Annotated in this window: 107 protein-coding genes, 1 tRNA gene and 1 other annotated feature (2 of these 109 cut by a window edge); of the genes, 84 read left to right on the top strand and 24 right to left on the bottom strand. The window is 46.1% G+C overall.

Annotation, left to right across the window (positions count from 1 at the left end; translation table 11 throughout):
* Positions 1-18, top strand: the end of a protein-coding gene (locus tag K6T22_RS12535; protein WP_023469074.1) for a DUF2179 domain-containing protein. It extends 498 nt beyond the left edge of the window; only the last 18 of its 516 coding nucleotides appear in the window; the start codon falls outside the window, past its left edge; it ends in the stop codon at positions 16-18.
* A 92-nt stretch (positions 19-110) separates the two neighbouring features.
* Entirely contained in the window at positions 111-551 is a 441-nt protein-coding gene (locus tag K6T22_RS12530) for a Dps family protein (RefSeq protein ID WP_238237585.1), read from the top strand.
* Between the two features lie 54 nt (positions 552-605).
* On the opposite strand, the gene K6T22_RS12525 is transcribed toward K6T22_RS12530, so the two are convergent.
* Positions 606-1,718 carry an aminopeptidase gene (locus K6T22_RS12525; protein WP_238237584.1) on the bottom strand — a complete coding sequence of 371 codons (1,113 nt, stop codon included), beginning with the start codon at positions 1,716-1,718 and terminating at the stop codon, positions 606-608.
* A 139-nt stretch (positions 1,719-1,857) separates the two neighbouring features.
* Here K6T22_RS12525 and K6T22_RS12520 point away from each other — a divergent pair, with 139 nt between their 5' ends.
* From K6T22_RS12520 to ccpA, 4 genes are all read left to right on the top strand, one after another.
* The gene (locus K6T22_RS12520) at positions 1,858-2,427 is read left to right on the top strand and encodes a DUF948 domain-containing protein (RefSeq protein WP_238237582.1); all 570 of its coding nucleotides are present in this window, start codon (positions 1,858-1,860) and stop codon (positions 2,425-2,427) included.
* Positions 2,424-2,960: a YtxH domain-containing protein gene (locus K6T22_RS12515; RefSeq protein WP_238237581.1), complete on the top strand. Its 537-nt coding sequence runs from the start codon at positions 2,424-2,426 to the stop codon at positions 2,958-2,960. Before K6T22_RS12520 ends, K6T22_RS12515 begins: the two co-directional genes overlap by 4 nt.
* Before the next feature lie 195 nt (positions 2,961-3,155).
* Positions 3,156-4,241, top strand: a complete 1,086-nt coding sequence (locus tag K6T22_RS12510; RefSeq protein WP_053454059.1) for a bifunctional 3-deoxy-7-phosphoheptulonate synthase/chorismate mutase — start codon at positions 3,156-3,158, stop codon at positions 4,239-4,241.
* A gap of 158 nt (positions 4,242-4,399) precedes the next feature.
* A complete protein-coding gene (gene ccpA / locus K6T22_RS12505) occupies positions 4,400-5,410 on the top strand; it encodes a catabolite control protein A (RefSeq protein WP_082318570.1) in 1,011 nt (336 codons plus the stop codon).
* Positions 5,411-5,462: 52 nt separating this feature from the next.
* Here the strand turns inward: ccpA and K6T22_RS12500 are convergent, their stop codons facing one another.
* The 4 genes from K6T22_RS12500 to K6T22_RS12485 all read right to left on the bottom strand — a co-directional run bounded on the left by K6T22_RS12500 (position 5,463) and on the right by K6T22_RS12485 (position 8,797).
* Entirely contained in the window at positions 5,463-6,218 is a 756-nt protein-coding gene (locus K6T22_RS12500; protein WP_238237579.1) for a FixH family protein, read from the bottom strand.
* A gap of 105 nt (positions 6,219-6,323) precedes the next feature.
* Positions 6,324-7,517: an acetoin utilization protein AcuC gene (locus K6T22_RS12495; protein WP_238237578.1), complete on the bottom strand. Its 1,194-nt coding sequence runs from the start codon at positions 7,515-7,517 to the stop codon at positions 6,324-6,326.
* Positions 7,514-8,146: an acetoin utilization AcuB family protein gene (locus K6T22_RS12490; protein ID WP_238237577.1), complete on the bottom strand. Its 633-nt coding sequence runs from the start codon at positions 8,144-8,146 to the stop codon at positions 7,514-7,516. The genes K6T22_RS12495 and K6T22_RS12490 overlap by 4 nt, the downstream gene beginning before the upstream one ends.
* Before the next feature lie 18 nt (positions 8,147-8,164).
* Positions 8,165-8,797, bottom strand: coding sequence for a GNAT family N-acetyltransferase (locus K6T22_RS12485; RefSeq protein ID WP_238237575.1), 633 nt, complete (start codon positions 8,795-8,797; stop codon positions 8,165-8,167).
* 146 nt (positions 8,798-8,943) lie between these two features.
* On the opposite strand from K6T22_RS12485, the gene acsA reads away from it, so the two are divergent.
* Positions 8,944-10,647, top strand: a complete 1,704-nt coding sequence (gene acsA, locus K6T22_RS12480; protein WP_238237574.1) for an acetate--CoA ligase — start codon at positions 8,944-8,946, stop codon at positions 10,645-10,647.
* 45 nt (positions 10,648-10,692) lie between these two features.
* On the opposite strand, the gene K6T22_RS12475 is transcribed toward acsA, so the two are convergent.
* Complete coding sequence (locus K6T22_RS12475) at positions 10,693-13,236, bottom strand: transglycosylase domain-containing protein (RefSeq protein WP_238237572.1); 2,544 nt, start codon at positions 13,234-13,236, stop codon at positions 10,693-10,695.
* Between the two features lie 148 nt (positions 13,237-13,384).
* Positions 13,385-13,591, top strand: a binding site (T-box leader).
* A 56-nt stretch (positions 13,592-13,647) separates the two neighbouring features.
* Between K6T22_RS12475 and tyrS the strand changes: the two genes are divergently transcribed.
* Positions 13,648-14,895: a tyrosine--tRNA ligase gene (gene tyrS / locus K6T22_RS12470; RefSeq protein ID WP_238237570.1), complete on the top strand. Its 1,248-nt coding sequence runs from the start codon at positions 13,648-13,650 to the stop codon at positions 14,893-14,895.
* A gap of 44 nt (positions 14,896-14,939) precedes the next feature.
* On the opposite strand, the gene K6T22_RS12465 is transcribed toward tyrS, so the two are convergent.
* From K6T22_RS12465 to K6T22_RS12455, 3 genes are all read right to left on the bottom strand, one after another.
* On the bottom strand, positions 14,940-15,467 hold the full coding sequence (locus K6T22_RS12465) for a biotin transporter BioY (protein WP_238237569.1): 528 nt from the start codon (positions 15,465-15,467) through the stop codon (positions 14,940-14,942).
* A 151-nt stretch (positions 15,468-15,618) separates the two neighbouring features.
* The gene (gene rpsD, locus K6T22_RS12460; protein ID WP_023469059.1) at positions 15,619-16,218 is read right to left on the bottom strand and encodes a 30S ribosomal protein S4; all 600 of its coding nucleotides are present in this window, start codon (positions 16,216-16,218) and stop codon (positions 15,619-15,621) included.
* Between the two features lie 233 nt (positions 16,219-16,451).
* Complete coding sequence (locus tag K6T22_RS12455) at positions 16,452-16,937, bottom strand: GAF domain-containing protein (protein WP_053454051.1); 486 nt, start codon at positions 16,935-16,937, stop codon at positions 16,452-16,454.
* Positions 16,938-17,160: 223 nt separating this feature from the next.
* On the opposite strand from K6T22_RS12455, the gene ezrA reads away from it, so the two are divergent.
* Positions 17,161-18,867 carry a septation ring formation regulator EzrA gene (gene ezrA, locus K6T22_RS12450; protein WP_238237566.1) on the top strand — a complete coding sequence of 569 codons (1,707 nt, stop codon included), beginning with the start codon at positions 17,161-17,163 and terminating at the stop codon, positions 18,865-18,867.
* A 67-nt stretch (positions 18,868-18,934) separates the two neighbouring features.
* Positions 18,935-20,494 carry an amidohydrolase gene (locus tag K6T22_RS12445; protein ID WP_238237565.1) on the top strand — a complete coding sequence of 520 codons (1,560 nt, stop codon included), beginning with the start codon at positions 18,935-18,937 and terminating at the stop codon, positions 20,492-20,494.
* Here the strand turns inward: K6T22_RS12445 and K6T22_RS12440 are convergent.
* Both K6T22_RS12440 and K6T22_RS12435 read right to left on the bottom strand, forming a co-directional pair.
* Positions 20,486-21,256, bottom strand: coding sequence for a MerR family transcriptional regulator (locus K6T22_RS12440; protein WP_238237564.1), 771 nt, complete (start codon positions 21,254-21,256; stop codon positions 20,486-20,488). The genes K6T22_RS12445 and K6T22_RS12440 overlap by 9 nt on opposite strands.
* Positions 21,257-21,345: 89 nt before the next feature.
* Complete coding sequence (locus K6T22_RS12435; RefSeq protein WP_023469054.1) at positions 21,346-22,161, bottom strand: NAD kinase; 816 nt, start codon at positions 22,159-22,161, stop codon at positions 21,346-21,348.
* 165 nt (positions 22,162-22,326) lie between these two features.
* Between K6T22_RS12435 and tpx the strand changes: the two genes are divergently transcribed.
* The 4 genes from tpx to K6T22_RS12415 all read left to right on the top strand — a co-directional run bounded on the left by tpx (position 22,327) and on the right by K6T22_RS12415 (position 26,075).
* Positions 22,327-22,824 carry a thiol peroxidase gene (gene tpx, locus K6T22_RS12430; RefSeq protein WP_152910982.1) on the top strand — a complete coding sequence of 166 codons (498 nt, stop codon included), beginning with the start codon at positions 22,327-22,329 and terminating at the stop codon, positions 22,822-22,824.
* 100 nt (positions 22,825-22,924) lie between these two features.
* Positions 22,925-23,833, top strand: coding sequence for a class I SAM-dependent methyltransferase (locus K6T22_RS12425; protein ID WP_238237563.1), 909 nt, complete (start codon positions 22,925-22,927; stop codon positions 23,831-23,833).
* Positions 23,834-23,953: 120 nt separating this feature from the next.
* Positions 23,954-25,165, top strand: coding sequence for an acetate kinase (locus K6T22_RS12420; protein WP_238237562.1), 1,212 nt, complete (start codon positions 23,954-23,956; stop codon positions 25,163-25,165).
* 304 nt (positions 25,166-25,469) lie between these two features.
* Positions 25,470-26,075: a 3D domain-containing protein gene (locus K6T22_RS12415; protein WP_238237561.1), complete on the top strand. Its 606-nt coding sequence runs from the start codon at positions 25,470-25,472 to the stop codon at positions 26,073-26,075.
* A gap of 104 nt (positions 26,076-26,179) precedes the next feature.
* On the opposite strand, the gene K6T22_RS12410 is transcribed toward K6T22_RS12415, so the two are convergent.
* A complete protein-coding gene (locus K6T22_RS12410; protein WP_029342342.1) occupies positions 26,180-26,617 on the bottom strand; it encodes a universal stress protein in 438 nt (145 codons plus the stop codon).
* A gap of 154 nt (positions 26,618-26,771) precedes the next feature.
* Here K6T22_RS12410 and K6T22_RS12405 point away from each other — a divergent pair, with 154 nt between their 5' ends.
* Entirely contained in the window at positions 26,772-27,497 is a 726-nt protein-coding gene (locus tag K6T22_RS12405; protein ID WP_238237559.1) for an SDR family oxidoreductase, read from the top strand.
* 56 nt (positions 27,498-27,553) lie between these two features.
* On the opposite strand, the gene K6T22_RS12400 is transcribed toward K6T22_RS12405, so the two are convergent.
* Entirely contained in the window at positions 27,554-28,657 is a 1,104-nt protein-coding gene (locus K6T22_RS12400) for a M24 family metallopeptidase (protein ID WP_238237557.1), read from the bottom strand.
* A gap of 155 nt (positions 28,658-28,812) precedes the next feature.
* On the opposite strand from K6T22_RS12400, the gene K6T22_RS12395 reads away from it, so the two are divergent.
* Positions 28,813-30,123 (top strand): DRTGG domain-containing protein, encoded by a 1,311-nt coding sequence (locus K6T22_RS12395; RefSeq protein WP_023469046.1) that lies wholly within the window; start codon positions 28,813-28,815, stop codon positions 30,121-30,123.
* A 53-nt stretch (positions 30,124-30,176) separates the two neighbouring features.
* On the opposite strand, the gene K6T22_RS12390 is transcribed toward K6T22_RS12395, so the two are convergent.
* Positions 30,177-30,485 carry a YtpI family protein gene (locus K6T22_RS12390; protein WP_238237556.1) on the bottom strand — a complete coding sequence of 103 codons (309 nt, stop codon included), beginning with the start codon at positions 30,483-30,485 and terminating at the stop codon, positions 30,177-30,179.
* 63 nt (positions 30,486-30,548) lie between these two features.
* On the opposite strand from K6T22_RS12390, the gene K6T22_RS12385 reads away from it, so the two are divergent.
* Positions 30,549-31,484 (top strand): DHH family phosphoesterase, encoded by a 936-nt coding sequence (locus K6T22_RS12385; protein WP_238237555.1) that lies wholly within the window; start codon positions 30,549-30,551, stop codon positions 31,482-31,484.
* 65 nt (positions 31,485-31,549) lie between these two features.
* Here the strand turns inward: K6T22_RS12385 and K6T22_RS12380 are convergent, their stop codons facing one another.
* A complete protein-coding gene (locus K6T22_RS12380) occupies positions 31,550-31,744 on the bottom strand; it encodes a YtzJ family protein (RefSeq protein WP_050677656.1) in 195 nt (64 codons plus the stop codon).
* 146 nt (positions 31,745-31,890) lie between these two features.
* Between K6T22_RS12380 and dnaE the strand changes: the two genes are divergently transcribed.
* The 11 genes from dnaE to K6T22_RS12325 all read left to right on the top strand — a co-directional run bounded on the left by dnaE (position 31,891) and on the right by K6T22_RS12325 (position 46,054).
* Positions 31,891-35,052, top strand: a complete 3,162-nt coding sequence (gene dnaE / locus K6T22_RS12375; RefSeq protein ID WP_238237554.1) for a DNA polymerase III subunit alpha — start codon at positions 31,891-31,893, stop codon at positions 35,050-35,052.
* 102 nt (positions 35,053-35,154) lie between these two features.
* Positions 35,155-35,673, top strand: coding sequence for a FadR/GntR family transcriptional regulator (locus tag K6T22_RS12370; RefSeq protein WP_238237553.1), 519 nt, complete (start codon positions 35,155-35,157; stop codon positions 35,671-35,673).
* Positions 35,674-35,694: 21 nt separating this feature from the next.
* Positions 35,695-36,555, top strand: coding sequence for an acetyl-CoA carboxylase, carboxyltransferase subunit beta (accD, locus tag K6T22_RS12365; protein ID WP_023469040.1), 861 nt, complete (start codon positions 35,695-35,697; stop codon positions 36,553-36,555).
* Positions 36,542-37,477, top strand: a complete 936-nt coding sequence (gene accA, locus K6T22_RS12360; RefSeq protein ID WP_238237548.1) for an acetyl-CoA carboxylase carboxyl transferase subunit alpha — start codon at positions 36,542-36,544, stop codon at positions 37,475-37,477. Before accD ends, accA begins: the two co-directional genes overlap by 14 nt.
* A gap of 147 nt (positions 37,478-37,624) precedes the next feature.
* Positions 37,625-38,593 (top strand): 6-phosphofructokinase, encoded by a 969-nt coding sequence (gene pfkA, locus K6T22_RS12355; protein ID WP_268023601.1) that lies wholly within the window; start codon positions 37,625-37,627, stop codon positions 38,591-38,593.
* Between the two features lie 65 nt (positions 38,594-38,658).
* On the top strand, positions 38,659-40,407 hold the full coding sequence (gene pyk, locus K6T22_RS12350) for a pyruvate kinase (protein ID WP_238237547.1): 1,749 nt from the start codon (positions 38,659-38,661) through the stop codon (positions 40,405-40,407).
* A gap of 56 nt (positions 40,408-40,463) precedes the next feature.
* On the top strand, positions 40,464-40,934 hold the full coding sequence (locus tag K6T22_RS12345) for a DUF441 domain-containing protein (protein WP_238237546.1): 471 nt from the start codon (positions 40,464-40,466) through the stop codon (positions 40,932-40,934).
* Positions 40,935-41,151: 217 nt separating this feature from the next.
* Positions 41,152-42,264, top strand: coding sequence for a citrate synthase (gene citZ / locus K6T22_RS12340; protein WP_023469035.1), 1,113 nt, complete (start codon positions 41,152-41,154; stop codon positions 42,262-42,264).
* Positions 42,265-42,335: 71 nt separating this feature from the next.
* Positions 42,336-43,610, top strand: a complete 1,275-nt coding sequence (gene icd / locus K6T22_RS12335) for an NADP-dependent isocitrate dehydrogenase (protein ID WP_238237545.1) — start codon at positions 42,336-42,338, stop codon at positions 43,608-43,610.
* 22 nt (positions 43,611-43,632) lie between these two features.
* On the top strand, positions 43,633-44,571 hold the full coding sequence (gene mdh, locus K6T22_RS12330) for a malate dehydrogenase (protein WP_238237544.1): 939 nt from the start codon (positions 43,633-43,635) through the stop codon (positions 44,569-44,571).
* 343 nt (positions 44,572-44,914) lie between these two features.
* The gene (locus K6T22_RS12325) at positions 44,915-46,054 is read left to right on the top strand and encodes a zinc-dependent alcohol dehydrogenase (RefSeq protein ID WP_238237543.1); all 1,140 of its coding nucleotides are present in this window, start codon (positions 44,915-44,917) and stop codon (positions 46,052-46,054) included.
* A 45-nt stretch (positions 46,055-46,099) separates the two neighbouring features.
* On the opposite strand, the gene K6T22_RS12320 is transcribed toward K6T22_RS12325, so the two are convergent.
* Positions 46,100-46,525, bottom strand: coding sequence for a divergent PAP2 family protein (locus K6T22_RS12320; RefSeq protein WP_238237542.1), 426 nt, complete (start codon positions 46,523-46,525; stop codon positions 46,100-46,102).
* A 221-nt stretch (positions 46,526-46,746) separates the two neighbouring features.
* On the opposite strand from K6T22_RS12320, the gene K6T22_RS12315 reads away from it, so the two are divergent.
* From K6T22_RS12315 to K6T22_RS12255, 13 genes are all read left to right on the top strand, one after another.
* Positions 46,747-47,457: a response regulator transcription factor gene (locus K6T22_RS12315; protein ID WP_238237540.1), complete on the top strand. Its 711-nt coding sequence runs from the start codon at positions 46,747-46,749 to the stop codon at positions 47,455-47,457.
* A complete protein-coding gene (gene pnpS, locus K6T22_RS12310; protein ID WP_238237538.1) occupies positions 47,454-49,187 on the top strand; it encodes a two-component system histidine kinase PnpS in 1,734 nt (577 codons plus the stop codon). Before K6T22_RS12315 ends, pnpS begins: the two co-directional genes overlap by 4 nt.
* Before the next feature lie 212 nt (positions 49,188-49,399).
* On the top strand, positions 49,400-51,997 hold the full coding sequence (gene polA, locus K6T22_RS12305) for a DNA polymerase I (RefSeq protein ID WP_238237537.1): 2,598 nt from the start codon (positions 49,400-49,402) through the stop codon (positions 51,995-51,997).
* A gap of 17 nt (positions 51,998-52,014) precedes the next feature.
* Positions 52,015-52,845, top strand: a complete 831-nt coding sequence (gene mutM, locus K6T22_RS12300; protein WP_238237535.1) for a DNA-formamidopyrimidine glycosylase — start codon at positions 52,015-52,017, stop codon at positions 52,843-52,845.
* A gap of 8 nt (positions 52,846-52,853) precedes the next feature.
* Positions 52,854-53,435 (top strand): dephospho-CoA kinase, encoded by a 582-nt coding sequence (gene coaE, locus K6T22_RS12295; protein WP_238237533.1) that lies wholly within the window; start codon positions 52,854-52,856, stop codon positions 53,433-53,435.
* Positions 53,436-53,580: 145 nt separating this feature from the next.
* A complete protein-coding gene (locus K6T22_RS12290; protein WP_238237532.1) occupies positions 53,581-54,624 on the top strand; it encodes a glyceraldehyde-3-phosphate dehydrogenase in 1,044 nt (347 codons plus the stop codon).
* A 258-nt stretch (positions 54,625-54,882) separates the two neighbouring features.
* Positions 54,883-55,269, top strand: a complete 387-nt coding sequence (gene speD / locus K6T22_RS12285) for an adenosylmethionine decarboxylase (protein ID WP_023469024.1) — start codon at positions 54,883-54,885, stop codon at positions 55,267-55,269.
* 107 nt (positions 55,270-55,376) lie between these two features.
* A complete protein-coding gene (locus K6T22_RS12280; protein ID WP_238237531.1) occupies positions 55,377-55,745 on the top strand; it encodes a hypothetical protein in 369 nt (122 codons plus the stop codon).
* 13 nt (positions 55,746-55,758) lie between these two features.
* Entirely contained in the window at positions 55,759-56,241 is a 483-nt protein-coding gene (nrdR, locus tag K6T22_RS12275) for a transcriptional regulator NrdR (protein WP_053454023.1), read from the top strand.
* A 66-nt stretch (positions 56,242-56,307) separates the two neighbouring features.
* The gene (locus tag K6T22_RS12270; RefSeq protein ID WP_238237530.1) at positions 56,308-57,669 is read left to right on the top strand and encodes a replication initiation and membrane attachment family protein; all 1,362 of its coding nucleotides are present in this window, start codon (positions 56,308-56,310) and stop codon (positions 57,667-57,669) included.
* A 12-nt stretch (positions 57,670-57,681) separates the two neighbouring features.
* Positions 57,682-58,599: a primosomal protein DnaI gene (gene dnaI / locus K6T22_RS12265; RefSeq protein ID WP_238237527.1), complete on the top strand. Its 918-nt coding sequence runs from the start codon at positions 57,682-57,684 to the stop codon at positions 58,597-58,599.
* Positions 58,600-58,910: 311 nt separating this feature from the next.
* On the top strand, positions 58,911-60,851 hold the full coding sequence (gene thrS, locus K6T22_RS12260) for a threonine--tRNA ligase (RefSeq protein ID WP_238237525.1): 1,941 nt from the start codon (positions 58,911-58,913) through the stop codon (positions 60,849-60,851).
* A 217-nt stretch (positions 60,852-61,068) separates the two neighbouring features.
* Positions 61,069-62,274, top strand: a complete 1,206-nt coding sequence (locus K6T22_RS12255) for a glycoside hydrolase family protein (RefSeq protein ID WP_238237523.1) — start codon at positions 61,069-61,071, stop codon at positions 62,272-62,274.
* Between the two features lie 51 nt (positions 62,275-62,325).
* Here the strand turns inward: K6T22_RS12255 and K6T22_RS12250 are convergent, their stop codons facing one another.
* Positions 62,326-63,795 carry a catalase gene (locus K6T22_RS12250; protein WP_238237520.1) on the bottom strand — a complete coding sequence of 490 codons (1,470 nt, stop codon included), beginning with the start codon at positions 63,793-63,795 and terminating at the stop codon, positions 62,326-62,328.
* A gap of 433 nt (positions 63,796-64,228) precedes the next feature.
* Between K6T22_RS12250 and infC the strand changes: the two genes are divergently transcribed.
* The 8 genes from infC (at position 64,229) to pheT (ending at position 71,573) form a co-directional block, all read left to right on the top strand.
* Complete coding sequence (infC, locus tag K6T22_RS12245) at positions 64,229-64,759, top strand: translation initiation factor IF-3 (RefSeq protein ID WP_035406328.1); 531 nt, start codon at positions 64,229-64,231, stop codon at positions 64,757-64,759.
* Between the two features lie 27 nt (positions 64,760-64,786).
* Positions 64,787-64,981, top strand: coding sequence for a 50S ribosomal protein L35 (gene rpmI / locus K6T22_RS12240; RefSeq protein ID WP_023469015.1), 195 nt, complete (start codon positions 64,787-64,789; stop codon positions 64,979-64,981).
* Positions 64,982-65,018: 37 nt separating this feature from the next.
* Positions 65,019-65,378, top strand: coding sequence for a 50S ribosomal protein L20 (gene rplT / locus K6T22_RS12235; protein WP_012371057.1), 360 nt, complete (start codon positions 65,019-65,021; stop codon positions 65,376-65,378).
* 117 nt (positions 65,379-65,495) lie between these two features.
* The gene (locus K6T22_RS12230; RefSeq protein ID WP_238237519.1) at positions 65,496-65,978 is read left to right on the top strand and encodes a dUTP diphosphatase; all 483 of its coding nucleotides are present in this window, start codon (positions 65,496-65,498) and stop codon (positions 65,976-65,978) included.
* A 12-nt stretch (positions 65,979-65,990) separates the two neighbouring features.
* A complete protein-coding gene (locus K6T22_RS12225) occupies positions 65,991-67,073 on the top strand; it encodes a M42 family metallopeptidase (protein WP_238237517.1) in 1,083 nt (360 codons plus the stop codon).
* A gap of 8 nt (positions 67,074-67,081) precedes the next feature.
* A complete protein-coding gene (locus K6T22_RS12220; RefSeq protein WP_053454015.1) occupies positions 67,082-67,834 on the top strand; it encodes a TrmH family RNA methyltransferase in 753 nt (250 codons plus the stop codon).
* A gap of 307 nt (positions 67,835-68,141) precedes the next feature.
* The gene (pheS, locus tag K6T22_RS12215; RefSeq protein ID WP_238237516.1) at positions 68,142-69,164 is read left to right on the top strand and encodes a phenylalanine--tRNA ligase subunit alpha; all 1,023 of its coding nucleotides are present in this window, start codon (positions 68,142-68,144) and stop codon (positions 69,162-69,164) included.
* 12 nt (positions 69,165-69,176) lie between these two features.
* Positions 69,177-71,573, top strand: a complete 2,397-nt coding sequence (gene pheT, locus K6T22_RS12210; protein ID WP_238237513.1) for a phenylalanine--tRNA ligase subunit beta — start codon at positions 69,177-69,179, stop codon at positions 71,571-71,573.
* 63 nt (positions 71,574-71,636) lie between these two features.
* Here the strand turns inward: pheT and K6T22_RS12205 are convergent, their stop codons facing one another.
* Positions 71,637-72,824, bottom strand: coding sequence for an MFS transporter (locus K6T22_RS12205; RefSeq protein ID WP_238237511.1), 1,188 nt, complete (start codon positions 72,822-72,824; stop codon positions 71,637-71,639).
* Positions 72,821-73,249, bottom strand: a complete 429-nt coding sequence (locus K6T22_RS12200; RefSeq protein ID WP_238237508.1) for a MarR family winged helix-turn-helix transcriptional regulator — start codon at positions 73,247-73,249, stop codon at positions 72,821-72,823. Before K6T22_RS12200 ends, K6T22_RS12205 begins: the two co-directional genes overlap by 4 nt.
* A gap of 249 nt (positions 73,250-73,498) precedes the next feature.
* On the opposite strand from K6T22_RS12200, the gene K6T22_RS12195 reads away from it, so the two are divergent.
* On the top strand, positions 73,499-74,965 hold the full coding sequence (locus K6T22_RS12195; protein ID WP_238237500.1) for a UDP-N-acetylmuramoyl-L-alanyl-D-glutamate--2,6-diaminopimelate ligase: 1,467 nt from the start codon (positions 73,499-73,501) through the stop codon (positions 74,963-74,965).
* A gap of 23 nt (positions 74,966-74,988) precedes the next feature.
* Here the strand turns inward: K6T22_RS12195 and rnhC are convergent, their stop codons facing one another.
* Entirely contained in the window at positions 74,989-75,909 is a 921-nt protein-coding gene (rnhC, locus tag K6T22_RS12190; protein ID WP_238237499.1) for a ribonuclease HIII, read from the bottom strand.
* A 120-nt stretch (positions 75,910-76,029) separates the two neighbouring features.
* On the opposite strand from rnhC, the gene zapA reads away from it, so the two are divergent.
* From zapA to trxA, 11 genes are all read left to right on the top strand, one after another.
* The gene (zapA, locus tag K6T22_RS12185) at positions 76,030-76,266 is read left to right on the top strand and encodes a cell division protein ZapA (RefSeq protein ID WP_029342308.1); all 237 of its coding nucleotides are present in this window, start codon (positions 76,030-76,032) and stop codon (positions 76,264-76,266) included.
* Between the two features lie 3 nt (positions 76,267-76,269).
* Entirely contained in the window at positions 76,270-76,818 is a 549-nt protein-coding gene (locus tag K6T22_RS12180; RefSeq protein WP_238237497.1) for a CvpA family protein, read from the top strand.
* A 46-nt stretch (positions 76,819-76,864) separates the two neighbouring features.
* The gene (polX, locus tag K6T22_RS12175) at positions 76,865-78,580 is read left to right on the top strand and encodes a DNA polymerase/3'-5' exonuclease PolX (RefSeq protein ID WP_238237494.1); all 1,716 of its coding nucleotides are present in this window, start codon (positions 76,865-76,867) and stop codon (positions 78,578-78,580) included.
* Positions 78,581-80,947: an endonuclease MutS2 gene (locus tag K6T22_RS12170; protein WP_238237493.1), complete on the top strand. Its 2,367-nt coding sequence runs from the start codon at positions 78,581-78,583 to the stop codon at positions 80,945-80,947.
* A gap of 10 nt (positions 80,948-80,957) precedes the next feature.
* Positions 80,958-81,365 carry a DUF350 domain-containing protein gene (locus tag K6T22_RS12165; protein WP_238237492.1) on the top strand — a complete coding sequence of 136 codons (408 nt, stop codon included), beginning with the start codon at positions 80,958-80,960 and terminating at the stop codon, positions 81,363-81,365.
* A gap of 183 nt (positions 81,366-81,548) precedes the next feature.
* Complete coding sequence (locus tag K6T22_RS12160; RefSeq protein ID WP_238237491.1) at positions 81,549-82,442, top strand: YitT family protein; 894 nt, start codon at positions 81,549-81,551, stop codon at positions 82,440-82,442.
* A gap of 196 nt (positions 82,443-82,638) precedes the next feature.
* On the top strand, positions 82,639-84,312 hold the full coding sequence (locus K6T22_RS12155) for an AMP-binding protein (protein ID WP_238237490.1): 1,674 nt from the start codon (positions 82,639-82,641) through the stop codon (positions 84,310-84,312).
* Positions 84,313-84,383: 71 nt separating this feature from the next.
* Positions 84,384-84,962: a fatty acid metabolism transcriptional regulator FadR gene (locus K6T22_RS12150; RefSeq protein WP_238237489.1), complete on the top strand. Its 579-nt coding sequence runs from the start codon at positions 84,384-84,386 to the stop codon at positions 84,960-84,962.
* Between the two features lie 74 nt (positions 84,963-85,036).
* Positions 85,037-85,810 (top strand): electron transfer flavoprotein subunit beta/FixA family protein, encoded by a 774-nt coding sequence (locus K6T22_RS12145; RefSeq protein ID WP_238237488.1) that lies wholly within the window; start codon positions 85,037-85,039, stop codon positions 85,808-85,810.
* A gap of 13 nt (positions 85,811-85,823) precedes the next feature.
* Positions 85,824-86,789: an electron transfer flavoprotein subunit alpha/FixB family protein gene (locus tag K6T22_RS12140; protein WP_238237487.1), complete on the top strand. Its 966-nt coding sequence runs from the start codon at positions 85,824-85,826 to the stop codon at positions 86,787-86,789.
* A 162-nt stretch (positions 86,790-86,951) separates the two neighbouring features.
* Positions 86,952-87,263 (top strand): thioredoxin, encoded by a 312-nt coding sequence (gene trxA, locus K6T22_RS12135; RefSeq protein WP_023468994.1) that lies wholly within the window; start codon positions 86,952-86,954, stop codon positions 87,261-87,263.
* 58 nt (positions 87,264-87,321) lie between these two features.
* On the opposite strand, the gene K6T22_RS12130 is transcribed toward trxA, so the two are convergent.
* Together K6T22_RS12130 and K6T22_RS12125 are read right to left on the bottom strand one after the other, a co-directional pair.
* Positions 87,322-87,699: a VOC family protein gene (locus tag K6T22_RS12130; RefSeq protein ID WP_238237486.1), complete on the bottom strand. Its 378-nt coding sequence runs from the start codon at positions 87,697-87,699 to the stop codon at positions 87,322-87,324.
* Between the two features lie 14 nt (positions 87,700-87,713).
* The gene (locus K6T22_RS12125) at positions 87,714-89,036 is read right to left on the bottom strand and encodes a dihydrolipoyl dehydrogenase family protein (protein ID WP_238237485.1); all 1,323 of its coding nucleotides are present in this window, start codon (positions 89,034-89,036) and stop codon (positions 87,714-87,716) included.
* An 82-nt stretch (positions 89,037-89,118) separates the two neighbouring features.
* On the opposite strand from K6T22_RS12125, the gene uvrC reads away from it, so the two are divergent.
* A complete protein-coding gene (uvrC, locus tag K6T22_RS12120) occupies positions 89,119-90,903 on the top strand; it encodes an excinuclease ABC subunit UvrC (RefSeq protein WP_238237484.1) in 1,785 nt (594 codons plus the stop codon).
* Between the two features lie 41 nt (positions 90,904-90,944).
* Here uvrC and K6T22_RS12115 read toward each other — a convergent pair whose 3' ends face one another.
* Both K6T22_RS12115 and K6T22_RS12110 read right to left on the bottom strand, forming a co-directional pair.
* Complete coding sequence (locus tag K6T22_RS12115; RefSeq protein ID WP_023468990.1) at positions 90,945-91,559, bottom strand: PH domain-containing protein; 615 nt, start codon at positions 91,557-91,559, stop codon at positions 90,945-90,947.
* Between the two features lie 117 nt (positions 91,560-91,676).
* The gene (locus K6T22_RS12110) at positions 91,677-92,099 is read right to left on the bottom strand and encodes a DUF2507 domain-containing protein (RefSeq protein WP_238237480.1); all 423 of its coding nucleotides are present in this window, start codon (positions 92,097-92,099) and stop codon (positions 91,677-91,679) included.
* Between the two features lie 210 nt (positions 92,100-92,309).
* Here K6T22_RS12110 and K6T22_RS12105 point away from each other — a divergent pair, with 210 nt between their 5' ends.
* The 22 genes from K6T22_RS12105 to hemA form a co-directional block, all read left to right on the top strand.
* Entirely contained in the window at positions 92,310-92,927 is a 618-nt protein-coding gene (locus K6T22_RS12105; protein WP_029342294.1) for a succinate dehydrogenase cytochrome b558 subunit, read from the top strand.
* A 19-nt stretch (positions 92,928-92,946) separates the two neighbouring features.
* The gene (gene sdhA, locus K6T22_RS12100; RefSeq protein WP_238237477.1) at positions 92,947-94,710 is read left to right on the top strand and encodes a succinate dehydrogenase flavoprotein subunit; all 1,764 of its coding nucleotides are present in this window, start codon (positions 92,947-92,949) and stop codon (positions 94,708-94,710) included.
* Positions 94,710-95,516, top strand: coding sequence for a succinate dehydrogenase iron-sulfur subunit (sdhB, locus tag K6T22_RS12095; RefSeq protein ID WP_023468986.1), 807 nt, complete (start codon positions 94,710-94,712; stop codon positions 95,514-95,516). Before sdhA ends, sdhB begins: the two co-directional genes overlap by 1 nt.
* Before the next feature lie 56 nt (positions 95,517-95,572).
* A complete protein-coding gene (locus K6T22_RS12090) occupies positions 95,573-96,028 on the top strand; it encodes an acyl-CoA thioesterase (RefSeq protein ID WP_238237476.1) in 456 nt (151 codons plus the stop codon).
* A gap of 65 nt (positions 96,029-96,093) precedes the next feature.
* Positions 96,094-96,357 carry a phosphocarrier protein HPr gene (locus K6T22_RS12085; protein ID WP_012371023.1) on the top strand — a complete coding sequence of 88 codons (264 nt, stop codon included), beginning with the start codon at positions 96,094-96,096 and terminating at the stop codon, positions 96,355-96,357.
* An 86-nt stretch (positions 96,358-96,443) separates the two neighbouring features.
* Positions 96,444-97,250, top strand: coding sequence for a glutamate racemase (racE, locus tag K6T22_RS12080; protein WP_238237474.1), 807 nt, complete (start codon positions 96,444-96,446; stop codon positions 97,248-97,250).
* Positions 97,251-98,006 carry a ribonuclease PH gene (gene rph / locus K6T22_RS12075; RefSeq protein WP_238237472.1) on the top strand — a complete coding sequence of 252 codons (756 nt, stop codon included), beginning with the start codon at positions 97,251-97,253 and terminating at the stop codon, positions 98,004-98,006.
* Complete coding sequence (locus tag K6T22_RS12070; protein WP_238237471.1) at positions 98,003-98,596, top strand: XTP/dITP diphosphatase; 594 nt, start codon at positions 98,003-98,005, stop codon at positions 98,594-98,596. The genes rph and K6T22_RS12070 overlap by 4 nt, the downstream gene beginning before the upstream one ends.
* A gap of 5 nt (positions 98,597-98,601) precedes the next feature.
* Positions 98,602-99,111: a metallophosphoesterase family protein gene (locus K6T22_RS12065; RefSeq protein WP_238237469.1), complete on the top strand. Its 510-nt coding sequence runs from the start codon at positions 98,602-98,604 to the stop codon at positions 99,109-99,111.
* Positions 99,112-99,184: 73 nt separating this feature from the next.
* Positions 99,185-99,258: transfer RNA gene (locus K6T22_RS12060), tRNA-Arg, on the top strand.
* A gap of 102 nt (positions 99,259-99,360) precedes the next feature.
* Positions 99,361-99,885, top strand: coding sequence for a hypothetical protein (locus K6T22_RS12055; protein ID WP_238237467.1), 525 nt, complete (start codon positions 99,361-99,363; stop codon positions 99,883-99,885).
* Positions 99,886-99,912: 27 nt separating this feature from the next.
* Positions 99,913-100,899, top strand: coding sequence for a hypothetical protein (locus K6T22_RS12050; protein WP_238237465.1), 987 nt, complete (start codon positions 99,913-99,915; stop codon positions 100,897-100,899).
* Between the two features lie 110 nt (positions 100,900-101,009).
* On the top strand, positions 101,010-102,302 hold the full coding sequence (gene tig, locus K6T22_RS12045; RefSeq protein WP_023468978.1) for a trigger factor: 1,293 nt from the start codon (positions 101,010-101,012) through the stop codon (positions 102,300-102,302).
* A 234-nt stretch (positions 102,303-102,536) separates the two neighbouring features.
* Complete coding sequence (clpX, locus tag K6T22_RS12040; RefSeq protein ID WP_023468977.1) at positions 102,537-103,802, top strand: ATP-dependent protease ATP-binding subunit ClpX; 1,266 nt, start codon at positions 102,537-102,539, stop codon at positions 103,800-103,802.
* A gap of 69 nt (positions 103,803-103,871) precedes the next feature.
* Entirely contained in the window at positions 103,872-106,181 is a 2,310-nt protein-coding gene (lon, locus tag K6T22_RS12035; RefSeq protein WP_053453983.1) for an endopeptidase La, read from the top strand.
* A 1-nt stretch (position 106,182) separates the two neighbouring features.
* The gene (yihA, locus tag K6T22_RS12030; RefSeq protein ID WP_053453982.1) at positions 106,183-106,764 is read left to right on the top strand and encodes a ribosome biogenesis GTP-binding protein YihA/YsxC; all 582 of its coding nucleotides are present in this window, start codon (positions 106,183-106,185) and stop codon (positions 106,762-106,764) included.
* Between the two features lie 183 nt (positions 106,765-106,947).
* The gene (locus tag K6T22_RS12025; protein ID WP_238237463.1) at positions 106,948-109,995 is read left to right on the top strand and encodes a hypothetical protein; all 3,048 of its coding nucleotides are present in this window, start codon (positions 106,948-106,950) and stop codon (positions 109,993-109,995) included.
* Positions 109,996-110,742, top strand: a complete 747-nt coding sequence (locus K6T22_RS12020; protein WP_238237462.1) for a response regulator — start codon at positions 109,996-109,998, stop codon at positions 110,740-110,742.
* A complete protein-coding gene (locus tag K6T22_RS12015) occupies positions 110,712-111,761 on the top strand; it encodes a HEAT repeat domain-containing protein (protein ID WP_238237461.1) in 1,050 nt (349 codons plus the stop codon). The genes K6T22_RS12020 and K6T22_RS12015 overlap by 31 nt, the downstream gene beginning before the upstream one ends.
* Complete coding sequence (locus tag K6T22_RS12010) at positions 111,751-113,184, top strand: glycosyltransferase family 2 protein (protein WP_238237459.1); 1,434 nt, start codon at positions 111,751-111,753, stop codon at positions 113,182-113,184. Before K6T22_RS12015 ends, K6T22_RS12010 begins: the two co-directional genes overlap by 11 nt.
* A 27-nt stretch (positions 113,185-113,211) precedes the next feature.
* Positions 113,212-114,354 (top strand): AI-2E family transporter, encoded by a 1,143-nt coding sequence (locus K6T22_RS12005; protein ID WP_215083824.1) that lies wholly within the window; start codon positions 113,212-113,214, stop codon positions 114,352-114,354.
* 213 nt (positions 114,355-114,567) lie between these two features.
* Positions 114,568-115,343 carry the 5' portion of a glutamyl-tRNA reductase gene (gene hemA, locus K6T22_RS12000; RefSeq protein ID WP_238237458.1) on the top strand. It continues 565 nt past the right edge of the window, so 776 of the gene's 1,341 nt are visible here — the first part of the coding sequence; the start codon lies at positions 114,568-114,570; its stop codon lies off the right edge, out of view.

Raw genomic sequence — 115,343 nt, 5'->3', positions numbered from 1 at the left:
TTAAAACGTCCCCGCTAAATGGTTCTTCCTGAAAATGATGTTTATCCTTTGTTATTTAAGGATAAAGATGAAGTAGAACGTCATTTGAAATCAGGAAAGGGGAATGTCAGATGATCAGTAATCATGCAAAATCAGCTTTAAATCAACAGGTGGCAAACTATGGAGTGCTGTTCGTTAAACTCCACAATTATCACTGGTATATTAAAGGACCGGACTTCTTAACGCTTCATGAGAAGCTAGAAGAGCTCTATACATGGGTAGCGGAGCAATATGATGTCGTCGCAGAGCGTCTTTTGATGAACAATGGGACACCATCAGCGACATTAAAAGAATATCTTGAGCAAACGACGCTTGAAGAAGCGAAATCTGGTTTGACGGCAGATGAGATGATTGATTCCGTCATCCAAGATTTCCAACAAGTTCGTAAAGAGATGCTTGATGCAATTGAACATCTTGAGGCGCAGGATGTAACAGTTGAAGATGATCTACTTGGTCAAGCGAAGGAAATCGAAAAACAGATTTGGATGCTTCGCGCGACATTGAAAAAATAAGATAACGAAAACGGATGACCCGGTCCTTTCATTGGACCAGCCATCCGCTTTTTCTTATTTCAGATTTTCAGGATTGAGGACTTCGAGTTCTGGAAGGACGAAACGTCCGTCTTTACGGATCAAGACGTCATCGAACCAGATTTCTCCACCGCCATAATCAGGGCGTTGAATATTGACGAGATCCCAGTGAACCGATGAATCATTGCCGTTGTAAGCTTCTTCGTACGCTTGACCTGGTGTGAAGTGGAAACTGCCATCAATCTTCTCATCAAACAGAATATCCTTCATCGGATGTTGAATGAATGGATTGACACCAATCGCGAATTCACCTACGAATCGAGAACCAGCATCTGTATCAAAGACTTGATTAATCCGATCTGTGTCATTCGCCGTCGCTTCGACGATTTTACCGTCTTTGAACGTCAATGTGACATTTTCGAATGTGAATCCATGATATGGTGACGGCGTGTTATACGAGATGACACCATTGACGGAATCCTTGACCGGTGCCGTAAAGACTTCGCCGTCCGGAATGTTGGCATTTCCGGCACACTTGATTGCAGGGATGTCCTTGATCGAGAATGAGAGGTCCGTTCCAGGTCCAACGAGGCGAACACGATCCGTCCGGTTCATCAAGTCAACGAGTGGTTCCATCGCTTGTCCCATTTTTTCATAATCAAGCGTACAGACATCAAAGTAGAAGTCTTCGAATGCTTCTGTTGATTGGTTGGCAAGTTGCGCCATTGATGCAGTCGGGAAACGAAGGACGACCCATTTTGTTCCTTTAACACGATCTTGTGTATGCATCTTACCAATCGTTTGACCGTATAATTTCATTTGATCAGCGGGTACATCTGAGAGTTCATTGATATTATTACCAGCACGTAGTCCGATGTATGCATCCATCGCTTGCATCTGCTTGCGTTCGACGTCTGCCATCAATTGGAGTTGCTCTTCTAAAGCATTTCGGTATAATTTTCGTAGGATACGATTATCCTTAAGCAAGACGAACGGATGACCGCCAGCTGCGTAGGCAGCTTCAACGAGTGCCTCGACCAGTTCGCGTTCGATGCCGAAGTTTTCAATCAAGACTTTTTCACCAGGTTCAAGGGCAACAGAATAATTAATTAAATTCGTTGCCAGTTGAGTAAGACGTGGGTCACGCATGAAATTTCCCCCTTGAAATGGATTATGTAGGTTTCATTTATCATTGTAACGGAAATAAACCATTTGGAGTAGCAGGAACGACTTGCTACACGTCGAACTAACAACAAAAGACTATGCAAAAAAATTGGAGGCAAGAACCATGGAAATCACATTAGGCGGAATCGCTGGATTAGTCGCTGCGATTGCATTCGTAGTGCTCGTCATTTTCCTTGCCCGTGTATTAGGTGCTGCGAGTAAGACACTCAACAACGTAGCTAACACGACAGCAGGACTTGAACGTCAACTAGACGGGATCATGATGGAGACGACAGCGTTGTTACATAAGACGAATCGTCTTGTCGATACGATCGAAGAAAAAACAGAATTGCTTGCACCTGTCGCAAACTCGATTGAAGAACTCGGTACGTCATTAAACAAAGTGACAGATTCTGTCCGGACGGTATCCGATACGGTTGCTGGTGCGGCGGATACGAATAAAGAACAGATTGCACAAGCAGTCCGTTGGGGTTCTGTCGCTGTAGAATTATTTAAGAAAAACAAACCGGCAGAAACGACGGTTCAAAATCATTCGACGGCAACGACGACGGTTGAGAAAAAGCCACGTCGTCGATTCCGGAAAAAGACAGAGGCACCGGTCACACCGGAAGTCGTTTCTGTACCGGATGTCGAAAGTATTCCAGATGAGTTGAAGGGAGATCGTAAATCATGACGAAACAACACCCATATCAAGCACAAGATTCTTCTAAAGGAGGAGGCTTCCTTGCCGGAATCATCGTAGGTGGATTGATTGGTGCTGCGGCAGCTCTCCTTTCTAGCCCAAAATCAGGTCGTGAGATGCGCGACATGATCGACGAGCGTACGGCTCCTGCTCGTCAACGATTGACTGAACAGACACAAGTCGTTCGCGAAAAAGCAGAGCCACTCGTCGGTGAGTGGATTCAACTAGCGAAAGACAAAGCAGCACCTGTCATTGAAAAAGCAAAGAACAATCCAACGATTCAAGAAGCAACACAATACGCTGGCTTTGAAAAGGATCAGGAGAGCATCGATGCTGCGCTCGCAGAAGCAGAGCAGCTCGTACGTGACATCGAACGCGAAATCGGTGATGAAGTCGACGGTGCGTCTGTTGCGGAAGAAATCGATACAGAGACGGTCGTTGAACTTTCAGAGTTACGTGAACAGTTAGCAGACGAGCAAGATGAAGACAATGATCCACAGTCAGATGTGAATCACAAAAAATAAGATTCAATGAGGAGCTCTCGTGCGAGGGCTCTTTTTATATTTCCTAAAAATATGGATATAGAAAAGTTATATGAAAAAACGTAATTTATTTTCATATTTTAAGAAATCATGCAGCTTCTTTATGTACAACACGGAAAGAGTTCGCTATAATTAGTTGCTATTACGAGCTATATGCTGATTAGGGAGTGGTAGGACATGGATCAACATGCAGAATTAAAAAGATTACGTGATGAACTCGATTTAGTGAATGCAGAATTATTGGAATTGATGAACAGACGAGGTCAAATTGCCGTCGAAATCGGAAAAGTCAAACGAGCACAAGGGCTTGATCGATACGACCCTGTACGAGAACGCCAAATGCTTGAATCAATTGCCGCTAATAACCATGGACCTTTTGAAACAGGACGCCTTCAGCATGTATTTAAAGAAATTTTCAAAGCTTCTCTCGAATTACAAGGAGAAGACCGGACTCGGAAATTACTCGTATCACGGAAACAAAAACCGACGAATACGATTATCCGGATCGGAGATGCCGTCATCGGAGACGGTTCGCAACAATTGATCGCTGGACCGTGTGCGGTCGAGAGCGAAGAACAAGTATTCGAAGTCGCAGAACAACTCGCGAAACATGGCGTGAAATTCATGCGAGGCGGAGCGTACAAACCACGTACATCGCCTTACGACTTCCAAGGTCTAGGACTCGAGGGTCTAAAAATGTTGAAAAAAGCAGCGGACGCGCACGGTTTGCATGTCATCACTGAAATCATGACACCAAGCGCCGTTGAATCTGCTTTACCATATGTCGATATCATTCAAGTCGGTGCACGCAACATGCAAAACTTCGACTTACTCAAAGAGGTCGGGCGTACGAATAAGCCAGTTCTTTTGAAACGAGGACTTGCTGCAACACTTGAAGAGTTCATGTACGCTGCCGAGTACATCATGGCAAGCGGAAACGATCAAGTCATCTTGTGTGAGCGTGGTATTCGAACGTACGAACGCGCAACCCGGAATACGCTTGATATCTCAGCAGTTCCGATTCTAAAGCAAGAGACGCATCTTCCGGTCATGGTCGATGTGACGCACTCGACAGGACGTAAAGATTTACTCTTACCAACAGCTAAAGCGGCATACGCGATTGGTGCAGACGCTGTTATGGTTGAAGTCCACCCGTTCCCAGCACTTGCATTGTCTGATGCGAACCAACAACTCGATTTCCAAGAATTCGATACGTTCATCGAAAACTTGACGACTACCTTTCCGGCACTAAACGTTCAATGATTTTCGAAAAAGGGTAACCTAAAGCGAATGAAAACGTTTTACAATGAAGGAAGAATGGGAAAAGAAAACTATCTTTTCCTGTCTTCCTTTCGTGTTGCCTAAAAATGAAAACGAAATGAAAACACTTGAGATGGATCATACTAAAGGAGGAATTTGTTTTGAATAGTAATATTACGATTTACGACGTCGCACGAGAGGCCGCTGTTTCGATGGCGACTGTATCGCGTGTCGTCAACGGAAACCCGAATGTCAAACCATCTACACGAAAGAAGGTCCAAGATGCGATCGAACAGCTTGGTTACCGTCCGAACGCTGTTGCACGTGGACTTGCAAGTAAAAAGACGACGACTGTCGGTGTCATCGTGCCTGATATCTCGAACATTTTCTTTGCAGATTTAGCTCGCGGAATTGAAGATGTCGCGACGATGTATAAATATAACATCATTTTGTGTAACTCTGACCAAAACCGTGAAAAAGAGATTCATTTGCTCAATACGTTACTTGGAAAACAGGTCGATGGAATCATCTTCATGGGTGGACGTTTACACGAGGATCTCGTACGTGAGTTCAAAACTTCCCCTGTGCCGATCGTTCTTGCTGCAACGTTGAACCAAGATTACGATCTTCCTGCCGTCAATATCGATTATGAAAGTGCTGCACACGATGCTGTCAAATCATTGATTGATCGTGGACATGAACGAATCGGATTCATCACAGGACCACTTGAACAGCAAATCAATGGCGAAAAGAAATTTGCTGGTTATCGTCGGGCACTCGAAGAGGCAAATCTTCCGTTTAATGAGCAGAATGTCGTTCTTGGAAACTATACGTATGATTCAGGAATGAAAGCGATGAATCAATTACTTGAACTAGGAGCAGACTGTCCACGTGCGATTTTCGCTGGAACAGATGAGATGGCTCTTGGTGTCATTCATGCCTTACAAGATGCTGGACATCGTGTACCAGAAGATTTCGAAGTCATCGGACACGATAACACACGTCTTGCGACAATGATCCGTCCGAAACTGACGACAGTCGTTCAACCAATGTATGATATTGGAGCGGTTTCAATGCGTCTGTTGACGAAGATCTTAAACAAAGAAGAAATTGAAACGAACGATGTCACGTTACCACACCGAATCGAACAACGGGACTCAACACGCCCTTAATCGAAAAAACGTCTCTTCTCTCAAGCAGTTGCTTGAAAAAAGAGACGTTTTTTTATTTTGTGACCGTAATGATTTCATCTTGGTGATGGTGGAGTTGGTCATTCTCGACATGGAGACGAACTGTCGTCTGACCGGGTGCTGTCAATGTAACGTTTCCACTGTACGCGTCACCTTTTTTGGTTAAGGGGATATAGTTATGTTTTTCAATACCGGTTTCAATGACTTCGACTTGTACATTTGCTTCAATCGGTTTTCCGTCAAGGAATACATGAAAGGAGATGGGGAGTGTAGCATCCGCTTTCGCTTTTGTTGCACCCATATAGTGAACGGATAGACCGTCTACAGCTGCATGTTCGTGCTCGTGTTCATGCGAAGCTTCTTTTTCTTCATGTGAATGATCCGTGACGACGAATGAGATCTTATCCATATGATGAAGTCCTTTTTTATCATTGATATGATAAAGACCTTCATATTCACCTTCAGTAAGTTTAGCTTCTGCTTGATAGGAGCCTGTTTTTTTCAAGCTTGCCTTGAATTTTTGATGGGCACCGTCTTGTTTGCCAGCTTCCCAGACTTCAAAGGTTACGTCTTCGAGATTGACTGGTTTCTTCTGTTCGACAGCTGATGCTTTAAAAACAACTTCATCTTCTTCCATTGTCTTTGCTGGGACGTCGACATTGACCTCGACAGTCGGTTTTCCTGACCCTTGCATGTTCTCGTGATCCATTGCCTGCTTTTCATTGCCACACCCTGCGAGTACGATCCCCGTCGACAGAATGAGCCCGGAATAAAGCCATACCTTTTTCATGATGATTCCCCCAACTATTATTCATTTACTAAGTAAAAATTCCATATTTAGTATAGCAACAAGTTGTGAACTCCGAACGAAATAAATGTGAAGATACAAAGTCAATTAATCAACGGAGTAGGGGGAAGTTGCTGTCAGTTGTTTCTTACGCTCATCGCTAATGAATGGCCAAATCAATCGTTTGACGGTCTCCCAATTTTTCTCTTCAATTTCAGGACGTCGCGGGATGATAGGATAAAGTGGCGACTTATCATGCCAATGTGTTGGTGGAGTTGTTTCTTGTCCACTCCAGCGTTCCTGCCACGAAACAGGAATTTCACCATGAAACGGATCTTGTCCTGTCATGGCAGCAAACACTTGACTCCACGCGCGGGGGACAACACGATACCAGTCATAACCACCGCCTCCTAAGGCAACAATTTTTCCGTTCGTATATTTATTTGCGGCAGCGACGGCGATTTGAGGAATCTGCTCATAACTTTTCATCGTTAAGGAGAGATGCGTCAACGGATCAAGCGCGTGTGCATCGGCACCATTTTGCGTGATGATGAGATCGGGTTGGAACAATTCGCATGCTTCAAAGAGTACCGTCTCATAAGCAAGTAAAAACGAGTCGTCTTCCGTGAAAGCATCGAGTGGTACGTTCCAACTAAAGCCATACCCTTCTTCAGAACCCCGTTCCGTTACCATGCCCGTTCCTGGAAACAAGTAGCGACCCGTCTCATGAAGCGACAACGTCATGACGTCCTTTCGATTATAAAAGGCCCATTGCACACCATCCCCATGATGGGCGTCCGTATCGACATAAAGGATTTTACAGTGATATTTTTCGATCATCGCTGCCATGGCGACGGCTGTATCGTTATAGACACAAAATCCAGAGGCGCGTCCACGGAAGCCGTGGTGCAATCCGCCACCGATATGAAAGGTCCGTTTATATTGACCAGACAAAACAAGATCACACGCTTCAATCGTACCGCCGACAAGCAGTGAGGCACCTGCGTGCATTCCTTGAAACAAAGGGGTATCTTCTGTTCCAAGACCATACATCTGTGCTTTGAGTGGTGATAGTTCTCCGGTTCCGGCTGCTTTGACGGCAGCGATGTAGTCTTGATCATGAACGAGTGCCAGTTCTTCGTCAGTTGCATGGCGCGGTGCGATACAAGGGATGCCATCTAATTGATGCATCGCTTCGAGCAAGGAAACGGTTAATTCGAGACGGATTGGGTTAAACGGGTGGGTCTCGGAAAATCGATAAGCCGCTTCTTCTGGACTGTAGAGATAAGCAAAATCCTTCATCTGCTCACATCCGGTCCAAGTACATCAAATCCTTCTTTGCGTAACTTCTCAATGATCCGAATCGGATTCATCGTCTGGACACGAAACGCAACGATCCGGACATACGGATCGTCTGTTGGATAGACGAGTACATTTAAGATATTGATATTCGTTTTGGCAAGCAGTGCAGCAATCTTTGCTAACGTACCTGCCGTATTCTCGACACGAATTTCGATTTGAGAACTTGGTTCGAGTGCACCGGTTAACTGTACGAATGTCCGTAACAAATCCGTTTCCGTCACGACCCCAACGAGTCGTCGACCACGGACGATCGGCAGACAGGTCAATCGATATTCATAAAACAAAACAGCTGCATCTTCGAGAAAATCAAGTGGATGGGCCGTAATAGGACTCTCAATCATGATGCTTGAGACCGGGTACTGTAAGTCTTGTTTTGCTGTATCCGGATGAAAGATGCTACTTGCGCTTTGAATTTCTTTTAATCCGACAAGACCAACAAGTTCGTGCCGCGCATTGACGACAAGAACATGACGAATTTTATGACGTTGCATGAGTTCAACCGCATGAGCGATGGAATTCGTCGGTTGCATCGTGATGCACGTCGTATTCATGATTTGTTCAATTAACATGACGATTCCTCCTCGATCTCAGTCGTACATGAAACGTCTTCTTAAGCGTAGCGCATCAAAGTGAGCGACGACTTCAGGGGAGACGTGTTTTCCGATACGCGCCATCAAACAATTAGCGGGATGAGAGGCGATTTCCGGATCATCGGTCGGAAAGAAGACGAGACCACCGTGGTTCATCATCTTCTCCATGATTTTTCTGTAATCCCAGACGGATAGTCCACTCCCTTTTAAGTCCCAGTGCCAGTAATATTCAGTCGTTAAAATCAAATAATGTTCCATGGCAGGATCGAGCATGGAGATCTCAAGTAATTTTTTGCCGATCTGCTGTCCGCGGAATCGGGAGGAAACTTCGATTGCTCCGAGTTCTAGAATATACGGATTGTTCCCTTCACTCCATGTTTCGTAGGGATCGGGGTATAAGTAAGTCACATAACCGATGATTTCCGTTCCTTGACGAGCGACGATGATACGTCCCTCCTCGAGGTCTGCAATCTCAACGAGCGCTTGGTGTTGTTCAGTGGGTAGACGAAAAGCCGTCAACCCTGAATCGAGTGTATACGTTGCTAGTGTTTGACTCGGTACAGGACCTTCGATGTCGACAGGACCGAGTGATGTTTCGTGCGTCCGATGATTGAATTGTTTTTCAAACATGTAAGCGTCACCACCTTCCTATTCATTATAGACGAAAGCCCTTCAGCAAAGAGAGGGATTTTTTAACAAATTGACGGCAAATGGATTGAACTGACGGATAACTAGCTTATAATAAAGGGGAAAACATAGAAGGGGAGGAACGAGACATGAAAGTTTTGAAAGCGCTTCCGGGGAAGCATTGGTTAGCAGAGTATGATGAAACGAACACGTACGACTGGAAAGATGCTGAGCAGTATTTTTCATGGGCGACAACGGGGAAAGTCAACATGGCCTATGAAGCAATCGATCGTCACGCAGAAGGCGAGCGAGCGAATAAGGATGCGCTGATTTATTTCGATGGAACGACGGAACAACGCTTCACATATGCAGATATGAAACGATTGACGAATAAAGCGGCGAACGTATTAGTGGATGCAGGGGTCAAAACAGGTGACCGGATTTTCATCTTCATGCCACGTTCACCGGAATTGTATTTTGCCTTACTAGGCGCACTTAAAGTAGGCGCAATCGTTGGTCCACTGTTTGAAGCATTCATGGAACAAGCAGTTCGTGATCGATTGCTCGATTCTGAAGCGAAGTTACTTGTAACGACAAAAGCGTTACTCCCGCGTGTTCCAGTTGGGGAACTGGACTCACTTGAAAAGGTAGTGCTTGTCGACGAAGGTGTGGAAGAATCAGACACGTTACTCGATTTCCGTAAAGCGTTCGATCAAGCATCTGACGTGTTCGAACCAGTTTGGTTAGATCGTGAAGACGGATTAATTCTGCATTATACTTCAGGATCAACAGGGAAACCCAAAGGCGTTCTCCACGTTCAGAATGCGATGATTCAGCACTTGATGACGGGACGCTGGGTGCTTGATCTACAAGAAGATGATGTCTACTGGTGTACGGCTGATCCGGGTTGGGTCACAGGAACAAGTTATGGCATCTTTGCACCGTTCTTGAATGGGGCAACGAATATCGTCGTCGGTGGACGCTTCAATCCAGACTTCTGGTACAGTGTTATCGAGAAGTATAACGTAACGGTCTGGTATAGCGCACCGACTGCTTTCCGGATGTTAATGGGAGCTGGCGCGGATGTTGCGAATCATCATGATCTATCCAGTCTTCGTCATGTATTATCCGTTGGAGAACCATTGAACCCAGAAGTCATTCGTTGGGGCAAAGAAGCTTTCGATCAACGGATTCACGATACGTGGTGGATGACGGAGACAGGTGCGATGATGATTTGTAATTATAAGTCGATGGACATTAAACCGGGATCAATGGGGAAACCGATTCCAGGAACACAAGCAGCAATCGTGGATGATCAAGGAAATGAGTTACCACCATTCCGGATGGGGAACCTTGCCTTGAAAACACCATGGCCGTCGATGATGCGTCAAATTTGGAACAATCCGCAGAAATACGAATCCTATTTCTTCAAAGGATGGTACGTATCAGGTGACTCTGCCTATATGGACGATGAAGGGTACTTCTGGTTCCAAGGACGCGTTGATGATGTCATCATGACAGCTGGAGAACGAGTCGGTCCGTTCGAGGTTGAAAGTCGTCTCGTTGAACATCCAGCGGTCGCAGAAGCGGGAGTCATCGGGAAACCGGATCCGGTTCGCGGGGAAATCATCAAGGCATTCATTGCCTTACGTGATGGTTACGAGCCAACGGATGAACTAAAACAAGAAATTCAGGCATTCGTCAAAGAAGGTCTCGCTGCTCATGCGGCACCACGAGAAATTGATTTCCGGGATAAATTGCCGAAAACACGAAGTGGTAAAATTATGCGCCGTGTCCTAAAGGCATGGGAGTTGAATCTCGAAACAGGAGATCTATCGACGATGGAAGATTGAACGAAAAAAGGATGAATCACCGTGACAGGTGATTCATCCTTTTTGTTAGTTCTCAGAAGCTGCGTCGTTTTTCTTTTCATCTTGTTTTTGCTGCTGTTCTTGCTGTTTCTTTGCATCAGCTTCTTTTTTCTTAGCGTCCGCTTCCGCTTTCTTCTTAGCCTCTGCTTCGGCTTTTGCTTTTGCATCAGCAGCACGTTTCGCGTCATCTGCTGCTTTTTTCTTCGCATCCGCTTCCGCTTTTGCTTTTGCGTCATCCTCTGCTTTTTCTTTAGCTTGATCTTGTTCTTTTTGTTGCTCTTCTTTCTTCTGTGCTTCTGCCTCTTTTTTCTTGTCTTCGGCTTCTTTCTTTTTCTTCGCTTCCGCTTTTTTCTTAGCCTCTTCCGCTTTTTTCTTCTTATCTTCTTCTTTGAAGCGACCACTGTTCTTGAAGTCGTTTGCTGTTACAGAAGATGGTTGCGTGAAGCGGGCACCGGATTTGAAGTAACTACTGTTCGCCGCATACGTCGCATTCGCCATTTGTGACCACAGCGTTTGTGTTCGTTGGTAATACGTCGTTGGACCGATGAGCGAGTTGTTCTGATCATGTCCTGTCCAAACGGCAAGCGTCACACCAGGAGTGGAACCGACAAGGTAAGAGTCTTTGATGTCGTTGGTTGTACCTGTCTTACCAGCCCAATCTCCAGGAACGTTCAATCGATCTTTTGCAAACGTTGCTGTACCTTTAGAGAAGACGCCACGCATCATATCGAGCGTCAGGTAAGCTGTTCGTGGTTCATAAATTCGTTTTTTCTTCGGTTTTGCTTTATAGATATCTTTTCCGTCTTTCGTGATTTTCGAAATGACGTATGGTTGCACGAATTCACCATAGTTGGCGAGTGTCGCGTAAGCACCAGCAAGTTCGACCGGTGTGATCTCCATCGTTCCGAGTGCCGCTGAAGGAGCATAACGAATCGCATCCGGTACTTCAACACCCATATCGACGAGTTTTTGAATCGAGTTCGACATGTTCATTTTCTCGTAAATCTTAACGGCAGGTACGTTCAATGAAAGTTCAAGTGCTGTACGAACCGTTACATTACCACGGTAACGACCACCTTCGTTCTTGATCGGACGATCACCGGGTTGACGAGGGACTGTCTGATAGTAGTACTCTTCATCGTTAACGGTAGATGCCGGGGTGATCAAGCGATTTTCAATCCCGTTTGAGTAAACGAGGATTGGTTTTGCTGTCGACCCGATTTGACGTTTCGCTTGGAATGCCCGGTTGAAATCATCGGCTTTTCCATCAAGGTAACGTCCACCAACGAATCCAAGGATACGACCCGTCTCATTTTGAACCATGACTGCTGCTGTTTCTTCAGGATCTTGTTTCGAAACGGTTTTTTTCGTTTTTGGATCGACGACTTGCTTATACTGCATGCCGCCAGGGAAGTTGCCGTTATTCTTCGCAGGATCCTGCATCGATTCATGAATTTTTTTATCTAGCGTCATGTGAACTTTGTATCCACCTTGACGGAGTGCAACAAGTGCTTGATCTTGATAGTTTGCACGGACTTCTGCCAGTTCAGAAGGTTTGACTTCGTCTTCTTTTACACCATCTTGTTTCATCAAGTACTTCGTCATAATCTTCGTCGCTTCACGTTCTGCTAAATCATAGACATACGGATACGTGTCACGCGAACGTTTCGACTGTTTCGCGAAGTCTTTCGTGATATCGTGTTTGATTGCTTTTTCGTACTGTTCTTTCGTAATGTTTTTCGCGACATACATCCGCTTCAAAACTGTTTTCATCCGGTTGACACTTGGCGTCAAGTCCTTTTTAACGACACCGCCTTGCAGATAAGGTGTGTAGTAGTAAGGGTTTTTCGGAATACCAGCGAGGAAAGCTGCCTGTGGTAACGTCAGTTTTTTCGCTGATTTATTGAAGACCCCTTGGGAAGCAGCTTCGATACCGGCGATGTTACGCCCGAGTGAATTTCGTCCGAATGAGACGACATTCAAGTATGCCTGTAAAATTTCATCTTTTGACATCGCATTTTCAAGGCGTAGCGCTAAGATGATCTCTTTTGCTTTCCGTTCGAATGAGACTTCGTTCGTCAGGATTTGGTTTTTAATTAATTGTTGTGTCAACGTACTTCCGCCTGTGCGTGACGCTGAATTTGTTAACTCTTGTAAGACCGCTCGTAATGTCGCTTTTGGAACGACTCCATCATGTTGATAAAAATCGACGTCTTCCGTTGATAGAAGCGCATCAATTAAATAAGGCGAGATATTCTTGATATCGACCGGCTGACGTTCTTCATCTGTTGAGATGTTCGTCAGCTTTTCGCCACTTCCCCAATAAATTTGACTTGTCACCGCATAACTGTTTACTTCTTGTTTCATCTCAGTCAAAGGTGGTGCTTTCGTACCTTTGACAAGTGAGGCGAAATATCCACCAGCAGCCCCGACAGAGAAACTTCCGATGAGCAAGACTGCTATGATAAGGAATAAAATGATGTTCCATGAAACATCGTATGTGATATTCGACCAGTGCCGAACGGCTTTCGTCCGGGGGTGATTCCAAAACTTGAACCAGTTCTCGCGCATAAATGATCTCCTTTGCATCTTAAACTTAGGTGTAAATTAATATTAAATCACAGATAGACGTATTATACCATAAATCCACCAGTGAAATCGGACTTGACAGAGGATTCGCCTTCGACGTATCATGAAACCATCTTATTTTCATATATTACGTTAAACAGTGATCGGAATACAGTAGTAAGTCACTCCCTGTGACAGAGACCTAGTGGTGCTGCGAACTAGGACACAGTGAACTTACGAATTACGCTTCCAGGAGTTTCTTGAGAAATCAAGCGGTCCGTCCCGTTATCGACGAACCAAGTGGTCCTTTTATGTAAAGGGCAATCAGGGTGGTACCACGGAATCTTCCGTCCCTTCGTCTTAGACGAAGGGACGGTTTTTTATTGTTTAAAGTGAACTTTAGGAGGAGACACAATGACGTTATTAGAGGATTTAGAATTTCGCGGTTTAATTAACCAAATGACGGATGAAGAAGGATTGAAGACATTACTCGAGACACCAACGACGCTATACACAGGTTTCGATCCAACAGCTGATTCGTTGCATATCGGACACTTGTTGCCAATCTTAGTCTTAAAACGATTCCAACAAGCAGGTCACCATGTTGTAGGTCTCGTTGGTGGGGCGACGGGAATGATCGGAGATCCGAGCGGTCGCGCAACGGAACGTTCATTGAATACATCTGATATCGTTGAAGAATTCGCGAACCGGATTAAAGATCAACTGTCGCGTTTCTTACCGCTTGAAGGAGAGAACCCGGTCACAATCGCGAACAACTTGGACTGGACGAAAGACTTGACGATCATCGATTTCTTACGCGATATCGGAAAACACTTCCCAGTCAGCTACATGCTTGCGAAAGATTCTGTTGACTCACGACTTCAAAACGGAATCTCGTTCACTGAGTTCTCATACATGTTACTTCAATCGTTTGACTTCTTGAAACTTTACGAAGACAAAGGATGCCGCCTTCAAGTCGGAGGAAGTGACCAATGGGGGAACATCACAGCTGGGATGGAATTGATTCGTCGTGCGGGTCATGAAGAAAAAGCATTTGGTTTGACGGTACCGCTTGTCACAAAAGCAGATGGTCAAAAATTCGGTAAGACAGCTGGTGGTGCGGTTTGGTTAGACGCTGACAAAACGTCACCGTACGAGTTCTACCAGTTCTGGTTCAACGTCGACGATCTCGACGTTATTAAATTCTTGAAATACTTCACGTTCTTAACGCACAAAGAACTTGATGCGCTCGCAGAAGAAGTCAAGGCAGCACCAGAGAAGCGCGTTGCGCAACGTCGTCTCGCAGAAGAGATGACCGTTCTCGTCCATGGTGAAGAAGGTCTGACACAAGCACAGCGTATTACGACAGCACTCTTTAGTGGAGATATCAAATCCCTGCAAGTCGAAGATATTGAAGATGCGTTCAAAGGGATGCCACGCTTTACGCTCGGTGAAGCGAAGAACCTCGTCGAAGTTCTCGTTGAGGCAAAAATCAGTCCGTCAAAACGTCAAGCACGTGAAGATGTTACGAACGGTGCGATCTACCTAAACGGAGAGCGCGAGCAAGACTTAACGAAAGAAATCACGGAAGCCGATGCAATCGGTCGCTTTACGATCGTACGTCGCGGAAAGAAAAAATACTTCGTCGTCGAGCATGCTTGATGATATAGGAAACGCTCCCTGTCTTATGCACAGGGAGCGTTTTTTTAAGCTGTCCGGAATAAGCGGAGAGGTAACAAGCGAACGGCGATTGTCGTTGCAACGACTGCTTTGATCGTATCCCATAGGACGAAGGGATAGTTGATTGCAAAAGCATCTTTAAACGACAAATCAAGTACAGCCATTAGACCGAATGTTCCAAGCAGGTAGACTAAACCGAGTCCAAAGACAATCATCCCGATGAAGAGGGGAACGAAGCGACGTGTTTTTTCGGCGACGAGACCGATGAAGAATCCGGCGATCGGAAAGGCGATCAAATAACCGACAGTTGGTCCGACAAACGGAGCAAGTCCGCCTTTTCCTCCGAGAACGGGTAGACCAGCTGCTGCAAGCAATAGGAAGATCAAGACAGCGAGTCCGCCACGTTTTCCACCGAGGATCGCACTGACCGTCATGATCGCGAGCATCTGGAGTGTGATCGGAACAGCACCGACGAGTTGGATTTGTGGCATAGAACTGACGGCTGCAATGATGGCAGCACCAAGGGCGATGAACGTTAAATCTCTTGTTTTCATGAATGAAGTCCTCTTTTCTATTTGTGTTAACTATGTATATTTATAGGTTAACACAAACAAATAAATGACGTCACTCTTTTTTTAAGACCAGGTATACATTTTATTAACAGACAAAAAAAGCACCCACCGAAGTGAGTGCTGGAACAATCGATTAACGTGAGTAGTACTCAACGACGAGTTGTTCTTGGATTTGATCGTTCAATTCAGAACGCTCAGGAAGACGGACGAATGTTCCTTCGAGCTTCTCAGCATCGAAAGTAACGAAGTCTTTAGTTGCTGGAGCAACTTCGAGTGCTTCTTTGATAACGACAAAGTTCTTCGATTTTTCGCGAACTGAGATCGTTTGACCTGGTTTCACGCGGAATGATGGGATATCAACGCGTTGTCCATCAACTTGAATGTGACCGTGGTTGACGAGCTGACGAGCAGCACGACGTGTACGAGCCATACCCATACGGTAAACGACGTTATCAAGACGTGCTTCGAGTAAGAACATGAAGTTCTCACCGTGGATACCAGGCATTTTGCCAGCATCGTTGAAGATACGGTTGAATTGGCGTTCGTTTACTCCGTACATGTGACGAAGTGTTTGCTTCGCTTGAAGTTGAAGACCGTACTCAGATACTTTACGACGGCTGTTACCGTGTTGACCTGGTGCGTAAGGGCGTTTTGCGATTTCTTTTCCTGTTTCAGTAAGTGAGATACCGAGACGACGTGAGAGTTTCCAAGCTGGACCTGTATAGCGAGCCATAATAAGACTCCTCCTTATTGTTCGTTATTATTTGCATAAAAATAATAACGCCATCAAACCCACATTACGCCCATTTCATGATGTGGCACCCTCGCTTGATAGCAAAGTTACACGATGCCCCTCCGGTTATTCACCGAGTCATGAAATGTGATACGTAAGCGATTTGACCGCTATCGTTATCATTTCTGCACTTTTACAAGTATACGGTGTGGACAATCGACTGTCAATCAGAATTACAGATGACGAAGTAGTGTCGTACAGAAAGCTTCTAAACCAGCTTGATCGACTTCATCGAAACGGTTGAACTCTGGGCTGTCGATGTCAAGTACGCCGATTGTTTGACCGTCTTTGACGAGTGGAATGACGATTTCTGAGTTCGAAGCTGCATCGCACGCGATGTGTCCCGGGAACTGATGAACATCTTCGATCCGTTGCGTCGTTTGCTCTGCTGCTGACGTTCCGCAGACACCACGACCGAAAGGAATACGGACGCATGCGGGAAGTCCTTGGAATGGTCCGAGGACGAGTTGATTTTGTTCCGTATCTGTCAAATAGAAGCCGACCCAGTTGATACGATCGAGGAATTGATTGAGTAGCGCGCTCGCATTCGACAAGTTCGCGACTTGATTCTCTTCTCCCATTAATAACGCATCCAGTTGTTTTGAAAGCATGTCATATTGTTTCGTCCGGTCACCTTCATATGTTTTCGTTTCGAACATAATAAAAATTCCTCCCGTGAAAAGCGTATTTTTTTTAGTTTAACGAGTTTTCGTGCGGCTGACAAACAATTGATTTTTGGAAAAAGGATTCAAAAGAGCGGAAGAAATCAGGAAAAGCCCTTGTAAATCTATGCAAAACGGTTGCGCTATACTATTATAAGGATAAGATTATTGCGATTTAGAGAAAATCTAAAGTCGCAGGACAGAGTGGAGGTCGTGACAAATGTGGGCATGGGTGATCGGGGTCATCGTCATCGTATTACTCGTCATGCTATTTAGCATGATCAGTCGAAAAAAATACTACACGAAAATCGATGAACTTGATATGCGAAAACAAGGCATCGTCAGTGCATCGATTCCAAAGGAGTTGCAGGACTTAAAGCAACTACCGATGGCGGGTGAGACGGAGACGAAGTTCAGCTCCTGGCATCAAGCGTGGGAAGAATTGCTAACGGTCCACGTCGCCCAAATCGATGAAACACTTTACCGAGCGGAAGAAGCGCTTGATAAATATCGGTTCATCGCCGTCAAGAATGACCTCGAAGTAACGGAACAATTAATTGTGGAACTCGAAGGGTTGATTGATGAGATGCTCGTCGAGATGTCGACGTTCAAAACGAATCAATCGGTTCTAGCCGAATTGAAAGCGCAAGGTGAAGCTGATTCAGGGCAAGTTCGGAAATCATTATTGATTCAAGCGAATTCATTCGGACCGGCGCTCGCGCGTCTGGAAGAACGAAGTGAACAAATCGATGCGCACTGGAATGAGATGTGCCAGTACGAAGCTTCAGGTGAAGTGACGAAGGCGTATGAAACAAGCTTGTTGCTTGAACAAGAAGTAGCAACGACACGTCAACTCGTCGAGCTCGTACCGAAACAATGGAAGATTCTCGCTCATGAATTGCGTCAACGAATTGATCAGCTCGGAGCGGGTTATAAGGAAATGTCATTAGATGGCTATCCACTTGAGCCACTCGGTCTCCAATCGGAGATCAAACGGTTCGAGGAACAACGCTTGAGTCTTGCTGAAAAAATCGAGAGACTTGAAGTCGATGGTTTGGAAGAGGCGATTCAACAGTTATCAGCCGACGTTGATCAAATGTATGATACGTTCCGTCGTGAAGTTGATGCGCGTCATCAAGTAAAAAAAGAAAACCAATCCTTGAAACAAAAAGCCTTACGGATGCGCGAACGGATTCATCAGTTAGCACAAGAGTTCAGCATTTTACGTGAAAAGTATGAAATCTCAGCAGATCTTGGAATTCATTATGAAACGATCCAGCGTGACGAAGAGCTACTGTTCGAAGCGGCAAAAGATCTCGATGAGTCAATTGCTGGGAAAATCATTCCCTTCAGTATGCTCGAAGATCAAATGCGCGATGCGATTCGCTTAGAAGAACAGTTAATGATTCAATACGAACGCTTTACAGTCGAACTTCAAGCACTTCGAAAAGAAGAGACAGAAGTTCGCGAACGGATGGTCGAATGGCGCCATCAACTCTCGCAAACACGACTTCGTCTGAAACGACTTGGGTTACCGAACTTGCCAACGGAAGTCGAAGAAGCGCTACGTAATGCGAATCGTTCGCTACAGACGCTTGAGATACGGCTCGAAGAGTTACCGTTTAATGTCCGATCAATCGTTGCGCAAAGTCAAGACGTCCAAGAAACGTTTAAACATGTGCAAGAACGGTTAGATACATTAGTGTTCGAAGTCACGTATGCAGAACGGCTTGTCCAGTATGCGAACCGATATCGTCGCCACGACAACGAGATACATATGTCGCTGACGATCGCGGAAACGAAGTTCTTAGCGGGAGACTATGAACGAACGATCGTCTTAGCGGAACGTGTCCTAAATGAATACGATCCGGACGCGATCGAACGCATTAAACGATCGTGTGCACCAGAGGAAACACTGCACGTTTAAATCAGGATCGACAATTCAGGGTGACCGTCATGGTCACCCTATTTTTGTAAAAAGAGGAGTGAGTAGAATGGGAACACTATACGTAAATGGATTGATTCGTACAATGGCACATGAAGAGGATGTCCATTCAGCGATGTTCGTCGAGGAGACACGTATCATCGCGATGGGTGAAGAGGGAAAACTACGCCGTCGTTTCGGTAGACGCATTGATCAGATTCACGACTTGAACGGAAAAGCTGTTTATCCAGCCTTCACAGATGCACATATTCATTTGATTGGTTACGGGGAAGCGATCAACCGTGTCGATGCATCGCGTTATGCGACGCTTGAAACATTAGGACAAGCTTTCCTCAAGGCTGAACCAATCAATGGAATCCACGTGGCGGAAGGATATGACGAAACGAAACTTGATCGTGCACCGACAAAAGCATGGTTGAATCAGTTGTTTCCTGACGCACCTGCCTTATTAAAACGGACAGACCGGCATACTGCGCTTGTCAATGATGTCCTATTCCAACAGCTCGGATATAAAGCATCGACTGTCATCGATGGTGGAAAGATCGGTTTAGCGGATAACGGAGAAGCTGATGGATTTTTGTACGATGCGGCGCTTGAACCTTTATATGCGTTACAAGCTGGAAACTTAGAGCGAAATAAATCGTCACTTCGATCAGCGATTAAGAACTTATATCAATATGGGATCATTGCGGCACACACAGAAGATTTATCGTATCACGGAGATGTCGCGGAAATCCTTCAAGCGTATAAAGAAGTGACAGAAGAGACAGGCTTCCATACACATCTACTCGTGCATCATCTTGTCATCGATGAGTTCGTACAACAGCAGCCAACTCTGCCATCAACGATGTCAATCGGTGCGATGAAACTATTCGTCGACGGCGCACTCGGAGGACGAACAGCTCTACTCGGTCGTGGCTATTCTGATGATCCGACGACACGCGGTATTGAAGTGCATACACCAGAACAGCTCGAGCAACTCGTCAAACGTGCACGTAGTTACGGATTTACAGTCGCGGCACACGTTATCGGGGATTTAGCAATCGAGCGGTTCGTACAGGTGCTCGAGAAATATCCGGCGCCAAAAGGGAAGCGGGACCGAATCATTCATGCGACGGTCGTTCGTCCGGAGACGCTTGCGCGAATTCGGAAGTTGCCAGTCTTGATTGACGTCCAACCGGTCTTTTTACTAGACGATGCAGACTTCATCGTCGATCGCCTCGGCTTGAATCGTCTTGACTGGAGTTATCGTTTACGTTCGTTAGCTGAGACCGGCGCACTGTTGTGCGGCGGAGCGGATGCGCCAATCTCTGACCCCGATGTCCGACGTTCCCTGTATGCAGCGACGGAAGGGACGGCAGGACGTGTCGATAAAACGAATGAGACGTTATCGATGTACGAAGCACTGTTACTCTTTACAAAAAATCCACATCTCGCGACCGAAACACATGGACGCAAAGGATTACTCTTACCAGGCTACGATGCCGACTTCGTCATCTTTGAACAAGACTTCTATCGTTTGCGTGGTGAAGCCATCTTGAATAACCGCTTAGTGGAGACGGTCCAAGCCGGTAAAATCGTCTATCAGGCAGAGGCAGCATTAGTTTGATGTTGCTTCTGCATAGTGTGAAATAGCTTCTGAATAGAACGCAGATAGTCCGGGTGCATACGTATCATAATAGGCACGGAATCGTTCGTCAGACACATACATTTGACCAAGTGATGCAAAGAGAGATAATTCACATGGATAATAGTGCGTGTCGATGAAGTCATGTTGCTCTTTGACGATTTGTTGAACGTCTGCATCCGTCGCCTTGTGTCCATCGCGGTAAAGAATCGTTAAGCGTTGGTCGAGTTGTTTGTGCATGGTGCTCAGTTGTTCTTTCTCATTCGGAGTACGTTGTTGTTGTCTTTTTGCGCTGATCCGATAGGCGTCTGTGTCGCCGTAGTGTTCCTCGACTTCCTCTGCATGTTGTTTTTCATGCGTAACGATCTCGTCGTGACGTAAACCGCGGAATAGTTGTTCGTCTTTCATTGGGATTCCTCCTTTTAAAGTGAGTAATGTCTGTTCAGCGAGTTGAGCGAGCGTCTGATAATGCGAAGCTTTTTCTTGAAGTAGTGTAATTTGTTTTTTCAATATCGTGTGATGATCGGAATCAGGTTGCGTGAGTAACCTTTGGATTTCTGACAGTGGAAAATCGAGAGAACGATAAAATAATATCTGTTGCAAGCGTAAAAGATCTTCCCTGCTGTAACACCGGTGACCGGTATCAGTGCGCCGGGGTACTAAAAGCCCGACTGTCTCGTAATGATATAACGTTCGCTTCGTGACACCGGCAAGTTTAGCGATTTCCTGAGTAGAATAAGTCATCTGTGTACCTCCTTTTATTGGAGTATAAGGGGTGACGTAACGGAAGACGCAACAAAAAAATCTGCCCGAGGAGGCAGATTTTTTTGTTGTCATAAGAATGAGCGTTGAATCTTATGCCAAAATGTATTGTTCGTCAATTTGACGGTTTTCAGTTCTTTTTCAGAGAGCTGGATATCGACTGAATCCGTCCGTGTCAGACTGAGTGCTTCGTTATCCATCCCGATGATCGGATAATCGTTTCCGTCCTCAATGATACGTAATGAGAGTTTCCGTCCGCGGTTCAGTAGGAATGCAGAACCAAGCGTCCGGTACCGGTTGTTGTTGACGGAAGCAATTTCGCTGACTTGAAGACAATGAATCAACGGATCGACGATTGCACCTGAGAGCGACTTATTATAAGCCGTTGAGCCAGTTGGTGTTGAGATGACCATTCCATCCCCACGGAATGTCTCAAATAGGAAGTCGTCGATATAGACTTCGATTGCAAGTGACTTGATGATGCTTGACTTAACAGAACATTCGTTTAGACAAAGCATCGGTGGTCCACCGTTGATGGATGCCTCAAGCAATGGGTAACGACGCACTTCGATTTCACCATCCGAGACACGATTACCTGTCTCCTTAAAGATGGCTTCAACAGCGGAAAGGTCATTGATATCGAAATCACAATAGAACGAGTTTGGTCCCTCGGCGAATCCAACATAGATTGCGTCATCACGGAAACCGGTGAAACGTGCGGCTTGCAGAAACGCTCCATCTCCACCAATCGAAACGATGATGTTTGCTTGTCGATGATCTTGGACGACATTCAACCCGTATCGTGTTCCGACATCGATTAACTTTCGTACCTGCGTCTCGTGTCTTTGTGTATTTCGGTAGTACAGGTAGACATTATTTCGAGCCATGGTTAATTCCCCCTTGAAAGCGTTTCATGAACTCTTTCATTATACCTGTTTTTCGGAAAGACGGATACTGAAGACCATGAATTGTAGCAGAATGCTTGCCATCTTCTCAGATCATTCCTATAGTTAAATAGAAAATAAAGTATATCCGATCAGGGGAAAAGGGGAATTCACATGGCAACATTCAAAGGAAATCCAATTACACTGCAAGGTACGTCTGTTCAAGTCGGACAAACAGCACCTGACTTTCAAGTTCTTGCTAACGACTTATCACCTGTAACACGCGATACATATCAAGGTGTTCGAATCATCAGTGTCGTTCCATCGATCGACACAGGCGTATGTGATGCACAGACGCGTAAGTTCAACGAAGAAGCAGCAACGATCGAGGGTGTGACGGTCATGACGATCTCAAACGATCTTCCGTTCGCACAACGTCGTTGGTGTGCTTCAAGCGGTCTTGATCAAGTCGTAACGTTGTCCGATCACCGTGATCTTTCATTCGGTACACAGTATGGTGTAGCAATCGAAGAATTACGTTTACTTGCTCGCTCTGTCTTCGTTCTTAATTCGAACAACGAAATCACGTATGTCGAATACCTCGAAGAATCGACAGACGAAGTCAATTTCGAAGCAGCACTCGCTGCAGCGCGTGAAGCGAAGTAAGAATGGTTTACAAACGCCGCTGAAGCGTTACAATGGAACTAATGATAGAAACGGCTCCCGCTATACGGGGGGCCGTTTCGTTTTGGAGAGGATGACGTACATGGAGCCGTTAGAAAAGTTATATAAGGAATTGACACGTCAAACAAAACAAATCGAACGTGATCTCGATATGCCATATTTAGAAGCGTTGACGACGGTGATTGATCGACTGAATGATCGTCACACAGAAAATGTAGACAAAGAGGTCATTCGCAAGGCAGTATCCCTCGCTATTCTCGAAGGGATGAAACAAGCACAACCGAACCACTTACCGACACCAGACAGTGTCGCTTTGTTTGCTGGTTATCTAATCGGGAAATTGGTAGGTAAGGAGGACATTCGGCTACTTGAATTAGGAAGTGGAACAGGTGGTATGTTACATGCTGTCTTAAGTCAGCTTTCAACAGGTACATCCGCTGAAGCAGTTGAGGTGGATGAGACGTTGATCCGTTTATCGGCAGCGGTGACGGAACTGCTGGATTATCCAGTCACGTATACCCATCAAGATGCATTACGACCGTTGTTACTTGATCCCGTTGATCTTGCGATGGCTGATCTTCCTGTCGGCTATTATCCGGATGAGGAGGCAGCTGCTTCTTACATCTTGAAACGAGACGAAGGCATGAGCTATAGTCATTTCTTGTTGATCGAACAAGCGATGCAATACGTCAAACCAGGTGGATTCGGTGTCTTCGTCATTCCAAACGGACTGTTCCAGCATGATACTGAAGGAAAGTTAAAACAGTACTTCGAATCAAAAGCACATGTCATCGGTATTTTGCAGTTACCACTCACGATGTTCAAGCAAGAACAGGCAGCAAAAAGCTACTTGATCGTTCGCAATCATTTAGCTGGCATGAAGATGCCGAAACAAGCATTACTTGCTGAGTTGCCATCCTTCACAGATGCCCGTTCGTTTGGCGGTATGGTGAAACAGATCGATGAATGGATTAACACAGAATTAAAATGAATTACGCAAAGTGATTGAAATCTGTCGTTAATTTGACTATTCTAGTTGTAGAACAGAAATAGAAGAAAACCTAAACAGATGTGAATGTTCATTGGATTCAAATGGAAAAGGGGAAAAATCATGGCAAAAATTATGGCGGTAAACGCAGGTAGTTCGTCTTTGAAGTTCCAATTGCTCGAAATGCCGAACGAAACGATGATCGCAATCGGACTCGTTGAACGTGTTGGTAAAGACGATGCAATCTTTACGATTAAATATGGTGAAGGACAGAAGTATACAGATGTTCTCCCACTTGCTACACATAAAGAAGCAGTCGAGTTATCACTCGAAAAATTGATGGAGTTCGGAATCATCTCTTCTTATGATGAGATTAAAGGTGTTGGACACCGTGTTCTTCATGGTAAAGAGAAATATGCTGACTCTGTATTGATCACTGACGAAGTCATGCATGATATCGAGTCGTATACAGAACTTGGACCACTTCATATTCCACCAAACTTGATCGGAATTCGAGCATTCCAAGCATTGCTTCCAGAAGTACCACAAGTAGCGGTCTTCGATACAGCATTCCACCAAACGATGCCGGAAGAAAACTTCCTTTACAGCTTGCCGTATGATTACTATACAGAATACGGTATCCGTAAATACGGTTTCCACGGAACGAGCCACAAATACGTTACGGAACGTGCATCTGAATTACTCGGTCGTCCACTAAAAGACCTCCGTTTAATCTCGTGTCACTTAGGTAGCGGAGCATCGATCGCAGCCGTTTCTGGTGGCGAATCAATCGATACGACGATGGGCTTCACGCCGCTTGAGGGGATTACGATGGGAACACGTTCTGGTTCGCTTGACCCAGCTTTGATTCCATTCTTGATGGAGAAAACAGGGAAAACAGCAGAAGACGTCTTGAATGTCATGAACAAAGAATCTGGGATCTACGGTTTATCAGGTCTCTCAAGTGACTTGCGTGATGTCCAAACGGCTGCGAAAGAAGGAAACCACCGTTCAGAGATGGCACTCCGTATCTTCGCGAACCGTATTCACGGTTACATCGGGCAATACGCTGCTGAGATGAACGGTGTTGATGCCATCATCTTCACAGCAGGTGTCGGAGAAAACTCAGATTCAATCCGTGAGCGTGTCTTACGTGGTCTTGAATTCATGGGCGTTTACTGGGATCCATCGCTCAACAACGGGGCTCGTGGAGAAGAACTCTTCATTAACTACCCACACTCACCAGTTAAAGTCATCATCATTCCAACGAATGAAGAATTGATGATTGCTCGCGATACAGTTCGTGTTGGTGGATTGGTTGCTCAAAACGCATAATTCTTACGGAAGGATCGAATCGTTATTATGACGATTCGATCCTTTTTTAGGGTACAATCTAAAAATAAAATATACGAACGTACAATCTATTGTTACGGTGTTTGTCATATAACAAAAAATGAATCGTCATCTTTGTAAAAATAAACCCGAAAAAGGATGATTTCTTAAAAAAATGAGTCATTTGTAACATAAAAGTAATAGTACAGACATGTTTTTGTGGTCTATATGTAACGGCACTACCTCGTTTTGTCATGTATATTAATCTCAGTTAACAAACACGAAACAATGATGGAGGAGAAAATACATGATGAAACGAATGCTCGCAAGTGTTTTAACGGTCGTGTTAGCACTCAGTTCGTTCGCAGGTCTTCAAGCGGAAGCTGCAACTAAGAAAAACGTCAAGTCAACAGTCGATAGCCTAGTCATTCGTCAGAAAGCTACTACTTCTTCGAAAAAACTCGGTCTTCTATATAAGAATCAAACATTATCGTACAAAGCAAAAACGGGTAACTGGTATAAAGTAAGCTACAAAGGAAAAACAGCTTATCTCAGCGCAAGCTACTCGAAAGTCGTGACATCAAGCAGTTCGAAAAAACAATCTACGGGTGGTTGGAAAACAGTCACGAATGTGAGTGCGACAGCTTATACACCGTATGATCCAGGTAGTGGTAACCTGACAGCAATTGGTTGGAACATCAAAAGCTCTAAAAAGAAAGTCGTAGCCGTTGATCCACGTGTCATCCCACTTCGTTCGACAGTCAAAGTGTATTACAAAGGGAAGTTAAAAGGGACATATACAGCTGCTGATACTGGCGGTGCCATCAAAGGCAAGAAGCTCGATATCCTTTACTACTCACGTTCAGAAGCATTCAACTGGGGTCGCCGTACGGTCACAGTAAAATACAAATGATTTCAAACCATCGGACATCGGTTCGATGGTTTTTTGTTTGAATGGAGCGCCAAAAGACCTGTCTTCCTTTTTAGGAAGACAGGTCAGTTTCAGAGAAGAGTGGTTCATAAACGGACGATCAAGACATCACATTTTGCATAACGCGTAATGCTCTCAGAGACACTACCGATGAAGAAACGCTCAACAGCGTTTAAACCGGTCGCGCCACAGATGATTAAATCAGCATCGTGATTAGGGGCGAGTTTTTTTGCGATCGTTACTTTTGGTGAACCGTATTCAATCGCCACTTCGACTTCCTGTACACCGCGATCTTGAGCGGTCTTGACATATTCGTCTAACAATTCCTTCGCGTAAGACTCGGCACGTTCCGTGATGGTACGGTCATATGCTTCTACTGTTGCGAATGTCCGTGTATCAATGACGTGTGCGATGATGAGTTTTGCATCATTTCGCAGTGAAACATCGATTGCCGTCTCGAAGGCACGTTCTGCCTCTTTTGAGCCATCTACTGCTACAAGTACATTATGATAGACGATTGCCATGATGAATCCATCCCTTCGTAATCGATATGATGAGTACACCCTAATTATACCATTCTCTCATTGGAAGCGGACGAAACATTCAACGAGTTCTAAAAATTGTCCTTCCTTTCGATTACGTCGTAAGATGGAGTCAGTGAAAGGGGGCGATGCCAAGATGAGGCACGCATTAATTACGGCAGGTACAAAAGGACTGGGAGAGCGAGTGACACGCCAGTTACTGGAAGAAGGATGGAAAGTAACGGCGTTTCATCGATCTGAACCCGAGTTCGAACATCCGAATCTAGTGACGATTCAAGCAGATGTGACGAACCAAGAAGAATTGAAGCGCGCAACTCAACAAGCGATTGACGGACAAGGTCGAATCGATGCGTTGATACTTAATGCAGGACCCTATATCTTTGAACGGAAAGCATTAGTCGATTACACCGATCAAGAATGGAATGAAGTCATCACTGGGAATCTGACCGCTAGTTTTTGGTTGTTGCGTCAAGTGTTGCCTGTCATGCGCGAGCAAGAATATGGTCGGATCATCACCTATGGTTTTCCGGAAAGCGCAACGGCTCCAGGGTGGGTATGCCGGGCAGCATTCGCGGCTGCTAAAAGCGGTATGGTGAGTTTGACGAAGAGTGTGGCGCTTGAAGAAGCGGAACATGGTATTACAGTCAATATGGTCAATCCCGGAAATATCGTCGGTGACAATAAAACGAAGCGAATTTCTGAAGCGGAGCAAGATGAAGCGACACCAGTCGGAAGAACAGGTGTCGGAGAAGACATCGCTCGGGCTATCTCCTTCTTACTTGCAGAAGAATCGAGCATGATCACAGGAGCAATTCTTGATGTGACAGGTGGCGTCAACGTCGTCCATCAATCACGTAAATGAACATGAAAAACACCTAAGCTATCGACTAGCTTAGGTGTTTTCGTATCGTTTTTGACTTAAGAAGACGGAATCGATTGAAGGTGTTTTGGTGTGCGTGTCAACGCAACAGGACCTTCAGCAGTAAGATGAATATCATCTTCGATGCGGACACCGCCAACTCCTGGGACATAGATGCCTGGTTCGAGTGTATAGACGATACCAGCTTCAGCCGTCAGTAAGTTGTTTGATGCAAGAGACGGGAATTCGTGAACCTCGATGCCGAGTCCGTGACCAACGCGGTGCGTGAAGTACTGACCGTATCCAGCTTCAGTAATGACATCACGTGCTGCCTTATCTAATGAACCGAGTGTCGTACCGATTTGACTCGCTTCTGTCGCAGCTTCGAGTGCTCGACGAACCGTTTCGTAGATTTTTTTCTGTTCCTCGTTCGCTTCGCCATAAATGAAGGTCCGCGTAATATCCGAGCAATAGCCTTTCCAGACGACACCTAGATCGAATAGAACGAAGTCGCCATCTTGGATGACACGATCGCCTGGCACGCCGTGCGGATCAGCGCTGTTTGCACCGAATAGGACAAGCGTATCGAACGACATCTCACGGACACCTTTTTTCTTCATTTCATATTCGATCTTCGCGATGACTTCCATTTCTGTGACTCCAGGACGAATCGCTTGTTTCCCAATCTCAATTGCTTCGTCCGCAAGTTGTGCTGCTTCTTGAAGGATGACAATCTCTTCTGGTGTTTTTTTCAAGCGTAGTCCTTGTAGCGACTCACCGATATCGAGAATCGCTGCATTCTCGAGACGTGAACTCAACTCCTGGTAGCGGCTGAACGTCATATGTTCACCTTCGATACCAATCCGGTTGTTCGAGTGTTCGAATGTCTCGAATAATTCAGCTAGACGATCGAATGGATTTTCGTGATCCTCATACGTCACGACGTCTCCTTCCCAAGGACTCGCTGCGACGATGCTTGCTTCGAGTGCTGGGCAAAATAATGCGTGTTTGCCAGTTACGTCGACGAGGACCGCCATGACACGTTCGTGGGGTTCAGCGTAGACTCCTGAGAAATAAAAGACATTCGCCTTCGAAGTGATGACAGCTAGATCGATTCCTTGTTCTTTCAAGAAATCACTAATTTGATTCGTACGTTCGCTCATATATGACTCCACCTCTCTACTCATTTTCTACATAAGTATACCATCGTCCGATTCGAAAAACATTTATCGTAAATCAGACTAGTACACGTTTTCATCTTTAGAGTAGTACAGTATAATGACAGGAGAGTAGAAAAAAGGAAAAGAAGGGATACAGTATGCCTACGAAACACGAACAGATCATTCGACATATCGAAGATCTTGATGTCGGAACGAAGATTTCCGTCCGACAAATCGCGAAGGACTTGACCGTATCCGAAGGAACGGCCTATCGCGCAATCAAGGAAGCGGAGAATCTCGGTTTCGTTTCGACGATCGAGCGAGTCGGAACGATTCGGATTAAAAAGAAACAAAAAGAAAATATCGAGAAGCTAACGTTTGCGGAAGTCGTGAACATCGTTGATGGTCAGGTCCTCGGTGGACGAAACGGATTACACAAGACACTGACGAAATTCGTCATTGGCGCAATGAAACTCGAAGCGATGATGCGTTATATCGATGTCGATAGTCTCGTTATCATTGGAAATCGCGAAAAAGCGCATGAACTCGTGCTTGAAGCAGGGGCTGCCGTATTAATCACCGGTGGATTCGATACGACAGAGGATGCGAAACGATTAGCAGATGAGATGGAGTTGCCAATCATTTCGACGTCATATGATACGTTCACGGTCGCGACGATGATTAACCGAGCGATCTATGATCGATTGATCAAAAAGGAAATCTTACTCGTCTCGGACATCTTAATCCCGTTACATGACACGTTCTATTTACAGACGACGGATCCCATTTCACGCTGGCATGAGCTAAACGAACAGACAAAACACAATCGTTACCCAGTCATCGACGAACAGATGAAGGTCGTCGGTGTCGTGACAGCGAAGGACATCATTGACCGTCCGCATGACTGGGCTGTTGAAAAAGTCATGACGCGGCATCCGATCACAGTCGGTATTCGTACGAGTGTTACGAACTCCGCGCATCAGATGGTCTGGGAAGGGATCGAGATGTTGCCGGTCATCGATCAATATGGTCGATTGCTCGGAATCATTAGTCGCCAAGATGTCTTAAAAGCATTACAACTCGCGAATCGACAGCCGCAGGTCGGGGAGACATTCGACGATTTGATTACAGGACAAATCAAAGCAGCTGAGGACGAACGGGGACCGTACTTATCGCTTGAAGTCTCACCGCAAATGACAAACTTCATGGGAACTGCTTCGAGTGGTGTCTTAACGACACTTCTAGTCGAAGGAGCGACACGGATGTTACGTCATATGAAAAAAGGTGACCTCGTCATCGAGAACGTCAGCATCTATTTCATTAAACCCGTTCAAATTGAAAGTACGGTAACGATTCGAGCGAATGTCTTTGACGTCGGTCGGAAATTTGGGAAGGTCGATGTCGAGATGTATCAAGGGACACAAATCGTAGCGAAAGCGCTCGTGACGTCTCAACTCATTGACCGTTAACGGCATATAAAAAGGAACCGAAGTCAGGTGACTTCGGTTCCTCTGAATCTTGCTTAGGATTGCTCCATCTCGCGGACAACATACGGATAAATCTTTTTGTACCGGATGAATCCAGCGATGAACGAAGCAACACCGACGATGATTAAAACAGAACAGACGATTTTTCCGACAAGTGTCGTTAATCCGTTCCCCGAAACGAACTGGTTGACAGCAAACAAGATGACGAACAGACTCAACCAAATGCTTGCTTGTGTATTGAACAAGTATTTTCGGTTCGTGCTTTTCGTATGGAACGCGCGGCGTTTTGCTAACAAATACTTACCAAGCGAGAAAACGATGAGGGCGATGAGGATGAATTGCATGCTAAAAGGACCTCCTTTTTGTCTTCATCTAATATCATATCAAGATTAGAGGAGCTGTGCACAGTGAAAGAGCAAATCAAACAACTAATTGAAGCGGCAGATACAATCATCATTCACCGTCATGAACGTCCGGATCCCGATGCACTCGGTAGTCAGTTCGGCTTACAATTGACGTTGCAACATCAATTCCCGAGCAAGACGATTTTATCTGCTGGTGAGATGGCAACATCACTGTCGTTCATGGGTGAACTCGACCAAGTAGACGAGGTGTTGTATAAAGAAGCGTTAGTCGTGATCCTTGATACAGCGAACCAAGCACGGATCGATGGGAAACTCGCGATGACAGGGAAAAACGTCATTAAAATCGATCATCATCCGGATGAAGATCCATATGCACCCGTACAACTCGTCGATACGACGATGAGCTCGACGTCTGAATTGCTCGTTCATGTATTGAATGAGTGGGGATATGACATTCCAACAGCTGCTGCTATTCAATTCTACGCAGGAATCGTCGGCGATACGGGACGTTTCCAGTTCCGTGGTACGACGAAACGAACGTTTGAAGTCGCGGCACAACTGATTGATGCGGGAATCGATACGGATTGGTTGTACCGCAATATGTACGAAATGGAACTTGCGGCGCTCCACGTGCAAGGATATGTTCTTCAACATATTCAATTGACGGATCAAGGTGTCGGATATGTCGTTTTGACACAGGATACATTGAAACAATTCGGAGCGACGGTTGAACAAGCATCTTTGCTCGTCAATAGCTTCGCTGGTTTAAAAGGGATGAAATGTTGGGCACTCTTCCTCGAAACGGATAAGGAAGTGCGCATTCGGATTCGTTCGAAAGGTCCCGTCATTAATGAAGTAGCAAAAGAATTCAATGGTGGTGGACATCCGATGGCGTCCGGGGCAACGATTGGGCAGTTGAGTGAAGTCGAACGTGTCGTCCGTCGTCTGGATGAGGTCGCTGCTAACTTCCAGTTTTAAATGGAAAAAGGCTGCTCGGTCTCACTCCTCTCATTGAGGAAGCGAAACGAACAGCCTTTTTACGCTTATTGCGTCTTTGTTTTGTCTTGCGGAATGAACCAAACACCACGATCTGTGTGATCTTCAATGACATTCAGTTGAAGTTCGGCGACAGACTTGCGAATTTTCTCAGCGATTTCTTCCGTTTCAGTAAAAGCGGTAACACCGAGCTTTAATTGTTCGACTTTTTCACGTGCGATTTGACTACGATTTAAAATCATGAGAAACGCTCCTTCCGTACCCGTCATGATATTTCTATACTTATTGTAGCGAATAATAAATCAGATGGCGAGTACTTGAGTCAGTTAGATATGAATGTTCTGAAAACTTTTAGAAACCTCCATCAGAAGAGAAAGGAGAATGGAAGATGCATATAAATGTTCGAACGCAATTTAGTCCATTACAGAGTTTAGTTCGTATCGAGACGTATCTAGACGAGCTTGTCCGTCGTCAAATTAAGCGAGCGGTCATCTGTGAAACGACATTGACAGGAGTTCCTGCATTCATCGATGCGTGTCAGCGTCGTAATGTGCAACCGGTCGTCGGCTGGGAGCAACGAATCGAAGAAGAAGAGTTTTGTATCTTATGGTTTGCTTTTTCTTCTGATGGACTGCGCCAACTGTATCGATTAGCAAGCCGGCAATCGGAGACGGACGTTTCATCACTCATTGCAGTGCTCGTTCCGATGCGACAGGCATCTGAAGATGTGACACGTTTACGTCGTTCCTTCGTTCAATGGATGGGACATGTTCAGGGGGCGCAGACATACATGGGCGTAGTCTCTAGTCGTTCGACCGTTGAACGAGAGAGTCGTATGCGTTACCGAGAAGTAGCAGCAGCGCTTGGTGTTGAGACGATTCCGGTTGATCCCGTACGTTACCTCCGTCGAGATGAAGCCGCAGCTTATCAAGCGATTCGTGCCATTCGTGAAGCGACGACGTTCCAGGATCAAAAAACAGATCGTCTGATGCATTTAAAGACGCGGGAAGAATTACTCGAAGACTTTACCGAGCGAGAAATCATGATGGCAGAGCAGTTTGCCGCAACATCTGAACACTTAGAACTACCGTTTCAACAACGTCCATTACCACGCGTCGCAGAAGATTCGAATGCGTTGTTACGGATGCATGCTGAAGAAGGATTACTAGCGCATGGTCATGAAAGTAAAGAAGCGCAGGAACGGCTCGCCTATGAGTTGTCTGTCATCGATAAGACAGGATTTGCCGACTATTTCTTGATCGTTGAAGAACTTGTCCGCCGCGCGAAAGCAAAAGGCATCTTCGTTGGACCAGGTCGTGGTTCAGCAGCTGGGTCGCTTGTCAGCTATGCGCTTGGGATTACGACGGTCGATCCACTGAAATACGGATTACTATTCGAACGATTCTTGAACCCGGAGCGGATTTCGATGCCGGATATCGATATCGATATCGAAGATGAACGGCGAGAAGAAGTATTAGAAGATCTCGTAACGCGTTATGGACAAGACCATGTTGCGCAGATTGGTACATTGTCGACGCTTGGTGCGAAAGCCGCTCTGAGAGACGTCGGACGAACGCTAGAGTTTTCGAAGGATGAATTAGATGCGGCTGTCAAACAGCTCGGGAAATCAACGACGCTACAAGGGGTCGAACAGAATAAACAGATGTATCGTTGGTTTTCTGGAAGTGAAAAGCGCCGACAACTTTTGCAACTCGCGCAAGCAGTCGAAGGTCTCCCGCGACAACGGTCGGTTCACGCAGCTGGTGTCGTCATCGGTTCCGAGAATCTCGTCGAGACGACACCTGTCGAAGCCGGTCCAAATGAACGGTACGTGACACAGTTTTTGATGCAGGCATTAGAACGCCAAGGGTTGTTGAAAATCGACTTGCTAGGGTTACGGAATTTAAGTCGTTTGCGTCGGATGGAAGAATTGATTCGAAGAGAACAACCCTCCTTTACACTCACGCAAATTCCAGAGGAAGACCGCGCGACGTTCCAAGTCTTTGCCCGTGCTGAAACGGATGATATCTTCCAATTCGAATCGTCCGGAATGAAGCAGACACTCCGCGACGTAAAACCGAATCGGTTCGAGGATTTGGTGGCAACGATGTCACTGTATCGTCCGGGACCGATGAAATTCATTGATCTATACGCGAAGCGAAAAGCCGGTCAACCTTATCAGATGTTGCATCCGGTGTTAGAGGAAGTGCTTGCCTCAACGCATGGCATCATCGTCTATCAGGAGCAAGTCATGGAAATCACGCGCCGCGTGGCTGGTTTTACGCTGGCACAAGCGGATTTATTACGTCGTGCGATTTCGAAGAAAAGTACGGATTCCCTTGAGCAGGAGCGAGTTCGGTTCCTTGAAGGAGCAAAATCGAATGGATTCGATGATACGATTGCCAGTTCCTTATATGAGCAAATCGAACGATTTGCTGGATATGGATTCAACCGAAGTCACGCGGTCGCCTATTCAAAAATCAGTTATGCTCTCGGGTATATCAAAGCCCATTTCCCACACATTTTCTTACTCGTTTCAGTGGAACAACCGGAACGTCTCGTTCGGTTGATGCGCGAACGACGTCTTCCGATCTTGCCACCCGATATCTGGATTTCAGATTATCGTTCTTCCTTGGAAGGCAAAGGGATTCGACTCGGAATCCATGTCATTAAAGGTATTTCTGAACGAGAGTTTGAGCGGTTGAAAGAGGTATCGAAGCATGCGGCGACGATCGCTGACCTATTGACTCAAGTCGGTTGGGGTAAGAAGGAACGCGCAAAAATTGAATTGTTACTCTACAGTGGAGCGTTAGATCGCGCGACGCACGGAGATCGCGGGCTTGCTGAACAAGAGGTACTTGAGTATTTCACGGAGTCGTCGAACACCTTATTGCCAGATGAATTAGCCATCCTAGGGAAGCGTCGGACGCAAAAGTCATCGAATCGAAGCGATTCTGACTGGGCACGTCTAGAACGAGAATCGCTCGGGTTCTGGTTGACGTATTCGCCATTAACGACAGCGATGAAATCACCGATCGAGTCTACCTATTTTCATGACCTTGGAGTCGGAACAGATACGCATTATTTAGTCTGCTATATTGATCAACTCCGAGAATTCAAGACGAAACGTGGTCAAACGATGGCTGTCATTCAGGCAGTCGACGGTTATTCGAATGAAGAGGTCGTCGTCTTCCCGAGTCAATATGAACGATTCCGCCGGTCACTTTATTTAGGGAATGTGTTGTTAATCGAATTAAAGGTTCAAGATCGCGAAGGAGAGCGTCAATTCATATTGGAACGCCTACGACCACTGGGACAAGATGTTTTGTTCATCAAGTTAACGTCGAAAAATGAGCTTGCCGCTCTCGAACAGTTGCTTGAAACGGTACCAGGTGATATTCCGGTCGTCGTTCGCTACGCTGATTCACGTGAGACGAAATCGTTACCACCACTCTATGCGGTTCGCCATGACGAGGAATTAATGGCTCGTCTACGCATGCAGTTTGGTGAAGATCATGTCGTCTTGAAAAATGTCCCTCGCTCAAACTAGTACTAGGTAATAAGATTTGTTATAATAAGGGGTAATTGGTCTGACCAATGCCACCGAATAAAGCAACCGACTGAAGGGTCAGAAAGGTGGTGCCGTATCGATATGGAGAAGAAACGAAATGCATTTGAAGCCAATATCGCGGCGATTAAATTGATGATCGAACAAGATGGATTAGTTCCAGGAGACCGGATTCCATCAGAACGGGAACTGGCAGAACGTTTATCCATCAGCCGACCGTCCGTACGAGAAGCATTACGGACGCTCGCATATTTAGGAATCGTCGAGACACGACATGGGGGCGGAAGCTTTCTATTGAACCGTGACGATCATACCTATATTCAAATCATTGCTCAATTCTTAGTGACTGGCGATTCGAAGTTCGAAGACTTGGCAGGAACGCTTCGCTTGCTTGAGCAAGCAGCGCTCGCGCAACTGGATGACCTTTCGGTGCTTGCACCAGTCGTTGCATCCGATGCTGCGTTTCGTGAGACGTTGATTCAGACGGTCGACAACGATCTGTTTGAACGAATCTGGCGACAAGTCAATGCCTTCCATAAAAGCTTCGGTCAAGGGGAACTCTATACGCAGGCGGAACGGGAACAACTCTTGAACCGCCCATAGGATGACAAGGGGGAACTGAACGTGCAAGCATTTTTTCGAAAACCTAAAAAATTCGTCACGCTGACTTCAAAGGAGCAGCGTGTCGATGTACCGGTTGGCCTAATGACAAAATGTCCGAAATGTAAATTGATCCAATATACGAAACAACTGGAGGCGAACTTACGTGTCTGTTCATGTGGGTATCATCATCCATTGACCGCTCAAGAACGTTTTACACAGTTATTCGATGAAGGTTCGGTAACGTATTTCGATCTGCCGGCAGTTCAAGCGGATCCACTCGGATTCCAAGACTATCCGGAAAAATTAAAAGGCGACCAAGTCAGAACGGGTCTTGAGGAAGCGATCGTCTGTGGCGTCGGGAATGTGAATGGTCACCCACTCGTCGCTTGTGTCATGGATGCGCGATTCCGGATGGGTTCGATGGGAGCGGCAGTCGGTGCTGCGATTTCTGAAGCTGTTCGTTATGCAACGAAACATCGTCTACCTGTCACGATTTTCTCCGCTTCAGGTGGAGCCCGGATGCAAGAAGGTATGGTCAGTCTCATGCAAATGGCGAAATCGAGTCTTTTCTTAAAACAGCATTCAGACGCTGGATTACTTTATATTTCTTGTATGACGCATCCTACAACCGGTGGTGTATCAGCAAGTTTTGCGATGCTCGGTGACTTCAATATCGCTGAACCAGGTGCGTTGATCGGGTTTGCAGGTCGACGAATCATTGAACAGACGATTCGTGAAAAACTACCGGAAGATTTCCAAACAGCAGAATTCTTATTACAAGCAGGTCAATTGGACGATGTCGTATCACGACATGATCTGAAGACGTACTATACGCGAATCTTAAAGCTACATGCGGAGGGAACGAACCATGCAACCATTTGACCAACCAGTCATTGCTTTACGTGAAAAAATTCTTGAGCTCCACGATATGGCGGAAACACAAGGACTTGATTTCAAGGAAGAACTCCAACTTCTTGAAGAACGTCTTCATCGGTTAGAACTCGATATTTACGGGAATATGAAAGCGTGGAATCGTGTTCAGTTGGCACGTCATCCAGAACGTCCAACGACACTCGATTACATTGAATCGATTTGTGAAGATTTCATCGAATTGCACGGAGATCGTCATGGATATGATGATGCGGCAATCGTCGGCGGAATCGGAACATTGAATGGTCGTCCGGTGACGATCATCGGTCACCAACGCGGGAAAGACACTAAAGAAAACATTCGTCGTAATTTCGGGATGCCACATCCGGAAGGATACCGAAAAGCACTACGTCTCATGCAACAAGCGGAGAAATTCAATCGACCGATCATTACGTTCATCGACACGAAAGGGGCTTATCCTGGACGTGCTGCAGAAGAACGCGGTCAAAGTGAAGCGATTGCGAAAAACTTGTTTGAGATGGCTGGCATGACGGTTCCGATCGTCTCGATCGTAATCGGTGAAGGAGGGTCAGGTGGTGCTTTAGGAATCGGAGTATGCGATCAACTCTTGATGCTCGAGAACTCAACGTATTCCGTCATTTCTCCTGAAGGTGCTGCAGCACTACTATGGAAAGACGCGAGTCTTGCGGAAAAAGCGGCGGAATCGATGAAAATCACAGCACCCGATTTGTTACGACTCGGGATTGCGGATGCGATCATTCCGGAAGTCGTCGGGGGAGCCCATCTTGATGTGTCATTACAGGCGGATAAATTAAAAACTGTATTGGTACAGAAGCTCGAATCATTGGTTCATTTGACCAAGGAAGAGCTCATCAATCAACGGACCGAAAAATATCACCAAATTGGCACATAAGCACCATGTAATCGCTATCATGATTGATATTACTCATTTCCGGATTCAGTGATGAAAAACCAAGGGAAAGTTTATGCAATCTGCCCTGTTGTAAAACAAGAAAACAACGTGCTATTTTAGATTCAGATTAATGGAGAGGTGATTAACGTGAGTTTAAAACGGATTGCTGTCTTAACGAGTGGCGGCGATGCACCAGGTATGAACGCCGCGGTGCGTGCTGTCACGCGTAAAGCGATTTTTCATGGCTTAGAAGTATTTGGTGTCTACAATGGCTATCAAGGATTAATCAACGGGGACATTGTCCAGTTGAACCTTGGATCAGTCGGCGACATCATTCAACGAGGTGGAACGTTCTTACGTTCGGCACGTTGCCCTGAGTTCCGTACGGAAGAAGGACGAGCAAAAGCAGTCGTCAATCTTCAGAAATTTGAAATTGATGCACTCGTCGTCGTAGGCGGAGACGGGTCGTATCGTGGTGCCCAAAAATTGACAGGACTTGGTTTCCCGACAATCGGACTACCAGGTACGATCGATAACGACATTCCAGGAACGGATTATACGATTGGGTTTGATACAGCGCTTAACACGGCGCTCGAAGCCATCGATAAAATTCGTGATACAGCATCATCACATGAGCGGACATATGTCATTGAAGTCATGGGACGCGATGCAGGTGATATCGCATTATACGCAGGACTTGCTGGTGGAGCGGAATCAATTCTTGTTCCTGAGCGCCCTGAAGATTTAACAGAAGTCCTCGAGCGAATTCAAAGTGGTGTCAACCGCGGTAAAAAACACTCGATCGTCATCGTCGCCGAAGGTGCGGGTCGCGCTCAAGACGTGGGAGACGCAATCGCAAAAGAAACAGGTCTCGATACACGCGTCACGGTTCTTGGTCACGTTCAACGTGGTGGAGCACCAACGGCAGCGGACCGTGTACTTGCAAGTCGGATGGGGGCGCACGCCATCGAAATCCTACTTCAAGGAAAACAAGGACGCGTCGTAGGTGTACGTGGCGGTAAGATGATCGATCTCGATATCGATGAGGCACTCGACGAAAATAAACACGAGCTGGATCTTGAAATCCTCGAGCTTTCAAAACAGCTTTCGATTTAACGAACGTCGATAGGATTGAAATGGGCAAGAGAACTTGGCCAAACACCGTAGGAGGTTTATGGAATATGCGTAGAACTAAAATTGTATGTACGATTGGACCGGCGTCAGAAAAACGTCTTCCAGAAATGATCGAAGCAGGTATGAACGTCGCTCGTTTGAACTTCTCACACGGCGATTATGAAGAGCACGGTGCACGTATCACGGATATCCGTCGTGCAGCAGAAGAAGCAAACAAAATCGTTACGATTCTTCTTGATACGAAAGGACCAGAAATCCGTACACATTCGTTTGAAGAAGGAAAAGCGCTTCTCGAACGTGGTCAAGAAGTCATCATCGTCAGCGGAGACGCAAACGAAATCGTCGGAACGAAAGATAAATTCTCTGTCACATATGAAGGACTCTATGATGATGTCGAAGTTGGTTCGATGATCATGCTTGATGACGGTCTCATCGGTCTTCGTGTCACTGAAAAACTTCCGAACCGTGAGCTTCGTTGTTCAATCGAAAACGAAGGCGTCATCAAGACGAAAAAAGGCGTTAACTTGCCAAACGTGAAGGTTAACCTTCCTGCTTTGACAGAAAAAGATATTGCTGATATCGAGTTCGGTATCAAGAGCGATATCGATTTGATTGCGGCATCTTTCGTACGCCGTGCGTCAGACGTCGTTGCGATTCGTCAATTGCTTGAGAAAAACAACGCGAGCCACATCAAAATCTTCCCGAAAATCGAGAACCAAGAAGGTGTCGATAACATCGAAGAAATCCTCGCGATTTCGGACGGTTTGATGGTAGCGCGTGGTGACCTCGGTATCGAGATCCCAACGGAAGAAGTTACGCCAACTCAAAAAGACTTGATCAAGCTTTGTAATGACTTCGGTAAACCAGTCATTACAGCAACACAAATGCTTGATTCGATGCAGCGTTTCCCACGTCCAACACGTGCTGAAGCATCAGACGTCGCGAACGCGATTCTTGATGGTACGGATGCAATCATGCTTTCAGGTGAGACAGCAGCAGGGGACTATCCAATCGAATCTGTCCAAATGATGCACTCGATCGCAAAACGTACAGAAAAAATGCTCGACTACAAGCTCTTGTTGAAAGATCGTCAAACACGTAGTGAGCACACAGTTACAGACGCAATCGCTCAAGCCGTTACGCACACTGCGATCAACTTGGACGCAAAAGCAATCTTGACACCGACACAATCGGGTTACACAGCAGCACGTATCTCGAAATACCGTCCGGAGCCGAACATCGTCGCTGTTACACCAAGCGCACGTGTCGCACGTCAGTTGAACATCGTATGGGGCGTGTACCCAATCGTCGTTGATCATCTCTCAGACAACACGGATGATATGTTGACACTTGCTGCGGACACAGCTAAAGATGCTGGTTTCGTTACAGATGGTGACCTCGTCGTCATCTCAGCAGGTATCCCTGCCTTGACTGCTGGTACAACGAACATGTTGAAAATCCACATCGTTGGTAAAGAAATCGCAAACGGTCGTGGAATCGGTGAGCGTGGTGTCGTTGGCGAAGTCGTCATCGCAAAAAACGCTGAAGAAGCAAACGCGAAAGCGAAGCCAGGCATGATTCTCGTTACGAACTCAACAGATCGTGACATGATGCCTGCAATCGAAATGGCTGCTGCGATGATCACAGTTGATGGCGGATTGACAAGCCATGCTGGAATCGTTGGACCATCACTCGGTAAACCAGTCATCGTTGGTGTCGAAGATGCATTGACAGTCTTCAAAGACGGTCAAATGATCTCAATCGATCCATTGACAGGTAAACTGTATAACGCATAATCCATTCATGACGGACGTGACTTAGGTCATGTCCGTCTTTTTTTTGAGGAGGACGTATGGAAGCCTATCTATTTTTGATTGCCCTCGTCTTCATCGGGGTCATCGCACAAAATAAATCACTGATCATTGCTGCTGCCTTTCTACTGATCATCAAGGCAATCGGGCTCGACAGTCGATTGTTTCCTTCCTTGCAGGCAAAAGGAATCACTTGGGGCGTCACGTTGATTACGGCAGCGATCCTTGTACCGATTGCAGCAGGGGACATTGGATTTAAAGAACTTCTACAAAGCATTCGGGGACATATCGGCATCATCTCATTTTTATCAGGAATTTTTGTCGCAATCGTCGCAGCACACGGTGTTGGACTGATGAAAGAAGATCCGCTCGTCACGACAGCTTTGCTAGCTGGAACGATTCTTGCAGTCGGACTTTTCCGAGGCGTACCGGTCGGTCCGTTAATTGGTGCCGGCATTGCTGCACTCGTCATCGGAATGTGGGATGTCATCGCAAAAGCGTTCACTGGATGAGTCGAATCCATCGAGTGAACGAATTAATTTTTTGATAATAGTATGCAAGTTCATTCACTTTTTGGGTAATTTTGTTTATACTAAGAACAGAAACAAGATGGTTTATTCAAGAGTACAGCGGTACAAGCATGGGGAACGACTCTTGAGTAGACGTCTTTTTTTCAATACGGAAATGAAAGCGTTTTAAATTTCTGGGGAAAAAAGGGGGATTATTGTCATGACGCAAACTAAAGGTTTAGAAGGAATCGTCGCGACTTCATCGAAAATCAGTTCGATCATCGATGGTCAATTGACGTATGGCGGTTATACGATTGATGATTTGGCGGAGCACGCCTCATTTGAGGAAGTCGTCTTCTTACTGTGGAACGACCGTCTACCAAAAGAAGAGGAATTGAAGCAACTGTCGGAAGCATTGATTTCCGAAGCGACAGTCGCAACTGCCGTTCTCGAGACGATGAAGGCAGCACCAAAGTCGGCGAATGCGATGGCGACGATTCGGACGGCGCTCTCTCAACTCGCGCTTTACGATGAAACATCGGAAGATATGTCGACTGAGGCGAATTACGCTAAAGCCATCAAATTACAAGCGCAAATCGCAACGCTTGTTACAGCTTACGCACGTATCAAAAAAGGACAAGAACCGATTGCACCTAAAACAGGTCTTTCTTACGCAGGAAACTTCTTGTTCATGTTGACAGGCGAAGAACCGACGGAAGTTGCGGAAAAAGCCTTCAATCAAGCGCTCGTCCTTCACGCTGATCACGAGTTGAACGCTTCGACGTTCACGGCACGCGTGTGTGTCGCGACACTCTCTGACGTCTACTCAGGTGTGACAGCAGCGATGGGCGCATTAAAAGGACCACTTCACGGTGGAGCGAACGAAGCCGTCATGAAGATGTTGCTTGAAATTGATTCGGTTGAAAAGGTTGACGAGTATGTTCATAATAAACTTGAGAACAAGCAAAAAATCATGGGCTTCGGTCACCGTGTCTACAAGGACGGCGACCCACGTGCGAAGCATCTTCAAGAAATGAGCCGTCAGCTGACTGCTCAAATCGGGGAGCCGAAGTGGTACGAGATGTCAGTTAAGATTGACGAAATCGTCCAATCGGAAAAAGGATTGAAACCAAATGTTGATTTCTATTCTGCTTCTACGTACCATGCACTTGGACTTGATACAGAATTATTCACTCCAATCTTTGCTGTAAGTCGGATGTCAGGTTGGTTGGCGCACATTTTAGAGCAATATAGCGATAACCGTCTGATTCGCCCGCGTGCAGACTACACGGGTGAAACGCACCGGACATACGTGTCCATTCAAGAACGTTAAAAGGACGGAGAGGAGTAATCCTCTCCTGATTTTTGATGTAGATCACAATTACTTAAGGGGGATTTTTAGACATGGCTACACTTCAAGGCGAAAACATCACAGTAACGAACGGTACACTTCAAGTTCCAAACTCACCAATCATTCCATTCATCATCGGTGACGGAACAGGACCTGACATTTGGAATGCAGCTGTACGTGTATTCGATGCAGCAGTTGAAAAAGCATACAACGGTAAGAAAAAGATCGAATGGAAAGAAGTATACGCTGGTGAAAAAGCATTCAACAAAACAGGTAACTGGTTACCAGAAGAGACACTTGACCTTATTCGTGAGCACATCATCGCAATCAAAGGACCACTTACGACACCAGTCGGCGGCGGTATTCGTTCATTGAACGTTGCACTTCGTCAAGAGCTTGATTTGTACACATGCCTTCGCCCAGTTCGTTACTTCACAGGTGTACCTTCACCGGTTAAACGCCCAGAAGATACAGACATGGTCATCTTCCGTGAAAACACTGAAGACATCTACGCAGGAATCGAATACGCAGAAGGCAGCGAAGGCGCTGAAAAACTGCTTCAATTCCTTCAAAATGAAATGGGTGTCAATAAAATCCGCTTCCCTGAGACATCTGGTCTTGGAATCAAACCGATTTCAAAAGAGGGAACAGAACGCCTCGTTCGCGCAGCAATCGAATACGCACTCGAGAACAAACGCGCTTCATTGACGCTCGTTCATAAAGGGAACATCATGAAGTTTACGGAAGGTGCTTTCAAAAACTGGGGCTACGAGCTTGCTGAGCGTGAATACGCAGAGCATGTCTTCACTTGGAACCAGTACGATCGCATCAAGGAAGAAGAAGGAACAGACGCTGCGAACAAAGCACAAGCAGACGCAGAAGCTGCTGGTAAGTTGATCGTAAAAGACTCCATCGCTGATATCTTCTTACAACAAATCTTGACTCGTCCAAAAGAGTTCGATGTCGTTGCGACAATGAACTTGAACGGTGATTACATCTCAGATGCACTTGCTGCACAAGTCGGTGGTATCGGAATTGCACCTGGCGCAAACATCAACTACATGACAGGTCACGCGATCTTTGAAGCAACTCACGGTACAGCACCGAAATACGCTGGACTTGATAAAGTAAACCCATCATCTGTCATCTTGTCAGGTGAAATGATGTTCCGTCACCTCGGTTGGAACGAAGCAGCAGATCTCATCATCAAATCGATGGAAACATCGATCGAAGCAAAAGTCGTCACATACGACTTCGCGCGTCTCATGGATGGTGCGACTGAAGTGAAGTGTTCTGAATTCGCGGACGAACTCATCAAAAACATGTAATCCGATCAGGAGGAATGAGTCGATGAACAGACGGAAGAAGATCGCAGTCATAGGAAGTGGCTTTACGGGCGCGACGACGGCACTCTACCTTGCCCAGCAAGAGTTAGGTGATATCGTCCTTGTCGATCGACCAGAGCAAGAGAATCCGACGAAAGGAAAGGCGCTTGATATGCAAGAAGCAGCGCCGATCCTCGGATTTGATGCCTCGGTAAAAGGGACATCGGATTATGCAGAAATCAACGGTGCGGATATCGTCGTCATCACTGCCGGCATTGCTCGAAAGCCGGGCATGAGCCGCGAAGACCTTGTAAGTACGAATGCCGCCGTCATGACAGCTGTGACGAAGGAAATCGTCACCCACGCACCAGAATCGATCATCATCGTTTTGACGAACCCGGTCGATGCGATGACGTATACGGTCTATCAGGCATCTGGTTTTCCGAAGGAGCGCGTCATCGGGCAGTCCGGCGTTCTCGACACGGCGCGTTTTCGGACGTTTCTAGCAGAAGAACTCAACGTTTCTGTGAAGGACGTATCGGGATTCGTGCTCGGTGGACACGGAGATGATATGGTACCGCTACTGCGCTATTCTCAGGCAGGAGGAATCCCAATCGAGAAGCTCGTATCGAAGGAGCGACTAGATGCGATTGTCAACCGGACCCGTAAAGGGGGCGGTGAAATCGTTCAGTTACTCGGAAACGGTTCTGCTTATTATGCGCCGGCAGCAGCGATTGCTGAGATGGTTGAAGCGATTTTAAAGGATCAGCGACGGATTCTTCCGGCAATCGCTTATCTCGAAGGAGAATACGGATACGATGATATGTACTTCGGCGTACCCGTCATTCTTGGCGGGAACGGTGTTGAGCATGTGTATGAACTTGAGCTGACTGCCGAGGAGCAGGAAGCACTGAATCGATCAGCTTCTACCGTCCGTTCTGTGCTCGACTTATTAAAATCCTGAATTAAAAAAAGACGAACCTGTCCTTTTCGACAGGTTCGTCTTTTTCGTCTCCTCATAACCGATAGGGGGAAGCATGGTGTGACAATTTGGCATACCAAGGACAGACCAGTATGAGAAGGAACGTCAGCCAAGGAATCAAATAACCAATCCTTAAAAAATAACCTTGATGTTCCATATGTAGGTGTTGCGGATTCTGACAGTATGGGCAAGGTAATCCGTGAGCGGACCACAATATACGATGTATGTAGGAGAAAAGTTCCAATTTTAAAAAACATGTAAAAAAATGATTGTATTAGGGTAATGACAAAGGTACGTCATTTTATTCCACCAAGGGGGATTTTACATGCGCGCTGTAACGTACCAAGGAGCAAAAGATGTCCAAGTCAAACAAGTCAAAGATCCATCGATTGACAAACAAGACGATATTATCGTTAAGATCACATCGACTGCAATTTGTGGTTCGGACTTACACATCTATCAGGGAAATATGCCGGCTCATAAAGATTATGTCATTGGTCACGAACCGATGGGCATTGTCGAAGAGGTGGGACCAGGTGTAACCAAGGTCAAACGGGGAGATCGTGTCGTGTTGCCGTTTAACGTTGCTTGTGGTCATTGTTTCTTTTGTGAACATGATATGGAGAGCCAGTGCGATAACTCGAACGGTAATCCGCATGTCGATACAGGTGGGTATTTCGGTTTCACAGAAGAGTTTGGTGGACATCCTGGTGGTCAGGCGGAATATTTAAAAGTCCCATTTGGAAACTTCATGCCGCTTGTGATTCCGGAATCGTGTGAACTAGAAGACGAAGCGTTACTGTTCTTATCTGATGTTTTACCTACAGCTTATTGGAGTGTCCTACATGCAGGCGTAAAAAAAGGGGACACGGTTGTTGTCCTTGGCTCAGGACCCGTTGGATTGATGACGCAAAAATTTGCGTGGATGCAAGGCGCAAAACGAGTTATTGCAGTAGATGATCAAGTGTATCGATTAAATCATGCCAAAGTGACGAATAAAGTTGAAACCGTGAATTTTTCAGATCATGCAGAGAGCGGTGCTTACATCAAAGAATTGACACAAGGAGGAGCAGACGTCGTCATTGATTGTGTTGGTTTTGACGGAAAAATGTCACCTGTTGAGAAAATCGAGCAAAAGATTGGTCTGCAAGGAGGTACATTAAGTGCCATTGATATTGCGAAGGACGCTGTCCGGAAGTTTGGAACCGTACAATTGACGGGTGTTTACGCTAAAAAATACAATCAGTTCCCGCTTGGCGATTTCTTCACTCGAAACATTACGCTGAAAATGGGACAAGCTCCAGTCGTACACCTGATGCCAGAGTTGTTCCAGAAAATCATCAACAAGGAGTTTGATCCGACGGACATCGTGACTCATCGAGTGGCACTTGATGATGCTGCTGCAGCTTATCAAACATTCAACGATCGAACAGATGGATGCATCAAGGTCGTTCTAAAACCATAAGTCATACAACACAGCCCATCCAATCGGATGGGCTGTGTTGTAGATTTAAAAGAAGAAAACAGGCCACAAGATGCCGACAGCTAAACCGAGCAAGAGACCAACGAATACTTGGAACTCAGTATGTCCAACGAGTTCATTCAATAGAGGAGTCTCGTGGCGAATTCCTTTAAAGTAGTCGTTTAGCAATTTCGCTTGGACACCGACGGCTTGGCGAACACCGGTCGCATCATACATGATGATGGTTGCAAAGACGGCGGCAAGCGCAAAAATAGAGGAAGAGAATCCTTCCTGAAAGCCGATGACGACAGCTAACGCGACGACAGTCGAGCTATGTGAACTAGGCATACCACCAGAAGCGAACATGATTTCTAAATCAAATTTTCGTGTACGCACGAGACTTGTGACGAGCTTCGCTGCTTGAGCGATGAACCACGCCGTGATGGCTGCAAAAAGGGGATGATTCCATTCCATACATTTGACCTCCTACAATTAACGATATCTACTGATTCCCCATTTTCGAACGTTTTACACGAATGAACAGGAGGAATCAGTACGCTCCTTTAAAGATTATGTAAAGAAACCGCAGAAAGATTTGTGGTTTTCCATTAAAAGTCGTTAAGATGAAAACAGACGAAGCGGATTCCACGGAATTCCTCATTCGAAAAGAAGGAAACTTGAGGGGGATGCAAGGTTTGAAAGATAAAATTATCGTGGTAGATGACGAATTGTCGATTGCAACATTGTTGAAGTTCAACTTAGAACAAGCCGGTTTCATCGTTGAAACAGCGCATGATGGGATGTCTGGTTTAAAATTAGCGGAAAAACAAGACGCGGCATTGATCGTCTTAGATTTGATGTTACCGGAGCTTGATGGTCTTGAAGTGTGTAAACGTCTTCGCCAGCAAAAAATCAATACACCCATCTTGATGTTGACGGCAAAGGATGATGAGTTCGATAAAGTTCTCGGTCTCGAACTTGGAGCGGACGATTATCTGACGAAACCGTTCAGTCCGCGTGAAGTCGTTGCTCGTGTAAAAGCGATTTTACGACGGATGAGTCATCAATCATCATCTCCAGAAGAGGTGACGGATGGCACGATCCTAATTGGAGATGTCAAAATCGTTCCGGATAACTATGAAGCCTTTAAAGCGGAAGAACGTCTTGAACTGACACCTAAAGAATTTGAACTGCTCGTATACCTTGCTAAAAACAAAGGGCGTGTTCTGACGCGCGATCAACTGTTATCAGCGATTTGGAATTACGATTTTGTCGGCGATACACGTATCGTGGATGTTCACATTAGTCACGTCCGTGAGAAAATCGAACCGAATACGAAAAAACCGATTTATATTAAAACGATTCGCGGTCTCGGGTATAAGATGGAGGAGCCTAAACCAGAATGAGTAAGTATCGAAAGAGATTCATCTTCAAGATGTTCTCATTCATCAGTCTCGTGCTAGTTGCACTCGGTTTCTTACTTGGACAATCATTTAAAGAGTTTTATGTTCAAAATGAAAAAGAAAAACTAATGGATGAGACCTCTCTTGTCGAGACCATCTTACAAGGGCGTGACATTGCCGATATGTCACGATACGTGAACAAGCTGTACGCCGAATCTAATTTCGATATGATTTTATTTAACGGACGCGGGGAAATCATCGCTGGTACACCGGTCGACGTCACGAAAGTAAAAGTAGCAACGCTCAATTTCTCAGCGATTCCTGACGAAGGGACTTTTGAATCGAAAACAGACGATAGTGTCGTTCAGTTCACGAAGCCCGTTCCGACTGCAGATGGTGGTGAAGTTTACGTCAGCTTCATTCGTTACGCCAAAGACTTGAATATTATCTATTCACGAATTTGGACGGTCATCTTCTTCTCGCTACTCGCTTCACTCATCATCATTTTTTGGACGATTTACCGTTCGACAAAACGATTCCTACGACCGATTGCAGAGGCGACGGATGTCCTTCATGAATTGTCGCATGGAAATTACAAGTCACGTGTCTATGAATTAACAGCACCGGATGAATCGCGTGATTTAGGACGTTCGATTAATCTATTGGCACGAAATCTTGAGAATGCATCGTCTGGTGAAGCGATGCAACGAGCACGCTTAGAATCCTTGATCGAGTATATGGGTGCCGGTCTTATGCTGATTGATGAGAAAGGGTATGTCTTGCTCGTTAATCGAACGTACCGGGAAATGTTCAACATTCATGAACCGTCTAGTGGTAAGTTGTATTATCGAGTCCTTCCGAATGAAAAGATGAGTCAAGTGATTGAAGATGTCTATCTGACTGAAAAACCGAACCGGAAACAGTCGAGTGTTCGATTTGGGATTAACAGTCGGACGTTCATGGTCAGTGCGGCTCCGATTTTTGATAAGAATGGTCGCGTGCAAGGGACGACAGTCGTCTTTAACGACATCACGGAAATCAAAAAGCTCGAACAGATGCGCAAAGACTTCGTTGCAAATGTCAGTCATGAATTGAAGACGCCACTTACTTCGATCAAAGGATTTGCTGAGACCTTACTGGATGGTGCGCAAGATGTTCCGGAAATTCGAGAACAGTTTTTACGAATCATTCATGATGAATCAGAACGGATGCAAACACTGGTGGAAGACTTGCTCGAGCTTTCTCGTTTGGAACAAGACAACTATCAGCTTGAGACAGCCATTGTAGATGTGACAAGTCTTGTCCGTGAAACGGCAGCGCTGTTGCATCGACGTGCAGAAGAAAAAGAGATGACGATTCATATCGAAACAGAAGAAGAGGTATTCATTCGAGCGGATTTGAATCGCTTAAAACAAGTTGTCGTCAACTTGGTCGCGAATGCACTGAACTACACGCCAAACGGAGGAAACGTCTGGATTCAACTTGAAGATGGAGAAGAGTCTGTTCAACTCATCATTAAAGATGACGGGATTGGTATCCATCCGAAGGAAACGCAGCGCATCTTCGAACGTTTCTATCGCGTCGATAAGGCACGCAGCCGTAATTCCGGTGGAACAGGTCTCGGACTTGCCATCGTCAAGCACATCGTCGATCTTCATCACGGTGAGATCGAAATCGAATCGGCGGAACAACAAGGAACAACGTTTACGATTCGTTTACCAAAACATGGCTGAATTTCACAGTGGATTCACAATTCCTTAATAGACGTATCTTATGATGAAAGTACCTTCTTCATCATCTGTATGGCGACTGGATCAGCTCCCATGTCGTCATGCCCTTGGCGATTGACTCTCCGTGAGTCAATCGTCTTTTTTTGGTCGTTTTTAGCGAACAAATGTGTGTAGAGTGATACAATAGGAACAGAAAATCGATTAAAGGGGCGTAGATGATGGAAAATAAATTGCTATTGATTGATGGGAACTCGTTAACCTATCGGGCGTTTTTCGCTTTACCACCAATGACGGATGCACAAGGTCGAAATACGAACGCAGCCTATGGCTTTACGATGATGTTGTTGAAGTTACTCGAGGAAGAACAACCAACCCATATGCTCGTTGCATTCGATGCTTCGAGTGAAACGTTCCGTCATGATGTCTATCAGGAATACAAAGGAAGTCGAGAAAAGACACCGTCTGAACTACGGGAACAATTCCCGATCGTTCGGGACATCTGTGAAGCGCTTGGCATTCAAATGATGGAACTCCATCGCTATGAGGCAGATGATTTGATTGGTACTCTTGCGCGAACGATGCCAACGGACCGGACGCGTATCGTCACAGGAGATAAAGATTTACTGCAACTTGTTACGGATAAAATCGAAGTCTTGATCACGAAGCGAGGCATCACGGACGTCCAGTGCATGACAGAGGAACTATTCGCTGAAACGTATGGTGGTCTCAAACCGATTCAAATGATTGATTTGAAGGGGTTGATGGGTGATAAGTCCGATAATATTCCAGGTATTCCTGGGATTGGTGAAAAGACAGCGATCAAATTGATTTCGGCATACGGTTCTGTTGAAGGATTGTATGAGCACGTTGAGGATTTAAAAGGAAAGCAAAAAGAAAAAGTCATCGCGAACGAAGAATTAGCTCGGTTATCAAAAGAACTCGCGACGATCAAGGTCGATGTGCCACTTGAAACGACGCTAGATGATCTGCAAATTCGTGATATCGATACACAAGTTCCTTATTCATTGTTCCAGTCGCTTGGCTTCAAGTCGTTGACGAATCGGTTTGCACCGGTCGTTAAGGAAGAGGATAAGGAACAACTGAATGTCGTGACGATCACTTCACTTCCGGAAGACGTCACCGATGCCGTCTTGATTGTAGAGCAGCTTCGAGAGGATTACATGGAAGAAGATATCATCGGGTTTGCGATCGCGACGCCGGATACGATTTATGTCGCTGCACCAGCGCTCGTCGAGGATCTTGCATTCCGAACGTGGATCGAGTCGGATCATCGAAAGATTTGCCTTGATGCAAAACAAGTAGCATTCGCCTTGCGTAAACATGGTTTAACGCTGAACGGATACGAAGATCTGTTGTTAGCAGGCTACTTATTGAACTTGAGTGGCGGGACGACACTCGCTTCAATTGCTGGACACTATGCGTTAATGGCACCAAACGAGGAAGCAGTACTCGGTAAGGGCGCAAAACGTCTAGCACCGGAGGACGACACATTGCATCCTTATTTAGCTGAGAAAGCACGGATGGTCGAATTGTTGTTCCCGAAAGTTCGGGAAGAGTTGAAGGCGAATCAGCAATATGAATTGTATGAAACGCTCGAACGTCCATTATCAGGTGTCCTCGCCGAAATGGAATGGACCGGCATTCGTGTCGACGTCGCGACACTTCAATCGATGCAAACGGATCTTGCCGGACGTCTCACGGAACTTGAAACACTAGTCTTTGAAGCAGCGGGTGAATCATTCAATATCAATTCACCGAAACAACTCGGTGTGATTTTGTTTGAAAAACTTGAACTACCCGCCCTCAAGAAAACAAAGACCGGCTACTCGACTGCGGCAGATGTCCTTGAAAAGCTACGTCCGCTGCACCCAGTCATCGATCACATCATGTTGTACCGGGAACTCCAAAAATTACAGTCGACGTATGTCGAAGGATTGCAGAAAGTCATCAAGGAAGACGGGAAGATCCATACCCGTTTTGCTCAGACGATTGCTCAGACAGGTCGTTTAAGTTCGGTCAATCCGAACCTTCAGAACATCCCGATTCGGATTGAAGAAGGACGCAAGATTCGAAAAGCCTTCGTGCCAAGTGAAGCAGGCTGGTCATTGTATGCAGCCGATTATTCGCAGATCGAATTACGTGTCATGGCGGATATGTCACAAGATCAGACACTCGTCGATGCGTTCCTCCACGATGAGGATATCCATACGCAAACTGCGAGTAGCGTCTTTGGTGTTGAACCGGAAGACGTCACCGGAAACATGCGACGTCAGGCAAAAGCCGTCAACTTCGGAATCATTTATGGAATTAGCGATTATGGGTTGTCACAAAACTTGAACATCACGCGAAAAGAGGCACAATCGTTCATCGATCGCTATTTTGAGTTATTCCCGCAAATCAAACAGTTCATGGATACAGCGATCGAGACGGCACGAACCAATGGATTCGTTGAAACGTTGATGAACCGGCGCCGCAATATTCCAGATATCAATTCGAAGAACTTTAACCTACGCGGTTTTGCAGAACGAACAGCGATCAATACACCAATTCAAGGTTCGGCTGCTGATATCATCAAAAAAGCGATGCTCGATGTCCATGCTGCCTTAAAAGCATCTGATTTGAAAGCACGCTTGTTATTACAAGTACACGATGAATTGATTTTTGAAGCACCAGATGAAGAGCTCGAAGCATTACAAGCGCTTGTCAAACAAGCGATGGAGCAGACCGTAGCATTATCTGTACCGCTTCGCGTCGATGGTGGCGCGGGTCATACGTGGTACGAAACGAAGTAAGCAAGGAGGAATAAGACGTGCCTGAATTACCTGAAGTCGAGACCGTTCGCCGCAGTTTAGAACGTTCGGTCTCTGGAAAAACAGTCTCTTCTGTCAAAGTCTATCACCCGAAAATGATTCGAGGGATGGAAGTAGCACCTTTTGCTGATGCTTTACATCAAGAACGGATTGAACGCGTCGAACGTCGCGGAAAATTCCTGCTCTTTGATTTTGATCGTTTTTATCTCGTCAGTCATTTGCGAATGGAAGGGAAGTACTTCCCGTATCCACAACCGGTTGAGCGGGATAAACATACCCATGTCGTCTTCCGCTTCACGGATGGTTCGGAACTTCATTACAATGATGTCCGGAAATTTGGAACGATGGAACTACGAGATAAGGAAACAGCGATGCAGACTGCTCCACTGGCACAACTTGAGCGTGAACCGTTTGATCCGGAGTTCACAGCAGAAGTGCTAGCGGAGAATTTGATCCGTAAAAAAAGAAGCCCAATCAAAACGGCATTACTCGACCAATCGATCTTCCTTGGTCTTGGTAATATCTATGTCGATGAGACCCTTCACGCAGCGCGTGTCCATCCATTGACGAAAGCTGGTGCCTTGACGCTCGATGACATTTCACGCATCCATCAAGCGGGCGTTGAAGTTTTACGACAAGCAGTAGAAGCAGGAGGAAGCACGATTCGAAGTTATGTCTCTCCTTCAGGAAAAGGCGAATTTCAGCTTCAACTCGCAGTATATGGTCAAAAAGGGGAGCCGTGTCCTCGCTGCGGTACAGCTATTGAAAAAATTAAAGTTGGTGGACGTGGCACGCACTTCTGTCCGACTTGCCAACAGGTTGCCTTATGAGGATTGGTTTGACAGGAAGTATCGCAACTGGAAAGAGTACCGTGTCTAGTTATCTGAAACAAAAAGGAATCGCGGTCATCGATGCCGATATCGTCGCGCGAGAAGTCGTTGAACCAGGAGGTCGAGCCTATGATGCGGTCAAGCAGGCGTTCCCGGAAGCGTTTGAGCAAGGACGCCTTGTGCGTCCAAAACTCGGACAAATCATTTTCCAGGATAGTGAAAAACGACAACAGCTCAATCAATTGATGCATCCGAGCATCCGACAACAAATGCTCGATGAAGCGGATGCTTATGAGCGTTCCGGAAATTCGCTCGTTGTTTTTGATATTCCATTGTTGCTCGAGGGAGATTGGCGAAGTCTATTCGATCGTGTTGTAGTCGTCTATTGTCCAGAAGACATGCAGTTAAGACGATTGATGCAACGTAATGATTTGTCAGAAGCAGAAGCGTACGCGCGGATTCATGCACAACTCGGAATCGAACAGAAAAAAGAGCTTGCAGATGATGTGTTCTTCAATGATGGTAGTCTCGATTCGTTATATCAACAAATCGATGAATGGCTAGCGCGATATGATGAACAAGACACGTGATAACGGAGTAGAAAAACTGTGAAGTGAGAGAAGTTTCCATCTTCTCTCACTTTTTTTAGAGAACATAATGAAATCGCTTACATTTCATGATATAGTTCTATCTGTAAACGGAGCTACATCCGTCACATTGAAGGGGGATCCGCACATGGGAGTCAAGGTGGCAGTCAATGGTTTTGGTCGAATCGGTCGAATGGTCTTTCGACGTCTGATCGCTGAGGGGAAAAGCGAAGTCGTAGCAATCAATGCGAGTTATCCAGTCGAAACACTCGCGCATTTAATCAAGTACGACACGGTACACGGGAAATTCAATTATCCGGTCGACATCATCGATGGGGCGTTGATGGTTGACGGAAAACAGATTCAAATCGTCAGCGAACGTAATCCTGAACTATTGCCGTGGGGGGAACTCGGCATCGATATCGTCGTTGAAGCGACAGGAAAGTTCAATTCGGATACGGGTGCTGCGAAACATTTAGTGGCAGGAGCGAAAAAGGTCGTCATCACGGCACCTGCTAAAGGGGATGTCCGGACAATCGTCATGGGTGTCAATGATGACATGTATGACCATGAAACAGATGCTATCGTCTCAAACGCGTCTTGTACGACGAACTGTCTCGCACCCGTCGTTCAAGTCATCGACCGAGCTTTCGGGATTGAATCCGGTCTCGTGACGACGGTTCACGCGTTTACGAACGATCAAAATAATATTGATAATCCACATAAGGATTTACGTCGCGCCCGTGCGTGTGGCTCATCGATCATTCCAACATCAACTGGGGCAGCAAAAGCGATTTCGCTCGTCTTACCGCATTTAGAAGGAAAATTGAACGGACTCGCACTTCGGGTTCCGACACCAAACGTGTCACTCGTTGACCTTGTCGTTGAAGTCAGTCGGGATACGACAGTGGCTGAAGTGAACGAAGCCTTTACGAAAGCGGCGGACGGTGCGCTTGAAGGCATTCTCGGTATGACGATGGAACCGCTCGTCTCGATCGACTTTAACGGAGAAGAACGTTCAACGGTCGTCGATGGACTTTCGACGATGGTCATGAATGACCGTCAGGTGAAGGTTCTCGCTTGGTACGATAATGAGTGGGGGTACTCATGCCGAGTCGTTGATCTCGTTCACCTCGTTTCTGCGCATCTTGAAGCGATGGGAACTGCTGAAAAAGAACTTGAACTGAATTAATTAAAGCGGGCAGATCCCAGTAACGACGGGGTCTGTCCTGTTTTTTTTCTAGAAATGTATTAATTTTTGAAATTTATCCTTGTGTATCTTTTTGATACTCGCTATAATTCAAATCGTGAACTTCAATCGGTCTGGCAATCGCAGCTTAAAGGGTTAGGACCTCTCTGGACTAACTTTCCCCCGTGGGTGCGAACGACTCAGGCGCAAAGTAAGTGATCAACTACTTTGAAGACCATTGAATGTAGGGGGGATCCACAAATGGATACTATGGGAAGACACATTATTGCAGAACTTTGGGATTGTAATCCTGAAAAATTGAACGACATGGAATTCGTTGAACGACTTTTCGTTGACGCAGCACTTCAAGCAGGTGCAGAAGTACGAGAAGTAGCATTCCACAAGTTTGCACCACACGGCGTCAGTGGCGTCGTCATTATCTCTGAATCGCACTTGACGATTCATAGTTTCCCAGAGCACGGGTATGCATCGGTTGATGTCTTTACTTGTGGGGATCGGATCGATCCAGCCATTGCAGCGAACTATATTGCTGAAAAGCTCGATGCGAAAATCCGTGAAAATGTCGAAATTCCACGTGGTATGGGACCTGTTCAAGTTCCAGCGGCTACTGTCCAGCACGTCAACTGACAATACACACGAATTCGTCAAGCCCTCGTCGTTCAGACGAGGGCTTTTTAATATGTCTGACGTCTGTTATTCTTAATAGTAGAAGAAACAAAGAAAAGAGGATGACCATGGGACTGAAAGAACGTTTACAAAAACAGCTAGAGACATCCGATACACATAAGAACGAAAACTTACGCACACATTATTACGCAGCAACAGTCGAGATGTTGTTTGCTGGTTTAGAAAATATTTTAAAACAAGATGGCGGAACGGTTCGTCGTGTTGACTCAGAGCGTGGGGAATTAGCTTTTACATTAAAAGAAGTCGATGGACTCGCGACTGTTATCATGGTAGCAGGCGGGAGAACAGCGGTCGATCTATTCTTACACCGGGAAAGCATCCTCGGACCTGATCTTGAGAAACACATCGAGCGCATCTATGCGTCACTTGACGCAGGCTATCGATTGAAAATGATTGGAACAAAAGAAATCACGTGAACGGAGGTACGGCATGCGCTGTCCAGCCTGTAATTTTAACGGAACAAAAGTACTGGATTCAAGACCAGTCCAGGATTTTGGTTCGATTCGTAGAAGACGAGAATGTGAGTCTTGCGGCTATCGCTTTACGACATTCGAAATGGTCGAGCAGACCCCTTTAATCATCGTAAAGAAAGACGGAACACGTGACGAGTTCAATCGTGAGAAAATTTTACGGGGACTAGTGCGTGCCTGTGAAAAACGTCCGATTTCAATTGAGCAGCTGGAAACAGTCGTCAGTCGAGTCGAAAAGGCATTACGGGCGACAGCTCAACACGAGATTCCAAGTGAACAAGTTGGGCGTCTCGTGTTAAATGAATTAGCATCGGTCGACGAAGTGGCATATGTTCGCTTTGCGAGTGTCTATAAACAATTCAAGGACATCAATGTCTTTTTCCAAGAGCTCTCTGAACTAATGGAGCGGCATCAGGAAAATGACCGTGAGAATTTAACGTGATAGAAGAGAGGTCGCCTGTCCGGTCAGCGTACCTCTCTTTTTCTCCCTAAGGAAAGGACGAGTCAGATGGTAGAACGTGAACTTTCCGGTACCGATCTTTGCTTAGTGATGAGCAACGGAGTCGTCGACCGTGAAGCCTATCAATCTTTATATTATTTGTACCAACCGATCATTGGTGTCAAAGCGCTTGGACTGTATCAAACGTTTTGGAGTGAGATGATTCCGGGGAAAACGAAATCCCAGTATATCTCCCATGCGGAACTTGGAACATTGCTTGGTTTTTCCGTCGATGAGTTCAAGGAAGAACTGTTCAAGCTAGAAGGCATCGGTTTGATTCGGACGTTTGAAGCACGCCAGGCAGCGTATCGTTACATCTATCAAATCCGGGTACCACTCGCGCCGAATACTTTTTTAAATGACGGAGTGTTATCGAGCTTGCTCTTTTATCGTGTCGGCGAAATTCGTTTCCGGTCCTTGCAGCATCGTTTCCGGACGGAGCCGCTTCCGAAGAATATCGTCGATCGGACGGTTCGATTCGATCAAGTATTCGATGTAAAAGCAGGTCTTGCTTCCGCGCATCAGCCAAAAGCTTATGCGAAACAGGAACGCGCGGTATATGAATTCGATTATTCGTTTGATCTAGAGGAGATGAAGCGACAAACGGATCGTTTCCTACCACGAACATTTTATTCAAAGGCAATCGATCATCTACTTGTTAAGCTTGCCTATGTCACCCAGTCGAACGAAGCACTGATGGCGGAACTGTTGAATGCCCGTTTCCGGCACGAAGCGTATCTGCCGATGACTGATGCTGAGAAACAAGAACGCTGTAAACAGATGATGTTATCAGCAAAGCAAAAGCTCAGTCGAGAGAAGAAGGCGAAGGTCGCTTCGCAAGATTCGGTCGAAGTTGGAGACATCGAAGCGACGGAGACGATGGAAAGCACGCATCCGAAGCACTATGTCGCGAAGTTGCGAAAGGTCAAAGCATTATCTGAGCGGGATGAAGAGTTGATCCAGCAATTGATCATTGATTATGAGATGTCGTCTGGGATCGTCAATGCCGCTTATTACTATGCCCTCGTCGTCAAAAAGGATAATCGCTTCAGTAAGAACTTCCTTTTATCGATCGTCGATGATTGGAAACAAAAAGGGTACGTGACAGCTTCGGAAGCACTGGCGAAGACGCAGGAGCAGGATGACTTGATTGCGAAGAAGCAGGAGCAAAAACAAGAGCGTTCGCGTCAGACCGTTGGTGGACGCAGGGGACGGACGAGTAATACGAACGGTGGTCCAAATCCAAAGTGGCTACAAGAAGAAAAAGCGAAACAACAGCAGTATGAAGCATCTAAAAAAGCGAGTTTCGAAGCAGATGTTCCGGACGATGAAGAGATGGAACGGATCTTACGGGAACTGAAGGGGAACTAAAGGAGTCGGGACATGGAACATATCCAATCATCTATCGAAAAAATATTAAGTCGACCAGATGTCGCAGAATCGGTTCGAGCGATTCAACAACGGGTGTTATCTCATCCAGGTGTCGTCATGTTTTTACGGACTCATCCGGAAATCGATCAACGGATGATTGAGCGTGGTATGCTCAAACTAAATGAATACGCAGAGCAGATGGACGGAAACCGACTGATTGAAGGTAAAGCCGTCATCGAAGGCTATCAGCCGATCCTACATGTCGAAAAAGGACAGATTGTTGTTTCATATGAGAAGTCGCAAGCACTTAAAGATCGAGAGGATGAACGCGCACTTGAGAAAAAATTCAAGAGCCTATTCCTTCCGGACGAAGTCCGCGATGCGAACTTTAGTGATTTTGACTTATCGACGACGGACCGGAAGCTTGCCTTACGTGCAGCTTCCCAGTTCCTGAATCATCTGCGCTCAAAAGAGCAAGTGAAAGGACTCTATCTGCACGGAAGTTTTGGTGTAGGAAAAACGTATCTCTTAGCTGCGATCGGGAATGCCTTGAAAAAAGAACGGATTGCGACGATTCTCGTTCATGCCCCAGGATTCGTCGCCGAGGCGAAGCGACGGATTCGCTCCGACTCGTTTGATACGTTCCTTGAAGGATTCCAAACGATTCCGGTCTTATTGATTGACGATATCGGAGCGGAGTCGATCAGTCCGTGGGTACGGGATGAATTGTTTGGGATCATTTTGCAGTACCGGATGATGCATCGTCTGCCGACGTTATTCAGCTCGAACTTATCTTATGATGAACTGGAGCTTCATTTTGGGATTACAAATGATCAAGGTGATAAGTTAAAGGCAGCACGACTGATGGAACGGATTCGGACGACGACACAACCAATCGAGTTCCTCGGTGAAAATCGACGTCGCTACTAATTTTCCTTGTCAAGGAAGCGGCGAATTCGTTATACTAATGACACGTCAATAGACGATGCAACGATTGAGGATACGAAGAATGAAATGAACCAAACTAGCGAGAGAAGAATGGTGGAAGCTTCTCATGGAATCATTCATGTCTTTACTCCCTCATAGCACGAACGGGGCTAATCCGTTTGCGCCTCACGCCCGTTAACGCGTGTTCGAGCCGAACCAGCATATGGTCCGGGAACGAGGGTGGTACCACGAGATTAAGACTCGTCCCTTTTTAGGGATGAGTCTTTTTTATTTTGTATAAGGGGGAAACAGTCATGTCAAACATCGCACTTACATTTCCAGATGGCGCTGTAAAGGAATTCGCAGCCGGCACGACAGCTGAAGAGGTTGCGGCTTCCATCAGCCCAGGACTTCGTAAAAAAGCATTTGCTGCAAAATTAAATGGACAAGCAATCGATTATCGTCGTCCAATCGAAGAGGATGGCACAATCGAATTGATCATGCCGGATTCAGAAGAAGGTCTCGACTTGATTCGTCACTCATCGGCTCACTTGATGGCACAAGCAATCAAACGCCTGTACCCAGATGAAACGATTCATCTCGGTATTGGACCGACAATCGAGAATGGTTTCTACTATGATATCGATATGGAACGTCGCCTGACGGAAGAAGATCTTCCGGAAATCGAGAAGATGATGAACAAAATCGCGGGTGAGAACTTGCCGATCGAACGCGAAGTCGTCTCACGTGACGAAGCACTCGCGATTTATAAAGAACTCAATGATCCGTTGAAAGTTGAATTGATCGAGTCGATTCCTGCTGATCAGGATTTGACGTTCTACCGTCAAGGCGAATTCTTCGATCTCTGTCGTGGACCACACGTGCCAGCGACAGCGAAGCTACAAGTCTTCAAATTGATGAGCATTGCTGGTGCTTACTGGCGTGGTGATTCAAAAAATAAGATGCTTCAACGGATTTACGGTACAGCATGGGCGACAAAAGATCAGTTGAAACAACATCTCCACTTCCTCGCTGAAGCAAAAGAGCGTGATCACCGTAAGCTCGGGAAAGAACTTGGTTTGTTCTTCACTTCTCAAGAAGTCGGTCAAGGACTCCCGATGTGGTTACCAAAAGGGGCAGCGATCCGTCGTACAGTCGAGCGTTATATCGTTGATAAGGAACTCGAACTTGGCTATGAGCATGTCTACACACCAGTTCTTGGTTCAGTTGATTTGTACAAAACATCTGGTCACTGGGATCACTATCAAGATGACATGTTCCCGAAAATGGAGATGGACAATGAAGAACTCGTTCTTCGTCCGATGAACTGTCCGCACCATATGATGGTCTACAAGAACGAACCACGTTCATACCGTGATTTGCCGCTTCGTGTCGCTGAGCTTGGTGGCATGCACCGTTATGAAATGTCTGGTGCCTTAACTGGACTCCAACGTGTTCGTTACATGGTCCTCAACGATGGGCATACGTTCGTCCGTCCTGACCAAATGAAAGATGAGTTCAAAGCAATCGTTCATCTTATTCAAGAAGTCTATGCTGACTTCGGAATTACAGATTACAAGTTCCGTCTTTCGTATCGTGACCCAGCGGATAAAGAGAAGTACTTCGATAACGATGCAATCTGGGAAATGGCACAGCGTGAGCTGAAAGAAACGATGGATGAGCTCGAACTTGAATATTTCGAAGCAGAAGGCGAAGCTGCATTCTACGGACCGAAGCTTGACGTACAAGTTCGGACAGCACTTGGTAAAGATGAAACACTCTCAACAGTTCAACTTGACTTCCTCTTACCAGAGCGATTCGAATTGACATACAAAGGCAATGATGGTCAAGATCACCGTCCAGTCGTCTTACACCGAGGTGTTGTTTCGACGATGGAACGATTCGTTGCTTACTTGATTGAAGAATACAAAGGCGCGTTCCCGACATGGCTCGCACCGGTTCAGGTGAAATTGATTCCGGTTTCCGGTGTTCATGAGGACTATGCCCGTGAAATCAAAGCGATTCTGTTGAAAAAGGGAATCCGCGTCGAAACAGATTTCCGTGACGAGAAACTCGGTTACCGTATTCGTGAAGCACAAGTCAACAAAGTACCAGTCATGCTCGTTTTAGGTGACAAAGAAGTGGAAGCGCGCGAAGTTAACATTCGCCGCTACGGTTCAAAAGACTCGAGCAATGCATCACTCGAACAATTTGTTTCAGATTTAGAGCAAGAAATCGCAAACCGTTCAAAATAATTCATGTATACAAAAACAATCCGTCCTGCTGATGTAGGGCGGATTGTTTTTGTGATGGGGTGCTTGAAAGAAACCAATTTCATACCGATGAAACAGATAGAACATCCAACTGAATCTATATAGAACTACAGAAATAGAATTTTCCTTTAATTGGATAAATGCTATAATAAACCTTCAGTGGATGAAATGTTTTGAAGAATGGGAAGGGAGTTACAGAATGAAGCAAACCACTCTTGCTGTGTTCATCGCCTCTTCACTTTTAATCGGTATTCATCCGGGCGTAGCGGATGCAGCGACGACTAAAAAGACATACCGGATCACACCAAAGACAGAAGCGATTGACCCGACGATTCGTAAATATACGACTTATAACGCAAAGACGCGCAACCACTATACGATGCGCTCTTATTTAGAGCGCCTTGAAAAAGAGGGTGGGGGAACACTTGTTTTAACAAGAGGAACATATCTGTCCCCATTACGTGTCGGTATTCCGTCCAATACGACGGTAATCTTGGAAGATGGCGTCATCATCAAGAAGACGACGGAGACCGGTACGACAAAGATTAGTTCAACGACTAGCGTCTTTGATTTGGTTGCTCCATCCGTCTTGCGTTTGAATAAAAAGGTCGGAAAGTATGATGGCTCGCAGAACGTTAAAATCATTGGAAAAGGAAATGTGCAAATCGATTTGAATCGATATACGCGTGGCTCAGCGTTTGCCATTGCGCACAATCAAAACTTATACATCGGCGGTATCACGGTGCGGAATCAAAAGGGATCACATGCGATGGAACTTGATGCGACGAAGAAGGCAATCATCGAAAACATGAAATTCGTCGACGCCGTCATGATACCGAATACAGGTCCGAATGAATCGATTAATCTCGATACACCAGATCCGATCACAAAGGGATTCAATTGGAAGTGGTCGAAACAAGACGGAACGCCGAACGCAGATATCACGATTCGTAATAATCAATTCCGTAATATCAACGTAGCAATCGGTACACATCAATATACAGAAAAGAGATTACACACGAATATCCGGATTGAAAAAAACACGATTGACGGAACGAAGGATTATGCGATTTCGATGATGAATTGGAAGAATCCAACGGTTCGATACAATACGATTCGAAACGTTCATCGCGCGGATGGGAAGGCGATGGCGATTCTCGGTAGAGGAGTTATCGGAGGTACGATTCGGTATAACCGATTTGAAGACGCGGATCGGGCGATTCAAATGCAACCGTTCCAAAGTAATGGTTATGCCCCGATTTATAATTCTTTTACGTCGGAACAAAAACGTTATATGCAACAAAACACTGTTAAACAAGTCGGTCTCGATCAAATCGTCTTATTTAAAAAACTGAATGAGTTCACGTATAAGACGGCCGAACGATACGAGTTTGTTCCATACTAAATTTGATACAAAAAAGCACCCGAGACGTAAGTCAAGGGTGCTTGTGTCATATTACGAACGCATTTGTTGTAAGAACGGTTCGATATCGACTTTAAGAGCATCTGATAGTTTCTGACCGAGTGAAGCATCGGCGCGATAGAAGTTACAGATTGCAAGCAGAACCGTGTTCTCATGGCGCACTTGCTCAAGATCATTGACGAGGTTTTTCAAGAGAGCAGCTTGCTCTTCTTCCGTCATACGGCGGTAGACCTCACCAGCTTGACCGAAGTTGTTCGTCTTCTCGATTTCGAGACGACCATGTTTATCATCAAGCAACGGTTGATTTTCTTCCGTGTACTCTGGTGTTTCTTTTGGTTCTTCTTGATAACGGTTCGGTTCATAGTTGACCGGACTCGTTTGCTGACCAACCGGCATTGCGCCATCACGTTGGTAGTTGTTTACTTGTGCGAACGGACAGTTGATCGGGAGTTGTTGATAGTTCGTGCCGATACGGTAACGTTGCGTGTCTGAATAAGAGAACAAGCGACCTTGTAACAACTTATCTTCAGATGGCAACATCCCTGGAATCAAGACACCTGGGTTAAAACCAACCGATTCTGTTTCAGCAAAGTAGTTGTCGACATTTTTGTTTAATGTCATTGTACCGACGTGTTGGAACGGGATGACATCTTCGAACCAATCTTTTGTCGCGTCAAGCGGATCGAAATCGAACTGATCGACGTCAGCCGGATCGAGTACTTGTACGAACAGATCCCATTCCGGATAATCTCCATCTTCAATCGCTTGGAATGTATCGTTTGAAGCATGGTTAAAGTCTTTTCCTTGAATCTCTGTTGCTTCTTCTGCTGAGAGATTGTGAACACCAGCTTTTGGTACCCAGCGTAGTTTCACATAAACCGTATTACCATGAGCATTCACCCATTTAAATGAGTGGACGGAAGAACCACGCATTTTACGGTAGCTTGCAGGAATCCCTTCATCCGTAAAGAGATGCATGAGCATATTCGTCGATTCTGGACGAAGCGTCATGAAATCCCAGTAACGGTCAGGATCTTGAATGTTCGTGCGTGGATCTGGTTTGAGTGAATGGACCATATCCGGGAACTTCATTGCGTCACGAATGAAGAAGACAGGAAGGTTGTTCCCGACGAAATCCCAGTTTCCTTCTTCTGTATAGAACTTAACAGAGAAACCGCGTGGATCACGTAGCGTCTCTGGAGAGTGCGTGCCGTGAATAACAGTCGAGAAACGGGCGAAGACAGGAACTTCCGTACCTTCTTCTTGTAAAAACGCTGCTTTCGTGTACTTTTTCATTGAGTTTTTGACAGTGAAGACACCGTGAGCACCAAACCCACGAGCATGTACGACACGCTCAGGTACACGTTCTCGGTCGAAATGGGCCATTTTTTCAATTAGTTGATAGTCTTCTAACAATGTCGGTCCACGTCGTCCAGCTGTACGTGAATTCTGATTGTCACCGATTGGTACACCTTGATTGGTCGTTAATCGTTTTTCATTCATCTGTTATTCTCCCCCTTATGTAAGATTAAATTGATTATAAAACAATAATCATTCTAAATAAACAATTTTGCTTGCGGATGTTCTGAATCTTTTTTTACACATAATGAATGTACCCGCGAAAAACAGGTTAGAAACTTCTTGCTTATCCGCCAAAGGATTGCTATTATAATCAAGTATGTGAGCAACGTTCTGTAAGAACATAGAAAGCGGCTTGACATCACGGGAAAACAAGTGCTATGATAGCAAAGTGAAATGACAACAAAGCAGAAGCATCCCGCTTCTCACCATGTATGATAACTCGTACTGGTTCATCATGAAGATCGCAATGTATAGCAACTGCTATGCTTTGGCGTTCCTTATGAGTGTGGGCGGGAAAAACTGCCGACGCTTTTTTTATAGCGTTTTCTATCATTCATTTTTCGTGCAATGCACGATGGAGGTGCTAACCATTAGCAAAGATCTGTTAATCAATGAAAGCATCCGTGCCCGAGAAGTTCGTCTTATCGGAGCGGATGGTGCTCAACTAGGTGTCCAATCACGCAACGAAGCGTTACGTCTCGCTGAGGAAGCGGAACTTGACCTCGTCATGGTCGCTCCACAGGCGACGCCGCCAGTTTGTAAGATCATGGACTACGGTAAATACCGTTTCGAGATGCAAAAGAAGGACAAAGAAACTCGGAAGAATCAAAAAGTGATTCAGATGAAAGAAGTTCGTCTTAGCCCGACAATCGAGGAGAACGACTTCCAAACGAAATTCCGTAATGCGAAGAAATTCTTGGAGAATGGTAACAAAGTGAAAGCGAGTATTCGTTTCCGCGGTCGTGCCATCACTCACTCGGAAATCGGTAGACGCGTTCTCGAACGTCTCGCAACGGATTTAAGTGAGTTCGGTGTTGTGGAACAGAGACCGAAGATGGAAGGACGCAGCATGTTCCTCGTGCTTGCTCCTAAGAAAGAAGACTAATCGAATCGAAGTAGGAGGGAATCTCTCATGCCTAAAATGAAATCGCACCGCGGTGCTTCTAAACGTTTCAAACGTACTGCTTCTGGCAAATTGAAACGTGGTCGTGCTTACACAAGCCACTTGTTCGGTAACAAATCAACAAAAGCGAAACGTAAATTACGTAAAGCTAGCATGGTATCTACGGGTGACTTCAAACGCATCCGTCACATGATCGCGAAGTAATTTATCCAATCGTATACAGATTTAGGAGGGAATTTATATGCCACGCGTAAAAGGCGGATATACGACTCGTCAACGTCGTAAAAAACAACTCAAATTAGCTAAGGGCTACTACGGCTCGAAACATACACTCTTCAAGGTTGCGAAACAGCAAGTCATGAAATCTCTCATGTATGCTTACCGTGACCGTCGTCAAAAGAAACGTGACTTCCGTCGCCTCTGGATCACTCGGATCAATGCGGCAGCACGTATCAACGGTCTTTCTTACAGCCGCATGATGCATGGTCTTAAATTAGCAGGTATCGACGTTAACCGTAAGATGCTCGCTGACCTCGCAGTTACAGATGCAACTGCATTTGCTTCACTTGCTGACACAGCAAAAGCAAAATTGAACGCTTAAGTTCTACAATTCGTCGGGGAATTTAATTCTCCGACGTTTTTTTCGATTTAATGATAAAATAAGAAGGCACGTCGATAGACGGTCATATGATTTTTTTAGATAGAAGGAGAATTAAAGATGGATTGGTTGACACTTTTTGAGATGCAAGAACAGTTGGATAAACGGATTCAGTCAGAACATCAATTAACAGGCAATCAATTCGACGAGCGGTTGCTCGCCTTATTGGTCGAACTCGGCGAACTTGCGAATGAGACACGTTGCTTTAAGTTCTGGTCGAAGAAGGGACCATCCGCTCAAGTCACAATTCTTGAGGAATATGTCGATGGCGTCCATTTTCTACTCTCACTAGGTCTAGCGCTTGAATATAAGAAGAGTCATTTTTCGGAAGGTGACTTTTATTTGACGGCAACGGATGCCTTTTTAGATGTCTATAACAAAACGAACGTCTTCGCGATCTCGCGAACGGAACAAAGTTATGATGTTCTAATTGGTGCATACCTTGCATTAGGTGCTACACTAGGCTTTACACAGGATATGATTTTCAAGGCTTACATTTCTAAAAATGAAGCAAACCATGTGCGACAAGACAACGGTTACTAAGGAGGAAATCAGATGAATGAACAATTACATATGCTAAAACGTCTTACGGACGCAACAGGTGTACCGGGCAACGAAAAGGAAGTCCGGAGCCTCATGCGTGAATATTTGGAACCCCATGCAGAAGCGTTTCATCAAGATGGTCTCGGAAGTCTGTTTGCAGAACATAAAGGCGCAGGCGAAGATGCACCACGCGTTTTGATCGCCGGTCATATGGATGAAGTCGGATTCATGGTCACGAAGATCGATGAAAAGGGATTTCTTCGTTTCCAGCCACTCGGCGGTTGGTGGGGACAGGTCCTTTTGGCACAGCGTATGAATATTGTGACATCATCTGGTGAAGTCATTCCAGGTGTAATCGGTGCAAAACCACCTCATGTTTTACCACCGGAAGCGCGCAATAAGCCGGTCGACATTAAAGATATGTTCATCGATATCGGTGCTTCCTCTAAAGAAGAAGTCGACGGTTGGGGAATTCGTCCGGGTGATACGGTCGTTCCACATTGCGAATTTACTGTGATGAAAAATGAGAACTTCTTGATGGCGAAAGCATGGGACAACCGGATTGGTTGTGCCATCGCAATCGAAGCAATCAAACGCTTAAAAGCAGACGGTCATCCAAACACGATTTTTGCAGGAGCGACAGTCCAAGAAGAAGTCGGATTGCGTGGTGCTCAAACGGTCGCACATATGCTCAAACCATCGATTGCGTTTGCTGTCGATACAGGTATTCCGGGCGATACACCAGGAATGACGGATCGTGAGGCGCTGTCGAAGCTCGGCGAAGGTGTTCAAGTCATCATGTTCGATGCAACGATGATTGCGCATCGTGGATTAATCGATTTCGTGACGAAAGTCGCAACAGAAGAAAATATTAAGTATCAACTGGACTTAACACCAGGTGGCGGAACGGATGCAGCGAAGTTCCACTTGTCTAATACAGGTGTTCCATCACTTGCATTGACAGTGCCAATTCGCTACCTGCATACGAATGTCTCGATCATGCATAAAGCCGATTTCGAAGCAGCTGTCGATTTAGTCGTTGCTGTTACAAAACGCCTTGATGCTGAGACAGTCCAAGCGATCTACGAGGGGTAATTATAACAATGAAGCATATTGCATCAGCAAAGAACGAAATCGTCAAACAATGGAAAAAACTCTTAACGAAAAAAGGGCGTTTGCAGACGAACCGCTTTTTGATTGAAGGAGAACACCTGGTTGAAGAGGCTGTTCGCGCTGGAATCATTAAAGAAGTAATCGTTCGAGAATCGTACCAAGTACCTGGTTCATGGAAACGAAATGCCGATGTCTTTACAATCGATGAAGCTGTTATCAAAGTACTGGCTGAGACAGAGACGTCACAAGGTATCTTTGCTGTTTGTGAAATGAAGCAAGCTTCGGCACAACTGGAACGTGGACGTTACTTGTTACTTGATCGTCTTCAAGATCCAGGAAACGTCGGTACGATGATCCGAACAGCTGATGCTGCTGGATTCGACGGTGTCATCGTTGGACCGGGAACAGTTGATGTGTATAACGGAAAAGTCATCCGTGCGACACAAGGATCGCTATTCCATCTGCCTGTCATCACGATGCCACTCGAAGAAGCGGTCAATGCCTTGCATGAACAAGGGATTGCAGTGATTGGAACAGCATTAGAGGGCGCGACGTCTTATCAAACGATTGCACCAATGGATGCACTCGGTTTAATCATTGGAAACGAAGGACAAGGTGTTTCACCAGAGTTACTCTCTTACTGTGATGAACGTGCCTACATCCCGATCCGCGGTAAAGCAGAGTCATTGAATGCAGCAGTAGCAGCAGGAATCCTGCTCTATCATTTTGCAAGCGTGGATTGAAACCGATCGAGGTTCATGCTAAAGTGAACATCAGGAATATATCATGGACGTTGATGGAACAGAGTACGTTAGGGAATGATTCAATCAGGGAGAAGTAGTCGTAGACTGAAAGCTGCTTCGTGAATCTGCTAACCGAATTCACTCCGGAGTCGCACGAGAGATCGTGACGGGATGCGCCCGTTATCGCGCAATTGGAGGACTTTTCAACTGGAAAGTCAAACAAGGGTGGTACCACGGTGTTTACATCGTCCCTTCGGCATTTGCCGGAGGGACGTTTTTTATGTCTTCAACTAAAGGAGTGGGAAAGATGCGCGAGCAATTAGAAGCGTTACGCGATGAAGCAGTTGCATTAGTCGATCAAGCAACAACACAAAAAGAACTCAATGATGTTCGAGTCAAATACCTCGGAAAAAAGGGACCAATCACAGAAGTACTACGAGGAATGGGTAAGCTATCAGCGGAAGAACGACCAGTCGTCGGTGAAATCGCAAATACTGTCCGTCAAGCAATCCAAGAGCAACTCGAACAACGTTTGACCGCTGTTAAGCAGCAGGAAATGGATGCAAAACTGGCAACTGAAGCGATTGACGTCACGTTACCAGGACGTCCGAAAAAAGTCGGTCATGCGCATTTACTACAACAGGTGACAGATGAGATTGAAGACATCTTCGTCGGACTCGGTTATACGATTGCTGAAGGACCAGAGGTCGAGCAAGATCTCTTTAACTTCGAGATGTTGAATCTACCGAAGGATCATCCGGCACGTGATATGCAGGATTCGTTCTACATTACGGAAGAAATTTTGATGCGGACACATACGTCGCCAGTTCAAGCCCGGACGATGCTCGCTTCTAAAGGGGAACCGATCCGCATTCTTTGCCCAGGTAAAGTCTATCGCCGGGATGAAGATGATGCGACGCACTCTCACCAATTCATGCAGGTCGAAGGCCTAGTCGTCGGAGAATCAATTTCGATGGCAGATTTAAAAGGAACGCTTGAAGCATTTGCGAAGCAGATGTTCGGTGAAGCGCGTGAAGTCCGCTTGCGTCCAAGTTTCTTCCCGTTCACGGAGCCTTCAGTCGAAGTCGACGTCTCTTGTTTCAAGTGTGGCGGTAAGGGATGTAACATCTGTAAGCAAACAGGCTGGATTGAAATTCTGGGAGCCGGAATGGTTCATCCGCACGTTCTTGAAATGGCAGAGTACGATAGTACGAAAATGTCAGGATTCGCTTTCGGTATGGGAATCGAACGGATTGCCATGTTGAAATACGGTGTCGATGATATTCGCCACTTCTATACGAATGACGTTCGCTTCAGCGAACAGTTTTAAGGAGGAACGCAGATGTTAGTCTCAAAACAATGGTTGAACGAATATGTGGATGTCAGTCACGTTTCAGGACAGGACTTGGCTGATTTAATTACAAAGAGTGGGATCGAAGTCGAAGGCGTCGAGGTCCGAGATGAGTCGTTGAATAACATCGTCGTCGGACGTGTGTTAACGAAAGAAAAACATCCAGAAGCAGATAAATTGAACGTTACGACAGTTGACATTGGACAAGAAGAACCCGTCCAAATCGTTTGTGGTGCACCGAACGTCGAAGCAGGACAAGATGTCATCGTCGCGCGTGTCGGAGCTCGGTTACCAGGCATTAAAATCAAACGTGCTAAATTGCGCGGTGTCGTCTCGGAAGGGATGATCTGTTCACTTGAAGAACTCGGATTCGAAAAGAAATATATCCGGGAAGATGAACAGGACGGGATCCATACGTTCCGTGAATCGGTCACACCGGGACAAGATGTTTTAGAATTACTCGGTCTACGTGACGAAATCCTAGAACTTGGCTTGACACCGAACCGTTCGGATTGCCTCAGCATGTATGGTGTCGCACACGAAGTGGCTGCGCTTTATGATACGACACCAACGTTCCCAGTCGTTGATGTCAAAGAAGCAGAATCTGCGACGACAGTCAATGTGACACTTGATTCAGAAGACTGCCCGTTCTATGCGGCACGAGAAATTCAAGGGGTGACGATTCAAGAATCACCGACTTGGTTAAAAAATCGCTTGATCGCAAATGGCATTCGTCCAATCAATAACGTCGTCGACGTCACGAACTTCGTCTTACTTGAGACAGGTCAGCCGCTTCATTCATTCGATGCGGAAAAACTCGGGAAAAAAATCGTCGTTCGTCAAGCACGTACAGGTGAAGCGTTCACGACGTTAGACGAAGTCGAGCGGACGCTTGACTCTTCGATGCTCGTCATCACAGACGGAGAACGTCCGGTCGCGCTTGCTGGTGTCATGGGTGGAGCGAATACAGAAGTTGACGGAAATACGACATCGATCATTTTAGAGTCTGCTTATTTCGCACCGATTTCTGTTCGGAAGACGAGCCGTGTTCTTGGACTCCGTTCGGACTCAAGTGCGCGTTTTGAAAAAGGCGTTGACCCACGTCGCGTCTTGTTAGCACTCGATCGTGCAGCAGCGTTGATTGCTGAACTCTCAGGTGGAACGGTCCATTCCGGTATCGCTCAGGCTGGAACACTCGAGTTAGACGACCATTTGATCGAAGCAAGTGTCTCGTATATCAATCACCGTTTAGGAATGGAGATTGAAGGAACGGTCATGCAAACGTTACTTGAACGTCTCGGTCTCGGTGTTGAGTTATCGGGAGATGCTTTAACGGTCAGTGTACCGACTCGCCGCCAAGACTTGAAAATTCCAGCTGATTTATCAGAAGAAGTCGCACGCCTTTATGGTTATGATGCATTGACTTCAAGCCTACCATCTGAAGCAAGCCGTGGTTTCTTACCAAAACGCAACGTCCATCGTCGTCAATTACGTCGAACATTACAGGGAGCAGGGCTTTCGCAAGCGATCACGTATTCGTTGACGAGCGAGCAACGGGCGATGCAATTCAATGAACGGGAAGATCTACATCCGGTCAAGCTAGCGATGCCGATCAGTGAAGCACGTTCGACACTGCGGACATCACTCATTCCAGGATTGCTTGAAGTCGCACAACATAACGTCGCTCGACAGCATGCTGACGTTGCGTTCTACGAACTCGGTAGCGTGTATTTACAACGAGATGCGTCACTTGAGACACTTCCAATCGAACAAGAAATGATTGGTGGCGTCGCAGTTGGTGTGTCAGAACAACATCGTGCTCACGGAACACTTGTTAAAACAGATTTCTTCGTCATGAAAGGGATCGTCGAGACACTCGCATCTGCGTCTGGTATCCGATTGACGTTCGAAGCAGCAAACATTCCATCGATGCACCCAGGGCGTACAGCGCGGATTCTGCTTGACGGAGAAGCAATCGGATTCGTCGGTCAAGTACACCCGGGTCTGTCAAAAGAACAGTACGGATTGAAAGAAGTGTACGTCTTTGAATTAGAAGCGATGGCACTACGTTCAAAAGAAGAACAAGTCTATTCGGAAATTTCACGTTTTCCATCGATGACACGTGACTTAGCGATCGTCGTCGAGCGATCGGTGACGGCACAATCCATCGTCGATGTCATGACGGAAGCGGCTGGTCCGCTCTTGCAGACAATCGAATTATTCGATGTCTACACAGGAGAAAACGTTGGTGAACATGAAAAATCGTTCGCGTTCTCTCTTCGTTACCAAAACAAGGAACGAACATTAGTAGATGAAGAAATTACGACAGCACAACAACGTGTCGTCGACGCAGTGAAAGAAACGTTCAATGCGGAACTTCGAGCATAATTAAACGAAAAGTAGCCGTTTTCCTCATGTAGGAAGACGGCTGCTTTTGATTTGAAGTCGTATTTAAGAAGCGAGTTCTTCTGGTTCTGATGATGTAACTTGTCGTTTCGTAAAAGTAAAAAATAGTAGACCACTTACGAGAACGATCAGACTACAAGACAAGAACATATTAGAATAGCCAATTTTGCTTGCGACCGTTGCGAGAATCAAGGCACCAATTCCAAATCCCGTGTCGTAGGCAAGGAAAAAAGTCGAGATTGCTTTTCCTTTTTGTTCGCGAGGTGCAAAGTTCAACAGAACGGTTTGAAGCCCCGGGAAGATAGAAGCCGAACCGAATCCGATAATGAGTGCTGCTGCTAAAAGACCAATCAATGAGGGATACCATCCGAGGACGATGAAACCAAACATGTATAAAGCATAGGATGGTAATAACACGAATGCTGCTCCTCGTTGATCAAACAGTTTTCCAGCAATCGGTCGAATCGCAACCATACCGAAAGCGACTAATGCATAAAAATAAGACGCATAAGCAACGTGACCAATCGAGTCCGTATAAAGAGAGATGAAGGCAGACGTACTAGAAATCGCAACGCCTGCTAAAAGAGTCGCGATCAATAAGAGCGGACGTGATAAAAAGAGCGATTGGCGTAAACGAAACGCAGAAGTACTTGGAATATGCTGACTCGCCAGTGGCAGACGCATCATTAACACGAAGGCAATGATAGCGAGAGCAGCAACCGTCACGAAGTAGAGAATGTATGCTTTCTCCTGGATGAAGGCAAGACCGATGACAGGACCAAGAACAGATGCCAAATTCATCGAGAGAACAAAATAGCCCATCCCTTCGCCTTGACGTGTTCTCGGAATCAATGTCGTAACGGCAAGGCTAATCGAAGAAGATAACATACCGAAACTAAAACCATGGATCACACGGATGATGATTAAATAGAAGAATGATTCTAGCGGAAGGACGAGCAAGTAGCAGACACTCATGAAGGTAAAGAGCCCCGCAGAAATCATTAAAATCCGTTTTAAATTATACCGATCCAACCAATGACCGATTAGTGGACGAGAACAGACTGTGGCTAAAATGAAGCTCGTCACGATCCAACCGATTGCCGAAGCAGAGACCGGAAACTGTTTAGCAGCGAGTAAGGGTAAGGAGGCATTCAATAAATAAAACGTGATGAAGAGCAATAGGTTGATGATTAGCGTCATGACATAATGACGCGAGAATAACCGAGTGGTCATAAGGATTCCTCCTGTCGATGTAGCGTAAGTAGGTGTGTCATCCACTCACCGAGCTGTTGCTGATCGGTAAGGGAGAAGGAGGCGAGCAATCGCTGATGCGCTTCTTGAACAGCGGCATCGATTTGATCAAAACGTTCGACGGCTAGAGGTGTCAAGGACACAAGATATGTTCGTCCTTGTTTTGTCCGTGTAATGAAGCCAAGTCTTTCAAGACGAGAGACGGTTTTCGTCACAGCCGGCTTTTCGATGATTAGATAATGAGCCAGTTGGACTTGTGACACAGGCTGTAGTAAGGCAACGGCTTTGAGGAGTGCCCATTGACCTGTGTGTAAAGAATGCGGAAGTAACGTTGCATCAATTTCTCGTTTGACGAGACGTGATACTTTTGATAATTGTCCGAGAACATCTTCTTGTGTATATAGCATCATATTTCCCCTTCGGTTAACTAGTTAACTTTAAGAGTGTATCAAAGCTGAATCAGAGTTACAAGGGGAGAGAATGACTTTAGTTCATCGACGAGAATTAACTTCTCCGATGAATGAAGATTAAGCAACTCTTAAACGGGGTATGTTCCGTAAAAGAGTATTTAATTTACTTGAAACAACGGAAACGACTGCTTGTGTGATAGGTGACTAAATCATCTTGACATAGAGAGAAGAAGGGAAGAGTACATCATGAGTCGACTAGCAAAGCTTCTGACTGAACTATTACCAATCACTATAAATGAAGCAATCAATCCAATCATTACGAATATCGCCACCGATTCACGGCAAATCACACCGGGTGGATTATTCATCTGCATCAACGGATATACGGTTGACGGGCACGATTACATTGATCAAGCAATCAATAATGGTGCTGTCGCGATTCTAGCTGACCGATCATTACCAGATAGTCAGGTTCCTGTCATCACCGTACCAGATACAAAACGGCTTGTAGGTCAAGTTGCGGACCGTTTTTACGATCAACCGAGTCGGAAAATGCGCGTCTACGGTGTAACAGGCACAAATGGAAAAACGACGACGACGAAATTGGCTTACGATCTCTTTCGATCAACAGGTGTGAAAGCCGGCATGATCAGTACGGTCGGTGCACGAATCGATGAGGAACTCATTGAGACACCAAATACGACACCTGAAGCGATCATCTTGCATCGTTTATTGTTTGAAATGGTCGAAAAAGGTGTGACGGATTGTATCATCGAAGTGTCTTCTCACGCACTGGCTGAAGGTCGAGTGGAGGGAGTATCCTTCCACTCAGCAGCCTTTACGAATCTGACGCATGATCATCTTGATTATCATCATTCAATGGAAGATTACGCAAAGACAAAAGCCTTGTTATTTCAGCAAGTCGCTGCGTCAAGTGGACGGGCAATCGTCTTAAATCGAGAAGATGGTTGGAGTCGTGTCATGCGAGAAGCCGCTCCTTTACAACCGGTCATTTGGTATACGACTCAACCGAATCGAACATCACAAATCGCAGTCGAGTGGCTGACGGATACCGTTAATGTGCGCATCGATGAGACGACGACGCGTGTGCCGACCGCTCTACTTGGTGAATTCAATGCGGCGAATTTAGCGGCGGCAATGGGATTATTGCGAGCAGGCGATGCTAACCTGTATGCACTGATTCGTCATATTCCAGGACTAGAGTTACCGAAGGGACGACTCGAACGGCTCGCCTGGGATCCTTGTGAAATTTATCTTGACTATGCGCATACACCGGATGGTCTTGAAAAATGCTTAGAGGCACTTACTTCTTCAGGAGAGTCACTAGCGGTCGTCTTAAGTGCGGCCGGAGAACGTGACCGTACGAAACGAGCGGAGATGGGACGAATTGCGAGTAAATATTGCTCAAAAATCATCGTAACAGTTCATGATGCGAGATCGGAAGCACCGAAACAGATCATCGAAGAGTTGATTGTCGATATTCCGCAAGACCGAGTCGTTGGTTGTCATACGTCCCGGCATGAAGCTCTTGTACAAGCTGCCCATCTTGCTCATGAAGGACAACGGATCGTCGTCGTTGGAAAAGGTCACGATGAAGTAGAGCGAATCGGTACAAAAACGATTCCGTTTAATGAAAAAACCATATTACTTGCAGAATTAGAACGATTGTCTAAAGGGGAATCTGTCATTTAAAAAAACCGACCATTCCGCAAGGGTCATGGTCGGTTTCGCTTCGTAGCTAATTGTTGTGCCTTTTTCGTATTGGCAAAATGCGCCTTTGTCCAGTTGCGAAGTTTGTCAGCACCATGACGTAAAATGAGCGAAGCAGCGACTTGATCAACTTTAGCTCCTGCACCTTTAGGAATCACGATACCTGTTGTCTCGCTTAGTTTATCCATTTCCTTTAGAAAAATCGCACGAGCGATGATCGAGGAAGCAGCAACTGCGACATGGAGTTGTTCCGCTTTAGTCGAGAAGTAGACGTTTTCTCGAACAGGACTTTCGATACCAGATAAGTGTTTATAGTAAACGCTCTTTTCAGCGAACTGATCGATTAGGATCGCTTCTGGTTGAGTCTCCAATTGGTCAAGGAGACGTTGCAAGACATCATTATGCATCAGTGCAGTCATCTTTCCTTGTGTCATCGTCTGTTGCATCTGATTGTATTCTGGATTGTGTAAGACACGATACGTATATGGAATGACCGCATGAAGATCGCGAGCAATCCGCCGAATCTCGGTATCGTTCAGGTGCTTTGAATCACGAACACCAAGTTCACGAAGTAGTGCGATGTGCTTGCGATCAACGAAGGAAGCGACGACGACGAGGGGACCGAAGAAGTCACCTTTGCCTACTTCGTCGCTACCGGCGACAGACCATTCAGCAAAACCATCTGGTAACGTGGATACAACGGGTTCTTTTGATTTCGTCGGTGTAGCCGTACCAAAACGTGCGGCGATTGCTTCTGCTTGTGTTCCTTGAAACATCACTTTTCCAGAATTATAAATCGTGATGACACATCCAGGTACTTTGGCGGCAAATCGCGCATAGGGTGGACTCTTCGTTTGTCCTTGTTTAAACTCTTCTATGACGAGGTCTTGCTTTTCTTTAGATAAGCGTAAAACGGTAGTTCCCACGAGATAACCTCCCTTTCCGGGATTAAGCATACCATCCTTAAGACCGATGGGGGACTTCTTTTCCTAAAACGAAAATGATGGTACTATATGAAAGAAGCAAAGTATGAGGAGGACAGAAAAATGGCTGATTCAGAAGGGTTGAACCGGACGACGATTCATATCGCAGGCAATGATTATACGATTGTCGGAACGGAGTCGCCAGAACACGTACGCGAAGTGGGTCTCCTCGTGGATACGAAAATTCGAGAAATCCGAGAACAAGCACCACAACTCGACGTTCGTCAAATCGCCGTCCTAGCGGCGCTTAATATTGGTAGTGATTACGTAAAAATAAAAAAGAATTTGGGTGAACTATAAACTATGATTTCTTTTGTTATCTTATTACTTCTCGCCTTAGGTGTCATGACCGGCGTCCGACGGGGAGTCGTATTGCAGGCCGGGCATTTGCTCAGCCTGATCATTTCCTTCATCGTCGCCTTGTCGTTCTATGAGGAACTAGCGACGAAATTCCGTTTGTGGGTGCCGTATCCGTCAACACTAGATGATGCGGGAATCAACTTGACGATGTTTTCGATTCCAAGTTCAGCACGACTCGATGAGGTGTTCTACAAAGCCTTTTGGTTCATTGTCCTGTTCTTCGGTACAAAAATCATCTTAGCGATCTTGTTGTCGATGTTTGATTCGTTGACGAACGTGCCGATTTTAAAACAAGTTAAAGGGTTATTAGGCGGCGTCTTCGGCTTCATCGAGATGTACATCTTCATCTTCTTACTCTTGTTCCTAGCAGCATTCGTTCCGATCCAGTCGATACAGGATGCGATCGCGGACTCGAGTTTGGCAAGCTTCATCATCCAGCATACACCGCTCCTTGCGAATTGGTTGATGGACAAAGTTGGATTGATAAAATAAACATGCTCCCGTTAAATGGGAGCTTTTTTTGAGGGGAGAATTGCAGATGCGTACGATTCAAGATGCGATGCGTCACTTGGAACGGATATCCGTCTACCTAGAGGTCAAAGGGGAAAATCCATTTAAAATCAATGCTTTTCGAAAAGCGGCAAGTATCCTCGAAGCGTCTGATGCAGACTTCATGGCGATCGAAGATTTCACGGCGATGAAGGGGATCGGTAAGGGCACAGCTGCCGTACTTGAAGAATACCGACAAACCGGAACGAGTACTGCTTTGACGGAACTTGAACAAGAAGTGCCAGAAGGGCTAATTGCCTTACTAAAGATTCCGGGGCTTGGTGGTAAGAAACTTGCTAAACTGCATGAAGTCGGTGTCATTGATGCGGATTCCTTTGCAGAGAAATTAGCCGATGGTACAGTCGAAGCGATGCCTGGATTTGGCAAGAAGACGGTCGAGAAATACGTTAAAGCGCTCGAAACATTTGAAACACGACCGGAGCGCCTGCCATATGGTGTCATGCGAAAGGTCGTTGCTGAATTAAATCAGACACTTGCCTCGTTTGACGAAGTCATCCGCTTCGAAGTCGGCGGAAGTTTCCGACGAGCAGAAGAAACATGTAAGGATCTTGATTTCATCCTCTCGACGAACGAACCGGAACGGATCAAGGAGCAACTTCTTGAACTATCGTTGATTGATGAAGTCATTGCTGCCGGTAGTACGAAAGTGTCACTCGTCTTAAAACGAGACGTCCATTATATCGCGATTGATTTCCGAATCGTGGATGACGCGGCGTACGCGTCAACCTTACATCATTTCACGGGTTCAAAGGATCATAATGTTCGGATGCGTCAACTCGCTAAAGAACGAGGAGAGAGTATTTCTGAATATGGTGTCGAGACAAAGAACGGTTTAGTGCAGCCAAAGACGGAAGAAGAATTGTTTGCACGGTACGACTTACCGTTCATCGCACCGGAATTACGGGCGGGGCGGCAGGAGTTTGAACAGGATATATCAAAACTCTTGATTGAACAAGACATTGAGGCCGATGTTCATATGCATACGATGTGGTCAGATGGTACCTTGTCTGTCGAAGAATTGGTCGATGCATGTGCAGCACGAGGATATACGTGGATGGCAATCACGGATCACAGTAAGTACATGAAGTTCGTCAATGGATTGACGGAGGAGCGCTTGCGTGCGCAACGCGTCGAGATTGAAGCAGCGCGAGCGAAGCATCCTGAGATGACGATTTTATGTGGTGTCGAGATGGATATCTTGCCCGATGGATCGCTCGATTACGAAGATGAATTCTTAAAAGAGATGGATTATGTCATTGCCTCGATCCACTCGAAGTTTGATCAGACAGAAGAAGAAATCATGCAACGACTCGAGAATGCTTGTCGTAATCCATACGTCTCTCTCATTGCCCATCCGACGGGACGAATCATCGGTAGACGTGAAGGTTATGCCGTCAACGTCGATCGATTGATCGAATTAGCAGCAGAGACAGGAACAGCACTTGAGATGAACGCAAACCCAGCACGATTCGATTTGACGGCAAGTTCCCTTGCGAAAGCGAAGGCTGCCGGAGTAAAGATTTTGATCAATACGGATACACACCGACCAGAAATGTTAGAAGATATGAAACTTGGTGTCCTTCATGCACGTAAAGCCTATTTGGAGGCGTCTGATGTCATCAATACGTGGAGTGCCGAAGAGGCACTTGCATTCTTCGGTCGAAAACGTTTAGGAGTGGATTAAATGAATGCCAACGCATTACGCGTATTAGAATATGAAAAGCTAAAAGAAAACATGCTCGCTTTCACGGCAAGCTCACTTGGTGCACAGTTCGTTCGAGCGATGCGTCCTGCGGAAGAGTTCGAGCAGGTCAAGGAATTGTTAGCCGTCACGACAGAAGCAACAACAGTCTATCGTTTGCGTGACCGTTATCCGTTTGGTGGATTGACAGATGTCCGGAGTGAGGTCAAGCGGGCAGAGATTGGCTCTGTCCTTTCAACAAGTGAATTATTATCCGTCGCAGACGTCGTCTATTCTGGACGTCAAGTGAAAGCGTTCCAAGAGCGGCTACACGAGGATCATGCAGACCTACGATTACCACGCCTTGATAGTCGAATCGAGCAAATCACAAAGCTCGTTGAAATCGAACAAGGCATCCGTCATGCGATTGATGATCAGGGAACGGTCCAAGATTCGGCAAGTGATAAATTACGAGCGTTACGAAGTCAGTTGCGCTCGCTCGAAGGACAAGTCCGTTCAAAAATCGATAACGTCTTACGCAGTAAAGCGAAAATGTTGTCTGACGCGATCGTGACGATGCGAAATGATCGGTATTGTGTACCGGTCAAACAAGAGTACCGTCAAGCCTTTGGGGGAATCGTCCACGATCAGTCGGCGTCCGGTGCAACGTTATTCATCGAACCGCAAGCTGTCGTTTCTGCAAACAACGAGATCCAAGAAGCGCGTTTGAAAGAACGAGCTGAAATCGAACGAATTCTCGCCCAACTTTCAGCACTTGTCGGTAGTGTCGGTGATTCACTTCGCATCAATCTTGATGTGCTAGCAGAACTCGATTTCATCATGGCGAAAGCGTTATACGGTCATCAGATTGGTGCTGTCGAACCGCGCTTGAACGAAAATCGCCATATCATTCTCAAGGAAGCACGACATCCGTTCATTCCGAAAGAGGAAGTCGTACCGATTACCGTATCGCTTGGTGGTGATTTTACATCACTCGTCATCACCGGTCCAAACACCGGTGGTAAGACAGTTACACTCAAAACAATCGGTCTTCTACAGTTGATGGTGCAATCAGGACTATATGTGCCGGCAGCAGATGAGACAGAGCTCAGTGTCTTTGATGCGATTTATGCTGATATCGGGGATGAACAGTCGATTGAACAAAACTTATCGACATTTAGTTCGCACATGACGAATATCGTCTCGATGATGGAAAAAATCGATTTTATGAGTTTGGTCCTGTTTGATGAGTTAGGTGCCGGAACCGACCCGACAGAGGGTGCTGCTTTAGCAATCGCGATTCTTGATGAAGTCAAGCGCCGCGGAGCACGCGTTGCAGCGACGACACACTATTCGGAGTTAAAAGCATACGGCTACAACCGAGAAGGCGTCGTCAACGCGTCGATGGAATTCGATGTCGAATCACTTAGTCCGACGTACCGTTTACTCATCGGTGTACCTGGACGATCGAATGCGTTTGAGATTTCAAAACGCCTCGGACTCGAAGACCGGATTATCGACGCAGCACGCGGTCAAATCGGTAGTGATGCACAGTCCGTCGAGACGATGATTGAACGATTGGAAGAAGCGAAACAACGTGCTGAAACGTTAGAGGCTCAGTTACTAGAAGAGAAGAAACGTCTCGTTGCAGAGCGTGAGCAATTCGAGCAAGAACAAGCCGAGATCCAGGAAGAGAAGAATGAGATTTTGGCAAAAGCAGAAGAAAAAGCAGCACGTGCTGTCGAACGGGCGCAAAAAGAAGCAGAAGGTGTCATTAAGCGCTTGAAGGAATTACGTGATGCCGGTGCCGTCAAAGAACACGAATTGATCGAAGCACGTAAAAAACTTGAAGATGCGAAACCAAGCTTGCAAGAGAAGCGAATTGCGAAAGTAAAAGCGAAATACGACCAAACGCCACGCTTTGATAAAGGGGAAGAAGTCAAAGTCACGACCTTCAATCAAAAAGGCTATATCATTAACCAACAGGCAAACGGAGAGTATACGGTTCAAGTCGGGATCATGAAGGTGAACGTCAAGCCGGAAGATCTCGCGAAGATCGGCAGTACACCAAAACGTCCGCAAACAAAAGGGCGTTCTGGTGGAACAAGTATCACGAAACAATCTGCACCTTCAGCTGAACTCGATTTGCGTGGAGTACGTGTCGAAGAAGGGCTGTCGAAGCTTGAGCGTTTCATGGACCAAGCCTTGCTATCGAACTACGACCACATTCGTGTCATTCATGGTCTTGGTACGGGAGCCATGCGTCAAGGTGTCCAAGAATTCTTGAAAGGTCATCGTCACGTCAAAGGTCATCGCTTAGGTGGACAAGGTGAAGGCGGACATGGTGTGACGATCATCGAACTGAAATGAGGAAAGTAAGATGAACATTTTTGAGAACGTCTATGTCTATACGACAGCGCTCTATTCGGTCGCAGGATTACTGATCATTTTAGGACTTGCACTTTTTGAGTTGACAACCCGGTATAAAAACTGGGAACATATCAAGAGTGGCAACATCGCCGTTGCGTTAGCAACAGGTGGAAAAATCATCGGTCTCGCCAATATCGTTCATTTCGCTGTTCAGGGGGAAGAACGGGTCGGGTCGATATTTCTTGAAAGTGCCTTTGGTTTCTTATTATTGATATCGACATACTGGATCTTTGAATTCCTGACACCGAATTTGCCGGTAGACCGTGAAATCGAGAAAGGCAACATTGCTGTCGGCATCATTTCATGTGCCTTATCGATCGGCATGTCCTACGTCATCGGATCAGCGTTAGTGGGGTGAATCCGTGTTAGAACGTTTAGCGAAAATCATGTTCGGGGTTTCGATCGCCTTTTTGGTCGTCGGTATCCTCTGGATTGTATTTAATTAAAAGAACCGGTCTTACCGTGTGATCATTCCGTACTGACATCGTTTCAGTACGGAATTTTTATTGAGCCACGCCTAATCAAAAAAGGAGGAACGCATATGAACGTACGAAAAACAACAACGGCAGAAACAAGACGCCGTGCTTTTGAAGCGATGCAACTGATCTCTTGGAAGGATATTTTTTGGGTCGTCGTCGGATCGGCGATTCTCGCTTTTGGGATCAACTACTTTACGATTCCAAATGACTTATCAGAAGGTGGATTGATCGGGATCACGGTCATTTTCTACTATCTGTATGGATGGGATACAGGACTTGTGTCACTGATTGCGAACGCCTTGCTGTTCATCGTCGGTTATCGATTCCTCAGCCGGAAGACGATGCTCTATTCTGTCATCTCAGTCGCGGTCACGTCGTTTGTCCTCTCCTCAACAGCAAGTCTAGCGACATCATCTGACAGCCGTTTAATTGGTACCGTCTATGCGGGAATTCTGATTGGTGTTGGGATTGGTCTCGTCATTCGAGCTGGAGGAACGACGGGTGGGGGCGTTATCATCGCTCGACTCATGAATAAGTATCTGAATCTGAGTATCGCGGTCTCGATGTTCATCATCGATGTTGCAGTCGTAGGTGCATCAGGATTCCTATTTGGAGAAGAGACGATGCTGTACACGTTGATTGCCATCATCATCGGCTCGTACTTGATTGATCTCGTCAGCGAAGGATTGAACGTCCGTGAAGCGGTCACAATCATTAGCCATCGCCAAGAAGAGATTGCGACGATTCTAACAGAGACACTTGGTCGTAGCGCAACAGTCATCCATAGCCATGGTCATTTCACGAAACAAAAGAATGACATGTTATATATGATCGTCGATAAACGACAACTCGCACCTTTGAAACAGATCGTTGAAGCAGCAGATCCACGTGCCTTCGTCGTCATTCACAAAGTACGGGAAGTCATCGGGGAAGGATTTACGTATCCATCCCGTTAAATCATGATCAAAAACAGTATTCGTCCTCTTTCGAAAACGAGAAGGGCGAATACTGTTTTTTGTATCTTGAATTCGGATTGAAAGAATTAAAAAAACAAGCAAATTCGATTTCTTTTTTTGGATTTTACTGGCATGTCGAATTGAAATCAACGTATAATGAAAATGAATAGTAATTCATTATCAGGGAGGGAAACGTATGGAATCCGTTTGGTTATCTGATTATCCAGAGCAAGTACCCGCATCGATTGATTATCGAGAAGTACCGCTTTATCAAGCGCTTGATGAGGCAGCAACTGATTTTCCGGAACAACGTGCCTTGAGTTTCTTAGGAAAACGTATGACATTTCGTGAAGTACGCGATGAAGCGCGTGCTTTCGGGAGTTTGCTACAGGAGCAGGGACTTAAAAAGGGAGATCGTGTCGGACTGATGTTACCGAACTGTCCCCAGTATATGATCAGTTATTATGCTGTCCTCTATGCAGGGGGAATCGTCGTCCAAGTGAACCCGCTCTATACGGACCGCGAACTCGAACAGATTCTTGTTGACTCAGGGGCGCACATGCTCGTGACACTCGATCTACTTTATCCAAAAGCATCCCGCGTCAAGACGGCGACGGCACTGAAGACGGTCGTGACGACAAGTATTGCGGATTACCTTCCCTTCCCTAAAAATAAACTGTATCCCATTAAAGCACGGAAAGATAACAACATCATCATCGATACGACAGGTTCGATTCCATTCTTATCACTACGTGGTTATGAACCAATTAAACCAGTCGCGATTCAACCGAAAGAAGATGTGGCTGTTCTCCAATATACGGGTGGAACGACAGGTGCTCCAAAAGGTGTCATGTTGACGCACTTCAATTTGAGTGCGAACGTTGAACAGATCGATAAATGGTTCTATAAATACAATCGAGGAGATGGACGAAAGCTGTTAGCAGTCGTTCCGTATTTCCATGTCTACGGGATGACGTGTAATCTCAACTTTGGTATTTTTAATGCGTATGAACAGATCATCGTTCCAAAATTCGACATCGAACAAGTACTGAAGACGATTCATAAAGAAAAACCGAATCTGTTCCCAGGTGCTCCGACGATGTATGTTGGTTTATTGAATCATCCGAAGCTGAAGAAATATGATCTTTCTTCGATCGAAGCTTGTATTTCTGGTTCAGCTCCACTTCCAGTCGAAGTGCAGGAAAAATTCGAAGCGTTGACGGGGGGACGAATCGTTGAAGGCTACGGTCTGTCTGAAACAAGCCCGGTCACGCATACGAACTGCATCTGGGACCGCCGAATTCCTGGAACGGTCGGCATTCCTGTACCTGATACGCAAGCAAAAATTGTCCAAGCAGATGGTGAGACGCCGGCTGCACCAGGTGAAATCGGCGAAATCATCGTGACGGGACCGCAAGTCATGAAAGGATACTGGAAGCGACCAGAAGACACACAAGCTGTTTTACGAAACGGTTGGTTGCATACGGGAGACCTTGGCTATATTGGTGAGGATCATTACTTCCGGATCGTCGATCGAAAAAAAGACTTAATCATTGCTTCCGGGTTCAACATTTACCCACGAGAAGTCGAAGAAATCCTGTATGAGCATCCAGCAGTCAAAGAAGCTGTCGTCATCGGTGTCCCCGATGTTTATCGTGGAGAGACCGTCAAGGCGTTCATCGTCGTCAAGGATGAGATGACGGTCACGGAAGAAGAGCTCGACCAATTCTGTCGAAAACAGTTGGCTTCATTCAAAGTACCAAAGCAGTATGAATTCCGCCAAGAGTTACCGAAAACGTTCGTCGGTAAGATTCTCCGTCGTGTTCTCGTCGAAGAAGAGCGTGCCAAACAACTCGAAGAAAGCAGTTGACAGGACAAAATGGCATGATAGAATAAATATGAATGAACCATCATTCATTTTATTCGTTAGGAGATAGTGGAATGAAACGAACAATATCAAAGAGTGACCGCATCATTGATGCCGCAGTAAAAGTTATCGCTAAAAACGGCTACCATGGAGCGAAGGTGACTGCCATCGCAAAAGAAGCCGGTGTTGCGGATGGAACGATCTATCTGTACTTCAAGAATAAAGAACACCTCTTGATTTCGCTCTTCCAAGCGAAAATGGGGAGCTTCATCGAATATTCCGAAGGACAAATCGCGAATCATACGTCAGCGACGGAACAGTTAGCGGCATTGATCGAGGCGCACCTCGAGCAATTATCCGTCGACTATGATTTAGCAGTCGTCACGCAGATTGAGTTACGTCAATCTAACCAAGAGATGCGCCAAAACATCGCTGCTGTCTTGAAACCTTATTTGCATCTGATTGATCGGGTCGTTAAGCACGGGATGACGACAGGTGAGTTTTCAAACGAACTCGATTATCGATTGGCACGTCAGATGATTTTCGGAACGATCGATGAGGTCGTGACGAGCTGGATGGCAAGTGGCTTCAAATATGAGTTGCTTGAGACGCGTGACGGGATTCATCGGATGTTGATCAAAGGGCTGAGTTAAGCCCTTTTCATGACAACAATCATGTAAGCGGATACAAAGAATGATGGTGAATAGACGACAAGGGGGAGCATGAGATGGAAATCTATGTACTGTTGAAACGCACATTCGATACGGAAGAAGCAATCCAACTCGAGAATGGTCAAATCGATGAGGATGGCGCAGAGTTCATCATTAATCCATACGATGAGTATGCTGTAGAAGAAGCAATCCGTGTCCGTGATGCACAAGGGGGAACGGTGACGGTCGTGACGGTCGGACCGGAAGATGCGGACAAGGAATTACGAACAGCACTCGCAATGGGAGCAGACCAAGCCGTTCGTATCTCGATCGAAGATGACATTGAAGAAGCAGATCATTTCACGATTTCTGAAGTACTCGCTGGTTATTTGAAGGAACAAATGGTTGATCTCGTCATCGCCGGAAACGTCGCAGTTGACGGCGGAAGTGGTCAAGTGGCACCTCGTGTCGCAGAATTGCTTGATATTCCTTACGTGACGACGATCACGAAACTAGAGCTCGACGGTACGAAGGCTGTCGTGACACGAGACGCTGAAGGGGACACAGAAACGATTGAAACGACGCTTCCGTTACTCGTGACTGCGCAGCAAGGATTAAACGAGCCACGTTATCCAAGTCTTCCAGGGATCATGAAAGCGAAGAAGAAGCCGCTTGAAGAACTCGAACTCGATGATTTAGAACTCGATGAAGACGAACTCGTACCACGTCTAGAGACGATTGAACGTTTCTTACCACCGAATAAAGCAGCCGGTAAGATTCTCGAAGGTGAACTGAACGAGCAAGTCGCACAGCTCGCATCATTACTACGTAACGAAGCAAAAGTGGTCTAAGGGGGAGAAACGAATGACAAAAGCATTAGTACTCGCAGAATCACGGGATGGCAGTTTACGGAATGTATCGTTTGAGGCAATCGCAGCAGCGCGACGTGTCGCAGATGAAGTCATTGCGGTCCTGATTGGACACGATGTAGCAAAGGATGCGGAAGCATTAGCGTCACGCGGAGCAGATCAAGTCCTCGTCGTTGAAGATGAACGCCTATTGCATTACACGCCAGATGGTTATGGACAAGTCTTCCTCGAGTTGATGAACCGGACGTCACCCGACGTACTCGTCTTTGGTCATACATCGCTCGGCAAGGATTTATCACCGAAGATTGCAGCAAAACTACAGGCTGGTCTGATTAGTGACGTGACTTCGATTGAAGGGGAAGGCGCGGACGCGTCATTCATTCGCCCGATCTACTCGGGTAAAGCATTTGAAAAAGTCAAAGTCGCAGAGGGCAAAACACTCTTTACGGTTCGTCCGAACAACATCGATCCGCTTGAAGCAGGTAGTTCCCAAGGGACGGTTGAATCGGTTACGGTCGAACTGAAGGATTTACGGACAATCGTCTCAGACATCGTACGCAAAGCAACAGGCGGCGTTGATTTATCTGAAGCAAAAGTCATCGTCGCAGGTGGACGTGGTGTCAAGAGCTCAGACGGATTCGCGCCATTACAAGAGTTAGCAGATGTCCTCGGAGGAGCAGTCGGTGCTTCACGTGGTGCCTGTGATGCGGATTACTGTGACTATGCGCTTCAAATTGGTCAGACGGGTAAAGTCGTCACACCAGATCTTTACATCGCTTGTGGGATCTCAGGTGCGATTCAACACTTAGCAGGGATGTCGAATGCAAAAGTAATTGTCGCGATTAATAAAGACCCAGAAGCGAATATCTTCTCGATTGCTGACTACGGCATCGTTGGTGATTTGTTCGACGTCGTTCCCTTATTGACAGCTGAATTCAAAAAAATGCTCGTTCACGGATGAGTTTGAACACCGGTGCCATCATCATGGTGCCGGTTGTTTTTGCGGATTTTTCGCGTGAGCAGTTTCGTTTGTTGGAAGAGACTGCTATGATATACTCGAATCAATAAAGAGATCACCCATTTTTTTTACCGGGTTGATCTACTCATTAGGAGGTTATGATCAATGGCAATCGTACACGCAACTAGCCAATCATTTAAAGAAGAAACACAAGAAGGACTCGTCCTTGTTGATTTTTGGGCAACATGGTGTGGACCATGTCGTATGCTCGCACCTGTTCTTGAAGAACTCGATGCTGACATGCAAGATGTAAAAATCGTCAAAGTTGACGTGGATGCAAACCCAGAAGTAGCTGGAGCATTCCAAGTACAAAGTATCCCGACACTCGTTCTCTTCAAAGATGGACAACCTGTCAACAAAACAATGGGCTTCATGCCGAAAGACGCACTTAAAGAATTCGTTGAAACTTCTAACTAATTCTTTTCTGCATATCAAAATGGACCGTTCTGCATAGGCAGAGCGGTCCATTTTTTTATTACATTGGTGTGCAAAGTTCAATCAGGTGACCATCAGGATCAAGAACATACGCCACGATTTGCCCCCATGGTTTTTCAACAGGAGCGAGTACGGTCTCGTATCCCGCCTCTGCGACTTTTTGAAAAAGAGTAGGGACATCATCCGTGACAAAACCGATCTCTAACGTCTGAGGCGTCTTTCCGCTTGGAATCACGTAATCCGGAATCAACTGTTGTACGTCTTTACGTGTATTGAAAGCGAGTGTCGTCTGACCGGTCTCGAACTCGATGTAGCTACCATGCTCCGCTTTGACAGGTAAACCAAGAATGTCTCGATAAAACGTCAGCGTCTGGGAAGGATCCTCACTATAAAGAATCGTATAGCCATATTGAATCATTAAGAAACCTCCTATCAGTCTTCAAATAACGAAGCGATGTCTGAAGCGGGTGTCGGATAAGCGAATCCTGTCTGTTGCATCGAAGTACTCGGAATTCGGTGCTGCATGGCAAACGAGAAGTAGTTTGCTAGTTCCGCTGCATGTACACCGATGAAGTGTGCACCGAGCACTTGATCGTCTTCCCCAACAAGCACTTTCGCTCGAGCAAAACTGTCTTTGATCCGTGCATTTGTTTGCCAAGAAGACGTATCAATCAATCGACCACGGTACGGAATACCGGCTTTTTTCAAAGCGACTTCTGTCTCGCCGACGAGGGCAAGGTTCGGAGCGGTGAACACGACACTCGGTACCGGAAGTAGCTCCAGTTTCCGATTGTTTCCTTCGAGCATGTTATCGGCAGCGAGCCGTCCTTCGGTTCCAGCAAACGGTGTTAATGCAGGATTCCCGCTGACGGCAACGTCTCCTGCGGCGTAGATATGTTCTACAGAAGATTGGAGATATTCATTGACGTGAATGCCTTTTTCATTATGCGCAACGCCAATTGCTTCAAGACCAAGCTGGTCGATGCTCGCGACACGTCCAGTCGCGTTCAAGACGACGTCGGTCTTCAACACGTCACCGTTAGACAAACGAAGTGAGTCCTCTTCATAAGCGACGACCTCTGCTTCTTTGATGATCGAAATACCGAGGGCTTGCGTCGCATCGAGTAAGACATCGACCAATTCACTTTCGAATTGTTTTAGAGGGGCGGAACGTAAGACGATCGTGACTTCTGCACCTGCAATTCGTGCGAGATGTGCGAACTCAAACGAGATATAACCACCACCGACACAAACGAGTCGCCGGGGAAGTTCTTTCAGTTCAAGAAACTCATTACTTGTTATGAAACGTTCGCTACCGGGTACAGATAATTCGCGAGGACGCAATCCAGTTGCGATTAAAAACTGTTTTCCTTCGATTTCTTCTTCACCAATTCGAAGACGATGTGAAGACACGAAATGAGGTTCTCCATGGAAATAGTCGATATCCGTTTCCGCGTACCGTTTTCGTGTTTGCTCAGGAATCGCACGTGTGTACTCATTCTTTCGCTCCATCAATTGGCGCCAATCAATCGAAACCAATCCTTTGACACCGTATCCAAGCAAGCGCTCGACAGCGTCTTTCGTCTCACTACCCGTTAATAAGATTTTTTTTGCATCACATCCACGCTGTGCGCATGTACCACCTGGAGTGAAGTTCTCAACGATGGCAACACGTAGTCCTTTTTCGATGAATTTATAAGCCGCTTGATTTCCAGCAGAACCTGTTCCAATCACAATGCAATCATATGTACGCATTTTTCATCCTCCGTATGTCATAATCAATGTATGGTATTTACCCGAACGAATAAAACTAAAAACGGTGAAAGGAGACATTTATTTGGGACATCAAGAACATATCAAAGCAAAGTTATCCCTTTTGCCTGATGAGCCGGGATGTTATCTTCACAAGAACGAATTCGGTGAAGTCATTTATGTCGGAAAAGCAAAAAATTTAAAGAATCGTGTCCGCTCCTATTTCACAGGAGCACATGATATTAAGACGGAACGTCTCGTCGCGGAAGTCCGTGACTTCGAATACATCATCACAGCGAGTGAACTAGAAGCATTATTGCTTGAGATGACACTGATCAAAAAGCATGATCCGAAATACAATATCATGTTGAAGGACGATAAATCTTATCCGTACTTGAAAATTACGAATGAGACTTATCCACGATTGATTACGACGCGTAAGCTAAAAAAAGACGGCGGTCATTACTTCGGTCCTTATCCGAATGCGTATGCGGCGAATGAGACAAAACGTCTATTAGATCGTTTATATCCGTTACGTAAATGTCAGCCGATGCCGAAGAAACTCTGTCTGTATTATCATATTGGTCAATGTCTCGGTCCATGTGAAATCCCAAATCTTGAATCGGAACAAAAGGCACTCGTATCGGAAATCCGACGCTTCTTGTCGGGTGACACGAAGGAACTTGTCGAGAGCTTGAAGCACAAGATGGCGGAAGCTGCCGAGACGATGGAATTCGAACGTGCTGGAGAATTACGTGACCAAGTACGAGCGATTGAGTCGATCATGAACAAACAAAATATGATCACAGCAGATTTGACGTCGCGTGATGTCTTCGGGATTCACGTTGATAAAGGCTGGATGTGTGTCCAAGTGTTCTTCCTCCGCGGAGGAAAGATGATTGAGCGCGATGTCTCGCTCTTCCCGATCTATGGTACGCCAGCCGAGGAACTGGAAAGTTTCATCGTCCAGTTCTACGAAAAGAACATTAAGCCGAGTGAATTGTACGTACCACCACTCGTCAATCAACTTCTACTCAAAGAGGCGCTCTCGATCAAAATTCACGTTCCGGTCCGAGGATCGAAACGGAAATTACTTGATTTAGCGACGAAAAATGCTGAAAATGCGATTTCTGAACGCTTCGAATTGTTAGCAAAAGATGAGAAACGGACCGTTCAAGCGGTTGAAGAGCTCGCCGATGCGATCGACGTTCATCCACTGTCACGGATCGAGATCATCGATAACGCGAACATTCAAGGTGCGGATGCCGTTTCGGCTCTCGTCGTCTTTGAAGATGGTAAACCGCTTAAGAAAGAATACCGGAAGTTCAAGATTCGGACGGTCCAAGGACCGGACGACTATGAATCGATGCGGGAGATCGTTCGTCGGCGGTATCGTCGGTTGTTACTTGAAGGAGCGCGCCTTCCGGACCTCGTCTTAATTGACGGAGGAGTCGGACAGTTGAATGCTGCTTTAGAAGTCATTCAAGATGAACTCGGCTTATCCCTGCCGGTCGGTTCATTAAAAAAAGATGACAAACACCGAACGAGTCAATTGTTATTTGGAGAAGGTGCGCAATTGATCGAACTCAGTCCTCGTTCGAGTGCGTTTTATCTCCTTCAACGTATGCAAGATGAAGTTCACCGGTTTGCCATCACATTCCACCGTTCACTCCGTTCTAAAGGAATGACCCGTTCCCTGCTTGACGAGATACCAGGAGTCGGTCCGAAACGACGCCAACAGTTGATCCGCCATTTCGGATCGATGCGTAGTCTACGTCGAGCGACGATCGAACAGTTGGCGGAAGCAGGGTTGCCTGTGAAACTAGCAGAAACCGTTGCTGAATATTTAAGTCAAGCGAACGAAGAATGAAAAAATGCCGTCCTCAAGAAGAGGGCGGCATTTTTAAGCAATTAGTTATTGATGTACTTCTCGTAGTATGAACCGAAGTCGCGCTGGTTCCATTGATGGTAGTGACCTTGAAGCCACTCGAAGGATTGTTCAGACAGTTCCTTGAATGTTTGCGGTACGTTCATATCACCTTGGCGAAGACCACCGAGAATCGTGACCGAATGATTCAGCGAACTGTTAGCGAACTCAAGCATTTTTTGCCCTTCATATTGTTTTTCAGCGATAGCAAGAAGTGTTTTATAAAGATCTTTCACATGTTCGAGTTGTTTCTTATCGACATCGATCGAATAATGTTTCCCACCAATTTCGAATTTGATTTCAACATCCAAATCGACCGTTCCAGCCGTTTCGAACATGACGTGACGAATCGGATAGTGCGCGTACGGATAGCGATACAGGACGCGTTTTGAACTGACGGCACTCTCACCATCGAGATGAATCAAGGCCAAGTTCGTAAAGCAATACTCGTCAGACTTAGATTTGATCAAGAAATAGATTTTTTCGCCGTCTTCGTGTAAGACGTAATCGTCAGCGGCTGCCTTGTCGAAATCATCAGGGTGAATGACTTGTCCGATATCACTGAATCCTGTTAAATCGGCTGCTAATTTTTTGAACATGTGAAGTTCCTCCTCGCGATTTGTGTACGAATGATTTTACGAGCACTTAATGCAAAAGGTTTCAAGTTCTTTTTCGATGTGAGAAACAAAGATTCCTGTTTGGTCATATGTAAAAAATCAACCGATTGGGTCAAGTGGATCTTTTGGGTCGATCTGGACCGTAATCTGGATGAGTTCCTTGTTCACTTCAGCGTACCCTTCCGCGACACACGCGTTAAAGCGCGAATGTTGCTCAGCGAGAAAACCTGCTTCGAGTTGGAAATAACCTTGTGGACGTTCGTCTCTCGTCGTTTCAGGAGGAGAAAGAATATACGAAATGACAGTACCTTTCTGTTTCTTGACCTCAAGAATTCCCCAACCTGCTTGTTCGAAGAACGAGGATAACTCGGATTCGTCGACGACAGGGAATTGACGAGCCAAACGCTTGCCTGCCCAGTAGATGACTTGCCGATAATCCGATCCTAAAAGATCGGTCAGCACATAATCTCGGATCAATTCGATACCGAAAAGTGGTGTTTGATTTGGTGTAGCGTCCATCATGATTCACTCCTATCTGAGAACCATTATACCGAGATGATTCTTGTCGGTCATTGTTTTCCTAAAAAAATTTGCAGTTAAATGCAACGGCTCGGGTTGTCTTCTAAAAAGGACAGGAGTAGAATAAGTGATGAAAAGACGAATTTCCTTATGAAAGCGCTTTTCTACCAAAATGCGCCAACGGTTGATTGGCAAACAAAAGGGGGGATTTGGATGGCGAATCATCGTGATTTCGTGAGTCGTAAAATACACTCACTGCTCGGCGTCATTCCAATCGGGTTATTTTTACTTTCGCACTTAACGACGAACTACTTCATCGTACGTGGTGAGGAAGACTTCAATAAGGCCGCGGAATTCGTGGGGAATGTTCCGTATCGATTGTTCTTAGAGATCTTTGTCATCTTCATTCCGATCATCTTGCATGGTGTCTACGGTGTATACATCGCATTCACTGGTTCTGCGAACACAGGACGTTATACATACTTCCGGAACTGGATGTATGTACTGCAGCGGTTCAGCGGAGTATTCCTCGTCGTGTTCATCACATGGCACGTTTGGGAAACACGGATTGCCGCTGCGATGGGAACACCAGTCGATGCAAGCATGATGCAGAACATCGTCGATAACGGATTCATGCTCGCGTTCTACATCGTCGGGATCTTGGCAACGACGTTCCACTTGGCGAACGGACTTTGGACGTTCTGCATCACGTGGGGAATCACACAGTCACCAGCATCTCAACGGGCGATGTCTTACGTGGCAGCACTCGTATTCATCGGTTTATCGTTTGTAGGCGTACGCTCGATCTTAACGTTTGCAGGCGTGTTGTAAGGAAAGGGGAACTGACAACATGGCGAACAAGAATCTTGTCATCATCGGCGGAGGGCTTGCCGGATTGATGGCTACGATAAAAGCAGCGGAGCAAGGCGTACCAGTTAAGTTATTCTCACTCGTACCCGTCAAACGCTCACACTCTGTTTGTGCACAAGGCGGCATCAACGGAGCGGTCAATACGAAAGGGGAAGGCGACTCACCACACCAGCACTTTGATGACACGGTATATGGTGGGGACTTCCTCGCGAATCAACCACCTGTTCAAAAAATGGCGGAAGCCGCACCGAAGATCATTCATATGTTCGACCGGATGGGCGTCATGTTCAACCGTACACCGGAAGGGTTACTTGACTTCAGACGCTTCGGTGGAACATTGCACCACCGGACGGCATATGCTGGAGCGACGACAGGACAACAGCTGTTGTATGCACTAGATGAGCAGGTTCGTAAGTTCGAAGCGCAAGGTTTGGTAGAAAAATATGAAGGATGGGAATTCCTTCGTGCGATCATCGATGACAACGGCATTTGTCGCGGAGCGGTTTGTCAAAATCTCCGGACGATGGAAATCGAAGCATTCGCGGCTGATTCTGTCATCCTCGCGACAGGTGGTCCTGGGGTCATCTTCGGAAAATCGACGAACTCGGTCATTAACACAGGACAAGCAGCAGCTGCTGTCTATCGTCAAGGTGCGATCTATGCGAACGGTGAGTTCATCCAGATTCACCCGACAGCGATTCCTGGAGACGATAAGTTGCGTCTCATGAGTGAATCAGCGCGAGGAGAGGGCGGTCGTGTCTGGACGTATAAAGATGGTAAACCGTGGTACTTCCTTGAAGAAAAATATCCGGCATACGGAAACCTTGTTCCACGAGATATCGCAACGCGCGAAATCTTCGACGTCTGTGTTAACCAAAAACTTGGCGTTAACGGAGAGAACATGGTCTATCTCGATTTGTCGCATAAAGATGCGAAGGAGCTCGACGTTAAACTTGGTGGGATTCTTGAGATCTACGAGAAATTCGTTGGCGACGACCCACGAAAAGTACCGATGAAAATCTTCCCTGCCGTTCACTATTCAATGGGCGGATTATGGGTCGATTACGATCAAATGACGAACATCCCTGGATTGTTCGCAGCTGGTGAATGTGATTACTCGATGCACGGTGGGAACCGTCTTGGGGCAAACTCGCTTCTCTCTGCGGTGTACGGCGGAATGGTCGCTGGACCATCAGCAATCGCATACATGAACGAACTTGAGACATCTGTTCACGAGATGAACGAAGACGTCGTCGAATCGCATAAAATCGAAGAGATCAATCGTTTCAACGACATCTTATCGATGGAAGGTACGGAAAATGCGTATCAAATCCACCGTGAACTCGGAGAAATCATGACGGATAACGTCACGGTCGTTCGCTACAACGATAAGCTGGAAGAAACACTTACGAAAATCAAGGAACTTCGTGATCGTTTCACTCGCATCTCGGCAACGGATACAGCACGTTGGAGTAACCAAGGGGCATCGTTCATCCGTCAGCTCGATCACATGCTCGACCTAGCCGAAGCGATCACGCTCGGTGCCTTAAAACGTGACGAGAGTCGCGGGGCACACTATAAACCGGACTTCCCGGAACGTAATGATGAACAGTTCTTGAAGACGACGATGGCGCGTTATACGAATGGCCATCCAGAAATCTTCTATGAAGACGTCGACACGTCGTTGATTCCACCACGGAAACGCGACTACAGCAAGAAGTCGAAGAAAGAGGTGAAAGCATAATGGCGACACCACTCGAATCATCTACTACGCAAAAATCGGTTCAATTCATCGTTCAACGTCAAGATGGACCAGATGGTAAACCGTATGATGAAGCGTTTGAAATTCCGTACCGTCCAAACATGAACGTTATCTCTGCTTTAATGGAGATTCGTCGAAATCCTGTGAATGCAGCCGGTGAAAAAACAACACCGATCAACTGGGACATGGGTTGTCTAGAAGAAGTTTGTGGCGCTTGTTCAATGGTCATCAACGGTACACCACGTCAGTCGTGTACAGCGCTCGTCGATAAACTCGAACAGCCAATCCGCCTTCAACCGATGCAGACGTTCCCAATCGTTCGTGACCTTCAAGTTGACCGTCAGCGCATGTTTGATGCGTTGAAAAAGGTCAAAGCGTGGGTTCCGATTGATGGGACGTATGATTTAGGTCCAGGACCACGGATGCCAGAAAACAAACGTCAATGGGCATACGAGTTATCAAAATGTATGACATGTGGCGTATGTCTCGAAGCATGTCCGAACGTTAACGATCGTTCGACATTCATCGGACCGGCATCGATCTCACAAGTCCGTCTATTTAACTCACACCCGACAGGTGCCTTCCACAAGGAAGAACGTCTTGAGGCGTTGATGGAAGACGGTGGTATCATGCAGTGTGGTAATGCTCAAAACTGTGTTGAAGTTTGTCCAAAGGGAATTCCACTAACGACTTCGATCGCAGCGATGAACCGCCAGACGACACTTCACTCATTCAAGAAGTTCTTCGGTAGTGACGAAGGACGGACAGGTGAAGCGGTTAGCTCATGATTTATCAAAGAAGGAGCTTGCTCCTTCTTTTTTTATTCAGATAGGAGGAACTCATTGTGCGCGTACCAGCTTATATTCCAGAACTCGAGTCATGGCTTGAACAGATGAAACACGGAACGCGGCTTGACGTCGCCGTCCGATTCGCGGAGACCGATGCTTACGGTCATATGAATAACCGAGTACCATTCGTCTATTTCGAGGACGTTCGGACATTGATGTTAGAAGAAACCGGATATTCGCTTGCAGACGACGGGATCATCGTCGTTGCGGATGCCCAGTGTAACTACATTCGCCAAGTCTATCCACGGTCACGTCTTGCTGTCTATGCGTACCCGGTGAACGTCGGTAGTGCTTCGTGTGACGTTCATTACGCAGCGTTTGATGAGCAAGATGAACTGATGTTCACAGGACGGACATCGATGGTACAAATCGACCGTTCGGGGAAAGCATTCCCGTGGAGTGAAGCCTATAAAAATTCCTTGCAGAATCGATTCGAATCCGTTATCATTTGATAATGAGTTCACATATTCGAAAACGACTCACTAGTACGTTATTAGTGAAGGGAGATTTCTTAATCATGGAAAAAACATTCAAAGTCATCGCGGATTCAGGCATTCACGCTCGTCCGGCTACTCAGCTCGTCAACACAGCTTCTAAATTCCAATCAGACATCAACTTGGAATACAACGGAAAGACTGTCAACTTGAAGTCAATCATGGGTGTTCTTTCACTCGGAATCGCGAAAGATTCAGATATCAAAATCGTTGCAAACGGTGACGATGCTTCTGAAGCAATCACGACTCTTTCAGATATGCTGACAAGCGAAGGTCTTGCTCAGTAATCCTGTAATCGTACATTCTCGGACGCCGGTCTTGCACCGTCGTCCTTTTTTGTTACCATAAGGTAGAGAGAAAGAGGTGGAGAAGAGTGAATCGAGCGATTGGAGTACTGGATTCCGGAGTCGGTGGATTGACGGTCGCACGTGAACTGATGCGACAGTTGCCCCATGAGCGAATCATTTATGTCGGGGATACACTACGTTGTCCGTATGGTCCGCGCCCTGAAGAAGAGATTCGTGAGTTTACGTGGGAGATGATTGATTATCTCGTACAACAAGATGTGAAATTGATCGTAATCGCCTGTAACACAGCAACGGCTGTTGTTTTAAAAGAAGCGCGAGAACGTTTAAATATACCTGTCATCGGTGTCATTGATCCGGGGGCACGAGCGGCCGTCAAGGTGACGCGCACGAAACGGATTGGTGTCATCGGAACAAAGATGACGATTACAAGCAATTCTTACGAGAAGGCGTTACGCCACGTCGAAGGACAAGTCGTCGTTGAATCGTTGGCATGCCCGCCATTCGTTCCGCTCGTTGAGTCGATGCAGACAGACGGTGCGTACGTCGAACGTGTCGTTGCCAATACGTTACGCCCATTGATGAATTATGACATGGATACATTGATCCTCGGGTGCACCCATTACCCGCTCCTAGCAGACGTGATTGGACGGGTCATTGGACCAGGCGTCCAGCTGATCTCTTCGGGAGACGAGACGGCACTTGAGGTAGCAGCACTACTTGACTACAATACGATTTCAGCAGATGTGACACAAATACCGGAACATCGTTATTATGCAACAGGCGATATCCGTTCATTTGATCAGATTGCAACGGATTGGCTCGATCAGCCGATCCACGCAGAACGCATCGTGCTTGGAACGGAGGAAGATTAAATGCGAATAGACCAACGAACGGCGGATCGTCTCCGACCTGTTCAGTTATCGATTGATATCAATAAACACGCAGAAGGTTCGGTTTTGATTGAACTAGGCGATACAAAAGTCCTCTGTACGGCAACCGTCGAGGAGAAAGTACCACCATTCTTGCGCGGTAAACGCCAAGGCTGGATCAACGCGGAGTATTCGATGTTGCCACGTGCAACGGCACAACGAACAGCACGAGAAGCTGTCCGTGGTAAGCAGACGGGACGGACGATGGAAATCCAACGTCTGATTAGCCGCGCACTTCGAGCAGTCGTCGATTTAGAGAAGCTTGGGGAACGAACGATCTGGATCGATTGTGACGTCATTCAGGCAGATGGTGGCACACGGACGGCATCGATCACTGGTGGTTTCTTAGCACTCGTTCGAGCAGTCGATCAATTGATCCAAGCCGGGAAACTGACGGATACGCCAATCAAGGAAGGCATCGCGGCGATCTCGGTTGGAATCGTTAATTCAAATGTCTTGCTCGATCTTTGTTACGAAGAGGATGCTGCGGCTGAAGTCGACTTCAACCTTGTTATGACGTCGTCCGGTAAAATCGTCGAGATGCAAGCAACGGGAGAAGAGGCAACATTTTCTCGTCAAGAGATGCTCGATATGCTCGAACTTGGGGAAAAAGGTATTAAGGAATTGATTGAAGCCGGTCGTGAGGCACTCGGTGTGTCATGGTGGTATGTAGGAGAAGAAGTGGGGGAACATAGATGAAGATCATCGTTGCAACACATAACGCGGGTAAAGTGAAGGAACTCGAAAGCATGCTCGGGCGTCTTGGTTATACGGTCGAGTCGTTACTTGATCACGCTGATGCACCGGAAACGGATGAAACAGGTGAAACTTTCGAAGGAAATGCACTCTTGAAGGCAACGGAAGCTGCGGCGTACTTCGGTCATGCGGTACTTGCTGATGATTCAGGTCTTGAAGTCGATGCCTTAAACGGTGCTCCAGGTGTGTACTCGGCACGATTTGCTGGGCTTGAAAAGTCGGATGCGGCAAACAATGCCTTGTTACTTGAAAAATTACACGATCTACCGGAAGAAAAACGGACAGCACGTTTTGTTTGTGTACTTGCTCTCGCAAAACCAACAGGTGAGACATTGACGGTTCGCGGCACGATGGAAGGGCACATCGGTTTTGAGGCGAGAGGCTCGAACGGTTTCGGTTACGATCCGTTATTCGTCACGGAAAGCGGAAAAACTGCTGCGGAGTTGACGAAAGAAGAGAAAGCAATGATCAGTCATCGTGGCAATGCGCTGCGTAAACTCGAACAGGACTTAACTACTTTCTTAGGAGTGTGATGAAGATGAGAGCGTTGATCGTTAGTGATAGCCATGGACTAGAACAAGAACTGCTTACGATATTCGAACGTCACCAAGGCGTAGATTTGGCATTTCATTGTGGGGACTCCCAATTAACGCGCGACATCGAATCATTATATCCATATCGTGTTGTGCGAGGGAATTGCGATTATGGACACGATTTTCCGGAAGAGGTCATATCAGAAATGGATGGGCGTGCGGTACTTTGTGTCCACGGACATCGTCAGGACGTCAAGTACAGCCTAGATGTCTTGCAGCATCAGGCAAAGGAAAAGCAAGCCGACATCGTATTGTATGGTCATTCCCATGTTGCGAAGGCAGAATATCGGGATGGTGTGTTATTCATCAATCCAGGATCGATTCGGATGCCACGCCATCGACCAGATAAGACGTATGCGATTCTAGAAGTGAATCAAAACCGTTATTCTGTCGATTTTCTCGATATAAATGGTGACCCGGTAAACGCACTCCATTTGGACGGAACATTTTTGTAATAAAATAAATGCAATCTTTGTAATGTGATTGACACGAAAGAATTGTTCTAGTATAGTTTATTCGTGTTGACACGTCCCAATAGCTCAGCAGGATAGAGCAACGGCCTTCTAAGCCGTCGGTCGGGGGTTCGAATCCCTCTTGGGACGCTATAATTAAAATAGAGACTGCCCTCACGAGGGTGGTCTCTTTTTTTTATTCCGATTTTCGATTATAATTAAGGTATCATGAACTCGAAAGGGATGAATACGATGTGGAAGAAAGTTGGAGCAGTCCTAGTGCTAAGTACGTTTCTTGCTGGATGTAGTGAGATTTCAAATACAGTCGACGATGCAAAACAACAAGTGAATGATGTGAAGAATAGTGTTGATTATGCTGGAGAACTCCAAGGCATTGCGAAAGACACGGCACAAGTCACGTCAGATTTGTCCGCCTCTTTGAATGAAGCCGCTACAACAGCGCGTGAATCGGCGAATCCTGAACAAGCACTCGATCAACAAATCGAAAAGCTGAAGGAAAACGGAACGATTGATCAATTCAATCAAGAACTAGATCAAATCGATCAACGTTTAGCGGGGCTTGAAAATCCACCGCAAGAGTTGCAGAATTTAAGTGCAAAACTGGAGCAGTACGTCAATCAGTCGGAAGAAATCACACGATTGCTTGAAGCTGACGTCTCATTAGATACGTTGAATCGATTAGGAATCGAGCAGGCAGGACAACTTCAAGAAGCGATCACGAACTGGACGTCTTTACTCGATCCGTTTACAAAATAAGTAGTTCAGTAAAAGGAGTGTCGGAATATGGAAACATCGCGCTGGATGGAACATGAACTAGCAGCAGAACGAGCGCGGGTTGTCCGCTTGCCCGCTTCTGAACAAGAACAATTGATTGTCGAATTAGAGACAAACCAATTGACAGGAGAAGATGTCTTACACCGGCTTTACGTCATTCAACCGCTCTTATTGAACGACCGTGAACGATTTGAAACTGTAGCAGAACGATTTCTTGAAATCGAGGGTGTCGAGCAAGTGCTCGCACTCTTTCTTTATGAACTGGGAGAACGCTATCCGATGAAACTCGCATTGCGCTCGGCGTCGCCCTACTTACCGTATGGACTGGCACTTCGATTAGACGAGATCAAACAGCAGATGAGCGTTCGAGAACAAAAGACGTCTACGGTTCAGACGAATAATAGGACGCAGCGCCCGGTAGCGCCCGGAATAGAGCTGATGCATGTGTTACGACACGGGAGTTGGGTTGAACAGATGCGCTACCTGACAGGTGCTGAACTTGAACGGACACCTGCGCTCATGGAATACATCACAGACCAGTATCTTCATGCTCAAGAGACAGCACATCAAAGTCTACTCGTCATCGATCAGTTATTAGGAAGCGTCCTTGATCATTTGACATATCCGGCAATCATTCAGGTGCCACACGTAGATGTGTACTGGACGATCTCATCACGTCAAGATTTAGAGGAAGTGTTGCTTGCTCATCAACAGGAGCAACAAGCGTTACTCGCATCGATGCATATGCTACAACGAATGGACCCGTTTCGGGCGTTACTCGTCTTACGGTCGGATCAATTGATTCATCTTGAAGAACGAGAGCTGATTGGATCAGATATGGAGAATTGGTTCTCAGCGTGCGAAGAGCTCGCAGGTCTAACGTTTGAAACTGAAGATCCGGAACGCATCTTAAGTCCACTAGCGCAGCGATTATATCGAGCGTCACATATTCTTTATCCGGAAGTCATCGCATTCGAGCAAATTTACTTCGATTGAGACATCTGGAAACGATTCGTTCAACAGTGGTAATCGTCAGAACGATTGTGCTATAATGTGACTTGTTGTACACACATGTACGCTAATTGACAATTTTGGAGGGACTCAGCATGACTGCAAAATGGGAAAAACAATCAGGTAGCCTCGGCGTCCTCACGTATGAAGCGCCTGCTGAAGCATTTGATAAAGCGGTAGACCAAGCGTTCAAAAAAGTCGTTAAGACTTTGAACACACCAGGTTTCCGTAAAGGAAAAATGCCACGCGCAATGTTCAACAAAATGTACGGTGAAGAAGCACTGTACCAAGATGCACTCGATATCCTTTATAAGGACACAATCGAAGGTGCAGTCGTCGAATCAGGAATCGAGCCAATCGCGCTTGAAAACATCGACGTTGAAACACTCGAAAAAGGCAAGCCAGTAGAATTCAAAATCACGTTCGTCATCGAGCCAGAAGCTACACTCGGTGAGTACAAAGGTCTTGAGTACACAGCAGTTGAAACGAACGTTACTGACGAAGACGTCGACGCTGAACTCAAAACATTACAAGAACGCGGTGCAGAACTCGTCGTTAAAGAAGATGGCGTCATCGAGAATGGCGATACAGTCGTATTCGACTTCGCAGGTTTCGATGGGGAAAACCAATTCGACGGCGGAACTGCTGAGAACTACTCACTCGTCATCGGTTCTGGAAACTTCATTCCTGGATTCGAAGAGCAAATGGTCGGTTTAAAAACTGGCGAGCAAAAAGATCTTGAAGTGACATTCCCTGAGGAATACCACGAAGCATCACTCGCTGGAAAACCAGTTACATTCAAAGTAACAATCCATGAAGTAAAAGCTCAAGAGCTCCCTGAATTGACAGATGAGTTCGCTAAAGAGATGGATGAAGAAGTTTCTTCACTCGACGAGTTGAAAACAAAAATCCGTACACGTCTCGAAAACACACGTAAACAAGAAGCTGATGCTTCAATGCGCGATGAGTTAGTCGAAGCTGCTACGAAAAACGCAACAGTTGATCTTCCAGAAGTCATGGTCGAAAACGAAGTTGAGCGTATGGTTCAAGAGTTCACACAACGTATTCAATCACAAGGTATCGACCTCAACATGTACTTCCAGTTGACTGGAACGACAGAAGAGGCAATGCGTTCTGAAATGAAAGAGCAAGCGGAAGAGCGCGTTAAAGCACGTCTCGTCCTCAAGCAAATCGTTGCTGACGAAAAAATCGAAGTAACAGATGAGGAAACTCAAACTGAACTTCAATCAATGTCAGAACTCTACAACATCCCTGCAGATCAACTTGAAACGATGCTTGCACCACAAGGTGGTCTTGAAACGCTTAAAGGCGATCTTCAATTCCGTAAAGCTATCGATGTTCTCGTCGACAACGCAAAAGCAAAATAAGCCATTTCATGGTTTTCGATCGACTTCAAGCCCAATTTCTGGTCTTGGAGTCGATTTTTTTGTACGATAGGTCAAACAAGGACAAACAATCCTTGGTTCAGAACATCAAACTGTAAATCGGTCGTCCAGGATTTGAAAGACTTTCCTTGTTCATGCTACAATCATAAATAGTAAAACGTGAGACGGGATGCTACAGGCGTCCATACAATTTCCACGTTAAAGGGGTGGACCTTTATGTTTAAATTCAACGAAGAAAAAGGTCAGCTAAAATGTTCTTTCTGTGGAAAGACACAAGAACAAGTACGCAAACTTGTTGCTGGACCTGGCGTTTACATTTGCGACGAGTGTATCGAACTCTGCAATGAAATCGTAGAGGAAGAACTCGGTACAGAAGAAGAAGTTGAGCTAAAGAATGTTCCGAAACCGCATGAAATTCGTACGACACTTGACGATTATGTCATCGGTCAAGAGAAAGCGAAAAAATCGTTATCTGTAGCGATGTATAATCACTACAAACGAATCAATGCTGGTGGTCGCGCAGATGATGTCGAGCTCTCAAAATCGAACATCGTCATGATCGGACCAACAGGTAGCGGTAAGACACTTCTTGCCCAAACGATGGCACGTATCTTGAACGTACCGTTTGCGATTGCAGATGCAACAAGTTTGACGGAAGCAGGTTATGTCGGTGAAGACGTTGAGAACATCCTGTTGAAACTCATCCAAGCAGCGGATTACGATGTCGAGAAGGCTGAAAAAGGAATCATCTACATTGATGAGATCGATAAGATCGCTCGTAAATCAGAAAACCCGTCGATCACACGTGACGTTTCTGGTGAGGGTGTCCAACAAGCCTTGCTGAAGATTTTGGAAGGAACAGTTGCAAGTGTACCGCCACAAGGTGGACGGAAACATCCGCATCAAGAATTCATCCAAATCGATACGACGAACATCTTGTTCATCGTTGGTGGAGCGTTCGATGGTATCGATCAGTCCATCAAACGTCGTCTCGGTAAAAAAGTCATCGGCTTCGGAAACGATTCAGAGAACCGTAACCTTACACAAAAAGAAATTCTAGCAGCCGCATTGCCAGAAGATCTTCAAAAGTTTGGTTTGATTCCTGAGTTCATCGGTCGTTTGCCAGTCATGGCGACACTCGAGCCACTTGATGAAGAGGCACTCGTTCAAATCTTGACGAAACCGAAAAACGCCCTCGTTAAACAATATAAGAAAATGCTTCAACTTGATGATGTCGAACTCGACTTCACGGAAGATGCACTTCTTGAGATTGCGAAGCTCGCAATCGAGCGTAAAACAGGTGCGCGTGGTCTTCGTTCGATCATCGAAGAAACTATGCTAGATATCATGTTCGAAATCCCATCGCGTGAAGACATTGCGAAAGTCATCATTACAGCAGAAACGTTGACTGGTAAACGTGGTCCAACGCTTGAGTTGAAAGATGGTACAATTGAACATGGGAAAGAAAAAGAAACGGCGTAACACCGTGACAAATCGGCTCGGAGGCTACTTGTACGCCTTTCCGAGTCTTTTTGTTTAGGAGGAATTCGAATGAAGAAAAAACAATATCCACTTTTACCTTTACGCGGTGTCGTCGCGTATCCATTAATCGGGTTGACGATCGATGTCGGGCGTCCCGTGTCTTTAAAAGCATTACTAGCATCAAAGGAACACGAGATCGATCTCGTCGTCGTCACGCAACGTGATCCAGAAGCAGAGCCGTCTGTTGACGGATTGCATCAAGTTGGTACGCTCGTCCAAATCGCGAAGATGAGCGAACTCGGTAATGATACGGTTCGTGTCCGTGTCATCGGGAAGGAACGCGTCCGGATTGAAAACGTCGAAGAGACAGATGAAGGTTATCAAGCTGTCATCGAACCGATCGAAAAGATGGACATCAAAGGGGCAAAACAAGAAGCGCTCGTCCGTCTCATCAAAGAACAATTTGGTCAGCTCGTCTCTCGCATCAAAGGCATCGGAACAGATGAGCGTCGCCGCTTTGAGACATACGAACGTCTCGATTCATTGACAGACTATATCACGTCGAAGTTACCGATCGATATCTCGAAGAAACAGGAGTTCCTTGAACAACAAGATCCTGTCGAGCGAGGTTTGATGTTACTTGATGTCATGAAGCATGAATATGAAGTCGTCGAACTCGAACGTGAGATGCGTGAGCGGACGAAGAAGACGATCGAACAATCACAACGCGAGTATTACTTGCGGGAACAATTGAAGACGATTCAACAAGAACTCGGTGGCGAGTCCGCTTCTGTTGAAAGTGATGCGACGAAATACCGAGAACAGCTAGCGATGCTTGATTTACCAGAAACGACGGTTGCGAACGTCGAAAAAGAAATCAGTCGTTTAGCTGTCGTACCAGCGACAAGTCCGGAACATGGTGTCATTCGTAACTACCTCGAATGGTTCTTCTCGTTACCGTGGAACGAAGCAACGGACGATTTCTTGAACGTCTCAGCAGCTTCGGAACAGCTCGACGAGGATCATTATGGTTTAGAAAAGGTCAAAGAACGGATTCTTGAATATCTTGCCGTTCGTCAGTTGACGGATTCGCTACGTGGTCCGATTCTTTGTTTATCAGGTCCTCCGGGAGTCGGGAAAACATCACTCGCACGCTCCATCGCAACAGCGCTCGAACGGAAATTCGTTCGTGTCTCACTTGGTGGTGTACGTGACGAAGCAGAGATTCGGGGACACCGCCGGACATATATCGGTGCAATGCCAGGGCGAATCATTCGTGGCTTAAAACAAGCAGGAACGAACAACCCGGTCTTCTTACTCGATGAAATCGATAAGATGTCAAACGACTTCCGTGGCGATCCGTCGTCAGCAATGCTTGAAGTCCTTGATCCGGAACAAAACAACAGCTTCTCGGACCACTATATTGAAGAACCATTCGATTTATCGAACGTCCTCTTCATTGCGACAGCGAACGATGTCTCGAATATTCCAGGACCGTTGCTTGACCGGATGGAACTGATTCAGATCGGTGGCTATACGGAACAAGAGAAGACGGAAATTGCTGTTCGTCACTTATTATCGAAACAACTTGCTGAGCACGGCTTGAAAAAGAGTCAATTGACGGTCAAAGCAGATGCGCTAGAAGAAGTCGTCCGGCGCTATACACGAGAAGCAGGTGTCCGGAATCTCGAACGTGTTCTCGGATCACTTTGTCGCAAAGCAGCGAAACAAATTGCGATGGGTGAGAAGAAGCGCGTGACGGTGACGAAGCGTAATCTAGATGATTTCTTAGGCAAACCGATCTACCGTTATGGTCAAGGTGAGCTCGAAGATATGATTGGCGCAGTGACTGGTTTAGCGTATACTGCTTTTGGGGGCGATACGTTGACGATCGAAGTCAGCCTTGCTCCGGGTAAAGGAAAGTTGCAGCTAACTGGGAAACTCGGAGACGTCATGCAAGAGTCGGCTCAGACCGCTTACAGCTTCGTCCGAGCGAACGCGACTTCACTTGGCATTGAACCGAACTTCTACGAAACGCAGGATATTCACATTCACGTTCCTGAAGGTGCCGTACCAAAAGACGGTCCATCTGCTGGGATCACACTCGCGACAGCATTGATTTCCGCTTTAACAAAACGTCCGGTTCGCCGGGATGTCGGGATGACAGGTGAAATCACGTTGCGTGGACGTGTCTTACCGATCGGTGGATTAAAGGAGAAGTCACTCGCAGCACATCGTGCGGGCTTGACGACCGTTCTGCTGCCGCAAGACAATACGCGGGACATCGATGATATCCCGGAAAGCGTTCGCGCAGGAATGGAATTCATTCCGGTCGCGACGATGGAGCAAGTGCTCGAACATGCATTAAAAGGAGAGTAACATGAAAATTTATAAAGCTGATTTTATTACGAGTGGCGTCAATCCGGAACATTACCCGGAGCCATTGTTGCCAGAAGTGGCACTCGCAGGACGATCGAACGTCGGAAAGTCCTCTTTCATCAACAAATTGGTCCAGCGTAAAGCACTCGCGCGGACGTCTTCAAAACCAGGTAAAACGCAAACATTGAACTTCTTCAACATCAATGATGAAGTCATGTTCGTCGACGTACCAGGTTACGGGTATGCAAAAGTATCGAAGACGGAACGTGAAGCGTGGGGCAAGATGATGGAGAAGTACTTCACACAACGCGAAATTCTCAAAGGTGTCGTACAGCTCGTCGATATTCGTCATGATCCTTCTGCGGATGATGTGACGATGTATGATTTCTTGAAGTATTACGATCTACCGGTCATCGTCGTTGCGACAAAACTCGATAAAATCAAAAAGAGTCAACGCGATAAACATATCGCGGCAATCAAACGTAAGTTGCAATTTGACGGTCAAGATACCTTGATTCCCTTCTCATCTGAGACAGGAGAAGGCGTCGATGAAGCATGGGAAGCGATTTATCGCCTTCTGTAAAAAAACGAAACGTTCTGTTCTCCGACAATAGGAGAGCGGGACGTTTTTTTATTAGGGTTAAAGTAATCCAAAAGTATCAACTAATCATTTCCTTCCACCATTTTTGATTTCCATTATATGAACATCATTTGATTCACGTTACAATGATAGGAACAAATTGTTCTAGTGGGAGGCTATGCCAATATGAGGCGTTATAAATGGACGTTCGCAATCGTCGTCTTACTCATTCTGACACCATTTGCCATATGGTTCTTGAAGCAGGAAAAGACATTAAATATTGCGCTATTTGATTACACGAACGGAACAGAAGAGCGAGAGCATGCCGGAACGACGTGGTTATTGAATCACTTAAAGATCCGAAATGCGCAAGGGCAGGATTATGCGTATTCGGACTACATTAACCGGTATGATGGGACACAAGGTGAAAAAATGTTACAACAAGCCTCTAAAGCAGATGTGCTGTTGTTTACGGATACGTATGGAAAGTCATATGACGTCAACGGAAAAAAAGAACATCGTGGTGGCTTGACGACGGAAGACGTCGAGCTTGCGACCGAAGCGATATCGCAAGGGAAAACCGTCGTGGCGGAGTTTAATACAGCGGCAAGTCCGACGTCAGTCGAACGGTCCAATGCGTTCCGCCAATTGTTCGGAACGGCTTGGACAGGATGGATTGGTCGATTTTTCCCGGATTTAACAAAATTGCAAGGTCTTGAGAAAAATGTCGTGACGCAATTGAAAACACAAGCAAAAGAGAAAGAGTTCAAATTATCTGGACCGGGTTATGTCTTCATTAATGATTCGACCGAAAAGGCTTTTTTCGTCAATGATGACACGCCATTACTCTATAAATGGGATCGAAATAAAGGAAATGCAAAAGATGAAGTGCGCTATAACTACTGGTTCGAAATTCTAGAGCTTGATGGTGGCGAACAACAAGCTCATTTCTCTTGGAAGCCTTCGAAACAGACACAAGCGATGCTTCGGAAATATCAGTTACCGCTTGAGTTCCCAGCGTATGTCACGCAAGGAAGTGGACACTATTTTGCTGGTGACTACACGGATGTCGCGGATATCCCGCGCTACTATCGATACAGTGGGCTTGATTGGTTCCGTAAACAGTTCATCCTCGATAGTGCAGAGAGTGAATCAGCATTCTTTTGGAAGATTTATGCCCCGACTCTGACACGAATTCTAGAAGATACGAAACGTGTCTCGACGCAGGCTGCGAAAGTCAAACCACTCTCTCAAACGAAAGTCGGTAATCAAGAACTACGAACGCGAGCACGTGAAGGACAAGACACGCTTGAGATGTATCAAGATGGCGAATGGAAGCCGTATTTCGTCAAGGGCGTTAACGTCGGACTCGGTCGCCCGGGGGCATTTCCTGGGGAACATGCCATCAGTCGTAATGAATACGATCGTTGGCTAAAGGAAATCGGCGAGTTGGGTGTCAATACGATTCGCGTGTATACATTGCATCCTCCTGCTTTTTACGATGCCTTAAAAGCGTATAACGAACGAGCGAAACAACCGATTTATTTGATGCAAGGCATGTGGGTTGAGGAGAAGCCATTTGAAGAGTTGAAGAACGCTTTTGAGCCAGACTTCTTAAAGATGACGGATACGGAAGCCAAACGAATGGTCGATGTCATTCATGGAAATGCTGTCGTCAAAGAAGTTGTTGGTCATGCTTCAGGAACATATACTTCAGACGTCTCGCAATACGTTTCGGCGTTCGTTTTCGGAATTGAATGGTTACCGGAAGCAGTCGTTGAAACGAATAAAAAGAATAAAGGAACACGATTCGAAGGGAAATACGTGACGACGACAAAAGAAGCGTCACCTTTTGAATCATGGCTTGCTGGTCGAATGGACACAGCGACAGCACACGAAATCAAAGAGTACGGTACGACTCGACCAATCGGTTCAACGAACTGGCCGACGACGGATCCGTTGAAGCACCCGGAAGAGATTGAGGAAGAACAAGATCTCGTCTCAATCGACTTCAATCACTTGAAAGCAACAAAGGATTTCCCGGGTGGTTTGTTTGCGTCTTACCATATCTATCCGTATTATCCTTCTTTCATCAAGGAAGAGTACAGTCAAAAAGCAGATAAGGGATCAGAGTCTTACTCCCGCTACTTGAAAGAAATGAAGGACTATCATGATATGCCGTTACTCGTATCGGAATTTGGAATTCCAAGCTCTCGTGGGAAAACGCACCTTGGACCGAACGGTTTCGATCAAGGGCATGTTAGTGAAAAGAAACAAGGCGAACTTGTCGCGCAGCTCTATCAGGACATCAAAGACGTTAAGACAGCCGGCGGACTCGTCTTCATCTGGCAAGATGAATGGTTCAAGCGAACATGGAATACGATGGATTATGATGATGCGGATACCCGTCCGCGATGGTCGAATGTCCAGACGAGTGAACAACATTTCGGTATGCTTGGTTTCCTTCGTTCAGACATTGTCATTGACGGGAAACTGGATGATTGGAAAGGATATGCGCCAGTAGCTGAAAACAAGGATCAAGCGATTTATATGACTTCTGATGAGGCATATCTTTACTTGCGCATCGACCGGAAGAAAGCAGAGAAAACAACACTTGCACTGTCAACTAAACCAAATGATGGGAACACGAAAGTCGGTTCGTTAATGCTTGATGAAGGAGCCGAATACCGACTGACGATTGATAAGGCGGCACGCATCGATGTCGATGCCCGTTATGATATCTTCCGATACCACTATGGTTTGAAGATGCCGTTTGAGATGGTGAAACCACCATCTGATCAAAAAGATAGCGGAAAGTTCGTTCCGATTTATCAAATGCTTGATTATGCAAGACGAGACCCGGTAACGAAAAAAATCGTCAAACCCGCCGTCAAGTGGGATACAGGTGTTTTACATGAGGGAGAACCGGATGACATCTTAACGGATATCTCGGATGTCACGAAACCAACTGTCGAACTCCGTATTCCATGGATGGTCTTGAATATGCGTGACCCTAGTAAACACGAAATCATTGGGGACTTCTGGAAAGATGGACTCGAAGCGAAGATGATTACGGAGGGAATTGAAGTCACAGGTCAAGTCGGTACTACACGTATTCCAGAGAAGGATCGTGGTTTTTATAATTGGGCAGAGTGGACGAATCCGCAACAACGTGAAGAATTAAAACCTGTCTACGATACGATGAAAAAAGCATTCACTGAGGGAGGAAACTAAATGCGACGTGAAGAGATGTGGAAATTAATCCACCAGTCGTTTGAATCAACAAATCAAGATCGAGAGGTCAGTTCGACGATTGAATGGACGGAAGAAACCGTCCAACAATCGTCGACGAATACCTTATTCGTGCACACAGTTGGACAAATGCCGGAAACGGTCAATGGTCTGATCGAGGAAGGATGGTGTGTTCGAACGGACATCTCTTATGCCGATGTCGTTCTTGCGAGTGAACCTGTCGTCGAAGAGCGGATTCCTGTCGTGTATTTTAATACGGAGTCCTCCTTCTATGGATTAGAAAATGCACGTGAAATCCTACCGGCGACGCTATCACGGGAGCTCGTTCTCGATCGACTTGCTCGATACAAGAAAATCCATCAGATTGCTGATGTCGTCGTCGTGACGGAAGACCCACACATCCTTCGGATGATGGAGCGAGAACTGAAGGATCGATTTGAACGATTCGTGACGTTCGAACGAGCTGAGACGTTCCTCGATGCATATGTAGCAGACCGTCCATATTTGCTTGTGTTTACGTCAGCGTTACCCCGAGCAGATGGACTGGAATTATTACTACGAGCGAAACAACAAAGCATCGCACCATTTCAATCGATGATGATCTCGATGTATAACCGCGAACGCGATCACGTTCTTGCAATTGATCGAGGCGTTGATTACATCATGACACTTCCGCTAAAAATCGAAGAGTTCCGCGCATGGATCCGAAAAGTCGAGGATGGCCGATGATGCAGGCGATTCTAGTATTCATCGTCGTGCTAGTGCTCTTGCAAGGTGGAGCATTAGTCTATCTCGTCGTTCAAAAACGAAAACGCGCCAACCGCGAGCATGCACGGCGCGATTGGCAACTCGCCTTTCGAGATGACATCTACGACTATGCGACGGGCGAGCGACAGGATATGCCGCTGATTGAAAAAGAAAACGAGGATTTAGCTGAGCTTGAGCTATTCGCGTTGTCCAACTTGACAGCAACACCGGAGCATCTTGAACGGATAAAAGCATTCGTAGCTGCGAACATGCAAGGGTATTACGAACAACAATTGAAGCATCGCCGGATTGACCGTCGCCTAAACGCCTATGAAGCCGTCTCTCAATTCCGTTTGGGAGCAGTCGCGCCGATGATTCAATCACGATGGGGGAAAACGCTCGAGAAGGAAGAGAGTGATGTCATCGTCCGGACACTCGTCTCATTATCCCAACAAGATGCGATTGCGATTGCCAAACAAGAAAATGACATTAGCTTCTTTGGTGCGATTCTTGCGGTCGGACGTAGTCAAGACTTAGCAGAATGGGTGGCTGAGTTTGAAGAGTTGACCCTATCATTTAAGTTAGCGATTCTTCAGTTGATCTTCGACCGAGATGAGACGCGCTATATCGCGCTCGTCCGTGATAAGACAACAGATGAAAATCCAGAAATCCGTAAACGTGCGCTCCGCGCGCTTACACGAATCGGCCTTGAAGAAGACTGGGCATTATATGTCCCTTACTTGGAAGAAGAATCGAGCTGGGTTGAGCAAATGCTTGCCCTTCGTTTCTTAGAGCACGTCGTTCCAGAAGATGCGATACCAGCGATCTTGCCGTTTGTCGGCAGTCGTTCTTGGTGGGTCCGTACAGCAGCCTTTGATGCATTGCTCTCTTGTGGTGGGATTGAACAATTAGCTAAGGTCGCAAGTACACACCCCGACCGGTATGCGCGACAAAAAGCAACAGAACGGTTGGCAAAGGAGATGAAACATCATGTCGTCTGAGACAATCCAAGCCATTATTGAAGTCCTTTCATGGACTGTATTGATCTATATGCTACTCGTCATCGTGTTTTACTCGACGTTGTACTTGATTTCTGCTCAAATGGTTCGACGACAACGCTTCCGTCGAAAAGAGAGCTCGTATTTGCCACTGATGCGGTCACTCTATACACGCCCAGTCAGTATTCTTGTTCCAGCCTATAATGAAGAATACACGATCGTGTCGAGTGTTCAAGCATTACTTGCACTTGACTACCCGGAGCATGAGGTGCTCGTCATCAACGATGGTTCAAAAGACGGAACGATGGATGAACTGTTTCGTGCGTATGAGTTAGAAAAAGAAATTCAGTATCCACGTATCTTGATTGGTTCAAAACCAATCAAACAAGTCTATCGTTCGCGGATTGATAGTCGTTTGATCGTCATTGATAAAGAAAACGGCGGAAAGGCTGATGCCTTGAATGCCGGTATCGATCACTCGAGTTATCCGTATTTCTGTTCGCTCGACGCGGACTCGATTTTAGAGCGCGATGCTTTATTAAAAGTCATGAAGCCAATCGTTGAGTCAGATGAAGAAGTCGTCGCGACGTGTGGTTCGATTTTCCTCGTCAATGGTTGTACGATCGAAGGCGGCGAAATCGTCGAGATTCGAACACCAAAACAACGGATCGTCCTGATGCAGATGATCGAGTATTTCCGAGCATTCCTGTTCGGTCGCCTAGGACTCAGTCGTTTCAACATCTTATTGATCGTCTCCGGTGCGTTCGGCTTGTTCCAAAAGAACATCGTCGTGCAAGCGGGCGGATATAAAGAAGGACTTGTCGGTGAGGACATGGAGCTTGTCGTCCGATTACACCGCTACATGAAGGAAAACAAACTTGATAAACGAATCGAATATGTTCCGGCACCCGTTTGCTGGACACAGGCTCCAGAGTCGATGGAAGTGTTGCGTTCGCAACGGACACGTTGGCACCGTGGACTTGCTGAGACGCTATGGACTCATAAACGGATGATTGGTAATCCGAAATATGGTTCTGTTGGTAGTGTCTCGATGTTGTACTTCTTTTTGATTGAACTGCTCGGACCAATCGTCGAACTGATCGGTTATTTCATCATTCCGTTGAACCTGCTCGTTGGTACACTCAATTTTGAATTCGGGATTGTCTTACTCGTTGTCGCTTTACTCTATGGTTCCTTATTATCAGCGGGTGCCGTATTATTGGAAGAGTGGACGATGCATCGATTCAAGAACGTCAAGGAATTGATTCGTTTGTATCTATGGTCCTTAACCGAGTCGTTCTGGTACCGTCCGATTCTCGTCTTCTTCAAGTTAGGAGGATTGATTCAATTCTTGACGGGTCGCGGACACTGGGGACAGATGGAGCGCCAACGTCTTGAAGACGTCACCGAGGAAAAAGTCGGCTGACGAATAGGTGTGAGGGGGATATGTTAGGTGGAGTTATTACGAAACAAATGGTTTAAAGCATTAATCTGGATTTTAGTGATTTTTCTCGTCATCTGGGTTGGAACGAAAATCTCATTTTTATTCCAGCCGATTCGCGTCATGTTGGCACTGATCTTCCCGCCTCTGATCATCGCGGGGATCTTCTATTACTTTACGCTCGGTATCGTTGATGCGTTGCAAAAGCGGGTCAAGAAACGTGGACTTGCCGTGCTGATCGTCTTGCTTGGTTTCATTACGATTCTGACGATTGCCGTTGCGTCGATTGGACCGATTCTAGTCGAGCAGGTGACGGATTTTGCAACGAGTATTCCGACGCTCGTCGTCGAATTGCGTGATCAAACGTTAAATTTACGCGATCAGTTGATGAACAATCGTTTCATCTCGACATGGGTACATGAGAATACGGACTTGTTTGATAAGTGGACGAATGAAGCGACTTCGTATATCGGTACGGTCTTTAAGTCCGTCTCGACGTCTGTTGGAACGATTTTCGGTGTCATCTCTTCGACCGTCTTAATCATCGTCTTAGTACCGTTCATCTTAGTCTACATGCTGCTCGATGGTTACAAGTTTCCAGACTCCGTCGTGAAATTGTTGCCGAAAAGCTATGAGACGGAAACACGTAAAATCTTGCACGACATGCATGTGACAGTGAAGCATTATGTCAACGGACAGGTCATCGTTTCGATCTGTGTCGGTCTTATGTCATTGATCGGCTTCTTTATCGCAGACATTCAATATGCATTATTGCTTGCCTTATTCTGTACGGTCACGAATATCATTCCGTATCTCGGACCTTACATCGGTGCTGTTCCGGCAGTCATCGTCGGTTTCATCGACGATCCGATCAAAGCGGTTTACGCGATCATCACGATCGTCGTCGCACAGCAAATCGAATCGAACTTGATCTCGCCTTATGTTCAAGGGAAAACGCTCAAGGTCCATCCGTTAACGATCATCATCGTGTTACTCGTTGCTGGAAAAATTGGCGGCATCATCGGTGTCATCTTAGCGGTTCCGACCTATGCAGTCTCGAAGGTCGTCGTTCAGAACATCGCCCGGATCTACCGTTTACGTCAGCAACGTCTCGACGTACCAGACGTGACGGTGTCACCTGAATCATTGAAGTAAGTGTAACCCTCTGCTCTTTTTAGGAGCAGGGGGTTTGTGATTTTTACGAGAGAGGGATAAGGTAGAAGAAGAGAAAAAATGAAGAAGATTTCACAACTTCGACTCATTTTAGTTTATAAATTGATTGGAATCTTTTTTATAATGGTTATAATGTAGGATAGAGAACGAAAAGATAGATCGGAACGAAATCTTTGGACGTAAGGGGTAGAGCGCATGCATATCGTAGTGGTCGGCTTGAATAACAAAACAGCGCCAGTATCAATACGCGAACAAGTCTCATTTGGGGAGCATGAGATGAAGGGAGCGGTCGTCGCATTGCGCGATGAAAAAAGTATTTTTGAGAGTGTTATCGTCTCGACATGTAACCGGACCGAATTATACGTCGTAACGGATCAACCGCATACAGGACGGTATTATACAAAACGTTTCCTCGCGAACTGGTTCGGTTTGACGATGGAAGAACTTGAGCCATATCTCTTCATTCACGAAGGATTTGATGCGATGAAACATCTGTTCCGCGTAACAAGTGGACTCGATTCGATGATCGTTGGTGAGACGCAAATCCTTGGTCAAGTCAAAACGAGCTTCTTCATGGCACAAAAGCTTGAAACAACAGGAACGGTCTTTAATAAACTTTTCAAAGAAGCGGTCACGCTCGCCAAACGGGCTCACGCAGAAACTGGAATCGGTGAAAATGCCGTTTCTGTCAGTGCTGCTGCCGTCACGCTTGCCGAACAGTTACTCGGATCGCTTGAAGATAAATCAATCGTCGTCATCGGTGCGGGAGAAACCGGCGAACTGACGACGCTCAACTTATATGAAGCTGGGGCACGTGATATCACGGTCTTTAACCGGACGTTAGCCAAAGCAGAAGAGGTCGCGAATCGGTTCGAAGGATCGGCACATTCGATTAACGAGATGCAGTGCGGTTTGCTTCGGGCAGACATCGTCATCTCTTCAACAGGTGCAAAACGTGCCATCATCAAACG

Source organism: Exiguobacterium acetylicum (genome assembly GCF_022170825.1).
Classification (GTDB): Bacteria; Bacillota; Bacilli; order Exiguobacteriales; family Exiguobacteriaceae; genus Exiguobacterium_A; species Exiguobacterium_A acetylicum_B.
The sequence above is the reverse complement of the archived record's forward strand: the minus strand, read 5'-3'. Positions and strand labels throughout refer to the sequence as shown.

Excerpts from the sequence above, each read along its gene's own strand:
- K6T22_RS12530 (WP_238237585.1), top strand. The coding sequence starts at position 111 with ATGATCAGTAATCATGCAAAATCAGCTTTAAATCAACAGGTGGCAAAC.
- K6T22_RS12525 (WP_238237584.1), bottom strand. The coding sequence starts at position 1,718 with ATGCGTGACCCACGTCTTACTCAACTGGCAACGAATTTAATTAATTAT.
- K6T22_RS12520 (WP_238237582.1), top strand. The coding sequence starts at position 1,858 with ATGGAAATCACATTAGGCGGAATCGCTGGATTAGTCGCTGCGATTGCA.
- K6T22_RS12515 (WP_238237581.1), top strand. The coding sequence starts at position 2,424 with ATGACGAAACAACACCCATATCAAGCACAAGATTCTTCTAAAGGAGGA.
- K6T22_RS12510 (WP_053454059.1), top strand. The coding sequence starts at position 3,156 with ATGGATCAACATGCAGAATTAAAAAGATTACGTGATGAACTCGATTTA.
- K6T22_RS12500 (WP_238237579.1), bottom strand. The coding sequence starts at position 6,218 with ATGAAAAAGGTATGGCTTTATTCCGGGCTCATTCTGTCGACGGGGATC.
- K6T22_RS12495 (WP_238237578.1), bottom strand. The coding sequence starts at position 7,517 with ATGAAGGATTTTGCTTATCTCTACAGTCCAGAAGAAGCGGCTTATCGA.
- K6T22_RS12490 (WP_238237577.1), bottom strand. The coding sequence starts at position 8,146 with ATGTTAATTGAACAAATCATGAATACGACGTGCATCACGATGCAACCG.
- K6T22_RS12485 (WP_238237575.1), bottom strand. The coding sequence starts at position 8,797 with ATGTTTGAAAAACAATTCAATCATCGGACGCACGAAACATCACTCGGT.
- acsA (WP_238237574.1), top strand. The coding sequence starts at position 8,944 with ATGAAAGTTTTGAAAGCGCTTCCGGGGAAGCATTGGTTAGCAGAGTAT.
- K6T22_RS12475 (WP_238237572.1), bottom strand. The coding sequence starts at position 13,236 with ATGCGCGAGAACTGGTTCAAGTTTTGGAATCACCCCCGGACGAAAGCC.
- tyrS (WP_238237570.1), top strand. The coding sequence starts at position 13,648 with ATGACGTTATTAGAGGATTTAGAATTTCGCGGTTTAATTAACCAAATG.
- K6T22_RS12465 (WP_238237569.1), bottom strand. The coding sequence starts at position 15,467 with ATGAAAACAAGAGATTTAACGTTCATCGCCCTTGGTGCTGCCATCATT.
- rpsD (WP_023469059.1), bottom strand. The coding sequence starts at position 16,218 with ATGGCTCGCTATACAGGTCCAGCTTGGAAACTCTCACGTCGTCTCGGT.
- K6T22_RS12455 (WP_053454051.1), bottom strand. The coding sequence starts at position 16,937 with ATGTTCGAAACGAAAACATATGAAGGTGACCGGACGAAACAATATGAC.
- ezrA (WP_238237566.1), top strand. The coding sequence starts at position 17,161 with ATGTGGGCATGGGTGATCGGGGTCATCGTCATCGTATTACTCGTCATG.
- K6T22_RS12445 (WP_238237565.1), top strand. The coding sequence starts at position 18,935 with ATGGGAACACTATACGTAAATGGATTGATTCGTACAATGGCACATGAA.
- K6T22_RS12440 (WP_238237564.1), bottom strand. The coding sequence starts at position 21,256 with ATGACTTATTCTACTCAGGAAATCGCTAAACTTGCCGGTGTCACGAAG.
- K6T22_RS12435 (WP_023469054.1), bottom strand. The coding sequence starts at position 22,161 with ATGGCTCGAAATAATGTCTACCTGTACTACCGAAATACACAAAGACAC.
- K6T22_RS12425 (WP_238237563.1), top strand. The coding sequence starts at position 22,925 with ATGGAGCCGTTAGAAAAGTTATATAAGGAATTGACACGTCAAACAAAA.
- K6T22_RS12420 (WP_238237562.1), top strand. The coding sequence starts at position 23,954 with ATGGCAAAAATTATGGCGGTAAACGCAGGTAGTTCGTCTTTGAAGTTC.
- K6T22_RS12415 (WP_238237561.1), top strand. The coding sequence starts at position 25,470 with ATGATGAAACGAATGCTCGCAAGTGTTTTAACGGTCGTGTTAGCACTC.
- K6T22_RS12410 (WP_029342342.1), bottom strand. The coding sequence starts at position 26,617 with ATGGCAATCGTCTATCATAATGTACTTGTAGCAGTAGATGGCTCAAAA.
- K6T22_RS12405 (WP_238237559.1), top strand. The coding sequence starts at position 26,772 with ATGAGGCACGCATTAATTACGGCAGGTACAAAAGGACTGGGAGAGCGA.
- K6T22_RS12400 (WP_238237557.1), bottom strand. The coding sequence starts at position 28,657 with ATGAGCGAACGTACGAATCAAATTAGTGATTTCTTGAAAGAACAAGGA.
- K6T22_RS12395 (WP_023469046.1), top strand. The coding sequence starts at position 28,813 with ATGCCTACGAAACACGAACAGATCATTCGACATATCGAAGATCTTGAT.
- K6T22_RS12390 (WP_238237556.1), bottom strand. The coding sequence starts at position 30,485 with ATGCAATTCATCCTCATCGCCCTCATCGTTTTCTCGCTTGGTAAGTAT.
- K6T22_RS12380 (WP_050677656.1), bottom strand. The coding sequence starts at position 31,744 with ATGATTTTAAATCGTAGTCAAATCGCACGTGAAAAAGTCGAACAATTA.
- dnaE (WP_238237554.1), top strand. The coding sequence starts at position 31,891 with ATGCATATAAATGTTCGAACGCAATTTAGTCCATTACAGAGTTTAGTT.
- K6T22_RS12370 (WP_238237553.1), top strand. The coding sequence starts at position 35,155 with ATGGAGAAGAAACGAAATGCATTTGAAGCCAATATCGCGGCGATTAAA.
- accA (WP_238237548.1), top strand. The coding sequence starts at position 36,542 with ATGCAACCATTTGACCAACCAGTCATTGCTTTACGTGAAAAAATTCTT.
- pyk (WP_238237547.1), top strand. The coding sequence starts at position 38,659 with ATGCGTAGAACTAAAATTGTATGTACGATTGGACCGGCGTCAGAAAAA.
- K6T22_RS12345 (WP_238237546.1), top strand. The coding sequence starts at position 40,464 with ATGGAAGCCTATCTATTTTTGATTGCCCTCGTCTTCATCGGGGTCATC.
- citZ (WP_023469035.1), top strand. The coding sequence starts at position 41,152 with ATGACGCAAACTAAAGGTTTAGAAGGAATCGTCGCGACTTCATCGAAA.
- icd (WP_238237545.1), top strand. The coding sequence starts at position 42,336 with ATGGCTACACTTCAAGGCGAAAACATCACAGTAACGAACGGTACACTT.
- mdh (WP_238237544.1), top strand. The coding sequence starts at position 43,633 with ATGAACAGACGGAAGAAGATCGCAGTCATAGGAAGTGGCTTTACGGGC.
- K6T22_RS12325 (WP_238237543.1), top strand. The coding sequence starts at position 44,915 with ATGCGCGCTGTAACGTACCAAGGAGCAAAAGATGTCCAAGTCAAACAA.
- K6T22_RS12320 (WP_238237542.1), bottom strand. The coding sequence starts at position 46,525 with ATGGAATGGAATCATCCCCTTTTTGCAGCCATCACGGCGTGGTTCATC.
- pnpS (WP_238237538.1), top strand. The coding sequence starts at position 47,454 with ATGAGTAAGTATCGAAAGAGATTCATCTTCAAGATGTTCTCATTCATC.
- polA (WP_238237537.1), top strand. The coding sequence starts at position 49,400 with ATGATGGAAAATAAATTGCTATTGATTGATGGGAACTCGTTAACCTAT.
- K6T22_RS12290 (WP_238237532.1), top strand. The coding sequence starts at position 53,581 with ATGGGAGTCAAGGTGGCAGTCAATGGTTTTGGTCGAATCGGTCGAATG.
- speD (WP_023469024.1), top strand. The coding sequence starts at position 54,883 with ATGGATACTATGGGAAGACACATTATTGCAGAACTTTGGGATTGTAAT.
- K6T22_RS12280 (WP_238237531.1), top strand. The coding sequence starts at position 55,377 with ATGGGACTGAAAGAACGTTTACAAAAACAGCTAGAGACATCCGATACA.
- nrdR (WP_053454023.1), top strand. The coding sequence starts at position 55,759 with ATGCGCTGTCCAGCCTGTAATTTTAACGGAACAAAAGTACTGGATTCA.
- K6T22_RS12270 (WP_238237530.1), top strand. The coding sequence starts at position 56,308 with ATGGTAGAACGTGAACTTTCCGGTACCGATCTTTGCTTAGTGATGAGC.
- dnaI (WP_238237527.1), top strand. The coding sequence starts at position 57,682 with ATGGAACATATCCAATCATCTATCGAAAAAATATTAAGTCGACCAGAT.
- thrS (WP_238237525.1), top strand. The coding sequence starts at position 58,911 with ATGTCAAACATCGCACTTACATTTCCAGATGGCGCTGTAAAGGAATTC.
- K6T22_RS12255 (WP_238237523.1), top strand. The coding sequence starts at position 61,069 with ATGAAGCAAACCACTCTTGCTGTGTTCATCGCCTCTTCACTTTTAATC.
- K6T22_RS12250 (WP_238237520.1), bottom strand. The coding sequence starts at position 63,795 with ATGAATGAAAAACGATTAACGACCAATCAAGGTGTACCAATCGGTGAC.
- infC (WP_035406328.1), top strand. The coding sequence starts at position 64,229 with ATGGAGGTGCTAACCATTAGCAAAGATCTGTTAATCAATGAAAGCATC.
- rpmI (WP_023469015.1), top strand. The coding sequence starts at position 64,787 with ATGCCTAAAATGAAATCGCACCGCGGTGCTTCTAAACGTTTCAAACGT.
- rplT (WP_012371057.1), top strand. The coding sequence starts at position 65,019 with ATGCCACGCGTAAAAGGCGGATATACGACTCGTCAACGTCGTAAAAAA.
- K6T22_RS12230 (WP_238237519.1), top strand. The coding sequence starts at position 65,496 with ATGGATTGGTTGACACTTTTTGAGATGCAAGAACAGTTGGATAAACGG.
- K6T22_RS12225 (WP_238237517.1), top strand. The coding sequence starts at position 65,991 with ATGAATGAACAATTACATATGCTAAAACGTCTTACGGACGCAACAGGT.
- K6T22_RS12220 (WP_053454015.1), top strand. The coding sequence starts at position 67,082 with ATGAAGCATATTGCATCAGCAAAGAACGAAATCGTCAAACAATGGAAA.
- pheS (WP_238237516.1), top strand. The coding sequence starts at position 68,142 with ATGCGCGAGCAATTAGAAGCGTTACGCGATGAAGCAGTTGCATTAGTC.
- pheT (WP_238237513.1), top strand. The coding sequence starts at position 69,177 with ATGTTAGTCTCAAAACAATGGTTGAACGAATATGTGGATGTCAGTCAC.
- K6T22_RS12205 (WP_238237511.1), bottom strand. The coding sequence starts at position 72,824 with ATGACCACTCGGTTATTCTCGCGTCATTATGTCATGACGCTAATCATC.
- K6T22_RS12200 (WP_238237508.1), bottom strand. The coding sequence starts at position 73,249 with ATGCTATATACACAAGAAGATGTTCTCGGACAATTATCAAAAGTATCA.
- K6T22_RS12195 (WP_238237500.1), top strand. The coding sequence starts at position 73,499 with ATGAGTCGACTAGCAAAGCTTCTGACTGAACTATTACCAATCACTATA.
- zapA (WP_029342308.1), top strand. The coding sequence starts at position 76,030 with ATGGCTGATTCAGAAGGGTTGAACCGGACGACGATTCATATCGCAGGC.
- K6T22_RS12180 (WP_238237497.1), top strand. The coding sequence starts at position 76,270 with ATGATTTCTTTTGTTATCTTATTACTTCTCGCCTTAGGTGTCATGACC.
- polX (WP_238237494.1), top strand. The coding sequence starts at position 76,865 with ATGCGTACGATTCAAGATGCGATGCGTCACTTGGAACGGATATCCGTC.
- K6T22_RS12170 (WP_238237493.1), top strand. The coding sequence starts at position 78,581 with ATGAATGCCAACGCATTACGCGTATTAGAATATGAAAAGCTAAAAGAA.
- K6T22_RS12165 (WP_238237492.1), top strand. The coding sequence starts at position 80,958 with ATGAACATTTTTGAGAACGTCTATGTCTATACGACAGCGCTCTATTCG.
- K6T22_RS12160 (WP_238237491.1), top strand. The coding sequence starts at position 81,549 with ATGAACGTACGAAAAACAACAACGGCAGAAACAAGACGCCGTGCTTTT.
- K6T22_RS12155 (WP_238237490.1), top strand. The coding sequence starts at position 82,639 with ATGGAATCCGTTTGGTTATCTGATTATCCAGAGCAAGTACCCGCATCG.
- K6T22_RS12150 (WP_238237489.1), top strand. The coding sequence starts at position 84,384 with ATGAAACGAACAATATCAAAGAGTGACCGCATCATTGATGCCGCAGTA.
- K6T22_RS12145 (WP_238237488.1), top strand. The coding sequence starts at position 85,037 with ATGGAAATCTATGTACTGTTGAAACGCACATTCGATACGGAAGAAGCA.
- K6T22_RS12140 (WP_238237487.1), top strand. The coding sequence starts at position 85,824 with ATGACAAAAGCATTAGTACTCGCAGAATCACGGGATGGCAGTTTACGG.
- trxA (WP_023468994.1), top strand. The coding sequence starts at position 86,952 with ATGGCAATCGTACACGCAACTAGCCAATCATTTAAAGAAGAAACACAA.
- K6T22_RS12130 (WP_238237486.1), bottom strand. The coding sequence starts at position 87,699 with ATGATTCAATATGGCTATACGATTCTTTATAGTGAGGATCCTTCCCAG.
- K6T22_RS12125 (WP_238237485.1), bottom strand. The coding sequence starts at position 89,036 with ATGCGTACATATGATTGCATTGTGATTGGAACAGGTTCTGCTGGAAAT.
- K6T22_RS12115 (WP_023468990.1), bottom strand. The coding sequence starts at position 91,559 with ATGTTCAAAAAATTAGCAGCCGATTTAACAGGATTCAGTGATATCGGA.
- K6T22_RS12110 (WP_238237480.1), bottom strand. The coding sequence starts at position 92,099 with ATGATGGACGCTACACCAAATCAAACACCACTTTTCGGTATCGAATTG.
- K6T22_RS12105 (WP_029342294.1), top strand. The coding sequence starts at position 92,310 with ATGGCGAATCATCGTGATTTCGTGAGTCGTAAAATACACTCACTGCTC.
- sdhA (WP_238237477.1), top strand. The coding sequence starts at position 92,947 with ATGGCGAACAAGAATCTTGTCATCATCGGCGGAGGGCTTGCCGGATTG.
- sdhB (WP_023468986.1), top strand. The coding sequence starts at position 94,710 with ATGGCGACACCACTCGAATCATCTACTACGCAAAAATCGGTTCAATTC.
- K6T22_RS12085 (WP_012371023.1), top strand. The coding sequence starts at position 96,094 with ATGGAAAAAACATTCAAAGTCATCGCGGATTCAGGCATTCACGCTCGT.
- rph (WP_238237472.1), top strand. The coding sequence starts at position 97,251 with ATGCGAATAGACCAACGAACGGCGGATCGTCTCCGACCTGTTCAGTTA.
- K6T22_RS12070 (WP_238237471.1), top strand. The coding sequence starts at position 98,003 with ATGAAGATCATCGTTGCAACACATAACGCGGGTAAAGTGAAGGAACTC.
- K6T22_RS12065 (WP_238237469.1), top strand. The coding sequence starts at position 98,602 with ATGAGAGCGTTGATCGTTAGTGATAGCCATGGACTAGAACAAGAACTG.
- K6T22_RS12055 (WP_238237467.1), top strand. The coding sequence starts at position 99,361 with ATGTGGAAGAAAGTTGGAGCAGTCCTAGTGCTAAGTACGTTTCTTGCT.
- K6T22_RS12050 (WP_238237465.1), top strand. The coding sequence starts at position 99,913 with ATGGAAACATCGCGCTGGATGGAACATGAACTAGCAGCAGAACGAGCG.
- tig (WP_023468978.1), top strand. The coding sequence starts at position 101,010 with ATGACTGCAAAATGGGAAAAACAATCAGGTAGCCTCGGCGTCCTCACG.
- clpX (WP_023468977.1), top strand. The coding sequence starts at position 102,537 with ATGTTTAAATTCAACGAAGAAAAAGGTCAGCTAAAATGTTCTTTCTGT.
- lon (WP_053453983.1), top strand. The coding sequence starts at position 103,872 with ATGAAGAAAAAACAATATCCACTTTTACCTTTACGCGGTGTCGTCGCG.
- yihA (WP_053453982.1), top strand. The coding sequence starts at position 106,183 with ATGAAAATTTATAAAGCTGATTTTATTACGAGTGGCGTCAATCCGGAA.
- K6T22_RS12025 (WP_238237463.1), top strand. The coding sequence starts at position 106,948 with ATGAGGCGTTATAAATGGACGTTCGCAATCGTCGTCTTACTCATTCTG.
- K6T22_RS12020 (WP_238237462.1), top strand. The coding sequence starts at position 109,996 with ATGCGACGTGAAGAGATGTGGAAATTAATCCACCAGTCGTTTGAATCA.
- K6T22_RS12015 (WP_238237461.1), top strand. The coding sequence starts at position 110,712 with ATGGATCCGAAAAGTCGAGGATGGCCGATGATGCAGGCGATTCTAGTA.
- K6T22_RS12010 (WP_238237459.1), top strand. The coding sequence starts at position 111,751 with ATGTCGTCTGAGACAATCCAAGCCATTATTGAAGTCCTTTCATGGACT.